A 95,382-nucleotide genomic window follows, 5' to 3' on the forward strand; every position below is an offset into this window, starting at 1 on the left:
GCGCCCGCATATGCAAGCGCCTGCAGCGCCGCGCTTCCGCGCAGCCACGAATTGTTCGAGAGTGTCTTCACAGTCCAGTCCCTTGCTCTGGAGCGACGCAGGCGCAGCCCACGTCCTTCGCTTTTCGACGCATGAAGAGGGGCGTTAGGAGCCCGACAGCAAACCCCTCTTCATCCGTGCCGCATCAGTCTGCGCAGTCGTTTTAAGAGTGTAAAGCAATGTTGCTGGCGGCGGTTAAATTTGCTGTTGCACTGTCGTAAATTTGCCACATCGACTAGAAACGGGACTTTTACGACCGTTTAATAACATTGTTACAGCGCTGCGAAAGCCCGCAGAACTTTGCTGCGGGCAGCGCGCGGGCGGAAGGGGATAAGTTGCGCGGAGGCAATAGGGGTCAGCGAGCAGGCATGCGCCCGGCGACAAAGACGCGGGTGATGCGCGACTCGTTTCTGCGTAGTCCCGAGGGGAAATCAGGGCTGAAAGACGGCGCTGCCAGCAGGCGCGGCGTAGCGCTAGCCTTTTCAGTGCGGGGCGCGGGCCTTAAGTTCGGCCTGGGCGGAAGCTTCGGCGCTGGCATAGGGTTCCTGGCGCGCGATGCTCCAATAGCGCAGGTCATCGAGCGGAATCTTCTGGCCAGTGACGGCGCAGACGACATGGTCGCCCGCCTGCAGCACGCGGAAGCTGTAGGCCATATAATGCAGCCGGGCCGGGCGATCACGGTTGGACATCAGCATGGGATCAGGCGGCCTTTTTCGCTTTTCGGCGGCATCAGGAAAAAAGGTCCTGCTGCCGGGTTTCCCCGCTCTCCTGCGGTTTGCGGGCGGGACGGGATGAAGGGGATATAGCTTGGCTTGGCGGCTTCTCAAGGGGTGTTGGGGGTGAGCCGCCCTCTATCACTGCCCCTACCGCGCCATCGGCGAAATGGAGCGAGACGGCCCCTGCCGCGCGGGCGTCGGCGGTGGTCTTGACGAGGCGATCCCCGGCCATGACGCGCGCGAAGCCGCGCTGGAGGGGAAGGTCGGGATTGACCGAGACGAACAGGCGCGAGAGCCGGTCAAAGGCCGTGGCGCGGTCATGGAAAACGCGGGTGAGATAATCCGGGCGAAGGCGGAGGCGGTCGAGCCGTTCCTTGGCCCGGTTCAGATATTGCTGGAGGAGCGCGGGACGAAGCGCACCGCCGGCCTGCCCCAGATGCCCGCGCGCGTCGGCGAGGCGGTGGCGCAGGCAGTTGCCTAGATTGTCGGAGAGCTGGTCGAGCCGCTGCCGCTGCGGCGCGAGCAGCGTGTCTGGCGTGGGCATGAGGCGAGCCTGCATGTCGAGCCGCTCGCGCGCCTGCGCAGCGCCGCGCCGAACTGCGCGGTTCATGCGCAGACCCTGCTCGGTCAGCATCGCGATCAGATCGGCGCGGACCGGGACCGCCATTTCGGCGGCGGCGGTCGGTGTGGGCGCACGCATGTCGGCGGCATGATCGCATAGCGTGGTGTCGGTTTCATGACCGACCGCCGAGATGATCGGGATCGAACATTCGGCGACGGCGCGGACGACGGTTTCCTCGTTGAAGCTCCACAGATCCTCAATCGAGCCGCCGCCGCGCGCGACGATGACGAGGTCGGGCCGGGGGTGCGGGCCGCCGGCCTTCATGTCAGAAAAGCCGCGCACGGCGCGGGCGACCTGTTCGGCCGCCCCCTGTCCCTGCACCAGCACGGGCCAGAGCAGGACGTTGGTGGGGCAGCGATCCTCCAGGCGATGCAATATGTCGCGGATGACCGCGCCGGTGGGCGAGGTCACGACGCCGATGGTGCGCGGCATGAAGGGCAGGCGGCGTTTGCGGTCGCGGTCGAAAAGCCCCTCGGCAGCGAGCTTCTGCTTCAACTTTTCGAGCAACGCCATCAGCGCGCCTTCGCCCGCCAGTTCCATCCGCTCTATGACGATCTGATATTTGGAGCGGCCGGGGTAGGTGGTGAGCTTGCCGGTCGCGATCACCTCTACCCCATCCTGCGGGGCGAACGGCAGGCGCGCGGCTCCGCCCTTCCACATCACGCCGTCGATCACGGCATTGTCGTCCTTGAGGCAGAGATAAAGATGGCCGGAAGCCGCGCGCTTGAAGCCGGAGATTTCGCCGCGCAGGCGGACATAGCCGAAGCGGTCCTCGACCGTGCGCTTCAATATGGCCGACAATTCGCTCACCGAGAGCGGCGGCGCGTTGTCGCCCGCCCTTTCCTCCGCTAACAGGCGGCCCGACGCATCGAAACCAGCTTCATATTCCGGGGACATGGGCGAAATGAACATCCTTCTGTTGGGCAGCGGCGGCCGCGAACATGCTTTGGCCTGGAAGCTGGCGCAATCGCCAAGCCTCAAGACCCTTTATGCAGCGCCCGGCAACCCCGGCATAGCCCAGCATGCGACCTTGGTCGATCTGGATGTCACGGATCATCGCGCCGTGGTGGATTTCTGCCTGCGCCATGCGATCGGGCTGGTGGTGATCGGGCCGGAAGCGCCGCTGGTCGATGGCCTCGCCGACAATCTTCGGGTGAAGGGCTATCCGGTGTTCGGGCCCGGCAAGAAGGCGGCGCAGTTGGAAGGCTCGAAGGGCTTCACCAAGGACCTGTGCAAGCGGGCGAATATCCCGACCGCAGGATATGAGCGCGTTCACAGCAAGGATGGCGCGATCGCGGCGTTGGAAGATTTTGGCCTGCCGGTAGTGATCAAGGCCGATGGCCTGGCCGCTGGCAAGGGCGTCATCATCGCGGAAACGCGGGATGAGGCGCTGAAGGCGCTCGACACCATGTTTTCCGGTGCGTTCGGCGCAGCAGGCGAAGAAGTGGTGCTGGAAGAATTCATGCGCGGCGAGGAAGCGAGCTTTTTCGCGCTCACCGATGGCAGCGCGATCCTGCCCTTTGGCTCCGCGCAGGACCATAAGCGCGTGGGCGACGGCGACACCGGCCCCAATACCGGCGGCATGGGCGCATACAGCCCCGCGCGCGTGCTGACGCCTGAACTGGAAGCCGAAGTCATCGAAAAGATCATCCGGCCGACCGTCGATACGCTGGCGGCGGAAGGGACGCCTTATACAGGCGTTCTTTATGCGGGGCTGATGCTGACGGACGAAGGCCCGAAGCTGATCGAATATAATGCGCGCTTTGGCGACCCGGAATGCCAGGTGCTGATGTTGCGCTTCGACGGCGATCTGGTCGAACTGCTGCTCGCGGTGGCCGAGGGGCGGCTGGCGGAGCAGGGTCCGGTGCAGCTGGCCGATCGGACGGCGCTAACCGTGGTGATGGCGGCGAAGGGCTATCCGGGAACGCCGGAAAAGGGTGGCGCGATTGGCGGCATCGAGGCGGCGGAAGCGGGCGGCGCGCGAGTCTTCCACGCAGGGACGGTGGGGAAGGACGGCAAGCTGGTCGCCAATGGCGGGCGGGTGCTGAACGTGACCGCGAGCGGCAGCAGCGTCGGCGAGGCGCAGGCGGCAGCCTACCAGGCCGTGGATGCGATCGATTTCCCCAGCGGTTTCTGCCGCCGGGACATTGGCTGGCGCGAAGTGGAGCGGGAGGGGCGCTGACGCTCTTGCCGGAACAGGCGGCACTCCCCTAGATAATGGGACGAAACAGGGAGGACGGATTGATGCAGCAGTTTTTCATTGATTATGGCCTGTGGCTGCTGATCGCGCTGCTGATCCTGATCGGCGTCGTCTTCCTGCTGGCTGGCCGCAAGAAGACCGTTGATGTGGTTCAGGCCGAGCGGCCGGTGGAAGTCGAGCCGCGGGACGTCACTCCATCAGCAGCCGTCGCTGCGGCGGTTGCGGCTGAGCCGATTATGCCGGTCGCCGAGGCCGCGCCCGCGCCCGTCGCTGTGGAGCCGACCCCTCCTGCTCCCGCGTCGGCCGATGCGCGCGACGATCTGCTGAAGCTAAAGGGCGTCGGGCCCAAGCTCAACCTGCTGCTGATCGAGTTGGGCGTCACCCGCTATGCCCAGATCGCAAGCTGGACCGATGCCGATCTGGCCGCGATCGACGCGAAACTCGGCAATTTCAAGGGGCGGCCCGTGCGCGATCAGTGGATCGATCAGGCGAAATATCTCGCCGCCGGGGATCAGGCCGGGTTCGAGGCGAAGTACGGGAAGCTTTAAGAGCCTCTGACATTCGGCCACTACGCGCTTCATTCGCGCCGGGCGACGGGAAGAATCGGAGCAGGTCGCCTCTGCATCTTTGTGCACGCGAGGCCCATGGGGCCTTTCCCGCTTCCTTTCGCTCTAGCCGCGTCCCAGCAGTTCTCGGGCGCGGGGGGCGAGGCGATCGGTTGCTGCGGCATGGATGCCGGGGGCGGTGCAGAGTAGGCCGAAGGCGGTGGGCTCCGGGCGGTTGAAGGATAGAGGATCGCCGAGCGCGTCGGTGACGGTGGCCCCTGCTTCCTGCGCGATCAGCGCAGCGGCGGCCACGTCCCATTCATTGCCCCAGCGAACGGTGGCGACGATGTCGGCTTCATCGGCGGCGACCATGGCCATGCGAAGAGCGATGCTGTTCGGCTTGTGCACGGCGATGAGGTCGCGATCGTGCCGGGGGAGCTGGTCGGCAGGGACGCGCGCGCCGGGCAAGATTGCGCGGGAACCTGCTCGCAGCGTGCGGCCATTGCGGGTGGCCCCCTCCCCCGACTGGGCGAGCCAGAGTTCGTTGCGGGCGGGGGCTGCAAGGATGCCGATGCGCACCGCGCCATGTTCGACCAGCGCGACGGAGACAGCCCAGCCTGGACGGCCACGCAGATAGTCGCGGGTGCCGTCGATCGGATCAACCACCCAGACGCGGGCGAGGTCGAGCCGGTGGACCGTGTCGGCGGTTTCCTCCGACAGCCAGCCGGCGGTGGGATCGATGAGGCTGAGGCTCTGGCGCAGCATCTCGTCGATTTCGAGATCGGCTTCGCAGACGGGATGGCCGGGAACTTTTTCCCACTGGCGCACTTGCGTCTGGCCGCCCGCCCAGAGGGTGAGCGCGCGGTCTGCGGCGTCCGAAACCGCGCCTACCAGAGCGCGCAGGTCGATGTCAGCCCCCGGCAACGGTCATCCCGTCGATGCGGATGGTGGGCACGTTCATGCCATAGCGGAAGACGAGGTCGTTCGCGGGCACCAAGGCGCGGAACATGTCCTTCAGATTGCTGGCGATGGTGATTTCCGAAACAGGGCCGGTGATCGCGCCATCCTCGATCAGGAAACCGGCCGCGCCCCGGCTGTAATCGCCCGTGACCCCATTGACGCCCATGCCGATGAGTTCGGTGACGTAGATGCCGCGCTTGATGTCGGCCATCAGTTCCGTGGGCGCGGCGCTGCCCGGCTCCATATGCACGTTGGTGACGCCTGCGCCGGGCGCGCCGCTGCCGCCACGGCTGGCGTGGCCGGTGGGTTCCAGGCCAAGCTGGCGGGCGGAGGCGCTGTCCATCAGCCAACCGGTCAGCACGCCCTTGTCGATGAGGGCGCGGCGGGCGACGGGGAGCCCTTCGCCATCGAAGGGACGCGAGCGCATGCCGCGCGGGCGAAGCGGATCGTCGATGATGGTGATGGCGCTGTCGAACAGGGTTTCGCCAAGCGAATCCAGCAGGAAGCTGGAACGGCGGGCGATAGCCGGGCCGACCATGCCGCCGATCAGATGACCAAGCACGCTGGAGCCGATGCGCGGGTCGAAGAGGATGGGGAGGACGCCGCTTTCGACCTTCGCAGGATTGAGGCGCGCGACGGCGCGTTCGCCCGCGCGGGCCCCGATGGCGGCGGGGTCTTCAAGATCATCGAGATGGCGGACGCTGTGGCTGGCATGGTCGCGCTGCATGTCCGCGCCGCTGCCCGCCAGCACGCTGGCCCAGGTAGAGTGGCTGGTGCCCGCATAGGCACCCGCAAAGCCGTGGCTGGTGGCAAGGGCGACCTGGCTGCGGCCATTGGATGCGCCGCCGCCTTCGCTGTTGGTGACGCCGGAGATGGCGCGGGCGGCTTCCTCGACGACAAGGGCGCGTTCGCGCAGCAAGGCGGGTTCGGGATCGCTCGGGTCGGCTAGGTCTAGCGCGGGGAGTGTGCCGCGCAGCAGGCGGTCCTGAGGGGCGAGCCCGGCATAGGGGTCCTCCGGCGCCTCGCGCGCCATGGCGATGCAGCGATCGACGAGCGTGCCAAGGGTCGCGGGGTTCATGTCCGACGCGGCGATGCTGGCGGACCGCTGGCCGATGAAGACGCGCAGGCCGATCTCCTCGCCTTCCGAACGCTCGACATCTTCCAGCGCGCCCAGGCGCACCGCGACGGTGGTCGAGGCATTGCAGGCATAGATGGCGTCGGCAGCATCGGCCCCTGCCCTGCGCGCAGCGCTCACCAGATCCTGCGCGCGGGACTGGGCTACTTCGAGGCTGAGCATGGGTGCGGGGCGTTCCTGCTAAGGGTGGGGATTGGGCCTTACGCGCTTGCTCCTGCGGGGGCAACCTGCGCATCGGCCCAATGTTTGAGCAGATGATAGGCGACCGCCATGGGCGGTGGGCAGTTGAAGCGCGCGCCGGGCTGAGACGCCAGAGCCGCGCGGACATCATCGGCGTCGCACCAGATCGCCTCCGCAATCTCCGTCTCGTCGAGAGTCAGCTTATCGTCGTCTGCTTGGGCCATGCAGGCGATCATCAGTGATGAGGGGAAAGGCCAAGGCTGGCTGATCACATAGCGGATGGAGCGGACGACAAGACCTGCCTCCTCCTTGACCTCGCGCGCGACCGCTTCCTCGATCGTTTCGCCGGGTTCGATGAAGCCGGCGAGGGCGGAGTAGAAGCCTTCGGGCCAGCTATGCTGACGGCCGAGCAGGACGCGGCCGTCATGTTCAGCGAGCATGATGACGACCGGATCGACGCGGGGGAAATGTTCGGCGTCGCAGGAGCCGCAACGGCGCGCCCAGCCCGCTTTTTCCGGCTTGGTTGCCGAACCGCAGACCGAGCAGAAAGGATGGCGGCCGTGCCAGTGGACGAGGCTGCGCGCGGCGCCATATAGGGCGACCTCGTCCGCGGGGACTTCGTTGGCGATGGTGCGGCTGCGTGGGCTGGGCACGAAATTCGCGCCGCTTTCCTCGGTGAGACGGGCGAAGATAGGGCGCTGACTGTCGTCGAGACCAAGGAGAAGATGGTCCTCGATCCGGGCGTCCGGCAAAATCGGTTCCATCAGCAGATGGCCATCCTGGGTGACGGGGTCGAGCCCGTCCAGAACGAGGCAGCGGGCTTCCGGCGACGCGAGGGCCTGCGCCACAAGATCGGGGTTCACGCGAATATGGTCGGCCCGGTCGAGCCGCCCCCCGGCGAAGCCAAGCTGGTCAGTGGACGTGGACATCTCTCTCCTTCATCGCTGCATCCGCCGCGCGGCGGAACAGGGTCGGCAGGCCCGCCTCGCCAATCTGCGCGAGTGGCCACCATTCGCCCTCTTCCGGCGGCATGCTGTCCTCCGCCACATGGGCGACATGAACGGTCAAGGCCAGCGAGAAATGGGTGAAGACATGGGCGACGGGCTCCGCCAGCGACGTCCAATCTGCGGCGAGCGGCGGGGTCGCGTCCGGCGCGGCGCTCCAGTCGGAAGATGGAAGCGCGCGCATGCCCCCGAGCAGGCCCTTGGCCGGGCGGCGGACCAGCCAGACACGACCGTCCGGCCGCTCTATCCACCAGCTATGCCCAAGGCGATGGGGCTTGGCCTTCTTGGCGGCCTTGACGGGAAAGGCGGCTGGATCGGCGGTGAGGAGGGCGGCGCAATCGGAGCGCAGCGGGCAAATGCCGCAAGCGGGATTGCGCGGGGTGCAGATGGTTGCGCCAAGGTCCATCATCGCCTGGGCGAAGTCACCCGCACGGGCGTCGGGCGTGATGCCGTTGGCAGCGACGCGGATGGCGGGCCGCGCGGCGGGCAGCGGAGTGTCGATGGCGAAGAGGCGGGCGACCACCCGCTCGACATTGGCATCGACCACGACCGCGCGGCGACCGAAGGCGATGGCGGCAACGGCGGCGGCTGTATAGGCCCCGACGCCGGGTAGGCTCCGCAGGCCGCCCTCTGTGTCGGGAAAGACGCCGCCATGGTCATTCGCCACCGCACGCGCGCAGGCGAGGAGGTTGCGGGCGCGGGCATAATAGCCAAGGCCCGCCCAAGCGGCCATGACGTCAGCGTCCTCTGCTGCGGCGAGCGCCTCGACCGTCGGCCAGCGCTCCGTGAATTTCGCGAAATAGGGACCAACGGCGGCGACGGTCGTCTGCTGGAGCATCACTTCGGACAGCCAGACGCGATAGGGGTCGGCGGCATTGACCCCCGGCGGGGCGCGCCAAGGCAGGCGGCGGGCATGGACGTCATAATGGGCCAGCAGATCTGCTGCGATTTTCATGAGGTTCCGCTCGACGTCCATGGCCGCCCTATGCCATTAAGCGGGCCATGACGGAACGTCCCGCGACACCCAAAATGAAAAGCCGAGCTGCCGAGGCGGCGGAGCGTCCGCGCGTGGGTGGAGCCCGGCAAATCGCCGACCTGATGCCGCAGATCGGCGCGGCGGCCTTTCGCAAGTTCGGCTTTGTTCAGTCCAGCATCGTCACCCGCTGGGCGGAGATTGTGGGATCGCATTATGCGGAGATTTCCGCCCCCGAATCGATCCGCTTCCCGGTGGGGAAGAAGGCGGGCGGCACGCTGCAGCTGACGGTGATGAGCGGCCATGCGCCGATGGTCCAGCATGTACTGCCCGACATTATCGAACGGGTGAATCGCTTCTTCGGCTATGCCGCCGTCGCCAAGGTGGCGATGAAGCAGGGCGAGGTGCGGTCAAGTGCACCCGAGCGGCGGCCACCGCCGCGGAACCTGAAGCCGGTGCCGGTGGAGCTTGGCGATTCGCTGCGCGACATTGGCGATCCGGAGCTACGGGCCGTATTGGAGTCGCTGGCGCAAGGGCTTGTAAATTCAAACGGGTTGCCGAAGATCCGTTAACAGTGAGACGGCCCGCCTTTCGGAGGCGGCTGCAGACAAATTCAACGGCCGTACAGGGGCGGCGCTTCATTGGGTTATCGCATGACGAAAATTCGATTGGCTATCCTTGCTCTGATCGCCCTCCCCGGTGCGTTGATCGCCGCGCCCGCGGTGAACTGGACCGCTCGCGTGGCGCTGTCGCCGATCGGCGGGCATGTGCTGGGCAATCCGGCCGCGCCGACCAAGCTGGTCGAATATATAAGCTACACCTGTTCGCACTGCGCCCATTTCGTGGGAGAGGCGAGCGCGCCGTTGAAGGCCGATTATGTGAAGGGCGGCAAGGTCAGCGTCGAGGTGCGCAACGCGGTGCGCGACAAATATGATCTGACGGCCGCACTGCTGGCGCGATGCGGGGGCGCAAAGCGTTTCTTCGGCAATCATGAGGCGCTGTTCGCCAATCAGGACGCCTGGATGGAGCAGTTGCAAGCCTATGATCGCGGCGCGGCCAAGCCGTCGGAACAGATCGCAGCGCTGCGCGATATCGGGCGCAATACCGGGCTTTACACGCTGATGGGCAAGCGCGGCTTTACGCCGGCGCAGCTAGACGCCTGCATCGCCGATCCCGCGTCGATGAAGCAGATATTGGCCATGACCGACGAGGCGTGGAACAAGGTGAAAATCGGCGGCACGCCGGGCTTCACCATCAACGGCGCGCTGGCAAGCGGATCAAGCTGGGCGTCGTTGCGCGACGCATTGCCCAAGGCCGCTCGCTGAACTAAACCCTTGATCCTGACGCCCGACCAACGGAGCCTTGCCGAAGTGAAAGCCTTTACCGGACTTGCCCTGATCGCCCTGTCGCTAAGCCTTTCCGCTTGTGGAAAGAAGGATGCGGAAAATTCCGTCGCGGGTGAACCCGTCGCCGCTGTCGCCGCGCCTGCCGGGACCAATTGGTCCACCACGGTCACCGAGACGCCCGAGGGCGGCTTTGTGATGGGCAATCCGCAGGCCAAGGTGAAGCTGGTCGAATATGCGTCCTACACCTGCAGCCATTGCCGCGACTTCGCGGCCGAAGCTTCGGAGGAAATCCGCAAGATCGTCGATAGCGGCAAGATGAGCTACGAGCTGCGCAACTTCGTGCGCGATCCGATCGACATTTCGACCGCCCTGCTCGCCCGGTGCGGCGGCAAGGATGTCTTCTATCCGATCAGCGACCAGTTTTTCGCCAACCAGAATACGATGTTCGAAAAGGCGCAGAGCCTGGGTGACGCCAAATATCAGCAGCTGATGAGCGCGCCCCCCGCGCAGCGTTTCGGCAATCTGGCCGAGGCGGTGGGGCTGGTCGATTTCGCCAAGCAGCGCGGCATAGCCGAGGATCAGGCCAAACAGTGCCTGGCAGACACGGCCGCAGCCGAAAAGCTGGCGAAGGGCGTCGAGGCGGCGAACAGCCAGTATCAGATCGAAGGCACGCCGACCTTCATCCTGAACAATGTGAAGATCGACAATGTCGCCAACTGGGCGTCGTTGCAGCCCAAGCTCAAGGAAGCAGGTATCTGATTGGCCAAGGGGGGGCTGACATTCTGGAGCCAGCTTCCCGCTGAAGGCGGGGTGGCGGAACGCTGCCCCGGCGTCGTCTCGCGGGGCTTTGGCCCATGCAGATAAAACGTCTCAAACTGTCTGGCTTCAAGAGCTTCGTCGATCAGACGGAGTTGCGGATCGAGCCGGGGCTGACCGGCATCGTCGGGCCCAATGGCTGCGGCAAGTCGAACCTGTTGGAAGCCATCCGATGGGTGATGGGCGAGTCCAGCGCCAAGTCGATGCGCGGCGGGGGCATGGACGACGTGATCTTCGCGGGCACATCGACGCGGCCGCAGCGGGACTTTGCCGAAGTGTCGCTGCTGACCGTGCAGGAGCAGGGTGAGCTGTTCAACGCGGTCGAGGTCGGCGCGGACGGCGAGCTGGAGGTCACGCGCCGGATCGAGCGCGGGGCGGGCAGCGCCTATCGCGCGAACGGTCGCGATGTGCGGGCGAAGGACATCTCGTTGATCTTCGCCGACGCCGCGACCGGCCCGCACAGCCCGGCACTGGTGAGCCAGGGCCGGATCGCCGCCGTCATCGCCGCGCGGCCGCAGGAACGGCGTGCGATGCTGGAGGAAGCGGCGGGCATTTCCGGGCTTCATGTACGGCGCAAGGATGCCGAACAGAAGCTGCGCGCCGCCGAGGCCAATCTGGTGCGGCTGGACGAAATACTCACCGATATGGAAGCGCGGGCGAGCAGCCTGCGGCGGCAGGCCAAGGCGGCCGAGCGCTATATCAAGCTGTCCGAGCAGATAAGGGTGGCCGAGGGCCGCGTGATCTTCGCCCGCTGGCGCGAGGCGGCGGCGAGCGCGGACGCGGCGCGCAAGGAAGCCGCGGAAGCGGAGAGCGCCGTCAGCGGCGCGCAGGAGGCGCAGGCCGCGGCGGCCGTCCATGCCAATGCGGCGGTGGACGCGCTTGCTGCACGGCGGGCGGCAGCGCAGGCGGCGCGGGACGAGGAGAATGAGGCGGGACACAGGCTCGCGGCTCTGCGGACCGAGCGGGATGGCGTGGTGCGGCGGCTGCATGATCTGGCGCAGCAGGCCGAGCGGCTGGAGGAGGACCGGGCCCGTGAGGGGACGCTGGCCAATGATGCTGCCGAGGCGATTGCGCGGCTAGACGACGAGATTGCGGCGCTGAAAGGACGGATCGCCGAAACGGAGGCAATGCGGCCGGACTTTGCCGGGCGGATCGCGCGGGCCGAGGATGCGGCGCGCGATGCCGAGCTGGAACTGGCCAAGGCGATGGCGCGGCAAGCGGGCGAGCAAGCCGAGTTGCGCGTGGCCGAGGCGGCGCTGATGGCGGCACGGAGCCGGCTCGAGCGGGCGGAGCGCGAAGTGGCGCGGCTGGAGGGCGAAGCTGGCGCTTTGCCGGATGCCGAGCCGCTGGAGGCGAAGCGGTCGGAAGCGCTGGCGGCGCAGGCGCAGGCGGGCGCGGATCGGGATGCGGCAGAGGCCGCCATTCGTTACGCGGAGTCGGCGCGGCAGGCGGCGGCTGACGAGCGGGCCCTGGCGGAGGCGGCGCTGGCTTCGGCCCGCGCCGGGCTGGCGGCGCTGGATAGCGAGGCGGCGGCGCTCAAGCGGGCGGTGGAAGGCGGCTCCGGGCGGGAGCGGGCGCTCGACCAGCTGAAGGCGGCACCGGGCTATGAAAGGGCGCTGGCGGCAGCGCTGGGGGATGATCTGGAAGCGCCGATCGGGGTGCAGGGCACCCGGCGCTGGGGTGGCGCGGCGGCGCTGAAGAGCGACCCCGCCTTGCCCGAGGGGTGCGCGGCGCTGGCGGCCTTCGTGACCGCGCCTGCGGAACTGGCGCGGCGGCTGGCGCAGGTTGCGGTGGTCGAAACGGATGAGGGGCAGGCGCTCGCCGTGGGACAGCGACTGGTGACGACGGATGGGCAGTTGCGGCGCTGGGACGGCTATGCCGCGGCGGAAGGCGGCGCGGCGGCGGCGGAGCGGCTGATCCGGCTCAACCGGCTGGAGGCGATTGCGGCGGCACGGCCGGCTGCGGAGGCGGAGGTCGAAGCCGCGCGCGCGGCGCAGGATGGTGCGGCTGGGCGCGAGCGCGTGGCGGCGACGGCCTTGGCGGAGGCCCGGACGGAGCTAGGCGGAGCGGACCAGCAGCTGCGCACCGCTTTGCGCGCGGCGGATGAGGCCGCGACGGCGCTGGAGCGGCTTTCCGGGCGGCGCGAAGCGATCGAGGAACGGATTGCGGAGGCGCGAGCCGACCTGGAAGGCGCGCGGGGCGAGCATGACAAGGCGCAGGCCGCGCGCGCCGCCGTGCCCGATGGCGCGGAGACGCGGGCGCTGGTCGCTTCGCTTTCCCAGGCGAGCGAGAAGGCGCGGCTGGCGGTCAGCCAATCGCAGGCGGATCAGGCGCTCGCTGACCGCGCCTTGGCGAGCGACCGTGAACGGATGGCGGCTGCCGACGCGGAGGCCAAGGGCTGGCGCGCGCGGGCTGGCGAGGCGGCCAAGCGGATCGCGGCCATGGTCGAACGCGGCGAGGCGATTGCGGCGGAACGGGCCCAACTGGCGGAGCAGCCGAACAGGCTGGCGGGGGCGATCACGGCCTTGTCCGAGCAGAGCGCTGGGTTGGCCGAGGCGGCTGAAGCGGCGCGGAAGGCCGAGAGCGAGGCTGAGGCCGCCTTGCGGGTTGCCGAGGGGCGGGCGAGCGAGGCCGGAGAGATGCTGGCGCAGGCGCGGGAGCGCCGCGCGACCGCTGCGGCGCGGGCCGAGGCGGCGGACGAGAAGCGGGTCGAGACCAACCGGCTGTCGGGCGAGCGATTTGAATGCCCACCCCCCGTGCTGCCCGAAAAATTGGGTTTCGCGAGTGCGGAGATCCGAATCGCGCAGAGCGAGCAGGCTGAACATGACCGGCTTGCCGCCGAGCGGGAGCGGATCGGGCCGGTCAATCTGGTCGCGGCGCAGGAACTGGAAGAGCTGGAAACGACGCAGGCGACCAGCCGCGCGGAGAGCGAGGAGTTGACCCAAGCGATCAATCGGCTGCGCGGGTCGATCGGCAGCCTCAATCGCGAAGGGCGGCAGCGCCTGCTCGCGGCGTTCGAGGCAGTGGATGGGCATTTCCGGCGGCTGTTCACGACATTGTTCAACGGCGGGCAGGCACATCTGGAACTGATCGACAGCGACGATCCGCTGGAGGCTGGGCTGGAGATCATGGCGCAGCCGCCGGGGAAGAAGCTGGCGGCGCTGACGCTGCTGTCGGGCGGGGAGCAGGCGCTGACGGCGGTGGCGCTGATCTTCGGGCTGTTCCTGACCAATCCCGCGCCGATCTGCGTGCTGGACGAAGTGGACGCGCCGCTGGATGACGCCAATGTCGAGCGATTCTGTGATCTGCTGGACGTGATGGTCGGGCAGACGGATACGCGATACCTGATCGTCAGCCATAATGCGGTGACGATGGCGCGGATGCACCGCCTGTTCGGCGTGACGATGGTGGAGCGCGGGGTGAGCCGGCTGGTGTCGGTCAATCTGGGCGGGGCGGAGGCTTTGCTGGCGGCTGAGTAAGCGGCTTCCGTTCGCTTCGAGCCTTATCGGGAAGCCTTGCGCAACAGCTTCTCGACTTCGCTCGAAGCGAACGGGGCTTAGCAACGCGGAAATCGGAGGTGGGGTTAGCGCACTGCCTTCATCCGACGGAACAGGCCCTTAGCGGTCATCGGTTCCAGCATTTCGGCGGGGCCTTCCGGGTCCAGCACTTCATTGTCCGCCAGCCATGCCTGCACATCGTTGAGGTTGGGCGTAACATAGGGGCGCAGGGTGCGGCCGGGCTTGTCGCGCAGTTCCTCTATGCCGGCGATAAGGCCGCGTTCGGCGATGACGGCGGCCACGCGTTCGAGCGGCAGGTCGAGATGTTCGGCGATGAGGTCGTCACGAATCTTGCGGATCTGGTCTTCATGGCCGCTGTTTGCGGGCAGGCTGGTGTCGATCGTGACATCGCATTCGGTGTCGAGCCGCATCGAACGATTGTTCATGTTGGAAGAACCGACGCGGATCGCGCGGTCATCGACAATCAATATCTTGGCGTGGACATAAATGGGTTCGCCGCGGACGGTGAAGGGGTGATAGACGCGCAGCTTGCCATAAGTGTCGCGCGCCCGAAGGGCTTCGACCAGGCGGGCCCGGGCGGTGTCCATCGCCTGCTGTTCGAGCCAGCCATCGGCCTGTTCGGGGTTGATGATGACGATGTCCGGGCCGTCGGGACCGCCCAGCCGCGCCGCAATGGCCTCGGCTATGCGGCGGGAGGCGAAATATTGGCTTTCGGCGTAGATGCAGCGCTTCGCTGAGGCGATCTGGTTGATGTAGAGCCGTTCGATCTCGATAAGCGGGTTCTGATCGTCCATGTCGGGCGCGGAGCGGGAGATGGCGATATCGACTTGTTCGAACTCCACCGGCAGCGCGTCCGGCCAGCAATCATGTTCGCCCAGGATCGGTTCCAAATCGCCGCCGCCCGCCCCCTTCCAACGGGCACGGGCATGGTGGCCGAGCGCCATCGCCACATCCCCCTGCAGCGCGGTCGTGGCGTCATGCCAAGGACCATAGGGCGAGCCGTCCGGATGATAGCGGCCGGGATCGCCATCGCGATGATGACGCGTATCCCATCGGTCGCTCGTCATGTCGATACCGCCGCAAAAAGCGAAGCAATCGTCGATTACCACGATCTTCTGATGGTGCGAGGCGGCGGGCGGGTGGTGGCTGTCGAGCTTCACATGGATGCGCTTATGCGCCATCCATTTGACCGTCGTGAACAGGTTAGACGGCTGCACCATCGACTTCATGGCGCCGATGTCCCAGCGCAGCAGGAAGATTTCGAGCTCCGGCTTCTGCTCCACCAGCCAGCTGATGAAATCGCCGATGATGACAGGGGCGCCGTCCTTTGCCTCATCCTCCCGGATCAGACTGATGGCGGCGTCGAAATCCCAGCCGATCAACATGATGCGCTGTTTCGCCTTGAGCATCGCGGCGCGGGCGTGGCGGAAATAGCAGTCGGCATCGATGATGACGCTGGCCTTGGCGGCGCGGGCAATGCGCCAGCAATCTTCGCCCTCTTGCGGACCGCTCATGCGCTGCCCACCACAAGGCAGCCGAGGAACATCAGCAGCCCGGCGAAGCGGTTGGAGCGGAACTTCGTGAGCGGATCGATGCCATCCTCCTTGAGTGTCGCGACTTGCCAGAAGAGGTGGGCCGCCATGGGCAACAGCGCGGCGAGCGCCAGCAGTTGGGGACGGACCTGCCAGATCGCCGCGGCCCAGAGCGACAGGGCAATCAGGTAACAGATTGTGACGCCCGCGCGGACATGCCGACCCATCGACAAGGCGCTCGAGCCGATACCGATCAATGCATCATCCTCCCGATCCTGCAGTGCATAGATGGTATCATAACCGACGACCCAGAAGATGGTGCCGCCGTATAGCAGCAGGCCAGGCGCTGTGAGCGCGCCCATGACTTCGCTCCAGCCGACCAGTGCGGCCCACGAAAATACCAAGCCAAGCCAGACCTGCGGCCAGCCGGTGATCCGCTTCATGAAGGGGTATGCTGCGACAAGGGCGAGGCTGCCGAGCGACACGAGCTGCGCATAGGGGCGAAGCTGGAGCAGGACGATGAGCCCGACGAGGCACAGCATGATCAGCCAGGCCCAGGCAGTCCTTACCGACATCGCGCCACTGGCGAGCGGGCGGGCGGCGGTGCGCGCGACTTTCCGGTCGAGATCGCGATCGACAATGTCGTTGAAGACGCAGCCCGCGCCGCGCATCGCGATGCTGCCGAGGAGGAGCCAGAGGACGAGCGGCCATCGATCCCCTGCTCCTCCCGCCAATACGACCGCCCAGGCGCCGGGCCAGAACAGAAGCCACCAGCCGATCGGGCGGTCGAAACGGGCGAGCAGCGCGAGGGCGCGGGGCGTTCCGGGCAAGCGGGATAGCAGGCCGCGCGCCTGGCTGTCCGGGACTATGGTGTCGCTCAAGATACATCTCCGTTCGCCCTGAGCTTGTCGAAGGGCTCCCTTTGCTCTTTAGGGGAGAGAGAGGCTTCGACAGGCTCAGCCCGAACGGATGGATGGATTCTTCGATGACCGCAACCCCCGCATGGCCACCGCAGAGCGCGCCCCGCCTGCATGTTGAGACGCAGCTGGACGAAGGCGTCGCCGTGCCGGTGGATGGCAACCCCGCCCATTATCTGATCAGCGTCATGCGGGTGAAGCCGGACGATATCGTGCTGCTGTTCGACGGGCGGTCCGGCGAATGGGCGGCGCGGGTAAGGGACGTGCGCAAACGCGACCTGGTGCTGGAATGTGTGAGCCAGACGAAGCCGCTGGAGGATGTGCCTGATTTCTGGCTGTGCTGCGCCCCGGTCAAGAAGGCGCGGATCGATCTGATCGCGGAAAAGGCATGCGAGTTGGGGGTGGCGAAGCTGCAGCCGGTGCTGACCCGGCGGGCGGTGGTGGACAAGCTCAACCTCGACCGGCTGCACGCCCATCTGGTCGAGGCGGCGGAGCAATGCGGGCGCACCGCGCTGCCGGAGCTTGGCGGGATGGTGAAGCTGGACGCGCTGCTGCGGGAGTGGCCGGAGGAGCGCTGGCTATTCTTTGCCGATGAGACGGGCGGCGAACCGCTGGTCGAGACGTTGCGGGCGCATCAAGGGCCTGCGGCATTCCTGATCGGCCCGGAGGGCGGCTTTGATCCGGCGGAACGGGAAGCGATCCGGGCTGTGGCGAAGGCGGTGCCGGTTTCGCTGGGGCCGCGCATATTGCGGGCAGAGACAGCGGCGATCGCCGCGACCTCTGCCTGGATGACGCTGAATGGCGACTGGCAATAGTTTCAAACCGAAATGGGATTGCAGCGCCCTGCGGTGCAACCTATTTGTGCCCCGCGCGCTCTGATTGACGCGCCGGGGGGACAGGCTAAGGCGGGGCATGAGTACCAGAACCGATTCAGGTGGAATTGATCCCGTCATCGAGACCCGCGAGCAGTTGATCGCGGCCTTCTCGAAGGGCGCCAAGCCCAAGGAACGCTGGCGCATCGGCACCGAGCATGAGAAGTTCGTCTATGCGAAGGCGGATCATCATGCGCCCTCCTATGACGAGCAGGGCGGCATCCACACGCTGCTGATCGGCCTGACCCGCTATGGCTGGAGCCCGGTGTTCGAGGGTGAGAATATCATCGCCCTGTCCGGCAGGGATGGCACCGTCAGCCTGGAGCCCGCGGGGCAGCTGGAACTGTCAGGCGCGCCGCTGGAGACTCTTCACCAGACCTGCATGGAGACCGAGCGGCATCTGGAACAGGTCAAATATGTCGGCGACATGCTGGGGCTGGGCTTTTTGAGCCTGGGCATGTGGCCCGACAAGCGGCGTGACGAGCTGCCGATCATGCCCAAGGGCCGTTACGACATCATGCTGCGCCACATGCCGCGCGTGGGGTCGATGGGCCTGGACATGATGCTGCGCACCTGCACCATCCAGACCAACCTCGACTATGGTAGCGAGGCGGACATGGTGCAGAAGTTCCGCGTATCGCTGGCGCTGCAACCGCTGGCGACCGCGCTGTTCGCCAATTCGCCCTTCACCGAGGGCAAGCCCAACGGCATGCTGTCTTATCGCAGCCATATCTGGTCGGACACCGATCCGCATCGCACCGGCATGCTGCCTTTCGTGTTCGAGGATGGCTTCGGTTATGAGCGTTATGCGGACTATGCGCTCGATGTGCCGATGTATTTCGTTTACAGAAACGGCCGCTACATCGACGCTGCGGGCTTGAGTTTCCGGGACTTTCTGGATGGCAATCTATCGGTCCTGCCGGGCGAGAAGCCGACCGAGAAGGATTGGGAGGACCATCTGTCCACCGCCTTCCCCGAGGTGCGGCTGAAGAGTTTCCTGGAGATGCGCGGGGCTGACGGGGGTCCGGCGGACCGGATCACGGCGCTCCCGGCTTTCTGGGTCGGGCTGCTTTATGATCAGGGTGCGCTGGATGCGGCGTGGGACCTGGTGAAGGACTGGACCATGGACGAGCGGCAGACGCTGCGCGATGCTGCTCCCAAGCTTGCGCTGGACGCGCCGGTGCCGGGCGGGCGGAAGCTGCGCGATATTGCCGGGGAAGTGCTGGATATCAGCCGCAGCGGGCTGAAGGCGCGGGCACAGCTGAATGGCGCTGGCGACAATGAGACCGGCTATCTGGCGCCGCTGGACGAGATCGCCGCAACGGGGCGCACCCATGCCGAGCTTCTGCTCGACCGCTATCATGGCGAATGGAAAGGCGACCTTTCGCGGGTCTATGCCGAGGAAAGCTATTAGCCTTTATTCGGCGGGCACAACCGCCGCAGTGGCGCGGCCACGGCCTGTGACCCAAGCGAAGAAGCGCGGCACGGGGCCGTTGCGCTCCATCCATTGGCTATAGGCGCGATATTTTGGATCGGTGGACAGGTGAGCCTCCTCCGTCTTTGCGCGCCAATAATAGACGGCGTTGGTTACCGCCAGCATGGCGCAGTTGCGCACCATGTCGGTGAGGCTGCCCGAAACGGTAAGGAAAGGCAGCGCTGAGAACCACCAGAAGAGATTTTTGGAAAGGTAAGCCGGGTGGCGGGTCCAGCGATAGGGGCCGTGCGTCAATATGCCGCGATGGGTGAGGTTGGAAAAGCGAATGCCGAACACCACCGTAGCCCAGGCATAAAGGGCCGTCAGCAGCACCAGCCAGCCGCCGAGCAGCCATTGCAACGCGCTATGACCTTGTGTCCAAACATCCCATTCGGCGCCGCCCGCATGATAGTCGAGCGGGCCGCCGCCTCCCATCAGCACGAAGGGCGGGTAGCAGATCAGCGCCGCGAGCCAGCCGGCCAGTGACGGATTGGCCGAGCGGATGTGCGAATCGAGCGGTTTCATCGTCAGCAGATAGCCAACCGTCGCCATGCAGACGTCGATCATGAACATGACGGCGATGAGGAAGGCGGCGAGGTTGACCGGATTGGCGAGGGCATGATCCAGCCGCCAATCGACGACGCTGGCGAAATTGCCCGGCACGATCGAGAGCATGAAGGCGAGGAAGAAGCCCTTTACCGCCCAGGCGCGGGCATGATTGGCGACCTGACTCATATCGGGCTTGCCCGCCGCGCCGCCGATCACCCATTGGCCGAAGGCATAGGTGGCGTCCTTTGGCTCCGTCAGTCGCCGGTCGAGCCAGGCTACATAAGGTAGCGAGAAGGCGAGCAGCCAGGGCGCTGCACCCATGAACAGGTCCATGGAATAGCGATAATTGCCGCTCCAATACCAGCGGGCGAGGCAGTAGAAGATCGCGATGGCGAGCCATGTCGCCCAAAGACCGGCGATCTTGACCAAGCTGATGTCGAGAATGGCGCGCCAGCTGCGCGGCGGTGCCTGCCAGTCTATGTTGGTGGAGGCGTTGCGGTGAACCTTGTCCACCAGCAGCGACCACAGCACCATCGGCAGGCCGCAGGCGATCACCGCCGTAAAGCCTGCATTGGGTCCGTTCATGCCGAAATGCCGGGCGACGAGCGCCCATAGGCCAAGCCCCGCCAAGCCGGCGAGGCCGACGCCATGGCTGACGGCGGAGCGGGGGCAGGGATCGGCCGAAGCGGTCATGCGGCGCTTATGCCGGGAAATGGTAAGCAAGCGGTGAACCCTGCTCATGCGCCGCCCAGCACGTTGATGGTGAAGGCCAATATGCCGAGGTTGAACAGGAAGGCGGCGAGGCATTGCGCCGTGACCACCCGGCGCATGGGGCTGGCGGTGATGGACACATCCGAAGTCTGGAAGGTCATGCCCAAGGTGAAGGCGAAATAGAGGAAGTCACTATAATCCGGTTCTTCCGTGCCGGGAAATTCCAGCCCCCGCCGATCCTTGCCAGCGCCATCGGCCAGGTAGAAGATATGGGCGTAATGCATGGCATAGACGAAATTGGAAAACAGCCAGGCGAGGGCCAATGTGGCGAGCAGCAGGGCGATGATCGCCGAGTCCGGCCCGCCGTGCTGGCCGACCGCCGCGCCTACCGCCACAAGCACCACCAGCGAGACGATGCCGGTCAGGAGCAGCATCAGGCGGCGATTGGCGTCGTTCACCTGCGCGGTCCGGCGCATGTCGTCGGGATCGGCATGGACGAGCGGAAGGGCTGCGATCAGGAAGGCCAGCGCCGCGCAATCGAACCCGGCCATGACGGCTTCGTGCCAGGGCATCAGCCAGGCCAGCGGCAAGGCGGATAGGAGCAGCACCAGGAACATGCCGTACCGCCAGGGAAAGACCGGCGATCGGGAAGAGCTGCGCTGCATATCGCGCAACAAGCCGCAAAAGCAGCGCGAAGGCAAGCGGCGTCAGAGTATCGCGGCGACCAGGCCGAGATCGGCAGCCTCATTCGCTTCCAGATACCAGTTTTCCGGCGCGCGCTGCAGCACCTCTTCCAGCGAGATGGTGGAGCCGAGGACCAGGTTGGAAAAGCCTTCATTCTGGATCGCAATCGACGATTCAATCTCGTTGAGTGCAGCCTTCAACGGCGCGATGCAGGTGGAGAGCGGGCCCTGCAGGTGAATGTCGCGAGTGATGATCCGTTCATGGATCATGACGCGCGTGCCGCGGGTCAGATAGCGGTTCTCCCGCGCGAAAAAGCCCATGAAGGTCACGCCTGCCGAATAGACGGCGGTCTTGCCGAGGAATACGAGGCGCTGCGCTGGCCTGATTTCCGAATGAAAGCGGACATCCTCCCCCATCATCCGCGCAATTTCCGGGTCGCCGCCCAAGGTGGAGATTTCGATGACGACCAGCCCGTCCCCCGGCGCGCTCGCCAGGCCGTCCTTGAAGTGCAGATACATGGATTGATCGACCGGGCCGGACAGGCGGATGGCCGGGCAGGCGAAGTCCTGGGGAGAAAGCAGCGGCGCTGGCATGGGCGTGGCAAGTCCTTTGTCTTCAACGGATCGCGCTGCATTACGCCCGGCGCGGCAAATGGTGCCGAGGTGTGAACGCTTTTGACTGGCGCGCGGCCCAAGACGCTGTAAAGAACAGATCATGACCAAAGGGTGCGGGGCATGATCGCTAAGCTCAAGGGGCGGCTGGACAGCACGGGGCTGGACCACGCCATCATCGATGTGGGGGGCGTGGGCTATCTGGTCGGCGCGTCGTCACGGACCTTGGCGGCGCTGGGGCCGGTGGGCGAAGCGGTCACGGTGCATACTGAAATGCTGGTGTCGGACGATTCGATCCGGCTGGTCGGCTTTGCGCGCGGGGAGGAGCGAGACTGGTTCCGGCTGCTGACCGGGGTGCAGGGCGTGGGATCGCGCGTGGCGCTGGCGATCTTGTCGGCGCTGGAGCCAGCGGAGCTGCATCGAGCGGTCGCGACCGGCGACAAGGCGATGGTCGCGCGAGCCAATGGCGTGGGCCCCAAACTGGCGCTGCGGATCGTCAACGAACTAAAGGACAAGATCGGCGCGGCGCCGGGAGCAGGCGCGGTGCTGGGCGGAGGCATCGGCCTGGTCGCCGCTCAAGGATTTGGCGCAGACGCAATTTCTGCGCTCCAGAATCTCGGATTCAAACCGGCCGAGGCAAGCAGTGCCGTGGCGTTGGCGGAAGAGGAACTGGGCGAAGGCGCCACACTGGATGCGCTGGTGCGGCTTGCGCTGCGGAAGGCCGCGAAGTGAGGGGGGTCGGCATAGAGGCAGCCACGGGGGCAGGCGCGCATGAGTGAGGATCGGCTGGTCGCCTCCACCCGCCGTGTGGAGGATGTGGATGCGGCGCTGCGCCCGAAATCGCTGACGGAATTTATCGGCCAGCAAGCGGCGCGCGAGAATTTGCGCGTGTTTATCGAGGCGGCGAGGCAGCGCGGCGACGCGCTGGACCATGTGCTGTTCTTCGGCCCGCCTGGCCTTGGCAAGACGACGCTGGCGCAGATTGTCGCCAAGGAAATGGGCGTTGGGTTCCGCGCCACATCGGGCCCGGTGATCGCCAAGTCGGGCGATCTCGCGGCGCTGCTCACTAATCTGGACGAGGGCGATGTGCTGTTCGTGGACGAGATCCACAGGCTCAATCCGGCGGTCGAGGAAGTGCTCTATCCAGCGATGGAGGACCGTGCGCTGGACCTGATGATCGGCGAGGGGCCTTCGGCGCGATCGGTGCGGATCGACCTGCCGCGCTTCACGCTGGTGGGCGCGACGACGCGGCAAGGATTGCTGACGACGCCGCTGCGTGACCGCTTCGGCATTCCAGTGCGGTTGCAATTCTATACGGTCGAGGAACTGGAACTGGTGGTGCGGCGCGCGGCGCGGCTGCTGGACCTGGGCATTACATCGGACGGCGCGATCGAGATCGCGCGGCGGTCGCGGGGAACGCCCCGCATTGCCGGGCGGTTGCTGCGACGGGTACGCGACTTCGCCAATGTTGCAGGCGTTGAGGCCGTGGACGCCAAAGCGGCGGATGCGGCGCTGAGCCGGTTGGAGGTGGATCAGCTGGGCCTCGACCTGATGGACCGGCGCTACCTGATGATGATCGCCGATATTTATCGCGGCGGGCCGGTTGGGGTGGAAACGCTGGCGGCTGGCCTGTCCGAACCGCGCGACACGATCGAGGAAGTGATCGAACCCTATTTGATCCAGCTTGGCCTGATCGCCCGCACCGCGCGCGGGCGCTGCCTCAACGGGCCGGGATGGAAGCATCTGGGGCTTAATCCCCCCACCGGGCTGCAGGACGGGCTATTCGATTGAAAATGCGTGACCGTTACGGCTCGGCGCGGCTATAGCGGCGACGGAGCGGATGCGCGCAGGTGACGCGCTGATATTCAGGAGTTGCGCGGCTTGCGGGCGATCGAACGATATCCCAATCTGGTAACGATGTTCTTCGCCCGCGCGAGGGAGATGGGCGACCTGCCATTTCTGTGGCGCAAGGCGGCTGGCGGCTGGCGATCGCTGAGCTGGACCGAGGTGGCGCAGCAGGTCGCGAGCCTTGCCGCAGCGCTCAAGGCGCAAGGTCTGAAGCCGGGCGATCCGGTGATGCTGGTGAGCGAGAACCGGCCTGAATTCTGTATCGCGGACCTTGCCATCATGGCGGCGGGATGCGTCACCGTTCCCACTTACACTACCAACACGACGCGCGATCATCAGCATATCTTGACCGACAGTGGCGCGCGGGCGGTGATCGTATCGACGGCCAAGCTGGCCCAGGCGCTGATGCCCGCCGTGCTGCGGTCGCAGGCGAGCTTCGTCGTGGGCATGGAGCCGTTGAGAGGGGCACAGGGCCATGTGTCCTGCCATGTGTGGACTGACCTGATAGCCTCCCACATCGCCGATCCGGACGCCTGCGCGGCCGAGCAGACGGCGGGACGCGAGGACCTGGCCTGCATCATTTATACCAGCGGCACGGGCGGCGCGCCGCGCGGGGTGATGCAGCATCATGGCGCGATCCTGTGCAATATCGAGGGCGCGGGACGCCTGGTATCGGAGGATTTCGGCTGGGATGACGAGGTTTTCCTGTCCTTCCTGCCGCTGTCCCACGCCTATGAACATAGCGGCGGGCAATTCCTGCCGATCATGCTGGCGGCGCAAATCTATTATGCCGAAGGGCTGGAAAAGCTCGCCAGCAATATCGAGGAAGCGCGACCGACGATCATGGTGGTGGTGCCGCGCCTATTTGAGGTGCTGCGCGCCCGCATCATCAAGTCGATCGAGAAGCAGGGGAAATTCCCCGTCTGGTTGCTGTCCCAGGCGCTGCGGATCGCGGCGAAGGAGCAAAGGGGCGGCAAGTCGGTCGCCGACCTGCCGATGAAGCTGCTGCTCGACCGGACATTGAGGCCCAAGATCGCGAAACGCTTCGGCGGGCGGATGAAGGCGCTGGTGTCGGGCGGCGCGCCGCTCAATCCCGATGTTGGGTTGTTCTTCGATGCGATGGGGCTGACCCTGCTGCAGGGCTATGGCCAGACCGAGGCGGGGCCGGTGGTCAGCTGCAACCGGCCGCGTACGGGCATCGCGATGGATACGGTCGGCCCACCGCTGAATGGCGTTGAGGTGAAGATCGCCGAGGATGGCGAGATATTGGTGCGCGGCGAACTGGTGATGCAGGGCTATTGGCGCAACGCGGCGGAGACTGAGAAGGCGCTGAAGGATGGCTGGCTGCATACCGGCGACATCGGCGAGATCGACGGCAAGGGGCGTATCCGCATCACCGATCGCAAGAAGGACCTGATCGTCAATGACAAGGGCGACAATGTGTCCCCGCAAAAGGTCGAGGGCATGTTGACGCTGCAGCCTGAGATTGGCCAGGCGATGGTTTATGGCGACCGGCGTCCGCATCTGGTCGGGCTGCTCGTGCCGGACCCCGAATGGACGCGCGAATGGGCGGCGACGCAGGGCCGTGGCGTTGAGGGGATCGAGGCGGACGCAGCCTATCAGGCGGCGCTGCGCGCGGCGGTCGATCGGGTCAATGACGACCTGTCGGTCACCGAAAGGGTACGGCGCATCATCCTGGCGGACGAGCCTTTCACCATCGAAAATGGCGAGATGACGCCGTCGATGAAGATCCGCCGCCATGTCATCCGGGCGCGCTATCAGGAACGGCTGGACGCGCTGTATAAGGGCTGACCGTCAGCGGCCCGGCGTACGGTAGGGGGTGAAAGACCCCAGCGCGCAGCCTCCGGTGATCGATCCTGTCACAAGATCCGCGCTCCGCGCCATGTCGCCGCGGCAATATTGCGTGCCGTAGGTCTTGACAATGAGCGTGTCGCCGCGCGCCAGTCCGGTGCAGGCGCCGATCAGGTCGTTGCGATAGATCAACCGTCCGCTGACCCTGTAGAGCAGCACACTGTCGCTGATCGCCGTCAGACTGGCGGCGGAGTTGCGATTGACGCAGCTGACCGGTTCACCCGCCACCTTGCCCTGAAGCGCCGTTTCGAGCCGAGCGGCCTGCCTTTCGGTTAGGCGCGAAGGCTCGTTCCCGCCCGCGCAGGCGGCCAATATCAGCGGCGCCAAATATATGCATTTCCGCATGGCACTTCTCCAGCTTTTCTCCTTTTAAGGAGACGGTGGAGTAACGCCGGAACCGTCAGGCCGTATCCTTGGCAGTGCGGCGCCGCGCGAGTTCCGCGACATCGCCAGCCCGCATGAAGATATTGGTAGCCCGCTCCTGTCCTATGGTGGTCGGCACGGTGGCTTCGCCCCGAGCGCGCGCGGCATCCACTTCCTTCATCCGGGCGGCCAGGGCCTGATTGTCAGGCTCAACCGTAAGGGCGAAGCGACCGTTACCCTGCGTATATTCGTGTGCGCAATAGACGGTCGTCTCGTCCGGGAGCGCTGCGAACCGCGCCATATTGGCGAACATCTGCTCCGCCGTCCCTTCGAACAGCCGGCCGCAGCCCATGGCGAAGAGCGTGTCGCCGACGAAGATGATCCGGTCGTCCGCAAGATGATAGGCGATGTGCCCCGCAGTGTGAGCCGGCACCTCCATGACGGTCGCCACATGACCGCCAATGCGGACCTGATCCTCCTCCCCCACCTGCCGGTCAAGCGTGCCGATCTTCCCCGCTTCCGCAGCGGGTCCGGTGATCCGGCAGCCCGTCGCTGCCTTGATCGCCGCGTTGCCGCCGACATGATCGCCATGCCAATGGGTGTTCCATATCTGACCGATCGTCCAGCCCCGCTCGGCTGCTGCGACCAGCACCGGGTCAGCGACGGCGGGATCGACGGCAACGGTCTCGCCGCTGGCGTCGTCATGCAGCAGCCAGACATAATTGTCGGAGAGGACGGGGACGCGAACGACCTGCAGCATGGCGCTCACCAATGACCGCTAGTTGGCATGGAGGCCCACGGCTCGGCGGGTTCGAGATAACCATCCTGCAGCAGCTCGATCGAAATATTGTCCGGCGTGCGGACAAAAGCCATGTGGCCGTCGCGCGGGGGGCGGTTGATCGTGACGCCTGCGTCCATCAGCCGCTGGCAGACGTCGTAGATATTATCGACCCGGTAGGCGAGATGTCCGAAATTGCGCCCTTCGCCATAGGTTTCGCCTGCGCTGCCATCTTCCGGGGGCCAATTATAGGTAAGTTCGACCTGCGCCTCCTCATCTCCCGGCGCGGCGAGGAAAACGAGCGTGTAGCGGCCCTGCTCACTGTCGAAGCGTTTTTGCTCCTGAAGGCCGAGCAGGTTGAAGAAGGCGACCGTGCGGTCGATGTCGGTTACACGGATCATCGTGTGCAGATATTTGGTCAAGGGTCGCTCCGTTCGTCGCCATAAAGCAACGGTTCATCTCGGGTAAGGCAGGAATGTTCCCAAGATAGGGCGGCGCGGGCTGGGATGAAAGAGGAGAGGCAGATGGGGCTGGAGTATCGCGACAAGGTGCTACTGGGCTGTGCCGGATTGCTGGCGCTTGGGCTCATGAGCGGCGGCTATTTGCTGGGCGACGGGCTGAAGCGGGCGAAGGCAGCGGATCGCTCCGTCACCGTTCGGGGATTGGCCGAACGCAATGTGACGGCCGACCTCGCGACCTGGTCGATCAGCTATGCAGCGACGGGCTTCGACCTGCCTGCGGTGCGGGCGGAGATCGACAATAATACCAAGGAGTTGAAAGCCTATTTCACGAGCCTCGGCTTCAAGCCCGAGGCGCTGACGCCGACCGGCGCAGGGGTCAATCAATACATCAACAATGGCGTGAACACGATCACCATCACGCAACGCATGTTGCTGCGCACGACCGACATCGCACGCGCACAGCGGGCCGTGGCGCAGCAGTTCGATCTGGTTCGGCGCGGCGTGACGCTGCAGGAAGGGTCGGGCATGCGGTATAGCTTCACCAAGCTCAATGACGTCAAACCGCCGATGGTTGCGGCCGCGACCAAGGACGCGCGAGCGGCGGCTGAACAGTTCGCACGCGACAGCGGGGCGAGTGTCGGCGGGATCAAGAGTGCTACGCAGGGCTATTTCTCGATCGACCCGCGCGACGGCGAGGCCGATGGGTCGAGCGACACGCCCTACAAAAAGGTGCGGGTGGTCACGACGGTCGATTTCTACCTGAACTGACCGCCATCACCTCGGCGGCGGGGTTGCGGCAGGCAGGCGGGTGAGATTGTCGGCAGCCGCCTTCCCCGCAGAGGACTGGGGCGCCAGCTTCACGGCGCGCTGCCAGGCCGAACGGGCGATATCGGCATGATCGGTGAGGACGGCGATATTGCCCTCCTCCAGCGCGACGGATGCGTCATCGGGCGACAACTGCACCGCGCGCGCGATGTGCGCCTGGGCAAGCTTCAATTCTCCCGATCGGCGGGCCAGCGTGGCGGACAAGAGCCAGGCAAGCGGGTCCTGCGGCGCTTGCGTCAGCGCGACATCAAGGGATTCGCGAGCGGCCTTGGCGTCGCCGAGGGCGACCAAGGCGCGGGCGCGATCAAGATGGGTCTCGCCCTTTTCAATGCCATCGGGCAGACCTCGCGCCAGCGCCGCGTCGAAGCCGCTGCGCGCCTTCGCCGGGTCGCCAGCCGCCAGGGCGGCGTTACCGGCCTGTGCCCAAAGGCGTGCGCTCTGGGCCATCTCCCCGCCCCGTTCGGCTTCATCCGCAGCCTGTTCGAAGGCGACGATAGCGGGCGCCCACCGCTCGGCACGGGCATAGGCGAAGCCCATGCAATGGCGGGCGTAGAAGCCGCCCCCCTCCAGCCGCCATTTTTGCGCGAAAGCGATGCCCTGGTCGGGAGATTCCAGCGCTTGGTCAAGGCACGCCTGAAACGGCTTGGCGAATTTTTCCGGGACAGGAATACGGCCGTCCGCGGCGGCAGGCTGCGCGGATGGCGGAGTGGAGGGCGCGACGGGCGCGGCTCTCGCCCTTTTCGGGCGGTTCAGGACTGCTTCCGTTTCCGGATCGTAGGCTTGCGGGGTCAGGAGGAGGAGCGAGAGGAAGAAAGGCATCAGAGCGTGTCCAAAAGGCTGCCGAGCGTGCCGATCAGCAGCGCAATATCCCCGTCGCGAGACAGGCGGTGGTCGCCGTCCTTAATCAGCAGTGTCTGCACATCATATGAACGCAGCCGCTGGGCCAGCCGCAGCGCGGTCTGCCAGGGGACGTCGCGATCCTCCTGCCCCTGAAGCAGGCGCACGGGGCAGTCGATCGCAATCTCGCCGCCGAGCAGGCGCAGCGATTGGCCGGACTGCCAGAAGGCGAGCGTCGTCACCAAAGGATCGTCGCCATAGGGCGTGGGCTCCAGGAGCCGTCCCTCCGTCGCAAGCAGCGCCTTGTCCGCGTCGCTGAAGCCCCATTCCGTGAAATCCGGCGCAGCGGCGATGCCGACGACCCCCGCCACGCGATCGGGCCTGGCGCGCGCAATCAGCAAGGCAAGCCAGCCGCCCATGGACGATCCGACAAGCAGCAAGGGCCCTTGCGTCAGCGCATCTATCAGCAGCAGCGCGTCGTCGCGCCAACTGGCGAGCGTGCCATCTTCGAACCGGCCCTCGCTGGCGCCGTTGCCTGCATAGTCGAGGCGCAGCATGGCCCGGCCGGTCTTCGCCGCCCAGGCATCGATAGCCACCGCCTTCCCACCTTCCATGTCGGACATATATCCGGGCAGAAAGACGATCGTCGGCCCCGCGCCCGCGCGGTGGCGATAGGCGAGCCGGACGCCATCGGGACGGGCGAACAGCGCGGGCGGCGCGGCTTGGAAAGGGGCCATGGCTTTTCTCCATTGGAAGAAGGATGCGTCCTGCTTCGCGCCAATAGAAGCTGGTTCGCAGAAAACCAGAAAGGAAGCAAAATAATGGTATGGGCGAGATTGACAGGGTGAAGGGCAAAGGCTAATCGCGCCGTCCTACCCCGTGCCCAGATGGCGGAATTGGTAGACGCACCAGCTTCAGGTGCTGGCGATCGCAAGGTCGTGGAGGTTCGAGTCCTCTTCTGGGCACCATTTGTTCTTCCGGCGAAATCCGCAGAGCTCGAAAAAACCGCTGAATTCAGCGGTTTTTTTATATCTCGTGTGCGCTGGTTTCCGCTCGTGAATTTGAGAATTCGGGGTACCTGAGGGTATCTTCGCGGGTATCGGCCGGCATGGCCACAGGAGATACCCTCCTGGCACTTTCATCCCTTGCGCTCAAAAAGCGAAGCCTCGCGAGAAGCCCTACACGCTCGCAGAGGGGGCACGGACTCTATCTTCTGATTACTCCTCAAGGGGGGGCGCTACTGGCGCATGAATTACCGTTTCGAGGGCAAGGCCACGACAATGGCGATGGGAGTGTTCCCATTGATCACCCTAGCGGTAGCGCGAGAGAAACGAGAAGCAACCCGCAAGCTGCTGGCGGCCGGCTCGGACCCGACAGCAACGCGCAAGGAGGCTGAGGCGCGCGAACCGTTTGAAGCAACCACCGGTTTTCGTACGGTGGCCGAAGAGTGGCTGGCAAAACGAGAGCGCGAGACGGTTGAGAAGCGTCTGTGGCAGGGTGTTTCGCTACGCAATCGCCACCGGGCGGGTAGAGCATGACCTATCGGCCAAGCTGCGAGATGCGCTGACTACCCCTAAGGGCAAGCATTTGGCCGCCATCACCAACAGTCAGCAGGTCGGACCGCTCATGCGGGCGATCGAGGCCTTTGACGGCCATGCGGTCCCACGGGCAGCTCTGCGACTTGCGCCTCATGTTTTCGTCCGCCCCGGCGAGCTACGTCACGCCGAATGGGCCAAGATCGATTTCGACAAGGCGTTGTGGTGCATCCCGGCGGAAAAGATGAAAAATGCGCCGACCCCATCGCGTACCGTTGTCGAGGCAGTCGCTGGCAATCCTTGCTTCCATTCAGAAGGTCACTGGGGCAGGGAAGTTTGTATTTCCCGGCTTCCAGTCTATGAAGCGCCCGATGTCCGAGAACGCTTTGAACGGAGCGCTGCGTAGACTGGGCCACTCTGGCGACGAGATGACAAGTCACAGCTTTCGAGCCAGGGCGAGCACCCTGCTCAACGAATGGGTAAATGGCATCCGGACGCTGTTGAACGCCGATTAGCACATGCTGAAGCCGACGCGGTTCGGCGGGCCTATGCCCCGGGGAGAGTATTGCGAAGAACGTGTAGCGATGATGCAAGCATGGTCCGATTATCTCGATGACCTAGCCCGCAACCCACGTACTTAAGCCTGAAGAGCATAGCCGTACAAAGTTGATGGTTGATGGTTGCCGATGCTGTTGAGAGGGTTGGCTGGCACTGGAGCAGACGGGAATGTGACGCCCAAGGCGATATCGCACTTAACCTCTGAAGATGAGTGACCAGCCGGTACCGTCCGCTGCGCACCTCACCGTCATGATTTGAAGCATCAGCAAGCCCGGTCCTAACGGAAAATCAGCTCTATTGACGGGGCGCGACGTCGCATTTAGCGGCGCAGGCGCAGACCACTTGAAGAGTAGGTCCGAAATGCAATTTGAACGTGAAGGCCTGGCCGCGTGTGGCGATTGGCCGTTGCAAAAGGACGGGACTATGCTGCTACCGGGCCTGGCCGCGGGAATGTTGATGATGGGTGCGCAGGCGGCGAGGCTGGATGCACCGGCACCCGAACTTTCGCCACTGGTGGATGTGGCAAGCGCCAGAGCCGCTTTGGGTATAGCCGTAGCTCCTCCTTCGGCGAACGGCGCGGACGACCAGATCCATGACATCGTCGTGACCGGCGCAGAACGGGCTCCGCCTGGAGACCCGTTTGAAAATCTTAATGCGAAAAGCTTCGAGGCGGTTCAGTCCGTGGACAGAGCAGTGGTCGAGCCAGTGGCGAAAGCCTATAATAAGGGCCTGCCCAAGCCAGTCCGCAAAAGCTTTCGCAACTTCTTCGCCAACTTGCAGGAACCGGTGGTCTTCGCGGCTTATATGCTGCAGCTGAAGCCCGGCAAGGCAATGGAAACAGCCGGGCGCTTCACCATCAACTCGACGCTAGGCGTCGCTGGGCTGTTCGAAATGGCAAAGCGCAAGCCCTTTTTCCTGCGCTATCGTCCCAACGGTCTGGCCAATGTGCTGGGCTATTATGGCGTTGGACCAGGTCCCTACATGTATCTGCCGATCGTTGGACCGACTACTTTGCGGGATATCATCGGCGACACCGTGGACAAGATGGCAGTGCCTTTCCTGATCGGAAAGCCATTCACTAAACCAGCCTATGTCATTCCGGCGACGATCCTCAACCAGCTTGGCGAGCGTGCCGCCTTTGACGACACCGTCCAGCAGATCCGCAAGGAAGATGATCCCTATGCTGCCTATCGCGACTTGTATCTGGAGCAGCGCAAGGCTGAGATCGAGGCGCTCCATGGACGCACCAGCGGTGATGTGTCACCGGTTTACGGGCGACGGATGGGAGAAGATGACGCAGCCCGGCAGTAGCCGTCAAAGGCTTCATTCCCGAGGCTGATCGAATTTCGGCACCGAGGTGCAGGTAGTCAGTTCGTACACTGCTCAGGACCGGATGAAACGCCAATGCACAGCGTCGCTCTCAGCCGGGTCGAACCGATATTCGTCACTGTCGAAGCCGCGCATGGCCTCAACGTCGGTTATGTGGTGTTCACACATCCACCGCGCCATCATGCCCCGCGCCTTCTTCGCATTGAAGCTCACGAAACGAGGCCCGTTGGCACCCGGCTCGCGAAAATCAACGTGGATCACGCGCAGGCCCTCGAGCCTGCCTTCGACAGCCGCGAAATATTCTTGGCTGGCCAGATTGAGCACGACACCCGCTCCCTCTTCCGCGACCTGCGCCCGCAGCAGCGCGGCAATTCGATCGCCCCACCAGTCGGTCAGCTTTCTGTGGCGGGGCGCCCACCGGGTTCCCATTTCCAGACGATAGGGTCGAATGACGTCAAGAGGCCGGAGTAACCCATACAGCCCCGATAGCATCCGCACATGATCCTGTGCAAAAGCGACGCCGGCCTCGTCGAGCGTGTCAACCTCGAAGCCGGTATATACGTCACCGGCAAAAGCATAGAGCGCCTGCCTTTGAGGTAAATCGGAGAAATCACGAAAGCGGTCGGCATTGAGTTTCGCGAGGCGCGGCGAAATATGCATCAGCTCTGCAAGCCGCTTCTGCGACAGATTTGCCGCCGAACGGGCGAGGCTGCACGCCTCCTCCGCAAAATGCGGCGCAGTAACCGTCAGGGGCGGCAACGCACGCTCGAAGTCGAGCGTCTTCGCTGGAGATAGCAGAACGATCATAGCTTCGGCGGTAGCTGCGGCTCCACCGGGGGTCAAACCATCGATCTTGTTTCCCGACACAGAACATATACCGGTGGCGAGCAAATGGCCCAAATGGGACCGTCGGACACAGACAGAAAACGACAAGAGTTGGCCGGAGGCGAATGTCCGGTTCGGAGGCGGGATTTGAGGAAAGCTGCCGGTCGCCCGGCGTCGGCTCTCGACCAGCTTCCGCCGTTCCGGTGCCATTGTGGGAATGGCGGCAACGCTACAACCGGTCGTTCGAGAGTCTGGCAGCTGCCAGACAGCGAGGCACCCAGTGCGGACCATTTCATACCGACAGCCAGCTATCCTCATACTGCGGCGCGAAGCCGCTTGTTTGTCTCGCCAGCCCTGCTACTATCGAACGATATAGTATCATTAAAGTTTGCGCGGAGGGGGGCGTCTTAGTGTCGGCAATCGACCGCTTTATCATGAGAAAATTGTCAGTGAACGAGATGCAGGCGGCAATTAGCCGTGCATATCTCTCTGTAATCCCCGACACAGCTAGAGAAGGCTAAATATGAACCGCAGGGATTTCGTGGCAGGAGCTGGCGCCGCCCTAACTCTGGGTACAGCCACGCGTGGGATCGCGCAGGCCGTGGCCGCGCCTGAAATTCTCCGCGTCACCATAGGCTCCGCTATTGCCGGCCCGCTGAAGCACATTTGGAATGCGGTTGGTAGCGATCGTGCGGCCATAACGATGCGAGAAAGCTGGCGCCGAGACATCGATCAGGCTCGCAAAGAAATTGATCTAAACTATGTTCGTTTCCATGGGATCTTAAACGACGAACTCGGCGTATATGTCTCGACGCTACAGCGGAGCAGCGCCCGTACTCCCAATTTCAAGAATGTCGCCGAGGTGTACGACGGGCTGGTAGAACGTGACCTGTCCCCAATCATCGAGCTGAGCTTTATGCCGAAAAAGCTAGCCGCGGGGTCGAGCGTTTTCGGCTACTACCGTGGCATCAACACACCGCCCACCAGCTACGAAGATTGGGGCAAATTCATTGGTGATTTCGCCCGCTTCCTGGTGGAACGCTATGGGATCGAGAAAGTCGCTCGATGGCCGATCGAGGTCTGGAACGAGCCAAATTTAGCACCCTGGTTCTGGTCGGGCACGCAGGCCGACTATTTCAAGCTTTACAAGTCGGCTGCCGTCGCAGTGAAGGGCATCGACCAGAGGCTGCAGGTGGGCGGCCCGGCGACCTCAGCGACATCCTGGATTCCTGAGTTCCTCGCCTTCTGCAAGGCGGAGAATGCGCCGGTCGATTTTGTCTCCACTCACGTCTATCCGGGCGACGCACAGAAAGAACTTTTCGGGTCAGACCTGAAACTGTCGGTTAACGACGTAGTGCCGGAGGCTGTGCGGCGCGCCCGAGCGAAGGTTCGAGCCAGCGCCTTTCCCAACTTGCCACTCTATATTGACGAATGGGCATCGGACTCCCCGGCGATGATCGCTCATGTGCTGGCGAACGTTCTGGGCGAGGCAGACATGATGTCGCACTGGACGCTCAGCGGCACGTACGAGGAACTCGGACCGACCGATTATCTTCTGCAGGATGGTGCGATGGGGTTCGGGATGATGAACCGCGGTATCCCCCGACCCAATTACAACACCTACCGGCTATTGCATGCGCTCGGCGACCAGCGGCTCGTCGCGAACGGACCGACGCTCGCCTCACGGCGCCGAGACGGCCGCTTGGCGGCACTGGTGTGGAATCTCGCGGAAACATCACAACCTGCAGGTATTCCAGGCGCCAATCCCGCCCGTACGGTCGTCGGCTCTGCGAAACGCATGGTCGTCAGCCTACCCGATTTGAAGCCTGGACAGGCCATCAAGGTGCGATATGTCGATCAGGAACGCGGTTCCTTTGTGTCGGCATGGCACGCCATGGGGTCTCCCAAGTTACCCACGCTTGCACAGATTGCGACCCTGCGCCGGGCGAGCGAAATCGCTCCCGCCCAGACAGTACGCCTCGGGCCGAAGCGCGAGTTGCAGTTCGATCTCCCAGCAGAAGGGGTTGCCCTGATCGAGAGCTGATCGTTTATGGAATGGCCCGCCCCACCTCTCCGGCATCTGATAGGATGCCGGTGCTAACAGAGAGGAGCGAGCCATGACCATTGTGATGATCGGCATCGACTTAGGCAAGAACAGCTGCAGCGTCGCGGCGTTGGACGAACGGGGCGCGGTGGTGCTGCGTCGACGAATGCGATCGGCGGGTATCGTGAGTTTTGCGTCGAAATATGCGCCATGCGCGGTCGCAATGGAGGCGTGCTGTGGCGCCCATTATCTCGGCCGCCTGTTGCTCGCCCAAGGTCACACGGTCAAGCTCATGCCGCCCGAGTATGTGCGCCCTTACGTCAAAGCGCAGAAGAACGACGACCGTGACGCGGAGGCAATCCCGGAAGCCGCGACCCGACCAACGATGCGGTTCGTCGAGTTGAAGAGCGAGGAGCAGCTGGACATTCAATCGCATGCCCTGATAAGCGGCGATCACGACAGGGAAAGTTCTTTGGGAAACTTCTCCTTGCTTGGAGTCCGCAATCGCGACGGCGCAGATCAGGGGCGCTTAGCGAACATGGCAAGGCGACCAGAACCCGCCCTGGAGGGAATCGCCGCCAACTCAGCGTTGCAGCTCTCGACGAGCGCAAATTAGGTCAATTGGAAGACCGCAAACCGTCCATGAAGATATCGACCGCGTCGGTCACCCAGTTGCGCCGCGCGTCCGCCGGCATGTCGTCCGCGCCGGCGATGGCCGCCCGGAGTGGAGAACTCAGAACCATGTCCTGCAACATCAGCATCGCCCGGCGCGGATCGGTGCACCGCACTTCGCCCGCTGCGGCGGCCTCGGCGATGATCGCCAGCATCCGTTCTCGTCCGGGGAAAGTCGAATCTTCATCGGCCAAGCGCGCAAGCTCGGGAAATCGCTTGGCCTCGCCCATGATGATGCTGAACATCATCACCATCTTGGGATCGAGCATGGCATCCAAGGCTTGCGCGGCCACCTCGATCAGCTTGTCTCGCACCGGCGCGCCTCGGCTCGGTTCGGCTGAGAAGCGCTCCCTAAGCAGGGCGTTGCTCACCTCGATGAACAGCCGCTCCTTGCTGCCGAAGCGCGCGAACACGGTTTGCTTGCTTGTGCCAGCGGCTGCCGCGATCGCTTGAATGCTCGCCTTGCTGAAGCCGAACTTAAGGAAAGCCGCCTCGGCAGCAGCGAGGATAGTACCCCCCAATCTCGCCGTTTCCGCGGCTTCCGGCCGCCCCCCCCTTCGAGACCTCATGGATTTTCACCGCTTCTCATTGTCCGGGCTGCGCCTCATGTCACTTTCGCTCGCCGTGCGATAGCGGACAAACAACAACTTGACCATACGTCAAGTTTAAGTTTACGAAGCAGCGAGAGGCGCGGATCGACAGCCCTGATCCACATGGGAGACATGCATTGGACTACACCGAGAAAACGGCAGCGACACACTTGCCGGTTGATCCGTGGCACCTGCGCCCGCCTGCTCCGGTTCCCCTTGCCGGTCAGCCGATCAGCCAGTGGGGCCTCGCCATCGATGCGCCGCTTCGGCTCGACGACCCGGAGCGGCATGCCTGGGACGACGAAGCCGACATGATCGTCGTGGGCCTGGGCGGCGCGGGGGTCGCGGCCGCGCTCGACGGCCTTGGACGAGGCCTGTCCGTCATCGCGCTCGACTTGTATGAAGGCGGTGGCTCCACCGCGGCCAATGGCGGCGTCTATTATGCCGGAGGGGGCACATCGATCCAGCAGGAAGCTGGCGTGGAGGACGATCCGGCGAGCATGGAAGAGTACCTGCGCTTCGAAGTCGGCAATGTGGTCTCGGCCGAGACCTTGCGCGATTTCTGCCAGTCCAGCGCCGAGACCTTCGAATGGCTCCGGCAGCACGGCGCGCCGTTCAGCGCCACGCTCTATGCCAAGAAAACCAGCTACCCGCCGCTCGACAAGTTCCTCTACCACCCCGACAGCAGCTTGGCCGGCCCGTTCCGCGATCTCACCCGGCCGGCGGCCCGGGGGCATCGGACGGTCCACCGCAACGGCAAGAACCCGTTCGGTCTCGGCGTGGGCATCTACGCACCGCTGAAAGCAGCGGCGCTGGCGCGAGGTCTGAAATTTCATACGCATTCCGACGTTCGCCAAGTGGCGGTCGATGCCGACGGCCGGGTCATCGGCGTCCGGGCCGAGCGGCTCGCCGATCCCGTCGTTCGCGAGCGCCACTCGCGGCTCATCGCCAAGGCGAACAAGTGGATGACCATGCTACCCTCGACTCTGCCCGGCGCGCAGCTGACCGTCGCGATCGGCTATCGCTACCTCGCCAAGGCAGAAGCGCTCGCGGCCGACGCGCGCACCAGCCTGTGGCTGCGTGCCCGAAAGGGGGTCGTCCTGAGCGCGGGGGGCTTCATCTGCAACCCCGAGATGGTCCGGCACTTCGCCCCGCATTGCTCGGCCGGCCTGCCCAACGGCACTCTGGGTGACAATGGCAGCGGCATCATGCTGGGCGTCTCGGCCGGCGGGCAGACCGGCCTGATGGAGCGCGTGTCCGGATGGCGCTTTCTCTCGCCGCCGCACGCCTGGGGCCGGGCCATGGTGGTGGACGGAGAAGGCCGGCGCTACCTCAACGAGACCTGGTACGGCGCCCGCATCGGTGACGAGATGCTCGAGCGGCATGATGGCCGGGCCTATATCATCATGGACCGTAAGCTATGGCGGCAAGCCTTGAAGGACGCCTTCGGCGAAGGCGTGCTGAGCTTCCAACGCGACATCACCTTGGTGAATTGCCTGGTCGGCGCGACCAAGGCGGCCACGCCGGCGGACCTCGCGGCCAAGATGGGCTTCTCGCGGGAGGTATTCGCAAGTTCGCTGGACAAGTACAATCGCGCCGCGCGCGGGGACATCGCAGACCCATTCCACAAGGCGCCCGACGAGATGGCCGAACTGACCACCGGTCCGTTCTACGCAGTCGATGCCTCCACCGACGCGCGCCTGTTCCCGCTCTCCTGCATGACGGTCGGCGGCCTGCTCGTGGACGAGGCGACCGGCGCGGTCAAAGGGCTGTCTGGCGGACCCGTTCCCGGCCTCTATGCTGCGGGGCGCAGCGCGGTCGGCATCTGCTCCAACCTCTACGTCAGCGGTCTCAGCTTCGCCGACTGCATCTATTCGGGTCGCCGGGCGGCCAAGGCGATTGCCGCAGCAGGAATCTATGCCTCAGGCCCTCACGTTGCGAGCCTATCTTGATCCCAAGAACTCAGACCTCAGCCTGTGATGCGTCGGTGACGGCGGCGGGTCCGCTCAAGCAAACTGCGGCGCAGGTGCGCTGCCAACCGAGTTTGGACCGCTCGGGCCAAGAGTTTCTGCCTGGAGCGGGTCCAACAGGCTGGTTGCCCTGCTTGGGTTTGCATGCATTGTCGTTGGATGTTCCTGATCACCATGTTCACGCATTCGCTGCACAGTTTGCTAGTGAACACCTCGATGAATGCATTGTTGATCGGCTTGCCGCTTTCAGGTTGGCCTAGACGCTTATTGCTACTGCAATAATTCCCTAATTGCACGGCGTCGTTCGTTATTGTAGGAGTTAATTCGGCCGCCGGTCAATAAGTACAGGTGGCAGACCCTGGATGATCGGGAGAGAGGCTTTGGTCCTGGAAAAGACATTTTCGCGGCGGACGTCGCTCAAGATCGGCAGTGCCATGACCTTGTGGGCGATGGCCCCGGTGCGCGCGATCGCGGCAGTTCCGGAGACAGCATTGGCTGATCGACGTGATCAGCCGCTGTCGCTCGGCTGGCGCTTTTATCGCGGCGACGGCAGCGACTACGCGTCCAAATCCTTCGACGACGCCAAGTGGCGAACAGTCGATCTGCCCCATGATTGGAGCATCGAGGACCTCGATTCCTCAGACATAAAGGTCAGTTCGACCATATTGCCTTTCGATACAGCGCCCTTGTGGGAATCCGCAAAGGGCGTGCCCAAGTCGGTGGGGCCGTTCGACGGCGGACGCGCCCTCATGGGCGCGACGAGCCGGTCGGGCGGCGCGCGCGACACGGGGTTCACCGTCGGTGGCGTCGGCTGGTATCGCAAGAGCCTGCGCCTGCCCGCCTTGCCACAGGATGCGCGCGTCGAATTGATGTTCGACGGCGTTTATATGGATGCGGAGGTCTGGCTGAATGGTGTCAGCCTGGGCCGGCACATTCATGGTTACACGCCCTTTTCCTTCGACCTCACGCCGCACCTCGATCCGTCGGGTAATAATGTCTTGGCGGTGCGGGTCGCCAATTTGGGCCACAACAGCCGCTGGTATTCAGGATCGGGCATTCACCGGCATGTCAGGTTGAACGTGACGCGCAGCCTGCGCTTTGCGCTCTGGGGCATTGCGGTTGCGACGCCGCGAGTTTCCGCGTCCTCTGCCACCATGCAGGTCCGCGCGCGTGTCGAAGGCGTGGCGCCCGGCGCGATGTTGCAGGTCGAGATCAAGGATGCGCGGGGCCGCAGCGTCGCGCGGCAGGAAGTGGCGGCAGCCGCCGAAAGCCAGCTGACGATCGAGCTTCCCCGCCCTGCCCTGTGGTCGCCGGAAAATCCCAGTCTTTACAGCGCCGAATGCAGGCTGGACATTAACGGCCAGCAGATGGACAAGTTGGCAGTGCCGTTCGGCATCCGGTCTGTCGAGGTCGATGCCGAGCATGGCCTACGGATCAACGGGGTTGCGGTCAAATTGCGTGGCGGATGTGTCCATCATGACAATGGCCATCTGGGCGCGGCCGCGATCGACCGGGCAGAGGAGCGCAAGGTCGAGTTGATGCTGGCGCGCGGCTATAATGCGGTGCGTACGTCCCACAATCCGCCATCCCCCGCTTTCCTTGACGCGTGCGACCGGCTGGGCATGCTGGTGATGTCAGAGCCCTTCGATTGCTGGAACGTGGGCAAGAACCCCGATGATTATGCGCTGTATTTCAAGGATCATTGGCGGGAAGACCTCCGTGCGACGGTCGCGCGCGACGGCAATCACCCCAGCATCATCATGTGGAGCATCGGCAACGAGATCCCCGAAACCGGATCGCCCGAAGGCGTCAAGACCGCCCGGATGCTGACCACAGAATTGCGCCGCCTGGACAATACAAGGCCGATCACGCAGGCGATCAACACGCCGAACGGACCCGATGTGGTGCGGGCGGATGGCAAGCCCGATCAGGCCGGGACCCAGTTCCTCGATGTCGCCGGCTATAATTACAGGCCGAAAAGCTATGAACCGGACCATGCGCGTTTCCCGCATCGGGTGTTCGTCGGCACGGAAAGCTTCCCCAAGGATATCGATGCGATCTGGCGGAGGACCGAACGCCACCCCTGGCTGATCGGCGACTTCGTGTGGACCGCGATGGACTATCTCGGCGAAGCAGGCATCGGACGGGGTGAATTGTCCACCCCCGATTTCTCCGGCGCCAAATATCCGTGGTTCGGCGCCAATTGCGGCGACATCGACCTTATCGGCCAGCAAAAGCCACAGTCACTGCTGCGCGACGTGATCTGGGGCCTCAGCACGGTTGAAATGACGGTGCAGCGCCCGCTCCAAGCAGATGCCAGGGAAAAGATAACGCCGTGGGGCTGGCGCGATGAGCTGCAAAGTTGGACATGGCCCGGCGCGGAAGGGCGGCCGGTGAACGTGTCGATCTACACCCGCGGCGACAGAGTCGAACTCCTGCTGAACGGCAGGCGGGTGGCAGAGAAGGCATTGACCGAGAACGACGGATCGGTCGCGCAATTCGATGTGCCATTTGCGCCGGGACGCCTTGTCGCCCGCGCTTTCCGGAACGGTCGCAAGATCGGCGAACGGGCGCTGGAAACGGTAGGCGCGCCCAACGCGCTGCGACTGAAAGCGGATCGCATGAAGCTGCGTGCGGATCGCAACGACCTGGCCTTTGTAACGGTGGAGGTCGTGGATGCGGCCGGGCGGCTGGTGCCCGACGCTGCCCATGTCCTGACCAGCCAGTGCAAGGGTCCGGCGGAACTGGTGGGCTTCGGCAACGCCAATCCGCGCGGGGTCGCCAGTTTCCAGCAGCCTGTCGCCAAAAGCTGGCATGGGCGCGCGCTGCTGATCCTGCGGCCCACTGGCGAAGCGGGACGAACCCTGGTCAGGATCGAAAGCGAAGGCTTGAAGCCCGCGATGCTGTCGCTGGACATGATATCCACGTAACCATACCGTCGCATGGATTCTGCTCGAGGTGGCGGCCATAATTCACAACTTCATCGCAAGTGAAGCATCGCCCGCGATACAAGTTATCGCGAACTACTCTTTGCTTGTGAGAAGCTGAGGCCCCCCACGGTACAACCTCATCAGCTTTGAACGGGCGCGTATGAATTAACGATCTGGAATGGAGAGGCCTGCATGAAAGTTTCGCGGCGAACATTGCTGGGATCGGCGACCGCCAGCGCCCTGATGGCAACCCCGGTTATGGCCGCATCCCAGCCGGATTATAAGAATCCCCGCCTTGCGACCGATCGGCGCGTCAAGGACCTCCTCTCCCGCATGACGCTGGAGGAGAAAGTCGCGCAGCTCCAGTGCGCCTGGTTCGGCAAAGGCAAGCTGCTGGATCCCGCAACGGGCAAATTCTCAGCCGAGAAGGCGAAGATCGCGCTTCCCAATGGCATCGGCCAGATCGGGCGCCCCTCCGACAAGGCCGGCACGAACAAGTTCGCCACCGAGCGCTTCCGGAACCCTGACGACGCCGTCGCCCTCATCAACGACATGCAGCGCTTCGCGGTGGAACAGACCCGTCTCGGAATTCCGTTGCTGTTTCACGAGGAGACGGCCCACGGCCTTGCGGTCAAGGGCGCGACCATGTTGCCGACGCCCACGGGGCTGGGCAGTACCTGGGACCCGGATCTGGTGGAGCAGGGCTTTGCGCTCGTTGGGCGGCAGGCGCGGCTCCGCGGCATCACCGTCGGTCTTAGTCCGGTGCTCGACCTGCTGCGTGATCCGCGCTGGGGTCGCAGCGAGGAGTTTTTTGGGGAAGACCCGTTTCATGTCGGGGAGATGGGCGCGGCCGCCGTCCGCGGCCTTCAGGGGCCGAGCCGGCCGATCGCGCCGGACCGCGTCTTCGCCGTGCTCAAGCATTTCGTCCATGGCACGCCGCAAAATGGCCTGAACGTCGGCCCATCCGACATGTCGGAGCGAACGCTGCGTCAAGTCTATCTGCCGCCCTTTCAGCGCGCGGTCCGCGACGCCCACGCCGCCATCGTAATGCCGTCCTATAACGAGGTTGCCGGCGTCCCGGCGCATGGCAATGCGGACCTTCTCCAGCGGACGGGGCAGGGGCTGCTCGGTTTCAGCGGGGCCTATTTCAGCGACTATAACGGCGTGTCGGAACGCGACCGTGCACAAGATGGCGGCGAACACTGGTGAAGCGGCGGTGCTGGCGATCCGGTCCGACGTCGATGTCGACCTGCCGGAAGGCGCCAGCTATGCCCGTCTTCCTGCGATGCTGCGCGAGGGCAAGGTGGATGAGGCGACCATCGACGCGGCGGTATCGCGCGTCCTCACCCTCAAGTTCGAGGCAGGGTTGTTCGAGCATCCCTATGCTGATCCAGCCAGGGCCGCCCGGGTGCTCAACGACCCGGCGGGTCCGGTGCTGGCGCGCCGGCTGGCCGAGCGAAGCCTCGTCCTCCTCAAGAATGACGGGATATTGCCGCTCGACCCGAAGCGCGCGACGCGCATCGCCCTGATCGGTCCCAATTCGCGCGAGGCGCTGCGCGGCGGATATTCCGGCGAACCCACCCATGCAGTCGGCATCCTCGAGGGGCTGCGCGCCGGCGCGGGCAAGAGCGTCGTGATCGAACAGACCGACGGCGTGTGGATCAACATGCCGGGCGTCGGCGCGCCCGAAACCGTGCCCATCCGGCCTGTCCCCGCCGCCGACAACCAGCGCCGCATCGCGGAGGCGGTGGCGCTCGCCCGCCGGTCCGACATCGTCATCCTGTGCGTCGGCGATACCGAGGCGACCACGCGAGAGGCGGTCGTGCCTATGCTGCCGGGTGACCGCAGAACGCTCAACCTCTTCGGCGATCAGGATGCGCTGGTGAAGGCGGTGCTGGACTGCGGCAAGCCGGTCGTCGGAATACTCATCAACGGTCGTCCGCTCATCGTCGACGAACTGGCGAAAGGGGCGAGCGCGCTGATGGTCGCCTGGTATCCAGGCGAGCAGGGCGGTCAGGCCATTGCGGACGGACTGTTCGGACGGGTGAACCCCGGCGGCAAGCTGCCCGTCACCTTTCCCGCATCCGTCGGTGAACTGCCGGACTGGTATAACCACCAGCCTTCGGCGGACAAAGTGCCCTATATCGAGGGCAAGCGGACCCCGGCGTTCCCGTTCGGCTTCGGCCTCAGCTACACCAGCTTCGACATATCGGAGCCTCGTTTGGCGAAATCGAGCATCGGCCAGATGGAGACCGTGCGGGTCGAGGTGGACGTGACCAATAGTGGCGGTCGCGACGGGGACGAAGTGGTGCAGATCTATGTTCGCGACATGGTGGCGTCAGTGCCCCGCCCCGTACTTGAGCTCAAGGCCTTCCGCCGCGTGACATTGCGCAAGGGGGAGCGGCGCACCGTCAGCTTTGATCTCACCCCCGATGCGTTTGCTTTCTGGGACAAGGGAATGAATTGGCGCGTGGAGCCGGGTGAGTTCACAATCTTCGCAGGCAACAGTTCTGCGAACCTCAAGAACGCAAGATTAACTGTTGCTTAGCCCGCAGATTGAATGCGCAGCGCTGCCCTATTGGCTGCACGAAATTGGATATCCGCCGCGTCAAGTTGGAGTCCGAAATTTTTGCATTTTGCTATGATCGACAAGCTTTGGTCAAAACCTGCCGAAGCCTGGTTTCCCGGCGGGAAAACCGATCCCAATCTCGCGCTTCTGCGCTTCGACATCGACGACGCTGATCTATGGGCTGACATGGATCACCTGACCTGTCACGAAGCTCAATTCCTCGCTTGCCAGCCAGAGCGCTGCATTGGCGACGTCCACCGACATGCCTGACCGCTGAAGCGGGATCTCCCGCATGTAGAGCTGGCGCATCGCAGGAATGGCCATCCCGCCGCCGGACATGGGTGCGTCCGCCACGCCGCCTGCCGCGATGCTGTTGGCGCGGATACCTCTGGCTCCAAACTCGTTGGCGATCATTCGTCTTCCTTTCATTCTTGAGTGCGCTGGACGCCTTTCAGTTCAAGCCCCGGGGTTAGGCGAAGCGTTGGCGGCACCCGCTTCAGGTTCGCCAGTTATTCCCATATCTTCAAGCGCAAGCCGCAGCAGTTCTTCCATAGCGGCGCGGGCGCGTACCGGATCAGCGGCCGCAATTCCGTCGAAAACGGCCAGGTGATCGGCGAAGGATGGACGGGGGTCGATGCTGCGTTCCTGTTTGAAGCGTGTGGTCCAGGTGACTGCCGAACCTACCGAACTGGACAGTGATGCGAGCAATTCGTTATCCGCCGCCTCGAGGATGGTGCTGTGGAAACGCTGGTCAGCCGCGCGGCCCTCTGCTGTGGCAAGGCCTTCCTCACGCATGATGTCCAACGCTGCGCGCAGTTGCCGCACATGATCGTCCGTGCGGCGTGCGGCGGCCATGGCGGCAGCGGGAGGCTCGATGAGGCCGCGCAGTTCGAACAACTCGCGCACGAAGCGTGGATCCGGCCGTCCCGACAGGAACATCCAGGCCAACAGGTCAGGATCCAGCATGTTCCACCGCGAGCGCGGGGTCACATGCGTGCCGGCCTTCGGACGGCTCTCCAGCAGACCCTTTGCTGTGAGCAGCCGAATGCCTTCGCGATATGCGGTGCGCGAGACCCTCAAGGCTTCCGATGCTCCGATTTCTCCGCCTAGCACATGACCTGGCAGATATTCGCCTGAGAGGATGGCAATGCCCAATTGGCGCGCGACGGACTGATGAATCCGCAGACTCCTGTCTTGCTCATGATGCTCGCGCGATTTCATGCGCTCAGCCCCTCTGCAATGAACCGGTCAAAGCGCCCTCACCCTTGCCAAGCCTTCGTCCGCTGCACGGATCAGCGGATTCCGGGCGGGCAAGGTGAAGCAATCGGCCATGACTTCGAACACATCTCCCGGCTGCGTCTCTACCTTGTCGGTGAAGGAGAGTGTGGCGGTTCCGAAGAAATGCACGTGGACATCGCCTGGCCGCCGGAATTGCTGATATTTAAAATGATGATGCTCGAGATTTGCGATGCTGTGCGACATGTTCGCTTCGCCTGACAGGAACGGCCGCTCCCACAGCGTTGCGCCATCGCGCAGTATGCGGCTGGAGCCACGAATGTCCGCGGGCAATTCGCCCAGCAGCAGTTCCGGGCCCAGTGCCGCCTGCCGAAGCTTACTATGGGCAAGCCACAGATAATTAACCCTCTCCGTCACATGGTCGGAAAATTCATTTCCCAGAGCGAAGCCGAGGCGGAAGGGCGTACCGTCAGGACCGTTCAGGTAAATGCCCGCAATCTCCGGCTCTTCCCCGCCGTCACCTGCAAAGGACGGCATGGCGAAAGGATTGCCTGGCAAGACGAGAATCGATCCGTCACCCTTGTAGAACCATTCCGGCTGCACCCCTTCCTGATCGGGATCGGGCTTTCCGCCTTCTTCGCCCATCAGGAACATGCGCATGCTGTCGGTGGCATGTCCTGCCGCAGCGGCCTTGTGCATCTTATCGCGCCCTTCGGCCGACCCCAGATGCGTCAGGCCCGTGCCGCTTATCATCAGATGCGCTGGGTCCGGATGATCAATCGGTGGCAGGATGGTCACTCCTTCAAGTGAAATCCGATTCCCGCGGCAGGCATTGGCGCGTTCCAGCAGCGTGACGCCCGCCGCGATGGCATCAAGCGCCAGGCTGCGGATGGATGAGACCGCGACCAGCCGATGCGTCTCGCCGTCCGCATTGAGCGCGGCCACCCCCCGCCCCGCGCCATCGGTGAATTGTATCAGCGAGCGTATCATGCGGCCTCCTTCGCACCATTGAGACGACGGGGTAGTTTCCACGGATTGGCCTCTTGCAGCGGGGGCGGCAGCAGCGCGTCAGCCATGTCCTGATAGCAGACCGGCCGCAGGAAGCGCGCCATCGCCAAGGTGCCGACGGACGTGGTGCGCCCATCCGTGGTCGCAGGGTAGGGACCGCCATGGACCATTGCCCAGCTTACCTCGACGCCGGTCGGCCATCCATTGGCAAGCACACGACCAGCCTTCGCCTGGAGGAGGGGCAGGACGCGCAAAGCGGCTGCCTCATCTTCCGCGTCGAGGTGGATCGTGGCTGTCAGCTGTCCTTCTAGCCCCTTGATCGCCTGCGCCATCGCATCGGCATCCTTGCACCGGATCACCACCGACGATGCGCCGAACACCTCCTCGCGCAGGGCGGCGTCGCTGACGAAAGCTTCGGCGCTGGTGGCGAACAAAGCGGCGCTGCCGCAAGTTGCATCGTCGGGTCCGACTGCCAGCAAATCGGCGCCAGGATTGTCGCGCAATGCGGCGACCCCTTTCGAATAGGCGGTGCGAATAGCGGGCGTCAGCATCACTTGGGGTGATGCGGATGTGACAGCGGCTTTCGCGGCGGCGAGGAAGCGGTTGAGATCAGGTCCTTCAAGAGCGATCACGATTCCAGGATTTGTGCAGAACTGACCCGCACCGAGGGTCAGTGATCCCACAAAGGCTGCAGCGAGAGCTTCGCCGCGCGTCTTAAGGGCGTGGGGCATGAGTATGACAGGGTTGATGGAGCTCATTTCCGCGTAGACTGGAATGGGCTCCTGCCGCTTTGCCGCTATAGCCGCGAGCGCCAGTCCGCCAGAACGCGAGCCGGTGAAACCAACCGCCTTGATGCGCGAATCAGCCACAAGCGCACTGCCCAGTTCGTGAGATGCGCCCGGCAAGTAGGAGAAGGTTCCGGGATGAAGGCCGCACCCGAGAACCGCTCGCACGATAGCCCGCGCGACAAGCTCCCCGGTGGCCGGATGCGCAGGGTGGCCCTTCACGACTACTGGACACCCAGCCGCGAAGGCGGAGGCGGTGTCGCCGCCGGCAACGGAAAAGGCGAGGGGGAAATTCGATGCGCCGAAAACCGCGACGGGGCCGAGCGGCACATTCATACGGCGCAGGTCAGGCCGTGGCGGGACGCGATCAGGAAGCGCGGAATCGATCGTTATGTCGAGCCACAGGCCCACGCGAACTTCGGACGCGAAAAGGCGGAGCTGGTTGATAGTACGCGCGCGCTCGCCTTCCAGTCGCGCACGCGGCAGGCCGCTCTCACCCATGGCGTTGAGGATCAGATCGTCGCCAATCGCTTCGATCTCCTGCGCGACCGCCTCCATAAAGCCGGCACGAGTTTCGGGACTGAGCATGGCGAAGCTTTCCGCAGCGTTTGCAGCCAGCCTGCAGGCGTCGGCCAGATCCTCCTTCCCCGCGCTGGAAAAACTTTGGGCGCGTGCCACGCCGCTTGCCGCATCGAAGCCCTGAAATCTTGGCTCGCGCTGACGGCTTTCGCCGCCGATCAGGATGCTACCATCGATCAAAAGTGAATCTCCAGATTATTTCAGCAATTCCGAGGCGGGCCACCGCCCCTTGGCAATGATGTCAGCGGCAGAATGGCATCAATGTTGGACGAATATGGCCATGAAGATCGCCACGGTCGTTCGGCTCCGTTCACCATGAAGGCTCAGGAGCTGATTTACTCATACAAGCAAATATACTCATACAAGTGGTAGGTCAACCGGCCGAGCGGTACTCCACCTTCAATTTCGCTGAACGCCGTGCGATCTGCTGAAGATCTTGCCGAAGGCGGACGCACACATTGCGGCAGGGTCGCTGCTGATCTACGAAACCCTCCATGTCCGAGCCAAGTCGATTGCTATCAAGACTGTTGGCTTTCGACCCATTCGAAGGACAACTACATCAAGCCACTAATTTGCGCATGGCATGCAAAAGCGGACCGGCCGCAGCTCAAAATGACAAGTGCCTCCTGGGCGTTCGGTGGGTTGGCCATTTAGATAAAGCATTGGGCTGCTTCATATATTTAGCCAACGCATAGCGCAGAGCTATACCCTTTTAAAAATCCATATTATGCCTCCTCCGACTTTTTCGCCATCAGCATTCGTCATAGACTTCAGGGGAGACGAAGGTGGTTGAAGTGCATCGCAGGGCTTTGTCGGCTCAGTCTTCGCTCTCGCCGCTAGCTTCGGTACCATGCTTCTCTGCTAGGACTGATGAGGGACGCAAAGTTGCACCCGTCATCCTAGACAATGATTTCGCGGGCGATCCAGATGGCTTGTTGCAGCTGGCGCACCATAACCTTTGTCATCCGTGAATATTCCGCTGATAATCAGCTCTCACCTCCCGGCCAATTTCAGTAGCGGGCGTGACTCAAGCGATGGCGCCGCGCGGGCGCGCGAACTGCTCACGGTCATGAACCTTAATGGAAAACATAAGCCAATAGCCGGTGCTGACGCGGCAATGCGGTCACGCACGTCATGGACCCCCAGCCCTGCCTCGTCAGCCATCGTGCGGGAAGCTATGCGCACCGACGTTAGCGAACCGCTTTTCTATGCACCGGGCGCGGGATTGACCGAACTGGCTCTCGCATGGCTTGTGGAACGCAGATTGGCCAGCACTTTAAGCTCATCTGGGATTGAAGGCAGCGAGCATGAAGGCATTGCCAACCCGCTCCCGCAGCCGGACGAAATCGGGTTCAATTTCTCCATCGATCCGGATGCCACACAAGTAATCTTCAACGAATCCGACATCGAGATTTGGCAGGTGCCGCGTGATGCCTATCGGCAGATGCTGTTTTCCAACACGGAATTGGAAGAACTCGCCGCTTCGCCGGACGAGGCTCCAAGGGGTGCCTCTGGGATCGGTTCAGGCGTGACAAGACCTCAATCAGATGGCTCTCCGGATCGGTGATGAGCGACGCGTACACCAGGTCCGGGCGGGTCGTAGATCGGATGAGCCCATGATCGGGATCACGCTGGCAGCGATCAGCAATCTGCTTTCATTATCCGATCTCCCGTCGCCTGACGATAAGACCCTCAAACCTCATCCGGTGCGGCTTTCGCCGATCCGGTTTTTGGCGTGAGTGAGTGCAGATGGCATAGTCCCGCGAGACCTGGGGTGGAGGCGGCAGGCGTCTACCGGCCAGTTCTTAAGCGTCACAGGATGGCGAGGAGGCCCGCGAGCAGGAGCAGCAGCGCCGCGGTCCAGCGGTGCAGCCGCCAGCGCGGTGGCGCTACCTTTTGAATGGCGGCCAGGATGGTGAGCGGAGCGATCCAGGCAAGGTTCATGACGCCGCCTGCGAACAGCAGCAGCATCAAGGCCCAGCAGCAGCCCACGCAATAAAGTCCATGCCGCATACCGAGGCTGAATGCGCCCGCAGCGCCGGCCTTCCAATAGCGATGGATGAAGATGAGCGGCGACTGGCATTTTTCGAGGCAACGATGCTTGGCGGGTGTCAACTCATAGGCGGTTGCCAGCAGCAGAAGCGCCGAGGCAGCTCCTCTTTGGTCGAGCGCAAGCGTGGCGGCGGACAAGAGCCCGTTGTGCAGCAGCAATGCCTGCGCGACTGCGGCAAGGGCCGAGAATCCGGTCCACAGGGCGACATAGGCAGCGACGAACAAAAGACTGTGCAGCAGCCGCATGCTCTCGCTGTCGGACCTGTCGATCCGCGCATGGAGCAGGATCATCGGCGCGGCGGAGGGAAGCATCATCGCAACCATCATGGCCGACCACATGGCGAAGGCCGTGGCCAGATAGGCGAAGGACCAGGGATCGGCACTCATGGTCATGCCGCCCATCTCCATTCCAGCCATGTCCCTGCCCGGCATCGCAGGCATGTCAGCCATGAGCGCATGGGGGTGGGACAGAAGCCATGCCCAGGCCATCAGCCCCAGCGCCAGCAAGGCGGCTCCGACGATCAGGCTGTGGCGGGAGAGCAGGTGATTGAGGGCAAGCCCCGCCCGGCCGGGCGGGGAAGCCTGCCTAGTGGACAACGCCGCTCTCGGTCAGGTGCAGTTGCGCAAATTGGGCATGGGAATCGCTGAGTTGCACATCGACCGGCCCCTGCGTCCGCGCCCAGCCGCGGCCGACTTCGCAGACGTCATATTCGAATCCCTGAGGCAGGTTGATGCGCGCGCGATGCTCCTCCCCCGTCACCGGGTTGACGATCGGTTCTCCACGCGCGTCGATCCAGCCTGGAATGTCCAGCCGCGCGGATCGGCGGTCTATATCGACCCGCAGGTCAATAGGGGCAAAGACAGGTTCATGCACCTTGGTGAAGGTGGTGGAGAAAACTTGGAAGAAAGTGGCGCCAGGCACGGTGTCGAGGCCGCTCATGATGCGCAGTAACGCCTCGCGCTGAGGCAGATCGGCGCGTTCATCGACGATCGGCACGGCCTGGCCATTGCCTTCATGGATCGGCCCTGGCCAAGCGACGATCAGGCCAATGCGCAGCCCGGATAGATCAGTTTCGTCATGATGCCCCTGCTCGATATCTATTGCAGCGATAGCCTGACAATGACCATGTGTGGGCAATGCATTGAACTGGCACGGGCAACCGTAGGAACAGTTGCAGTGCACGAATTCCTTGCCCTTGATGGTCCAGCGCGTGGCCATGGGACCTCTCCCTTTGCCGTGAGTCTTGGACGGCGGAAGCATAGCAGTTTTGCAAACCGATCAACAGGCCGCCCAATCTTTCGCCGCCATGTGGTTACGGAGCGGCCGTGCCAGAGTGTGGCGTCGGCCAGCTCCGCAACCCTGCGCCAGGCAGGCACAGAGATGCCGGCCGCCCCTCAACCGAGACGGCCGATCTGAAGTAAGTTCTAACCATGAGGGCAGCGCCGCGGCCCTTTATGGGCCGCGGGCGATATCAGACGCGGCTGAGGGGGGCCGCGAGCCTTTCGAGCGGCGGAAGCTGAGCCGGATGGGGGATGGTGACCTCCACCGGGATAGCCGGTTCGATTTCCGACACACGGCCGCGCATACCATGGTTCGCCGCCCAGATCGCGGCCTGGGTCCGGTTCTTGACGCGCAGCTTACGCAGCACGGCCTTCACATGAACCTTCACCGTCGCCTCGCTGATGTCCATCCGCTTGGAGATGACCTTGTTGGGGCATCCCATGATGAGCCAGCGCAGGATTTCAAGCTCGCGATCCGACAGGCTGGCCGCATCCACTGGACGTTCTATTTCCAGCGCATCCGTCAACGTCGGCCGTGACTGCAATTCGTCGGCGAGTTGCGGCGGGAGTACCCGTTCGCCCATCGCGACCAGCTGCAGCGTCGCAACCAAGCGATCGCAGCTGATTTCCTTAATGATATAACCCATCGCGCCCAGCCGGAACGCCTTGAGCATAGTCTGGAAGTCAAACCGGTCGGACAAGACAACCAGGTAGGAGCAAGGGAATCGCCGCTGAAGGACTTCAACGCTGTCCGCGTCCAGCTCCTCAGTGCCATTATCTATCAGTAGCAAGGATGGCCCGGTGTCTTCTTCCGGGACCTCCACCTTTTGGAGCGCAGTGGCAATATTTGGATATTGGCAGACCCGGAAATCCCTATCCATAAGGATCCGGCTCAAACCTTCTCGAACGATTGCATTACCGCACAACAGACGCACATTGACTGGGTAAGCCATTGGGTAGTCCCCTCATGATCCCTTTCACGTTCGTTAGCAGGCCCCAAACGAAGCATGAAAGACCAGTGACTAAATGCCTGCAGTGCGACCCTTTCTTTTTCTTTCAACAACTTATGACTAGCACATTTGTGCCGTCAGAGTCCTGACCTGCGAGCGGAAATTTCGAGTTAGTGACAATATCCGCTAACAGTTTGTTAAGGCTTGGAAATTTTATCCTAACCCTTTTGACTATGTCATAGATGCAGCGCCTGAAATACTACTTTTGGCTTACTGCAGAGGACATGATGGAAGCATATGCCTCACCCGGCAAGGTTGCGAGTCTCTATTTATTAATAGCCAAGATTAATTGGCTTTCTTAACCAGAACAAAGACTTGGATCGCATCCAATAACCATGTCCGCGCCAGTCGCGCTGCATTAGGCTCGGGGGACTCGGGAGATGGTGGATTCTAAGCAACAGTCGCTATTTACATGCGTCCATCGTTGCGGTTCGGTAATGAACGGAGAAAAAGGGTCAGGTACTTGCCCAACGCTTAGCTGCCGTTGGGACCGCCGCCGCCGCCAGTATTGCTGCCGCCGCCAGCCCCGCCCATACCACCGGCGCCCACCGCGCCGATATTTCCGAAAATCTCATCGAACAGGCTGCGATGACGGCCCAGCGTGGGGGTCTTGTCGCCGGAGGGCGAGATTTTCGCGACCTGCTCCAAGCCCATACGATCAACAGCGACCACATTGCCCGCCGCGTCGAAGCGGACATGCAGAATGGTCTGCGCCGCGGGCTTGGGATTGGAGAAAGCCAGGGCGCGCATGTCGCGCGACACATAATACCAGTCCTGATCGCCAAACTGCGCCGTGAAGCTGGGACGGCCCAACGTGCCTTCGACCGATGCGCGGTTATCGACGCCGGGCTGGATCGAATCGACCAGCAGCTTGTCCACCTGATATCCCTGATGGGTCCGGATGCGCGTGCAGCCCGATGCGCCCAGGACAAGCGCGCCGAGGCCGACGGCAAGCAACAGATGTCGGCTGAACAGACGCATGAACTTCTCCTGCCGGGACGAGCCCGGAAAACGCGAAAACCAAAGCCGCCATTGCATCGCGCGGCCCAGCGATCAATATGGAAATGCGCGAGCCCCGGCAAGGGGGCCTCCGCTTCGTTCAGCCAGGAAACCGCTTCATCATGCCCAACCTCTTCCAGCGCCTGTTTGCGCGCAGCGACCCAAAGGACGCGATGCAGCCGCTCTATCAGGCTACCGTTCATGAAGGACGTCAGCCGCATTGGTATCTGGAAGGCAAGGTGCCCGATACGATCGACGGCCGGTTCGACATGATCGTCGCCATATTGGCGCAGGTGCTGATGCGGCTGGAGGCGCTGGGCGCCAGCCAAGAAAGCGTATGGCTGACCGAGTTGTTCGTCGATGACATGGACGGGCAGCTCCGGCAGGAGGGCATTGGCGATGTGGTGGTCGGCAAGCATATCGGCCGGATGGTGAGCGCCTTGGGCGGTCGTTCGGCCGCCTACCGCGCGGCGCTTTCGGGCGAAGCGGAACTGCGGGAGGCGCTGGTACGCAACCTCTACCGCGGGGAGGTGCCTGCGGGGGAGGCGATCACCCATGTCGAATCTTGTCTGCGCGCGCGCTGGATTCGGCTCGCCGCGCTGTCGCGCGACGCGCTGCTGACGGGAGACCTCGGATGAGCAGCCCGGCACCTGAATTTTCGCGGCCCGTCCGCATCGATCAAATCGCCCGGCACGCGCAAGGCGTCACCATTGCCGCCGACGCCAGTGAACGCGAGGCATTGGCGCGGCGCTTCAACCTGTTGGCGCTCGACCGGTTGGAAGCCGACTATGCGATGAGCGAGGAAAATGGCGCGATCGTGGCGCGCGGGCGGGTGCGGGCTGAGCTGGCCCAGCCATGCGTCGCTACGGGCGTCGCGGTGCCGGAGAAGATCGATACTGATTTCCTGCTGCGCTTCGTAGCCGAGAGCGGCGAGGCGGCGGAAGGGGAAGAATTGGAGATCGATTCGGAAGATTGCGATGTCATCGGCTTTGATGGCCAGATGATCGACATGGGTGAAGCGGTAGCCGAAACAGTGGTTTTGGCGATGACGCCCTATCCGCGCTCGCTCGATGCCGACACCTATCTTCGCGAAGCAGGTGTGCTAAGCGAGGAGCAGGCGAGCCCCTTTGCCGCCCTGCTGTCGCTCAAGGACAAGAAGCCCTGAGCTGAAGGCTTCGCGTTTCCCTTTCGTTCCTGCTGTGGCATAAAGCCGCGCTATGGAGAGCCCGCCGCGCAAGATCATCCATATCGACATGGATGCCTTTTATGCGTCGGTCGAACAGCGCGACGCCCCCGAACTGCGGGGAAAACCGATCGCGGTTGGCGGCGGCGGGCCCCGCGGCGTGGTCGCCACGGCGAGCTACGAAGCGCGCGTCTTTGGCGTAAAGTCGGCCATGCCGCGCGCGCGGGCGCGGCGGCTTTGCCCCGACCTGCTGTTCGTGAAGCCTCGTTTCGAGGCATATCGCGCGGTCTCGGCGCAGGTGCGGGAGATTTTCGCCCGCTTTACCGACATCATCCAGCCCCTGTCGCTGGACGAGGCGTATCTCGACGTGACGACGGACAAGCTGGGCATGTCATCCGCAACGATGATCGCCGAAGAGATCAGGCGGATGATCCGAGAGGAGACCGGCCTCACCGCTTCTGCAGGCGTCTCCTACAACAAGCTGATCGCCAAGCTCGCTTCGGACCAGAACAAGCCGGACGGCATTTGCGTCGTCCGGCCCGGCGAAGGTGCAGACTTCATGGCGAAGATGCCGGTGCGGCGCATCCATGGCGTGGGACCTGTGACGGCGCAGCGGATGCATGTCCTGGGCATAGAAACCGGGGCGGACCTGCGAGCGCGAGACCTTCCCTTCCTGCAGCAGCATTTCGGCAGCGCCGCACCCTTTTATTACCGGGCTGCGCGGGGTGAAGACGACCGGCCGGTGCATGAACGGCAGGAAAGAAAGTCGGTCAGCGTCGAGGACACTTTTGTCGACGATCTCCTGACGGAGGAGGCGCTGGTCGCCGAAATCGATCGGATTGCGAAGAGTCTGTGGAGCAGGATCGAGAAAAGCGGCGCCTATGGCAGGACTGTGGTACTGAAGATCAAATTTGCGGATTTTCGGATCATCACCCGGTCAAAAAGCATGGGCGCGCCGGTTCGCTCGGCGGAACTGCTGGCCGAGACCGGGCGCGCCTTGCTGGTCGCTCAGTTGCCGCTCCGCATGGGAGCACGGCTGCTGGGCCTCGGCGTGCACAATCTCGACCAGGAGGAGGGCGCAGAGGCGGGACAGCAACTCAGCTTCCCGCTCTGAACCGGCATCAGAAGGGCAGCCAGTTCCGCTTTTCCGTGAACTTCATGTAACCGGCGTTGACGCCCAGCCGATAACCGACACCCAGCCGGATCGGAATTAGCACGACGCTGCCCCAGCGCAGATAGCTGGCGGTGAACCCACCCACCAGATAAGCCGTGCCTTCGGCCGCTGGGAAGCGATGGTAAAGGTCCTGCGTGTCGTAGAGATTATATACGAGGACGAAGGTGTTGGCGGCATTGCCGCCCACATCAAAACCGATGGATGGGCCAGTCCAATAGACCTGTCGCCGCCCTTCGACCTTATGGTTGAGAGTGCCCGATCCGTAGCGCAGGCCAACAACGAACGCGCCCGAGGCTTCGCGCCCGGCGATATAGGCGTTGGGACGCCCCTGATCCTTCAGGATCTTTTCGATCATGCCGGCAAGCCCCTCGGCGCCCTTGCCGAACACGCCCTCGGCCGCGCCGATCAGATCATCTTCCTGGTAGGACTCAGCTGGAGTGAGGGCGGCGGGCGGCGAGTTAGCTGTGACGGGCGCGCCCGTCGCAGTGCTGCTGCCCGTAGCAGGAGGGACCGAATCCTGCGTGGCCGCGCTTGAAGGCGGCACGCTGCTATCGACGCCCGGGTCGGTAGGCGCGCCGTTCGATGGCGGAACAGGGGCGAGGTCTGCATCAATCGCGGTGTTGGGATCGACGGTGCGCACCTGCGCCTGCGCAGCGAGCGGCGTCACCGCCATGCCAGCAGTCGCCAAGACCCATGTGCCGCCACGCGCGACGCGGGCCGTAATCCGCTTTACCATCCCGATCATGCCCGCAACTCCCCGAATTCCCGCTCTTCAACCATCTGTTAGATTATCGGATAGCAAGCTGAAACGACAATGAACGAACGGCGATCCGAGTCGATTCCGGGCTGGAACGAATCCGATAGGCAGAATTGCGAGAATTTCGTGGCATAGACCCGTTGCCTTGCGCGAAAGCCGCCGTTATAGCGCTTCTCGCCTAGCCGCTGTCCCGCCCCAAGCGGGCGTTCAGGCCATGTTTGGAGACGTGGGTGAGTGGCTGAAACCAACGGTTTGCTAAACCGTCGTACTGTGAATACGGTACCGAGGGTTCGAATCCCTCCGTCTCCGCCACCTTTCCATCGTCGATCCGGCTTCGGCCGCTGCTGCCGGCGTCAGGCCGGGATCAGCCGCCTTTCATAACACCAGCTTGCCCATAGCTGTTGCGCCATGCGGCCGGCGGTGCGCAGGCGGTTGGGCGGCACGCGGGTCTGGAGCGGCTTCTTCTCATCGGCAAGGCTGGGGGGAAGGTCGCGAAAGCCACAGACGCGCAAGTTCGCGATCTCCGCGGCCTGCCGGCATAGGGCGGTGAAACGGCGCATCACCGCATGATTGGGACGCTGCCGGTCGCGCGAGAGCATTTCGAAGCTGTGCGTGACGACGACGAAGGCCGGATGGCGCTCCTGTACGGCGTGACGCAGCCCCATGCGCATCTCTCCAGCCGACATGGCGCAGATCTGAGCGGGACGAAAGCCGCCCGGACGATCGATAATGCCCGACACAGGCAGTTCGGAGACGGCGAACCTGTGCGAAGGGCCGATCTGGTCGCCCGCGCCGCTGATGCGGCAGCCATAGCGGCGATAAGCGGGATTGACGCTGCTGTCCCAATTGATGCCGACCCGCGCCAGCGCCCGCAGCGTATCATCATTGGCGCCAAAATTGCCCGCGCGGAAGGCCGTGACGGCGGGCGCGCCTCCCTGTTCCAGCAAGCGTTGCCCCAACGTCAGCAACGTCACCTGATCATCCAGGGCGAAATCGCCGATATTGCGGCCCTGCCGCCCTCCAAGAGGAGACCCAGAGGCCCAACGCAGCCATTCGCTATGGATATGAAGCTGCACCTCATGTCCGCGCCTAGCGATCGCGGCGACGATAGGCTTTAGAAATTCGGTTCCATGGACAAGCGCGGGCATGGGGTCGAGAAAGAACACTCCTCTAAGGCCATGCCGTTCCAGCTCGTCCATCTGCCAACCGATACCATAGGCGCGGCCCTGCGCGCATACACCCCATATCGAAGAGCGGACATTGTCGTCCAAGCCGACGCCGCGCTCGTGCAGTAGGGCCGACAACTCCGTGTCAATGGTGATCAGCAAGTCGGTCATGATCCGACCGCCTTAACCAACCCGTGTTAAGGAGCGGTAACGCAGCCGCCCATGTCAGGGGAGATGCGCGAATTCGCCATAGGCTCCTTGGAAGAAAAGCAGCGGCTTGTCCGGCCGATCGACTTCCAGCGCCTTGACCCTGCCGAGGACGATATAATGGTCGCCTGCCTCATGCACCGCCTCCAGCGTGCAGTCGATCCACGCGACGACGCCGTCCAAGATTGGCGAGCCCAGGAAAGACACGCGATGCGCCACACCCGCGAACTTGTCGGCGCCCTTGGCCGAGAACTGGCGGCAGAGCAGTTGCTGGTCGCTCGCCAGCACATTCACGCAAAAGCGTCCTGCCTGTTCGATCCGCGGCCAACTGCTGGAGGATTTCGCCGGAAAGAAGGCCACCAGCGGCGGGTCGAGGGAAACGGAAGTGAAGGAGCCAACCACCATGCCGGTGGGACCATCCTGATCCACCGCGGTCACGACGCAAACGCCTGTCGGATAATGGCCCAGCACGCGCCGGAAGGTAGTGCTGTCAAATTCTACGGCGTCGGTCATGGCTGGTCTTTCCGAGAGTCGGGATTGAGAGGGCGTTCAGCCTGGATTGTTCGCGCCTTGCTATAAGGCTGGCAAGGAAAACCACGCTGTCGATCGGCAGGCGCCGCCGATTCGCGCCATGGAGCGGCTACCCACCAGCGCGCGGGCGCGTTACAGCGCGCTATGATTGCGATTCATCCGCTGACCGGCATGCCGGAAATCAACGCCGGTGACGACCTGGCGACGCTGCTGCGAGAGGGGCTGGAGGCTCCCGGACTATGGCCGGTGCAGGCAAATGACGTGCTGGTCGTGACCCAGAAGATTCTGTCCAAGGCGGAAGGCCGCATGGTCGATCTGGACGAGGTGGAGCCCAGCCCCGAGGCGCTGGCGCTGGCAGAGACGACGCGCAAGGATGCTCGGCTGGTCGAACTGGTGCTGCGCGAAAGCAGCGCGGTCGTGCGCGCCGTGCCCCATGTGCTGATCACCCGCCACCGGCTGGGGCATGTTATGGCCAACAGCGGCATTGATCGGTCCAACATCGGACCCGGCGGATCGGAGCGGGCGCTGCTGCTGCCCATCGATCCTGATCGGTCGGCGGCAGGGCTAAGCCGTGCGCTTGCCGGTGAAAGCGGGATCGCGCCAGCGGTGGTCATATCCGACAGTTTCGGGCGGCCATGGCGGCATGGTGTGGTCGGCGTTGCGATCGGCGCAGCGGGACTGCCCGCGTTGGTTGATCGCCGAGGCGAGCAAGACAGAGACGGCCGCCGGCTGGAGGTGACGCAGATCGCACTTGCAGACCAGATCGCGACGGCAGCGGCGCTGGCCACTGGCGAGGGTGCGGAAGGCATACCGGCGGTGCTGATCCGCGGCTTGCCGCTGCCCGATGGCGATGCGCCTGCCGCCGCGCTGGTTCGCCCGCTGCAGGAGGATCTTTTCCGATGAGCCGCATCGTCGTGCTGACCGGAGGGGTGGGCGGAGCCAAGCTCGTTTTGGGGCTGATGCGGGTATGCCGGCCGAAGGACATCACGGCAATCGTCAATACAGGCGACGATTTCCGCCATATGGGGCTGGCGGTTTCGCCGGACATTGACACCCTGCTTTACACGCTCGCTGGCAAGGCCAATGCGGCGCAGGGATGGGGCCGTGAAGGCGAAAGCTGGAGCTTCATGGATGTGCTGAAGTCGCTGGGCGGCGAGAATTGGTTCCTGCTGGGCGACGGCGATCTGGCGCTGCATGTGCTGCGTTCACACCTGCTGGCGAACGGGGAGACGTTGAGTGCGACAACGGCCCGCTTCGCTGCGGCATGGGGGCTAGGCTTGACCATGTTGCCAATGAGCGATGACCCGGTCGCCACCCACCTAACAACTGACGAAGGCGATCTGCCCTTCCAGCGTTATTTCGTCCAACGGCGCTGCGCTCCTGCCGTACAGGCGATCCGATTTGAAGGCGCCGCGCGTGCGGTCCCAGCGCCCGGCGTGATCGAGGCGATCAGCGATCCGGAGACACGGGCCATCCTGATCGCGCCGTCCAATCCCTGGCTGAGCGTCGATCCGGTGCTGGCGGTGCCGGGCATCCGCGAGGCGCTGGCGGCGGCAAAGGCTCCGGTCGTGGCCGTCTCCCCGATCGTTGGCGGGCAGGCAGTGAAGGGGCCAACCGCCAAGCTGATGGGCGAGTTGGGGCTGGCCGTCACCAACCAGAGCATTGCTGCGCATTATGCGGGTGTGATCGACGGGCTGCTGATCGACGGACGGGACGATGCGGCTGACCTTTTGATCCCGCATGACGTCACTGACACGCTGATGAAGACGCTGGAGGATCGGGAGAGAGTCGCGCGCGCCGCTCTGGCACTGGCGGACCGGATCGCAGGTTGAGCCGTGCGCTGCTGGATCGTCATCCCGATCAAGGCTCCAGAGGCGTGCAAGACACGGCTCTCCCCGGCGCTGGGCGATAGCGAGCGGCAGGCTTTGGTGGCCGAGATGCTGCATAAGACGGTTTCTGCCGCGCAGGCTGTGGCCGGGCGGGACCAGGTGCTACTGCTTGGGCCTTCGCGTCATGGGCTGGATGCGGACATAAGCCTGCTTGCCGATCCGGGGCGTGGCCTCAATGCAGCAGTGACAAGCGCGCGGGACACCGCCGTCCGGGAGGGGATCGGACGATTGCTCCTGCTATCTGCGGATCTGCCGACGATCGAACCCGAAGATGTGGCGGCGTTGCTTGATGTAGCTGCGGACGCTGTTGCTGGCGGGCCTGACCGCGCGGGGAAGGGCACCAATGCATTGTCCCTGCCCCTGCCCGCCGCATCGCAATTCCGTTTCCGTTACGGCGAAGGGAGCTTTGCCGCGCACCGGGCCGAGGCCGCGCGGCTTCGCCTTCCATTCCTGACCATCGACCGGCCCGGCCTGGGCCTGGACATCGACGGGCCCGACGAAGTGGCGCTCTGGCGGCAGGGCTGAACGCCCCGCTGACCGGATCAGATAGCGACGCCTGCCGAAGCGAGTACCGCAAGCGTCAGCAACTCGGACGCATTCGAGGCCATGGTGGCGATCTGCACCGATTTTTCCATTCCGACCAGCATCGGCCCGATCATCGTCGTGCCGCCCAATTCGCGCAGTAGCTTGGCCGAGATATTCGCGGACTGGAGTCCTGGCATGACGAGCACGTTCGCGGGACCGGACAGGCGGCTGAAAGGATAATTCTTCATCACCGTTGGGTTGAGCGCCGCGTCGGCGGTCATTTCGCCTTCATATTCGAAATCGACATCCCGGCTGTCGAGCACCTTGAGGGCGTCCCGAACATTTTCCAGATGGCCGCCGGGCGGATTGCCGAAATTGGAATAGGACAGGAAGGCGACGCGCGGATCATGGCCCATGCGGCGCGCGACCGCGACAGTGCCTTCGGCGATGTCGGCCAGTTCATGGGCGGAGGGCCGTTCATTGACGGTCGTATCTGCGAGGAACACCGTCTTGTCCTTCGATACCATGATATGGATGCCGAACGGTGTGCGATCGACCGCCGGGTCCATCACGCGCTTCACCTCGCGCAGCGTCTGGGCGAAGGGGCGCGTCACGCCCGTGATCATCGCGTCGGCATGACCCATGCTGACGAGCAACGCACCGAAGATATTGCGATCCCGGTTGACCATGCGCTCACAATCGCGGCGCAGATGGCCCCGCCGCTGCAGCCGTTCATAAAGGCGATCGGCCATGTCCGGCACCAGCGGCGAATTGACGCTGTTGTGCAGTTCGAAGCTTTGCGGATCGCGGACACCGAGCGCCTGCAGCTTGTCATAAACCTCGTGACGGCCAACCAGGACAGGGATGCCATAGCCAAGGTCACGGAACTGGATCGCAGCGCGCAGCACCACTTCCTCTTCCGCTTCGGCAAAAACGACGCGCTTAGGATTGGCCTTGGCCACCTCATAGGCGGTGGTCAGCACGGAAGTCGTGGGATTTAGCCGCCCTTTAAGCGACTGGCGGTAGGCCGCCATGTCGGCGATCGGCTTCTGCGCGACGCCGGTTTCCATCGCAGCCTGCGCAACGGCGGCGGGCACGACTTCCATCAGGCGCGGATCGAAAGGCGCGGGGATGATATAATCCGGGCCGAAGCTGTGCGAGCGGCCATAGGCTTTCGCGACTTCCTCGGGCACTTGCTCGCGCGCCAGTTCGGCAATCGCCTGCGCGGCCGCCACCTTCATCGCCTCATTGATCCCGGTGGCCCGCACATCGAGCGCGCCACGGAAAATGAAGGGGAAGCCAAGCACATTGTTGACTTGGTTGGGATAGTCCGAACGGCCGGTCGCGACGATGGCGTCGGGGCGCACCTCCAGCACGTCGGGGGGCGTGATCTCGGGATCTGGATTGGCCATGGCAAAGATGATCGGCTTGCCAGCCATCTCCTTCACCATGTCCTGCGACACTGCGCCAGCGACCGACAGCCCAAGGAACACATCGGCACCCTTGATCGCCTCGGCAAGCGTGCGTGCGTCGGTCTTCACCGCATGCGCCGACTTCCACTGGTTCATGCCCTCGGAGCGGCCCTGGTAGATGACGCCCTTGGAGTCGCACATGATGACATTGTCATTCTGCACGCCGATCGCCTTGATCAGCTCCGTGCAGGATATGGACGCCGCGCCCGCGCCGTTCACGACGACCTTCATGTCCTTGAGGTCACGGCCAGTCAGCATCGCCGCATTGATGACGCCCGCCGCCGCGATGATCGCGGTGCCATGCTGGTCATCATGGAAGACCGGGATGTTCATCCGCTCTTTCAGCGTCTGTTCGATGATGAAACATTCGGGTGCCTTGATATCTTCAAGATTGATGCCACCGAAGGTCGGCTCCATCAGTTCGACCGCGTCGATGAATTTATCGACATCCTCGGTCTTAAGTTCGATATCGATGGAATCGACGTCGGCGAAGCGCTTGAACAGCACCGCCTTGCCTTCCATCACCGGCTTGGACGCGAGCGCGCCGAGATTGCCGAGACCCAGGATCGCCGTGCCGTTGGAGATGACGGCGACCAGATTGCCTTTGGCGGTATAGTCATAGGCGGTTGCGGGATCTTCGGCGATGGCGCGCACCGGAACGGCGACGCCGGGCGAGTAAGCGAGCGACAAATCACGCTGCGTGGCCATGGGCTTCGACGCGATGATCTCGATCTTGCCGGGCCTACCCGTCGAATGGAAAAACAGCGCCTCGCGCTCAGAAAATTCCACATTCGACTTATCGGCCATGACACATCCGTCCCCACTTTTTCCTACAATGGCCCTAGCGGCAAGCGTGACCTGTCGGCAAGCGCGAGAAACACGTTTTTTCGCGCTCTTTCCTGATGTGCCGCTTGCGGCTATCGCCTGACGACCATGCATAGCCCCAAGGACCTTGCTGCAAACCAACCAACGCCGATGATGGCGCAATATCTGGCGCTGAAGGCCGAGGCGCAGGACTGCCTCCTCTTCTATCGCATGGGCGATTTCTTCGAGTTGTTCTTTGACGATGCGAAGGCGGCGGCGGCCACCCTGGACATTGCGCTTACCAGCCGGGGCGAACATGGCGGCGCGCCGATCCCGATGTGCGGCGTGCCGGTGCACAGCGCAGAAAGCTATCTCGCCCGGCTGATCAAGGCGGGACACCGTGTCGCCATTGCCGAACAGACCGAAACCCCGGCCGAGGCAAAGGCGCGGGGGAGCAAGGCGCTCGTTGCCCGGGCGATCGTCCGCTATGTGACGGCGGGCACGCTGACCGAGGAGACGCTGCTCGACTCCCGGCGCGACAACATGCTCGTCGCCTTGGCGCAGACAGGAGGCGACGGCGCTGGTGAAATCGGGATCGCGGCGGCCGATATTTCGACAGGGCGGTTCGAGACATTGACGTTGCGCCCTGCCGATCTGCCCGCCGAACTCGCGCGACTGCGGCCGAGCGAGGTCGTGGTGCCCGATGGCTTGGCGCTTGATCTGGCAGACTCGCACCCTTTCGATCGGGCAGCCTTTTCCAGCAACAGGGCCGAGGCGGCGCTGAAGCGGTTGTTCGGAGTTGCGACACTGGATGGCTTCGGCCAGTTCGGACGCGCTGAACTGGCGGCGATGGGCGGGCTGATCGGCTATCTTGACCATGCGGGCAAAGGCACCCTGCCCTTTCTCGCTCCGCCGGTGCGCAAGACGAGCGGTGCGCATGTCGCCATCGACGCAGCGACACGGGAAAGCTTGGAGATCACCACCACGATGAACGGCGCGCGGCCGGGCAGCCTGCTGGGAGCGGTGGATCGCACCGTCACGGGCGCAGGCGCACGGCTGCTGGCTCAGGACCTGTCTGCGCCGCTGATGGATCAAGGACTGATCGAGGCACGGCTGGGCCTGGTCCAACTTTTCCACGATGACCCGCTGCTTCGCGACCAGCTCCGCGCCGCGCTGCGGGCGCTCCCGGATATTGGCCGAGCGTTGGGTCGTATTGCAGTGGGCCGGGGCAGTCCGCGCGACCTGGGGCAGTTGCGGGACGGGCTGAACGAAGCACGAATGCTGCGCGAAAGGCTGGGGAGGCTGCCAGACCAACCGCCGCTGCTGCTGCAACTGCTTCCGGCGCTGGATGGCCATGGCGCGCTGGTGGATAGCCTTTCACGGGCGCTGGTGCCGAGCCCGCCTACGGAAACGGCAAACGGCGGCTATATCGCCGATGGCTATGACCCGGCGCTGGACGAACTGCGGCGCATGGCGGGCGACGGGCGCCGCGCCATCGCAGCGCTGGAGGCGAAATATCGCGAGCAGAGCGGAATCGGTTCGCTCAAGATCCGGCATAATGGCGTGCTTGGCTATCATGTAGAGGTGCCAGCGCGTGCAGCCGATCCGCTGATGCAGCCGGATAGCGGCTTCACGCATCGTCAGACGCTGGCCGGGGTGGTGCGCTTCAATTCGGTCGATCTGCATGAACAGGCAGGCCGGGTCGCCCAAGCAGGCGCTCATGCGCTGGCGGCGGAAGCGGCGCATCTGGAGGATTTGATCGAGTCCGCCCTCACCCGCAAGTCCGAGATCGCGCTGGCCGCCGACGCGCTCGCCAGGCTCGACGTGGCGGCCGCGTTGGCCGAAAGAGCGGCCGAGGGCGGGTGGCAGCGGCCGCACTTCCTGCCGCAGGATGGCGAAGGTCCCTGCCTTGAAATCATCGGCGGCCGCCATCCGGTGGTCGAGGATGCGCTGCGGCGGGAAGGCCAGCCCTTTGTCGCCAATGATTGCCGCCTGGGGGCGAGCGACCGGCTTTGGCTGGTCACCGGCCCCAATATGGGCGGTAAATCGACTTTCCTCCGGCAAAACGCCTTGATCGTCATCTTAGCCCAGGCTGGCGCCTATGTGCCTGCGCAATCGGCAACGCTCACCCTGGTCGATCGGTTGTTCAGTCGCGTCGGCGCGTCGGACAATCTGGCGCGCGGGCGTTCGACCTTCATGGTCGAGATGGTCGAGACCGCGGCTATCCTTGCCCAAGCGACGGAGCGCAGCTTCGTCATCCTGGATGAAGTCGGGCGTGGCACATCCACCTATGACGGGCTGGCGCTGGCATGGGCGGTGGTCGAAGCGGTGCATGAGGTCAATCGCTGCCGCTGCCTGTTCGCGACCCACTATCATGAGCTGACGCGGCTCGCGGAGACGCTCTCGGCGCTCTCGCTCCACCATGTACGGGCGCGCGAGTGGAAGGGCGACCTTGTCCTGCTCCACGAACTGGCACAGGGCCCCGCCGATCGCAGCTATGGCCTCGCCGTTGCACGGCTTGCGGGTTTGCCGCCGGCGGTGCTTAAACGCGCCAAGGATGTGCTGACGCGTCTGGAGGCGGGCAAGGCCAAGACCGGGGGCATCGCCGCTGGTCTAGACGACCTTCCGCTGTTCGCGGCGGCAGCGGCGCATGAGGAGGACAAAGTCGATCCTTTGCGCGCAGCCCTCGACGCGATCGATGCCGACGCTCTGTCGCCACGCGAGGCTTTGGAGCAGCTTTATCACCTGAAACAACTGGCCGCAGCCAGTAGCGAAGACTAGATTAAACCCATGGTCATGCAGTTCCCCTCCCTGGGATCGCGCCGCTCGATCATTGATCGGCGCGCGATTTCCGACAGCATCAATGCCTTGGCGCAGGAATATCGGAGCGATCCGGCCAAGCTGCGCGGAATGATCGTGAAGGAGTTGAAGGCTGCACTGGACGCTGGACGCATTGACGTCGCTCGTCGCCTGGATGCGAAGCCGACACGGGGCCGGGAGGCGGTCACCGCCTTCGCCTTCCTGATCGATCAGATATTGCGCCTACTCTATGACGCGACGACGCATCATCTGTATCCCGCGAGCAACCGCAGCACGGGAGAGCGCATCACCTTGATGGCGGTGGGCGGCTATGGGCGAGGAGAAATGGCCCCACATAGCGATGTGGACATTGCCTTCATCACGCCCTGGAAGCCGACAGGCTGGACCGAACAGGTCATCGAATCGATGCTCTATTCGCTCTGGGACTTGGGGCTGAAGGTGGGCCATTCCAGCCGTTCCGTCGATGAGACCATGCGCATGGCGAAGGCGGACCTGACGGTGCGCACCGCGCTGCTGGAGGCCCGCTATGTCTGGGGCGATCGCGCTCTTTACGAAGACACGGCCAAGCGCTTCGACGCGGAAGTGATGCAGGGCACCGCGCGCGCCTTTGTCACTGAAAAGCTTGAGGAACGCGACGAGCGGCACAAACGGATGGGCGACAGCCGCTATGTCGTCGAGCCCAATGTGAAGGAAGGCAAGGGCGGGCTGCGCGACCTCCACACGCTCTTCTGGATCGGTAAATATGTAAATCGGGTAAGATCGGTCGCCGAACTGGTCGATGTCGGCCTGCTGACTGAGCTGGAGCTGCGCCAATTCCAGAAGGCGGAGGATTTTCTGTGGGCGGTGCGCTGCCACCTGCATATGATCACAGGACGGGCGGAGGACCGCCTAACCTTCGACCTGCAGCTGGAAACCGCCACGCGGATGCACTTTACCGGACGGCAGGGCCGGTCGGGGGTCGAGCGCTTTATGCGCTATTATTTCCTGAACGCGAAGGCAGTTGGCGATCTTACCGCCGTTTTCCTGGCGCATCTGGATGATCAGCTAGGTCCCAAAGGGCGGCGTTATATTCCGTCCATCTTCCGCAGGCCTAAGAAGCTGGACGGATTTGTGCTGGACCGCGGGCGCCTGGCGCTGCCGAGCGATGATTTTTTCCAGGAAGACCCGGTTCGGCTGCTGGAGATTTTCGCGGTGGCCGATCGCCATGAGCTCGCCATTCATCCGAGCGCAATGCGTACGGCGAGCCGGGACGCGGGTCTCATCACCGCGAAGATCCGCCGTGATCCGCGTGCCAACACAGCCTTTCTGGATGTCCTCACATCGCAGCGCGATCCGGAGACGGTGCTGCGCTGGATGAATGAATCGTCGGTGTTCGGCCGCTTCATCCCCGATTTCCGCCGCGTCGTCGCCCAGATGCAGTTCGACATGTACCATCATTATACGGTGGACGAGCATACCATTCGCGCCGTCGGCCTGTTGGCGCGGATCGAAAAGGGAGAATTGAAGGAGGATCATCCGCTTTCGACCGAGATCATGGGAAGGCTGCTGTCCCGCCGCGTACTCTACATCGCCGTTCTGCTGCATGACATCGCCAAGGGGCGGGGCGGCGATCATAGCCTGCTCGGCGCGGAGGTAGCGGAGCATCTCTGTCCCCGGCTCGGCCTCAGTGCGGCTGAAACCGAGACTGTGGCCTGGCTGGTGCGGCACCATCTGCTAATGTCGGCGACCGCATTCAAGCGCGACTTGGCCGATTACAAAACGATCCTGGACTTTGTCGAAGTGGTGCAAAGCCCCGAACGGCTGCGGCTGCTTCTCTGCCTTACAGTGGTCGATATCCGTGCGGTCGGCCCGGGGGTCTGGAACAGCTGGAAACGCCAATTGCTGGGCGACCTCTATGAGGCGGCCGAGGAGGTGCTTAGGCTTGGCCACAAGCAGAAGGGCAGAAGCGAGCGGGTCACCGCCAAGCAGGAGACGCTGCGCCAGGCGCTGGGCGTGTCCGCTGCCGATTTCCAGAAGCTGAGCAAGCGCTTGCCGGAATCCTACTGGATTGCGGAGCCGGAGGATATCTTGATCCACAATGCCCAGCATATTCTGGAGTCCGGCGATTCCCCGCTGTCGATCGCGGCGCAATATTATCCTCAGCGCGGGGCGACGCTCGTAACCGTCTATGCGGCGGACCATCCGGGTCTCTTCTATCGCATCGCCGGCGCCATCCACTTGGCGGGCGGCAACATTATCGACGCCCGCATCCATACGACGCGTGACGGCGTGGCGATCGACAATTTCCTCGTGCAGGATCCATTGGGCGGCGCATTCCACAGCCCGGAGCAGCTGACCCGCATTCGCAACGCGATCGAGGATTCACTCGCCAATCGGCACCGCATGATCACCAAGCTGGAGGCACGGCCGCTGCCCCGCACCCGCGCCGAGGCATTCCGGATCGAGCCCAATGTTCTGATCGACAACAAGGCGTCCAACCGCTTCACGGTGATCGAGGTCAACGCCCGGGACCGCCCTGCCCTGCTGTTCAGCCTGGCCAACGCGCTGTTCCAGTCCAAGGTCACGGTGCACAGCGCTCATGTCGCCACTTATGGCGAGCGGGCAGTCGATACCTTTTATGTGACGGACCTGCTGGGCGGGAAGATCGAAAGCAAGGCGCGGATCCAGACGCTGGAAAGGCGGCTGCGCGAGGCAGCAGGCGGCGAAGTGGGGGATGCGCTGGAGCAGGCGTAAGGGCCGGCTCCTACGCGATTTCCATGACATCGCCGGGCGACAGCAGCGGCAGCAGCTTCAGCATGTCCTGGCGATCAACCGCGACGCAACCTGCGGTCGGGCGGCCTTCGGACAGGTGAAGGAAGATAGCGCTTCCCCGTCCCGGCACCGGCGGCGCATCATTATGCCCCAGGACGACGATAACGTCATAGGCATCATCGTCGCGCAGCAGCGCTTCGGCAGAGAAGGGCCGCGGCAAATGCACCGGGCGATTGTAGGATGGATCGGCGGGGTCGTCCGACCAGCCGTCGCCTTCCCTCACCCAACGCCAGGGCAGACGTATGCCTTTTGCTTCTATCCGGCCGGGCCGCAGCAAAACGCCACGCAAGGGCCATGTACCCAGCGGCGTGCAGCCATCGCCCTCCCGCTTGCCATCCGCTGCGCAAGGCCCGCCTCGGCCCAGCGTGCAGGCCATGTTGATCCCGCCGAAGCGCAGCCGCCCGGCGGCGCTATCGACACGGATGACCGTCATAGCTGATGACCCGTGCGGTCGCGCTTAGTCGCCAGATATTGTTCATTATGCGGATTGGCGGGCAGGATGATCGGCAGCCGCTCCGCCACCTTGATGCCTGCCTTCTCTAGCCCCTCCACCTTTTTAGGATTGTTCGTGAGCAGACGCACGCCGCCGATCCCGAGCAGGTCCAGCATGCGAGCCGCTACCGAGAAATCCCGCGCATCGATGGCGAAGCCGAGCCGGACATTGGCATCGACCGTGTCGAACCCTTGATCCTGCAGGGCATAGGCGCGCAGCTTGTTGATGAGGCCGATGCCTCGCCCTTCCTGCCGCAAATAAAGGAGTACGCCCCAGGCCGAACCTGCGATCTGATGCAAAGCCTCGTGCAGTTGCGGCCCGCAATCGCATTTGAGACTGCCCAGCACATCGCCGGTTAAGCACTCGCTATGCAGCCTGACGACGGGCGGCGAAGAATCGCGCTTGCCAATGATCAGCGCGACATGTTCGCGCGGCTCGTCTGGGCTGCGGAAAGCCACGATCTCGGCGGTTTCGCTGGCGGAGACGGGCAACCGCGCCCGCGTCGCGATGGCCAGATGGGCGGCGTCATCATAAGCCTCCACCTCATCCGCGCTGACCCTTGCTTCGCTGTCGCCATCTATCGTCACGAAGAAGGCCGGCAAGATGCCAGCGAGCCGGGCGAGCTTCAACGCAGTCTTGGCGGCTTGCGGGGCTGTTACAGGCTTAGCGGCGAACGGCCCTTTCAGGGGCGAGGCCAGATCGAGTACCGGATCGGCGATGGCCATGGCGACATCGCCGTCGATCCACGGCGCACGGGCAATCAACACCGGCATGTCCGGATCGGCCGCCGCAAGCTGGTTGGCAAGCTTCAGCGTTTCGCCACGTGCGGCCGCCACCAATATGTCGGCTTTGCCCAGTGGATCGAAGTCGGCCAGCGTCACCGCGTCGGCCCCTTCGACAGCCATGATGCGCAGCGCGCCGTCAGGGGCATGAACGGTCACCGCCCAGCCCCGGCGCAGCGCATCGATGGCGCGGGCGGCGGCGCGCCCTTTCATGACCTGAGGCCCATCAGAAGGCGAACTCCGTGACGATGGGGATGTGATCCGACGGCTTGGTCCAACTGCGCGCGGGTTCGACGACGCGATGGCCGATCGCCTTATCCGCTACATCCTGCGTCATCCACATATGGTCCAGCCGCCGGCCACGATCCGATTCCGCCCAATCCCGCGCGCGGTAGCTCCACCAAGTGTAGAGCCGCTGCGGCGCCGGAAAGAATTTGCGGCCAATATCCACCCAATTATTGGAGTCCTGCAAGCGTCCCAGCAGTTCGCATTCGATTGCGGTATGGCTGACGACGTTCAATAACTGCTTGTGGCTCCAGACATCGCATTCCATGGGCGCGATGTTGAAATCGCCGGTCAGGATCGTCGGCTTGTCCTCCAGTTCCGAGGACCATTGGATCATGCGCTCGAGAAAGTCGAGCTTCTGCCCGAACTTGGGATTGATCGCGCGGTCGGGCACATCCCCGCCCGCAGGGACATAGACATTCTCGATCCGCACCCCATTGTCGAGCCGGATGCCGACATGACGCGCTTCGCCATTGGCCTGCCAGTCGAACCGGTCGTCTTCATGGATCGGCACCTTGCTCATAATGGCCACGCCGTGGTGCATGCGCTGGCCGTTCAACACCTGATGCACGTAGCCCATCCGGCGGAACATGTCGGTGGGGAATGTCTCATTCACCACCTTTGTTTCCTGCAGGCATAAAATGTCAGGCGCTTCTTCGGTCAGGAACCGCTCTACAATGTCTATCCGGGCACGGACGCTGTTGATGTTCCAGGAGGCGATACTGAGTGTCTGCGGCATGCTGATCCCCTAAGACCGTGCGGCGGGGCGTGCAAGGGCAGTAGATGAAAGGAGCGAGCCGTGCCCAGTCGAGATGACGCCCAGTCCCACCCAAGATCGGTGATTGGCGGGCATTGGAGCGCCCGACCATGTTAGCCGGGATGATCGATTTCGCGTGACCACAAAGAAAGACCCCCGCTCCGGGGGCATGGAACGGGGGTCTCGATCGCGCCCTTTAAGCGCTTTGCGGCGAGAGCGGGGTTCCGGGTAACAGGGGGGAAATCCCGGTCTTCGTCTCGCGCCGTGGAGTTCTTTTTAGGGCTTCGGATATGAGCCCAAGATGAACAGGATTAATGACGAATCCGTCCATCTCATGCCAAACCCGTTTCACCCCCCAGCAGCGCGCCCCTTGGGCCGCGGGTCGTTCCAGCGGAAGGCCGAATCTGCCACCGCGACGCCGTACCGCTGGTTGGAAAGGCGGACGGTGGTGCGGTTATTTTGCGAATCCAGTGCGACCCATCCGTAAAGCTGCAGGCCTGCCGGACCAGACGCATCGCGCTGGAAGATCATGGTGATGGTGCCGAATTCAGGGCGTTTCGGATCGCGCGCCTGGACGCTCAGCACCTTGGGGTCGCCGGTCTGGATCAGCTTGCCGAAACGCGACAGGTCCTTTTTAGGATCGAGCAGAGCGCCGAGGGGCGAACTGCCTATCGGCCAGCGCTGCACTTGGCGGACTTCATAGTCGATCATCGTCAGCGCCTTCCCGTCGCCGACGATGAGCAGCGGTACGCCCTTCTGATATTGGAAGCGGACCTTACCCGGCTGCTTGATGATGAGCTTGCCGGTCAGTGTCTGGCCGTTCCGGTCAGTCTGAGTAAAGTCGGCGGTCATGGTCGTGACCCCACGGATATAGGCGTTCACCTGCTCCAGACCGGCCTGTGTCTGCTGCGCTTGGACAGGGGCAGCAAGATTCGCCAGTGGCGCGGCAGCGAGGGCCAGGAGGAGGGGCGCAACCGAGCGCTTCATGCATTCTTCTCCGCTTTTTGTTGAGGGTCAGGAATAGGGATGACCCATTGAACCCATAGTGAACTGAATGCGTTCCTGAACACGCAGACGCTCAGCAGCGGCTAAAGCGCGCGTCCGGGGTGTAAGGGCTGGCAAGAACAAAAAAAAGGCCGGTCCGAAGACCAGCCTGAAAAGTTTTTAGGAGAGGATGCCTGAAAGGCACGCCCTCATTGAACGGTGCCGGTCCTTTTGACAAATGCATAGAGCGGGCAAGTGATTGCATTTGACGCAATCGTGATCAAAGCGGATTGCCATTCTCATCACGCAGCACCTCGCGGCGGCCCACATGATTGGGCGGTCCGACCAGCCCTTCCTCTTCCATTCGTTCGATCAGGCGTGCAGCGCTGTTGTAGCCGACGCGGAGCTGGCGCTGCAGCCAACTGGTGGACGCCTTCTGATTTTCAAAGACCAGTTGGCATGCTTTGCGGAATAGCTGGGCGTCGGGGCTGTCGTCGCCAAGGTCCACACCGTCAAGGGCGAAGCTGCCCTCTTCCGGTTCCTCGGTCACAGCGGAGATATAGTCGGGCTGACCCTGAGCGCGCCAGTGATCGGCGACTACGCGGACTTCGTCATCCGACACGAAGGGACCGTGAACGCGCATCAGGCCCTTGCCACCGTGCATATAGAGCATGTCGCCCTTGCCGAGCAGCTGTTCTGCGCCCTGCTCGCCCAATATGGTGCGGCTATCGATCTTCGACGTTACGAAGAAGCTGATACGGGTCGGCAGGTTCGCCTTGATGACGCCGGTGATGACATCGACGGACGGGCGCTGCGTCGCCAGGATCAGGTGGATACCGGCTGCGCGGGCCTTTTGGGCGAGGCGCTGGATCAGGAATTCGACTTCCTTGCCCGCCGTCATCATGAGGTCCGCCAGCTCGTCCACCACCACCACGATCTGCGGCAGGGGCTGGAAATCGAGCTGCTCTTCCTCGTAAATCGGCTTTCCGGTCTCGGGATCATAGCCGGTCTGGACGCGGCGGCCCAAGGGCTTGCCCTTAGCCTTCGCGGCGCGGACCTTCTCATTATAGTTGGCAAGGTTGCGGACGGAGATCGACGCCATCATGCGATAGCGGTCCTCCATCTGCTCGACCGCCCATTTGAGCGCACGGATCGCCTTGCTCGGCTCGGTCACGACCGGCGAGAGGAGATGCGGGATATCGTCGTAGGTCGATAGTTCCAGCATCTTGGGGTCGATCATGATCAGGCGCAGCTGGTCCGGCGTCATCCGGTATAGCAGCGACAGGATCATGGCGTTGAGGCCCACCGACTTGCCCGATCCGGTGGTGCCCGCAATCAACAGGTGGGGCATGGGCGCGAGATCGGCGATGATCGGCTCGCCCGAGATATTTTTGCCCAGGATGATCGGCAGCGTCGCTTCCTGCGCGAACTGTTCGGAGGTGATCAGTTCGCGGAAGGAAACGCCTTCGCGGTTGGCATTGGGCAGTTCGATGCCGATGACAGTGCGGCCTGGAATGGTCGCGACGCGGGCTGACAGCGCCGACATGTTGCGGGCAATATCATCGGCCAGCGCGATGACGCGGCTTGCCTTGATGCCGGGCGCGGGCTCCAGCTCGTACATGGTGACAACCGGGCCGGGGCGGACTTCGACGATATTGCCTTTGACGTGGAAATCGTCGAGCACGCTTTCGAGCAGGCGGGCGTTGCGTTCCAGCGCAGCCTTATCGATCTTCTGGCTCTGGCTCGCCGGGATCGGATTGAGCAGGTCGGGCGATGGCAGGGAACTGTTACCGAACAGATCGTCCTGCGACACCGGTGCCATCTGCCGCTGGGCTGGAGCAGGCTTCGGCGTCTGGATGGTGATCGGCGGCTTGGGTTCGTTGCTCACGGTCCGCCGCGGGCTGACGACACGGTCCTCCACCTCTTCCTCATCATCCAGATCGGTCGAGGCGCCGGCGCCTGCCAGTGCGAAACTCGGCCGTGGCAGGGCGAGCTTGGGCATGGACGGGCGGCGGAGAGCAAGGATCGGCTTTTCCAAGGCGAGGCTACGATACCAGAGGGCGAGCCCGCCGATCAGCGCCAGGACGACGAGACCTCCGGTGATCCAGCCCTGCGCAGCGCCCGCTTGGGCCGTGAGGCTGCGCACGCCATTGGCCGTCGCAAGACCGACCAGACCGCCCCAGCCCGAGGGTAGATCGATCAGGGAGTCTGGCTGGAACATGGCGAGCGCGATGCCGACAAGGGCAATTCCGCCGAGGCATTTGCCGAACTGGGATTTCCACCCGGTCATGTCCTGGTCGCCCCAAAGACGGCGGGCGGTGATCGCCAGAAGGGGAAGGATCAGCGCGACAGGAACGCCCAGCAGGGTGAAGAGGAAGGCGGAGATCCAGGCGCCGGGCCAGCCCATGATGTTTTGAACCTGATCGTCGGCGACCGTCATCATCGATGGGTCGCTCAAGCGGAAGCTCAGGAGAGCGAGAGCGAGAAACAGGGTCGCCAGCATCAGCGCGATCGCGCTGATCAGCGCGCCGCTGCGGATCAGGCTGCGTTTCAGCATTTCGCGCCATTCCGGCGTGCGCTTGGCTCCGCGGCTGACAGCCATGGTCTCGAATGTCCCCCAAATGTTCCGTTCCGGCACAATGCGCCGAGGGAGGAGTCGCCGTCAAGAGTCCGGCTTTTCGGCTCGTCTTGTCGAAACAGTGAAGGAAATAGCGAATTGGAGCGGATTTTGAGAAGGCGACAGTAGGCGAGCTATGCGATTCCTTCATGCATTTCGATCGGCCGCCTGGTGCGCGCGGCGATGAGGCAACCGGCGACGATCAACCCCGCCCCGGCCAAAGTTGAGAGCGTCAGCCGCTCGCCAAAGGCCAGCCAGCCGATGATCGCGGCCCAAATGAAGGCGGTATATTCGACCGGGATCAGATATTGCGCTTCCGCCCGCGCATAGGCCCAGGCGAATGACGCCAGCGATGTGAAGGCCAGCGCCGCCGCCATGGCGATCAGCAGCCAGGAATGAAAGGTGGGCATATCGAGGCGCAAAGCCGCCAGTCCCGGCACCAGGCCCGCGGTCATGGCGCAGAGTCCGAACAGCGCGAACATGACGATATGCTGGAAGAAGGCGACCTCCACCGGGGAAGCGAGCTGTGCCTGCTGCCGCTGAAGGATGAGGTTCCAGGCGAAAAGGACAGCGGACAGCAGCACCGCCGCCGCACCGAGCAGCGCGTCCCAATCATAGCCGCCCTGCATCCGGCCGGAGAGGATGACGGCGACGCCCAACAGACCCAGCAGCGATGCCACAATGGCCGTGCGCTCGATCCGCTCCCCCAGCAGCAGGGCGGCAAGATAGAGCGCGATCAGCGGCGCGATGAAAGAAAGGGCGATGGCTTCGGCAAGGGGCAGCCGCATGAGCGCCCAGAAGAAGAGGCTGGCCATCAGCGAAACGACGGCGCCACGCAGGAAATGGAGGCGCAGCACGGCTGGCGCAGGCCAGCGCTGCCGCGTGAGCAGCATGAGCGCGATCCCCAGCAGACTGCCCGTCAGCGCGCGCCAGAAAAGGGCGTTGAACAGGCCGATGGAGAGGCTGAGGCCCTTCATCGTCGCGTCCATAATGGCAAAGAGCGCGACGGCCGCGCAGCAGACGGAGAAGGGGATCGCCAGACTTCGGGAGTGCGCCATCATCTTCAGCTAAAGCATCGAACCGTGAAGGGGAAGAAAGGCCGTTGGCTTAGGCGACCTTCGGTTAGGCAAGCTCAGGGCGAAGGAAGGAGGGGTGCCGCCGGTTGGCCGCATCCGGATTCAGGTCAACAGCCGTTGATATCGAGCGAAGTCGAGATAGGCATGCGCAAAGGCTTCTCGACTTCGTTCGAAGCGAACGGAGGGCGGGGCATCGGCTTCAACACGCTCAACCCGAACGGGAATGGATGATCCCGCTCTCATCGAATGGGCAAGGCCCCTGCTCTACTCAGCCGCCTCGGCATTCCCAGCGTCAGTCGTCTCGGCCTCCAGCTTGGCGGCCTCGATCTCTGCCGCCTTGGCTTCGACCAGGCTGACGATATGGTCGATCATGCCTTCGTCCTGGATCGTGTGGTCGGTGAGGCCGGAGAGATAGACCATGTGCTTGCCCGCGCCGCCGCCGGTCAGGCCGATATCGGTTTCGCGCGCTTCGCCCGGACCATTGACGACACAGCCCAGCACGGAAAGGGAGAGCGGCGTGTGGATATGCTGGAGCCGTTCCTCGAGCGCCTGCACGGTGCGGATGACGTCGAAGCCCTGCCGCGCGCAGCTGGGGCAGGAGATGACCTTGACTCCGCGCGTGCGGATGCCGAGCGATTTGAGGATCTCATAGCCGACGCGCACTTCCTCTTCCGGTTCGGCGGAAAGGGAGACGCGGATCGTATCGCCGACCCCGGCCCAGAGCAGGTTGCCGATGCCGATCGCGCTTTTCACCGTGCCGCCGATCAGGCCGCCCGCCTCCGTGATGCCGAGGTGGAGCGGACAATCAACCGCTTCGGCAAGCTGCATATAGGCCGCGACGGCGAGGAAGACGTCGCTTGCTTTCACCGCCACCTTATATTCGTGGAAATCCTGGTCCTGCAGCAGCTTGATATGGTCGAGCGCGCTTTCGACCAGCGCCTCGGGGCAAGGCTCGCCATATTTTTCGAGCAGGTCCTTTTCGAGGCTACCCGCATTGACGCCGATGCGGATCGCACAGCCATTGGCCTTGGCGGCATCGACCACTTCCTTCACCCGCCCCTCGCTGCCGATATTGCCGGGGTTGATGCGCAGGCAGGCCGCGCCCGCATCCGCCGCCTCCAGCGCGCGCTTATAGTGGAAATGAATGTCGGCGACGATCGGCACGCGGGCGGCGCGAACGATCTGCTTGAGCGCCGCGGTCGATTCCTCGTCCGGGCAGGAGACGCGGATGATATCCACGCCCACTTCCTCGCAGCGGCGAATCTGGTCGATCGTCGCCTTGACGTCGAAGGTCGGCGTATTGGTCATGGTTTGGACCGTGACCGGCGCGCCGCCGCCTACAGGCACATTGCCGACCATGATCTGACGGGATTGCCGCCGGGCGATATCGCGCCAGGGACGCAGGCCGGGATTATGGTCGGACATGAAAAAGGGGCTCCGTGCTGATGGAGCCCCTATAGTGATTCATCAGCGAAGTTAAAACCGCGCCGTCACCGATGCAGCGATCTGATCGACATTGCCGCTGGTCCGTGAGCGCGTCGTTACGGTGACGGCGGCCGGATCGGAATAATAATGGTCGGCGCGCAGGATCGTCACCCGCTTGATGAAATTATGGGCGTAGCTGAGATTGAGCGCCAGCGCCGGTGACATGTTCCAGGTCGCGCCGCCCGACAGCCAGGCGCGGTCGCCATCGGGGACGCGCGTCGTCAGAAATTGCGGATTGGTCGGCGTGCGGTCGAACATAGCTCCGCCGCGGAGCGTGAGCGCAGGACTGACATCATATTCGCCGCCTGCGCTGACGCTGTAGCTATCGCGATAATGAAGTTCCTTGACCGATGTGCCGGCGCCGGAGGTGATGGCAATGTCGCGGAAGACCGACCAATTATACCAGCGGGCCGTCAGCATCGCGCGAGCGTGCGCACTCAAGCGGTGCATCATGCTGGCGGTGACGATATCGGGCAGGTTGAGCGGGGTGCTGGCATCGCTGGTCCCGTTGACGACCGCCAGCGGACCTAACAGGCCCGACAAGGTTGCGCTGCCTTCGATCCGGTGTTTGATGGCCGAACGATAGTGGATGCCCCAATTGGTCCTGCCGCTGGTGTAGAAAAGACCGGCATTCCAGCCGAAGGACAGATCGTCGCCCTTTACCTGAAAATGACCATCGGCCGCGAGCGGCGACAGATTGGGCAGCGCATTGGTCAGCTTTGCCTTTGCATATTGGACATCGACGCCGCCGCCGATCGACAGGTTGTCCATCAGCTTATAGGCGGCCGACGGCTGGACATTATAGGTTTTGAGTTCGGTATGCAGCGAGTCATAGCGGCCGGAAAAATCATTGGCATAGTCGAGCTTGAGCCCGAAGGGCGCCGTCACCCCGAGACCAAGCCACAGCCGGTCGGACAGCTGGCCGGTCGCATAGAAGCTGGGCACGGGAATAAGGCTGTCGAAGGGATTGCCGCCTGAGGTGCCGCCAACCGGCACCGATCCGGGAAGGCCAGGCACCGTGCGCGTGGTTCCGCGATCCTGCTGGCGGGCCGATGCGAACAGCAGGACGCCACCAGACGAAGTCTGGATACCCGGCAGCTGCGTCATGGCCGCGGGATTGAAATAAACGGTGGAAGGATCGTCGGCAGCCGCAGCCCCGCCCGAAAGCGCCCTGCCGGTTTCCTTTGGCGATTGTTCCTGCAGATAGAACCCCCCAGCAAGAGCCGGCAAAGGGACCGCTGAAAGCACCGCTGCAGACACAAGAAAAGCGGCGGCATGGCGGTTAACAGGCATTTACATCCCCCCTCAAACTGGTCGTGGCGGCCCCCAAGCCGCGAAACTTCTATACTGAGGATGGCGGTTAGCAGCGACATGGTTAATTTCTTGTTCGGGAAAGTGGCCGATCGAGAACAAAAAAAAAGCCGTCCCGAAGGACGGCTATGAAAGTTTTTAGGAGAGGATGCCTGAAAGGCCCGTCCCTTTTGCGGCTGACTCGCATCTGTTGCAAATGCGAAAGAAGCGCCGTTGATTGCGTTTGACGCAATCGTCAGGATATGCGCAGCTTTACGTAAGGGAATTGAACCCGTTACTTGCGCGAGAAAATAGGACCGGCGAGTTTCGAGCCGCTGGTTGATGGCGGATCAAGCGTCCGTCACGCCTGATTCTCGCAACTGCGAATATAGCGCGTCCAGCAGGCGATCGAGCCCTGCACGATCACGCGCCTCCGCCCGGCCGACCAGTTCGGCCTGCGTGTTGGAAGCGCGCAGCAGCCACCAGCCGTCATCGGTCGTGACCCGGGCGCCGTCGGTCTCGTCGATGCGGGCTCCAACGGCGCGGAGGCGCTTGGCAATCTCGTCCACCAAAGCGAATTTGCGGGTCTCCGGAACCGGGAATCGCAGTTCGGGAGTGGCGGGCAGATCGGGCATGGCGTTGCGCAGGGCGGTGATGCTGCGGCCCAGGCTGGTCGCTGCTCTGATCAGGCGCACGGCGGCATAGAGGCCATCGTCATAGCCCGGATAATCGTCAGCGAACATGATGTGGCCGGTCATCTCGCCACCCAGCGGGCTACCGACCTGCTTCATTTTGGACTTGATCAGGCTGTGGCCGGTTTTCCACATGAGCGGCCGACCGCCGAGCGCAGCGATGCGGTCGAACAGCGTTTGGCTAGCCTTCACATCCGCCACGATCGTCGCGCCGGGACTGTTTTTGAGCACCACTTCGGCAAAAAGAGCGATCAGTTGGTCCCCCCAGATGACCCGGCCCTTGCCATCGATCACGCCGATCCGGTCGGCGTCGCCGTCGAAAGCCACGCCGAAATCGAGCTTTTTTGAAAGGACAAGCGCGCGCAAATCCTGCAGATTTCGCTCAACGGTGGGATCGGGATGATGGTTGGGAAAATTGCCGTCTATCTGGGTGAAGAGCGTGTGATGCTCTCCAGGAAGCAGCTTGACGAGCTTTTCAACGACCGTTCCGGCGGCTCCATTGCCCGCGTCCCAGCCGATGCGCCAAGCTCCGCCGTCGAAGCCCTCGACCAAGCGGGCGACATAATGGTCGAGCACGGCGGCATTTTCGATTCTGCCAGCGCCCTCCGTCCAGTCGCCAGCGGCCGCCAGCGCGCCCATGCGCAGAATGTCCGACCCAAAAAAGGGCTCATGCGCAAGCACCAGCTTGAAGCCATTATGATCGCGGGGATTATGGCTGCCGGTTATCTGGATGCCGCCATCCACATCCAGCACCGTTTCGGCATGATAGAGCATGGGCGTCGGCCCCAAGCCGATGCGCACGGCATCCACCCCGCTATCAATAAGGCCGCGAACCAGCGCAGATTCGAGCGGCGGGGAGCTCAGCCGGCCGTCATAGCCGACCGCGACCCTTGATCCGCCCTTGCGCCTGACGATCGTGCCGAAGCTGCGGCCCACGGCATAGCCATCCTCCTCCCGGAGCGTCCGGCCGAAGACGCCGCGCATGTCATATTCGCGCATGAGCGAAGGGTGGAAATGATGCGCCATGACGCGGCTTCTCCTTACCCGGGCCTTAGCGGCCGGGCGATTGCCCGCTTTCCGCCTGCTGCGCCAGAAGGAGGTCGCGCGCGGCGTTGATCTGGGCGGCGAGCGCCTCCGTCCCGCCGCGGTCGGGATGAACCGAGGCGATCAGGCGGCGATGGGCGGCGCGAATCTCCCCCGCGTCGGCGTCGGCTCCGACCCCAAGCAGCGCGCGCGCTTTGACGATATCGTCGGACAGCGGGGTGGGCCGCGCCTTCGGCGTGGCTGGCTTTGCCTTCTGCCCCTGCGCGAAGAAGAAGAGAGTCGCGCCAATGAGCAGCGGCGCGCCGACGAGCGGCTTGCCCTTGGCGGTCATGACGGCGCCGACCAGCGCCGCGCCCAGCGCCATGCCATCCTTTGCGCTCATACGTTGCAACCGTCCCGTCCAGATGAGCCAGCCCGCAAGGCCGATAAGCAGCAGGGCGAAGAGACCCATCAGGCCGCGCCGAGCAGATCCAGCGGTGCGGTTTCGGCGCGAGCGGGAAGCGCGAGGCCCGAGACCATCTCGCGCAGTTCCTGGCGGGCGGCGATATGGCTGACGCCCAGATCGCCGAGATGCCCCTTGTCGAGCAGGGTAAGGCCCGAGGGGAAGAGTTCGCGGAAAATCACGCGTTCCGAAAGGCCCGGAATGACGCGGAAGCCGACGCGGCGCGACAGTTCCATCAGAGCATCGCCCACGCGTTTCTTGTTACGCGCGTCATGATGCTGGACGCGGTTGCGCAGCACGACCCAGTCGATGGAGACGCCATCGGCCTTGGCGCGGGTCTTGCGCGCTTCGAAGATGAGTTCGGAATAGAAGGACAGGCGGCGGACCTTGAAGGTTTCGGCGTCCACCTGGCCGATAAGGTCGAAATCAACGAAACTGTCGTTCATCGGCGTCACCAGCGTGTGGGCGCGAGCGGCCATGTGACGGGCGAAGACATCGTCGCGGCCGGGCGTATCGACGACCAGGAAATCCTTGCCCTCGGCCACGGCGGCGGCCTCTTCCTCCAACGCCTCGACCGTGTCGCCCTTGAACACGGCGAAGTCGGGCGCGGGCAGGTCGATACCGCGGCGGCGAGCGGTTTCGGCGCGGTTTTCCATGTAGCGCGTGACGGTGCGCTGGCGCGGATCGAGGTCGATCATGCCCACTCTGTGGCCAAGCGCGGTGAGCGCAATGGCGGTATGGACGGCCGTGGTCGATTTGCCGGTCCCGCCCTTTTCATTGGCGAAGACGATATGGTGCGTTTGGGTGTTCGTACCCATTGATAACCCCGTTTATTGCCGCAACGATTCTTGACCCTATTGTCGGGTCGTGCCTTAGCAGGATATTCCCCGTCCCCTGCTGCCATATCGGAGCCCCTCGTCCCGTGCAAACGCTGCGTGATCTTCCTGCCCTGCGAACCGCCATCGAAACGTTGAAAAGCGACGGACGGCGCGTCGCGCTGGTGCCAACCATGGGCGCGCTGCATGAAGGGCATATGGCGCTGGTCGAAGAAGCGCGGCGGCATGCGGGGCATGTGGTGGTGTCGATCTTCGTCAATCCCAGGCAGTTTGGCGCGAATGAGGATCTGGACAGCTATCCGCGCCGGGAAGCCAAGGACGCGCAGATGCTGCAGACGGCAGGCGTGGACATACTTTGGGCGCCGACAGCCGAGGTCATGTATCCGGCGGGCTATGCCACCAATATCTCGGTTTCGGGCGTGACGGAGGGACTGGATGGCGCGGCGCGGCCGGGACATTTCGATGGCGTGGCGACGGTGGTGTCCAAGCTTTTCAACCAGGTGCAGGCCGACGTCGCGCTGTTCGGGGAGAAGGATTATCAGCAGCTGGCGATGATCCGGCAGATGGTGCGGGATCTGGACATGCCGGTCGAGATCATCGGCGTGCCCACGGAGCGGGCGGAAGATGGGCTCGCCCTGTCATCGCGCAATGCCTATCTGACCGAGGAAGAGCGCAAGGACGCGCTGGCCCTGCCCCGCGCCTTGGGCGAAGCGGCGCGGCAGATGGAGAAGGGCGTGGCCGTGGAGGCCGCTCTCGCCAAGGCGATCGCGATGCTCGCGGCGCATGGATTTGATCCGATCGACTATGTGACGCTGTGCGATGCAGTGACGCTGGAGCCGATGAATGTGCTGGACCGCCCGGCAAGGCTGCTGGGCGCGGCGAAGCTGGGCCGGACGCGGTTGATTGACAATATTGCGGTTGAGCCGGTTACCTGACGTTCGTTATTCCAGCGGAAGCTGGAATCTTTGACGTTCAGCGTCGGGACGCGAAATCCCAGCTTCCGCTGGGATGACGAGAGTCAGAGTCAGAATGGCTTTACGATAACCGCCACGACGATAACCGCCGCCGCGATTCCGGGGATTTCGTTGACCAGACGCAGCTTCTTCTCGCTCATGGGGCGATGGCCCTTTGCGAGCTTCTTCGCATAGCCGGCGATCCAGCCATGATAGGCGGAGAGGCCAAGGACGAAGAGCAGCTTTAGGTGGAACCAGCCGAAATTCCAGGCGCCAATTTCCACCATCAGCATCAGGCCGAAGACCCAGACCAGAACGAGCGACGGATTGAGGATGATCTTGAGCAGCCGCCCTTCCCGGTCGATCCATTTGCGGTCCTCGTCCGATCCCACCGGGCATTGGTGGTGATAAACGAAGAAGCGCGGCATCATGAACAGGCCCGCCATCAGGAAGATGACGAAGATCAGATGGGCGGCCTTCACCCACAGATAGGCGGCGCCAAGATAGGGCATCAGCTCTTCTTTCCTTGCCGCACATAGGCGATCAGCGCCTCGACATGCGCGATCGGCGTGTCGGGCAGGATGCCATGGCCAAGGTTGAGGATATGCGGACGGCCCGCGAAGGCGGCGCGGATATTATCGACCGATTCCTCGACCGCTCTGCCCCCGGCGATCAACGCCAGCGGATCGAGATTGCCCTGGACGGGCAGCCCCTGCGGGAGGACGCGGTTGGCCCAGTGCGGATCGATGGTTTCATCGACGCCGATCGCATCGACGCCGGTGCCCGCGGCATAGTCGGCAAGCTTCGCGCCTGCGCCCTTGGGGAAGCCGATGACGGGAACGCCGGGATGAAGCGCCTTCAACTTCTCGACGATCCGCCGGTTGGGCTCGATCACCCAGCGTTCGAACTGAAGCGGTGCGAGGCTGCCTGCCCAGCTGTCGAATAGCTGCACCGCCTCGACGCCCGCCTGAATCTGGCCGGAGAGATAAAGGACGGTGGAATCGATGATCGCGTCGATGATCCCGCCAAAGCGTTCGGGGTCCTGATAAGCCAGGCGGCGGGCCGCGCCCTGGTCCTTGCTGCCCTGCCCAGCCACCATGTAGGTCGCGATGGTCCAGGGACTGCCCGCAAAGCCCAAGAAGGTGACAGCGGGGTCCAGTGCCACCTTTACCTGCCGCACCGTCTCATAGACCGCCTCGTAGCGGCTGAGATCGGGTTTGAGCGCCGACAGGTCCGTTTCGCTAAGGATCGGCGCCAAGCGAGGCCCCTCCCCCGTTTCAAACCAAAGATCCTGCCCCATCGCATAGGGGACGATCAAAATGTCGGAAAAGAGGATCGCGCCATCAAAGCCGAAACGGCGGAGCGGCTGGAGCGTGACCTCAGCCGCTGCGGGACTGTCATAGACCAGTTCCAGGAAACCGCCTTTCTCAGCCCGAAGCGCCCGATATTCAGGCAGATAACGGCCAGCCTGGCGCATCAGCCACATCGGCGGCACGGCAAGGCTTTCACCCTTCAGGACGGAAAGCAGCGGCTTGGAAGTCCCGGTGGAAAGGCCGGCATCTGGTCCCGTCATAAACTCTCTTATTTAGATTCTTAAAAGGATGATGGAGATAGTAGGGCGCTTGGCAGCGGGGTTTATGCGCTGTGCCCCGATTTGCCAACAGCTTGACTCTCCAGGCCCATCGATTCCGATCCGAGTCAGTCGCTCTATCCACGCTATCCACAGGCTGTGGATGAAAATGGCCGCCTGTTGGGGGTGTGTGGATAAGATTCCGGCTAATGGGAGCTATCCAGAAGGGGTAGTTTTGCCCGCAACCTATCCCTTGCTTTATCCACAGCCTCCTCACAGAGATGTGCCTCATGTCGCGTATCCATCTGCATCTGCTGTCGGACTCCACCGGAGAGACACTGGAAAATGTCGCAAAGGCGGCCATCGGCGCCTTCGAGAATGTGGAGGCGGTGCGCCATTTCTGGCCCATGGTGCGGTCCGATGTCCATCTTGACCGGATCATGGAGGAAATCGCGGCCAATCCGGGACTGGTGCTGTTCACCCTGTCCAATCATCAGTTGCGGCGGCGGCTGGAAACGCGCTGCCGGGCGCTGGGCCTGCCGCATGTCGCCGCGCTGGACAGCGTGACGGACGCCCTGTCCAACATATTGGGGCAGGAAACGCGCAATCGGCCGGGCCGCAAGCATATCCTCGACGAAGCCTATTTCGCGCGGATCGAGGCGATCCAGTTCACCATCGCCCATGATGATGGGGTGGGGCATGAAAATTGGGAGGAGGCCGATATCGTCCTGGCAGGCGTGTCGCGCGCGTCCAAGACGCCGACCTCCATCTATCTCGCCAATCGCGGGTACAAGACTGCGAATATCCCCCTGGTCGTGCAGTCGCCGCCGCCGCGCAGCCTTTTCACGCTCAAGCATCCGATGGTCGTGGGCCTGACCGTCAGTCCCGAACGGCTGGTGCAGATTCGTCGCAACCGGCTGCTGTCGCTCAACCAGGCGCCCGAGACGAGCTATGTCGATCTGGAAAAGGTGCAGGAGGAGCTGGCTTTTGCCCGGCGGATGTTCGCCGACAATGGCTGGCCGGTGATCGACATGACCCGCCGGTCGATCGAGGAAGCGGCGGCGGCCATCATCAACCTGTTCAACGACCGCGTGCTGGCGGAGGGGAGTGACGCATGATCGTGCTGGCATCGCAAAGCGCGAGCCGTCGGGCGCTGTTGAGCGCGGCGGGGGTGCCTTTCGAGGCGCTGTCGCCGGGCGTCGATGAGGAGGCGGCGAAGGAAGCGTTGCGGGCCGATGGCTTGGACGCGCGGGCCCTGGCCGATGCGCTGGCGGAATTGAAGGCGCTCAGAGTGTCCCGGCGCGTGCCGGGCGGGCTGATATTGGGCTGTGACCAGACGTTGAGCCTGGACGACGGCATGATGATCGACAAGGCGGTTGATCGGGCGGACGCGGAACGGATTTTGCGCCTGCTGTCGGGGCGGGTGCATCATCTCCACAGCGCAGCGGTCATCGCAATGAATGGCGAGCCGATCTGGCGCCATGTCGAGCGGGTGCGGATGACGGTCCGCCTGCTGTCGGATGCCTTCATCGCACAGTATCTCGACCAGGAATGGGAGCAATGCCGCTGGTGTGTCGGCAATTACCGGATCGAAGGGCCGGGCGTTCAGCTGTTCGCCAAGGTGGAAGGCAGCCAGTTTGCGATTCAGGGCCTTCCCCTGCTGCCGCTGCTTGACTTTCTGCGTGTCCGGGGCGTTCTGCCGTCATGACCGACACGCTCCCCTATGCCGAAGTGATCGGCGATCCGATCGCGCACAGCAAATCGCCGCTCATCCATAATTTCTGGCTCGATTGCCTGAGCATCGAAGCGGAATATCGCAAGACGCATGTGACGAGCGAGGGGCTGGCGGCCTATTTCCTGGAACGGCGGGCCGATCCTGACTGGCTGGGATGCAATGTCACCATTCCGCACAAGATCGCGGTGATGGACTATACCGACGATCCGGGCGGAGTGCGCGAGCGGATTGGCGCGATGAACACTATCGCCAGCGAGACGGGTGGGCCTTTGATTGGCACCAATACCGATGCGGGCGGTTTCCTGCAGCCGTTGCTGCGCGACAAATGGAAGGGCGAGAGCGCCGTGATTGTCGGCGCGGGCGGTGCGGCGCGGGCGATCCTGTTTGCGCTGACCAGCCTGGGGGTGCCGGACATCACGGTCATGGTGCGCGATCCGGCCAAGGGTCAGGCGCTGCTTGACCGGGCCAAGGTTAAGGGGCGGGTGATCGGCATGGCGGATGCGCTTCCCGCCGCCGATTTGCTTGTCAACACCAGTTCGCTCGGCATGGTGGGGCAGCCGGTGCTGGATTTGGACCTCCGGCCGCTGAGGCGGGACGCGACCGTCTATGACATTGTCTATGCGCCGCTGGAGACCGGACTGCTGAAGGCAGCGCGGGAGCAGGGCCTGAAGGCGCTGGATGGGCTGGAGATGCTGATCGGGCAGGCGGCGCTGGCTTTCGATATTTTCTTCGATGCGCAAGCGCCGCGCGAACGGGATGATGAACTGCGCGCGCTGCTCTTGGCGGTGTAACCATGAAGATCTACGGGCTCACAGGGTCCATCGGCATGGGAAAATCGGCGGTCGCGACGATGCTGCGGCGCGAAGGCGTGCCGGTTTTCGACGCTGACGCCGAGGTGCATCGGTTGCAGGGGCCTAAAGGTAAGCTGTTGCCGGCGATCGAGGCGCGCTTTCCTGGCACGACGGGTCCGATGGGGGTCGATCGGCCCAAGCTCGGGGCGGCGGTGTTCGGTCATCCACAGGAACTGAAGGCGCTGGAGGCCATCGTCCATCCCGCCGTGAAGAAAGAGCGCATGGCTTTCCTGCGCCGCCACCGCGCGCGTGCCTTCGTGGTGCTCGACATCCCCTTGCTTTATGAGAAACATGGCCATCGCAAGCTGGCGGGGGTCATCGTCGTTACCGCGCCTGCGTGGAAACAGCGCAAGCGCGTGCTGCGGCGGCCCGGCATGACGGCGGGGAAATTCCGGAAAATCCTGCACTTGCAGACGCCTGATGCTGAAAAACGGCGGCGGGCGGACTATATCATCCATACCGGCACCACATTCGCCGTCACGCGGGCCCAGGTGCGGCGCTTGGTCGCTTGCCTTGGATCAAAGACGGGCCGATAAGGACAAGTCCGGCAGAGTCGGCGTGAAGAGGGCGATGCGCGAAATAATTTTCGACACCGAAACGACTGGATTCGACCCCGCATCGGGAGATCGGCTAGTGGAAATTGGTTGCATTGAACTTGTGAACCGCGTCCCGACAGGGCGAACCTTTCACGCTTATTATAATCCCCAGCGGGCGATGCCGTCGGCGGCCGAGGCGATTCACGGGCTTTCGGACATCTTCCTAAAGGACAAGCCGTTTTTTTCGGCGGGGGTCGCGGAATTGCTCGACTTTCTGGAGGACAGCCATCTGGTCGCGCATAATGCACGGTTCGATTTCGGCTTCCTCAACCATGAATTGAAGCTTTGCGGCTTGCCCGAAGTGACGATGGCGCGGATGATCGACACGGTCGCGATCGCGCGCCAGTTGCATCCGGGCGCCAAGCATAGCCTGGACGCGCTTTGCACCCGGTACGGCATCGATCGCAGCCATCGCATCAAGCATGGCGCATTGCTCGACGCTGAACTGCTGGCACAGCTTTACATCGAACTGACCGGCGGCCGTCAAATCGGCCTCGGTCTTGCACAAGAGGAGGATAATGACGCCATTCGGGTGGAACTTGCGGGCATCGCCGCGGTTCGCCCTGTTCGTCCCGCGCGAATCTTCACGGTCAGCGCGGCGGAGCTGGAACGGCATGCAGCGTTTGTCGCGACGCTGGAAAAGCCGCTCTGGCTGGAGGAGGCTTGAAGGCTGGTCTGACGCCCTGCCCTTCATGCTTCGCGCCACCCGGACTGCTTCCCGCAGCCCGGCAAGAACAAGGAGAAGGCATATGGATATTCGTGTTTCCGGGCATCAGGTCGACACGGGCGACGCGCTCAAGCAGCATGTCTGGACCCGGCTGGAGGCGATGGCCGAGAAATATTTCGCTCGCACGATTTCCGCCCAGGTCACGTTCCGACCTGCGCCCCACGGGGCCTTTCATTGCGACATCGTCTGCCATGTGATGACCGGCCTGATCCTAAAAGGGGCGGGCGAAGCGCAGGAAGCGCATCCGGCCTTTGACCAGGCGGCAGAAAAGATCGAGCGGCAGCTGAGGCGCTATCTGCGCCGTTTGAAAGATCGCCATCCCCAGGCCGCAGCAGCGGAGGCGCAGCGTGCCAATGGCTATGACCTGAATGGGCTGGACGGCGCGGGCTATACCATCTTTGCATCGTCGCAGGAGGAAGAGGAACCGGCAGAGGCGCCGCTGATCGTTGCGGAAACCCGCGTAGATATTCCCGAAGCCAGCGTATCCGACGCGGTGATGATGCTGGACCTGCGCAACACCAATGCGCTGCTGTTCCTGAATGCGGGAACATCGGCCTATAATATGGTCTATCGCCGTCATGACGGGACGATCGGCTGGGTGGAACCGCGCGGCTGACAAGGGTTCCGGCCCCAGGGCGCCAGTTGACCTAGAGCGGCAGGCGGCCTATGGGGCCGGGCTTTATATCCCCGGGCAACGCGCGATTTTGGGGCATGGCGCGCCTCGGCTGTTCCAGGTTGGTCATGGTTCATTTCAACGATATCGTCGCGCCGGATGCGCTCGCTACGGGCCTGTCGGTGAACGGCAAGAAGCCTCTTTTCCAGAAAATTGCGCAACTGGCCGCAGCCGCCTATGGGCTGAAAGCCGATATGGTGTCGGACGCGCTGTCGGAACGGGAGCGGCTGGGATCGACCGGCTTTGGCGGGGGCATCGCCATTCCCCATGCAAAGATTGCGGGCCTTCAGAAGATGCGCGCGGTCGTGGTTCTGCTCCGCCCGCCGCTGACCTTCGACGCGGTGGACGATGCGCCGGTCGATGTCGTGTTCGCTTTGCTCTCCCCTGTGGATAGCGGGGCTGAGCATCTGAAGACGCTGGCCCGAGTGTCGCGTTATCTGCGTGAAGATGCGCATGTCGCCCGGTTGAGGGGCGCAAAATCGGCCGAGGCGCTGCACGCGTTGCTGGCCGGTGGCGAAGCGCGTGATGCAGCCTGATAGCGCGCCAAGCGGCGAAGCGGCGCATTTCCGGGCGTTGGAAGGTTTGTACCGGTCGGCTCCGATCAACCGGATGTTCCGGTCCGAACTGACGATTCCCGAGGCGGGCCGGTCGGTCATCGAGTTCGATGTGGACGAAGAACAGTTCCACGCCGCCGGCGCGGTGCATGGGACGGTCTATTTCAAGATGATGGACGATGCCGCCTTCTACGCGGCGAACAGCCTGGTGAGCGACCGATTCCTGCTGACAACCGCCTTCAACCTGCTGTTCACCCGGCCCATTGGCCCCGGACGGATTCGGGCGGAAGGGCGCTGGATCAGCGGCAAGCGACGTGTGTTCGTCGCCGAAGCGAGTCTGATCGATATGGAGGGCGAAGAAGTGGGTCGCGGGACCGGGACCTTCATGCGCTCTCAATTTCCGCTATCGTCATTGCCGGGTTATGCAGGCTGAACGGCTGACCAGCGCCATGCTGGTCGGCGTTCTCATCAGGCGCTCTGCGGCGGCGGGCGGCTTCGCCACCGTGCTGGTCAAAGGCGATGAAATCAGCGGCGCCATCCTGATTGAAGCAGCCGAACGGGGCCAGGGAAAGGGCCTCTATGAACGGGTGCCGGACTTTGCCGGAAACTATCAGTTGGTGCGTTGCGGGCCCGCCCCCGAAGAGGGCGTGGATTCGCTATCTCAATATATAGCGCGCAGGCGGCGGGCGGACCCCGACCTGTGGATTATCGAACTCGACATCGCGGATGCGGAACGGTTCGCCGCTGAAACGATCTGCTGATCGTTGACTCTCCGGCCGGGGGAAGGCATCGGCCCCTGCAACGCTTAACGCGCAGGTTGCCAAATTCGCCCGTGGGGGGCGGGGGAGGTAAACACGCAGACGGGGGGCGGCCAGACGTCGATTGTAAGTTACGGGTTTGACCCGACGTCCACGGCCAATAACCGCACGTTTTTGAGTTGTAATGAGTCTTCGTCTGAAGGCCGCGATTGCCGCGGCATTTGCTTTGTCCGCCACAGCGGCGGTCACAGCGGCCGACATGTCGAGCGCCAATGAAGCTGCTCCGTCGGTCGTTTCCCTTCCGGAACATCAAGAGCTGAATTCAGCTCCGGCGGCCGCAAAGCCTGCTGTTGTTTTCTCCGCGCCGCGCGAAGTCGCGCAGCCGCTGGGCACCCTTTCCGATAGCGCCGATGTGCGCGCCGACAATCTTTCCGCCCTGGTTGATGCCCAGGGAGCTGCAGAAACGCTCGATGGCGACATGAAGTGCCTCGCGGGTGCAGTTTATTTTGAATCCAAGGGTGAGAGCCTGGAAGGCCAGCTCGCCGTAGCCCGCGTTATCATCAATCGAGCAAAGTCCGGCCGGTTCGCCAGCAGCCTGTGCGGCGTCGTCTATCAGCCCGGCCAGTTCAGCTTCGTTCGTGGCCGCGGCATGCCCGCGATCCCGATGGCGACCGAAAGCTGGCGCCAGGCGGTCGCGATCGCACAGATCGCCATGCAGGACGGCTGGGACAGCAAGGCCGAAGGCGCGCTGTTCTTCCATGCCCGCCGCGTTTCGCCGAGCTGGGGCAAGCGCCAGCTGGCCGCGATCGACAATCATATCTTCTATCGCTGATTCCTCGGGTCGCACTTAGGAAACAGCAGGCCGGTTCAGTTAATGCTGAACCGGCCTTTTCTTTTGTTCCCTTCCTGTTCTATCATAGTGCGATGACCGCCAGTTCCTCTTCTCCCGTAGCGCAAGGCTGTTCGCCCCTGACCGATGGCACGGCCCTGGCCGTTGCGCGCGGCACGTTGCGCCTGTTTTTCCGCCATGACATGAGCGGGATATTGGAAGTGCCGCTTCCCAATGGCCGCCGTGCGGACATCATGGCGCTGGACAGCGCGGGGCGGATAACCATCGTCGAGATCAAATGCAGCCGCGCAGACCTGCTGGGCGATATGAAATGGCCCGATTATCTGGATTATTGCGACCGCTTTTTCTGGGCGGTGCCTTCCGGTTTCGACCTGTCGCTGTTCGACAGCGAGGCATTATGGCCCGCACGGACCGGGTTGATCGTGGCCGATCAATATGATGCCGAATTGCTGCGGCCTGCCCCGGTGGAGCCGCTTCCGGCGGCGCGGCGAAAAGCTGAGACATTGCGCTTCGCCAGGCGCGCGGCGCGGCGGCTGACTGCGCTCGCCGATCCGGACCATGCAGCGGAACTGGGCTGGTAAAGGCTGGATCCGCGCGGGATTAGTAGGGACGCTTTCCCCAATATTCCTCAGCGAGGAACTGGTTGAGCGCGGTGGAACCCTGACGCGCCGCGGTTCGCGCCAGATGGCGGCGAATGTCATAGCTGCTGGAGCTTAGCGCCGCGCCGAAGGCGTCCATCGCCTTCGTCGATCCGTGCTGCGTGCCCGTATAGGGCTGGAAGATATTGCCGAGCGCCTGTTCCCAGGCTTTCTCCATATCCATTGGCTTGCGGTTCATGGTCTGCCTCTTCGCGAAGGATGGCAGGAATGAAGATGGGAAGGCCAGGCGTTTAGCGCAAGGTGACGCCTGGATCCTTTGTCCTGACGAACCGCTTGCTAGAAAACCGGACCTTGCACTGGGCCGGAGGGCGCTGCCTTGGTTTTGGCCGCTGTCACCGCTTCGACCAGGCCGGGGGTGCGCGATTCCCGCTCTGCATAGTCGCGCGCGGACATGCCGGCGATGGTGTCGCGCCTGTCGGCATTGGCGCCCTGCGCAATCAGCAGCCGGACCAGTCCCACGTCACGCAGTTGCACCGCGCGGATCAGCGGCGTTTCGCCACTGCCGTTCGCTTTGTCGATCTGAGCGCCGCCAGCAAGCAGCGTGCGGACTCCATCCTCGAACCGGGCCTGGACCGCATTCATCAGCGGGGTATTGCCGCGATTGTCGGTCAGGTTGGGATTGGCGCCCTTGGCGAGGAGGAAGGACAGCCATGTGACGTCACGGCGCGCGATGACCATGTGCAGGGCGGTTTCACCGCTGGTGACATCGCGGCTGTTGATGACCGTCGAGCCGGGCTTCTGGATAAGGTCGGTGACCTTCTGCCCGTCAGCGTCCTTGACCGCCTTCAGGAAGTTGTAGCTGTCCGAAAACTGCGCATGCGCCGCCATCGGCGACAGCAGCGCGAGAGCCAGAGCAGCGGCGCGGCCTGCGCCCATCCAAGCCGGAAAACCTCTTGTCATCGTCGTTAAGCCCCGTTGGCATTTGCAAAAGCGCCCATAGCAGGGCATGGCTGGCGGCGCCATGAACAAAGCGCTTTGCTCCATCCTGCTGCCGATCACCGCCCTGCTGGCTGCCTGTAATATGGGCGCGGGCGGCAATGCATCAAGCGAGTCAGGGAGCGCGCCCGGCGACCTTGCCGGAGCGCGGATCGGCGCGCCCTTCACCCTGACGAACCAGGATGGCAAGAAGGTGCAGTGGCAAGATTTTCAGGGGAAGTACCGGCTGGTCTATTTCGGCTACAGCTATTGCCCCGATGTCTGCCCGCTTGACCTGCAACGCATCATGCAGGCGTTCACGCAGTTCGAGAAGGCCGACGCCGGGCGCGCGGCCAAGGTGCAGCCGGTGTTTATCAGCCTGGACCCTGAGAGGGATACGCCCGCGGTGCTGAAGGCCTATGTCGCTGCCTTCCATCCGCGCCTGATCGGCCTGACCGGCACGCCCGATGAGATTGCAAAGGTGGCGAAGGATTTCGTCGTCATCTTCAACAAGGAAAAGCCGCAGGAGGACAGCGGCTATCTGGTAAGCCACAGCCGGACGCCCTATCTGTTCGGGCCGGATGGCCAGCCGGTTGCGCTGGTTCCGGTGGACGATCCGGGAACGCCGGACCAGGACGAAGGCGCACCGGACAAGGTGCTCGCCTTCCTCGAAAAATGGGTCAAGTGACGGTTTGAACTTCTGGGAAAAGCCCCTCGACAAGCTGGATCGCGCGGAGTGGGAAGCGCTGTGCGACGGTTGCGGCAAATGCTGCCTGCACAAGGCGGAAGATGAAGATACGGGGCGTATCTACCCGACCAACGTCGCCTGCCGCCTGCTCGACCGACATAGCGGCCAATGCACCAACTATAAGGAACGGCGCAGCTTCGTGCCCGATTGCGTGCGCCTGACACCGCAGAAGGTGAAGACGATCAGCTGGCTGCCGCGCACCTGCGCCTACCGGCTGCGTAGCGAGGGAAAGCCTTTGCCGTCATGGCATTATCTGATCAGCGGCGATCGGGAAGCGGTGCACCGGGCGCAGGAGTCCGTGCGCGGCTGGACGATCGCCGAGGCAGATGCGGGCGATTGGGAAAATCATCTTGTCGATCGAGAACTCTGAAGGCGCGATCCTGGTCGATGGGGTGGCGGTGCCGGTGCGCGTCCGCCGATCGGCCCGGGCGAAAGCCTATCGCCTGTCGCTCGACCGGGCGCGGGGCGAGTTAAGGTTATCGCTTCCGACCAAAGCGAACCTTCATCGCGCGCTCGGTTGGGCGCAGGGGCATGAGGGATGGGTCCGGACGCAAATGGCGGCGCAGCCTGCCCTGGTCATGTTTGGCGATGGCGCGATTTTCCCGCTGGAGGGACGGGAGGTGCGGATCTGCTGGACGCAGGGCGCGCCGCGTTCGGTCCGGTTGGCCGAGGATCGGCTGATCCTGGGGGGCGTGGCGGAGTCAGTAGGACCGCGCGTGCTGCGCTGGCTCAAGGCGCGGGCTCGGGCCGTGCTGGAGATGGAAAGCCATGCGATGGCGCGCGATCATGGGCTGGTCGTGGCGTCGGTCGGCATTGGCGATCCGCGCAGCCGTTGGGCGAGCTGCGCGTCGAACGGGGCGATCCGCTATAGCTGGCGCTTGATCCTGTGCCCGCCGCATGTACGCCGGGCGACGGTGGCGCATGAACTCGCCCATCTGCTGCACATGGACCACAGCCCCGCCTTTCACGCGGCGCATGCGCGGATATTGGGAGAGGACCCGCGGCCTGCGCGGGCGTGGCTGCGGGAACATGGCGGAGCGTTGCACCGCTATATCGTTTAGGCTTCCGGCCGGCTGGCGCGCGTTCAACCCGCGCAATCGTGCGGCGCATCCGGGCGGTGGGCCAGGCCGCAGGTGCGGCAGATGACATGGTTGCCGGGCTTCAGGCCGTGGCCGACCGCGACCCGTTCATCAAAGACATAGCAGTCGCCACGCCAGCGGCTTTGGTCTTCGGGCATTTCCTCAAGATAGCGCAGGATGCCGCCGCGCAGATGATAGACCTCTTCAAAGCCGCGCGATCGCACCAGCGCGGTCGATTTTTCACAGCGGATGCCGCCGGTGCAGAACATCGCGATGCGCGGCTCGCGTCCCTGTTCGCGCAATTCTGCAGCGAAGCTGTCGAACCAGCCGGGAAAGTCACGGAAGGAGCGGGTGCCCGGATCGATCGCGCCCTCGAAGCTGCCGACCGACACTTCATAAGCGTTGCGCGTATCGATCAGGATCGTGTCGGGATCGGCGATCAGATCGTTCCACTCCGCCGGGTCGAGATGGCGGCCTGCTTGCGCCGCAGCGTCAAGATCGCCTGCGCCCAGGGTCACGATCTCCTGCTTCACCTTCACCTTCATGCGGCCGAAGGGGGCCTGGGTAGCGGTGGCGTATTTGACGTCCAGATCGGCGCAGCCGGGCAGGGCGCGGATATGGCCGAGGAGTGCGGCAATGGCCTGATCGCTGCCCGCGACCGTGCCGTTGATCCCTTCGCGCGCGAGGATCAGCGTGCCGCAGGTTTCAAGCTGCGCGCAGAGTGTCCGCAATTCCGCCGCGATCGCCTCTGGGTCGGCGAAGGACGCGAAGCGATAGAGCGCGGCGATGGTGAAGGGCGGAGCCATGCCGCGCCCATAGCGGCTTCATCGCCCTCTTGAAAGGCCGGGCGCGAGCGCGCATAGGCGGGGCATGGTTCCCTTTTCGTTCGCGGGTCACGAGTTTCTGGCATTGCCCGAGGCGGCGCTGTTCTGGCCTGCGCACTCGGCGTTGCTGGTCGCGGACCTGCATTTCGAAAAGGCGAGTTGGTTCGGTCGGTTCGGTCAGTTCCTGCCCCCGCATGACAGCCAGGCGACGCTCGACATGATCGAGATGCTGGTGGAACGGACGCGCGCGCGCGCCGTCTGGTCCCTGGGCGACAGTTTTCACGATGCAGATGGGGCGGCGCGCTTGCCTGCCAAGGTGCGTGAGAGGCTTTGTGCGCTGACGGCGCGGTTGGATTGGCTGTGGATCACCGGCAATCATGATGTGGGCATGGCGGAAACGCCCGGAGGCAGGCGCATGGTGGAAGCCGAGGTCGATGGCATCTGGTTGCGGCATGAAGCCGATCCGGTCGATCCGCGACCCGAGATTTCGGGGCATTTTCACCCCAAATTCCGCCTTTCTTTGCGCGGACGGCATGTGTCGCGGCGCTGCTTCGTCGGATCCTCATCCAAACTGATCCTGCCAGCGTTGGGCGCGCTGACCGGCGGGCTGGACGCGGGGCATGGGGAAATTCGCCGTGCGGTGGGTCCGGGGGCAATGGCGCTGGTGCCCGTCGCGGACCGGATGCTGCGTTTCCCGTTGGGGTAGAGACGCTACGGAAACGCGGCGTTAAGCTGTTGCTGCTAGACCACATGGCGCTAGAATACGGCAACAACTGGGCGCAAAGGGTTGTAAAGGCTTGGTTAGCTTGCCTTTGATCCGCTGTGTCCGCATAATCGCACTCCTAAGGCCGACTTGGAAAACCAGGCGCTGCAGGAGAGGAAGGGTCCCATGAATAAGAAAAATCTTTGGCTTTTGTCTGCCGGTGTGGTCGCGCTGGCCGGATCCGTGTCCCACGTTCAGGCGCAGGAAGCGCCGCCGCAACAGGCAGCAGAGGAGGATGGCAGCGTCATCATCGTCACCGCGACGCGCCGCGCCAGCCCCTTGTCCGACGTACCGATCGCCGTGTCGGCGGTCACCGCCCAGGCGATGCAGAATAGCGGCGCCAGCGACATTCGTACGCTGAACCAGCTTGCGCCGTCGCTGCTTGTGTCATCGACGGGGTCGGAAGCCAATGCGTCGGCCCGCGTCCGCGGCATCGGCACAGTGGGCGACAATCCGGGCCTCGAAAGCTCGGTCGCCGTGTTCATCGATGGCGTCTATCGGTCGCGCACGGGCGCGGGGCTTAACGAACTGGGCGAAATCGAGCGGGTCGAAGTGCTGCGCGGGCCGCAGGGCACGCTGTTCGGCCGCAACGCTTCGGCGGGCCTCATCAACGTGATCAGCAAGGCACCCGAGTTCAAGCTGGCG

Annotated in this window: 94 protein-coding genes, 2 tRNA genes and 2 pseudogenes; 52 read left to right on the plus strand and 46 right to left on the minus strand. The window is 63.6% G+C overall.

Annotation, left to right across the window (positions count from 1 at the left end; all coding sequences use genetic code 11):
- Positions 1-521: 521 nt before the first annotated feature.
- Together ACFO3E_RS13770 and xseA are read right to left on the minus strand one after the other, a co-directional pair.
- Entirely contained in the window at positions 522-734 is a 213-nt protein-coding gene (locus ACFO3E_RS13770; protein WP_066526082.1) for a DUF2093 domain-containing protein, read from the minus strand.
- A gap of 34 nt (positions 735-768) precedes the next feature.
- Positions 769-2,274, minus strand: coding sequence for an exodeoxyribonuclease VII large subunit (xseA, locus tag ACFO3E_RS13775; RefSeq protein WP_066526079.1), 1,506 nt, complete (start codon positions 2,272-2,274; stop codon positions 769-771).
- Between the two features lie 7 nt (positions 2,275-2,281).
- On the opposite strand from xseA, the gene purD reads away from it, so the two are divergent.
- Together purD and ACFO3E_RS13785 are read left to right on the plus strand one after the other, a co-directional pair.
- Positions 2,282-3,559: a phosphoribosylamine--glycine ligase gene (gene purD / locus ACFO3E_RS13780; protein WP_066528957.1), complete on the plus strand. Its 1,278-nt coding sequence runs from the start codon at positions 2,282-2,284 to the stop codon at positions 3,557-3,559.
- Positions 3,560-3,621: 62 nt separating this feature from the next.
- Positions 3,622-4,125, plus strand: coding sequence for a hypothetical protein (locus ACFO3E_RS13785; protein ID WP_066526077.1), 504 nt, complete (start codon positions 3,622-3,624; stop codon positions 4,123-4,125).
- Positions 4,126-4,248: 123 nt separating this feature from the next.
- On the opposite strand, the gene ACFO3E_RS13790 is transcribed toward ACFO3E_RS13785, so the two are convergent.
- The 4 genes from ACFO3E_RS13790 to ACFO3E_RS13805 are packed head-to-tail and all read right to left on the minus strand — an operon-like array spanning position 4,249 to position 8,377.
- Positions 4,249-5,046 carry an inositol monophosphatase family protein gene (locus ACFO3E_RS13790; protein WP_066526075.1) on the minus strand — a complete coding sequence of 266 codons (798 nt, stop codon included), beginning with the start codon at positions 5,044-5,046 and terminating at the stop codon, positions 4,249-4,251.
- On the minus strand, positions 5,033-6,379 hold the full coding sequence (locus tag ACFO3E_RS13795; RefSeq protein ID WP_380805429.1) for a TldD/PmbA family protein: 1,347 nt from the start codon (positions 6,377-6,379) through the stop codon (positions 5,033-5,035). Before ACFO3E_RS13795 ends, ACFO3E_RS13790 begins: the two co-directional genes overlap by 14 nt.
- Before the next feature lie 38 nt (positions 6,380-6,417).
- Positions 6,418-7,326 (minus strand): NAD(+) diphosphatase, encoded by a 909-nt coding sequence (nudC, locus tag ACFO3E_RS13800; protein WP_066526071.1) that lies wholly within the window; start codon positions 7,324-7,326, stop codon positions 6,418-6,420.
- On the minus strand, positions 7,310-8,377 hold the full coding sequence (locus ACFO3E_RS13805; RefSeq protein ID WP_066526069.1) for an A/G-specific adenine glycosylase: 1,068 nt from the start codon (positions 8,375-8,377) through the stop codon (positions 7,310-7,312). The genes nudC and ACFO3E_RS13805 overlap by 17 nt, the downstream gene beginning before the upstream one ends.
- A 26-nt stretch (positions 8,378-8,403) precedes the next feature.
- Between ACFO3E_RS13805 and ACFO3E_RS13810 the strand changes: the two genes are divergently transcribed.
- From ACFO3E_RS13810 to smc, 4 genes are all read left to right on the plus strand, one after another.
- The gene (locus tag ACFO3E_RS13810; protein WP_066526067.1) at positions 8,404-8,946 is read left to right on the plus strand and encodes a DUF721 domain-containing protein; all 543 of its coding nucleotides are present in this window, start codon (positions 8,404-8,406) and stop codon (positions 8,944-8,946) included.
- 81 nt (positions 8,947-9,027) lie between these two features.
- Complete coding sequence (locus ACFO3E_RS13815) at positions 9,028-9,699, plus strand: thioredoxin domain-containing protein (protein WP_066526061.1); 672 nt, start codon at positions 9,028-9,030, stop codon at positions 9,697-9,699.
- Between the two features lie 45 nt (positions 9,700-9,744).
- Positions 9,745-10,479 carry a thioredoxin domain-containing protein gene (locus tag ACFO3E_RS13820; RefSeq protein ID WP_380805526.1) on the plus strand — a complete coding sequence of 245 codons (735 nt, stop codon included), beginning with the start codon at positions 9,745-9,747 and terminating at the stop codon, positions 10,477-10,479.
- Between the two features lie 95 nt (positions 10,480-10,574).
- Positions 10,575-14,015 (plus strand): chromosome segregation protein SMC, encoded by a 3,441-nt coding sequence (gene smc, locus ACFO3E_RS13825; protein WP_380805433.1) that lies wholly within the window; start codon positions 10,575-10,577, stop codon positions 14,013-14,015.
- Between the two features lie 104 nt (positions 14,016-14,119).
- Here the strand turns inward: smc and ACFO3E_RS13830 are convergent, their stop codons facing one another.
- Both ACFO3E_RS13830 and ubiA read right to left on the minus strand, forming a co-directional pair.
- Entirely contained in the window at positions 14,120-15,568 is a 1,449-nt protein-coding gene (locus tag ACFO3E_RS13830) for a phospholipase D-like domain-containing protein (RefSeq protein ID WP_066526058.1), read from the minus strand.
- Positions 15,565-16,467, minus strand: a complete 903-nt coding sequence (gene ubiA, locus ACFO3E_RS13835) for a 4-hydroxybenzoate octaprenyltransferase (RefSeq protein WP_066526051.1) — start codon at positions 16,465-16,467, stop codon at positions 15,565-15,567. Before ubiA ends, ACFO3E_RS13830 begins: the two co-directional genes overlap by 4 nt.
- Before the next feature lie 104 nt (positions 16,468-16,571).
- Between ubiA and ACFO3E_RS13840 the strand changes: the two genes are divergently transcribed.
- The gene (locus tag ACFO3E_RS13840; RefSeq protein ID WP_066528954.1) at positions 16,572-17,318 is read left to right on the plus strand and encodes a 16S rRNA (uracil(1498)-N(3))-methyltransferase; all 747 of its coding nucleotides are present in this window, start codon (positions 16,572-16,574) and stop codon (positions 17,316-17,318) included.
- 97 nt (positions 17,319-17,415) lie between these two features.
- Positions 17,416-18,789, plus strand: coding sequence for a glutamate--cysteine ligase (locus tag ACFO3E_RS13845; RefSeq protein ID WP_066526049.1), 1,374 nt, complete (start codon positions 17,416-17,418; stop codon positions 18,787-18,789).
- Between the two features lie 3 nt (positions 18,790-18,792).
- On the opposite strand, the gene ACFO3E_RS13850 is transcribed toward ACFO3E_RS13845, so the two are convergent.
- The 3 genes from ACFO3E_RS13850 to ACFO3E_RS13860 are packed head-to-tail and all read right to left on the minus strand — an operon-like array spanning position 18,793 to position 21,386.
- Positions 18,793-20,091, minus strand: a complete 1,299-nt coding sequence (locus ACFO3E_RS13850) for a methyltransferase family protein (protein ID WP_066526044.1) — start codon at positions 20,089-20,091, stop codon at positions 18,793-18,795.
- Between the two features lie 44 nt (positions 20,092-20,135).
- Entirely contained in the window at positions 20,136-20,774 is a 639-nt protein-coding gene (locus ACFO3E_RS13855; protein ID WP_066526042.1) for a DUF1345 domain-containing protein, read from the minus strand.
- A gap of 42 nt (positions 20,775-20,816) precedes the next feature.
- Positions 20,817-21,386, minus strand: coding sequence for a peptidase S14 (locus ACFO3E_RS13860; RefSeq protein WP_066526041.1), 570 nt, complete (start codon positions 21,384-21,386; stop codon positions 20,817-20,819).
- A gap of 141 nt (positions 21,387-21,527) precedes the next feature.
- Between ACFO3E_RS13860 and ruvA the strand changes: the two genes are divergently transcribed.
- The 3 genes from ruvA to ACFO3E_RS13875 all read left to right on the plus strand — a co-directional run bounded on the left by ruvA (position 21,528) and on the right by ACFO3E_RS13875 (position 25,064).
- Entirely contained in the window at positions 21,528-22,136 is a 609-nt protein-coding gene (gene ruvA / locus ACFO3E_RS13865) for a Holliday junction branch migration protein RuvA (RefSeq protein WP_066526038.1), read from the plus strand.
- 39 nt (positions 22,137-22,175) lie between these two features.
- Complete coding sequence (gene ruvB, locus ACFO3E_RS13870; RefSeq protein WP_066526035.1) at positions 22,176-23,195, plus strand: Holliday junction branch migration DNA helicase RuvB; 1,020 nt, start codon at positions 22,176-22,178, stop codon at positions 23,193-23,195.
- Positions 23,196-23,321: 126 nt separating this feature from the next.
- Positions 23,322-25,064 carry an AMP-dependent synthetase/ligase gene (locus ACFO3E_RS13875; RefSeq protein ID WP_066528951.1) on the plus strand — a complete coding sequence of 581 codons (1,743 nt, stop codon included), beginning with the start codon at positions 23,322-23,324 and terminating at the stop codon, positions 25,062-25,064.
- A gap of 3 nt (positions 25,065-25,067) precedes the next feature.
- Here the strand turns inward: ACFO3E_RS13875 and ACFO3E_RS13880 are convergent, their stop codons facing one another.
- The 3 genes from ACFO3E_RS13880 to ACFO3E_RS13890 are packed head-to-tail and all read right to left on the minus strand — an operon-like array spanning position 25,068 to position 26,687.
- On the minus strand, positions 25,068-25,469 hold the full coding sequence (locus ACFO3E_RS13880) for a hypothetical protein (RefSeq protein ID WP_066526033.1): 402 nt from the start codon (positions 25,467-25,469) through the stop codon (positions 25,068-25,070).
- A 55-nt stretch (positions 25,470-25,524) separates the two neighbouring features.
- Positions 25,525-26,247: a hydroxyacylglutathione hydrolase gene (gloB, locus tag ACFO3E_RS13885; protein WP_066526031.1), complete on the minus strand. Its 723-nt coding sequence runs from the start codon at positions 26,245-26,247 to the stop codon at positions 25,525-25,527.
- 5 nt (positions 26,248-26,252) lie between these two features.
- On the minus strand, positions 26,253-26,687 hold the full coding sequence (locus ACFO3E_RS13890) for a VOC family protein (RefSeq protein WP_066526029.1): 435 nt from the start codon (positions 26,685-26,687) through the stop codon (positions 26,253-26,255).
- 102 nt (positions 26,688-26,789) lie between these two features.
- On the opposite strand from ACFO3E_RS13890, the gene ACFO3E_RS13895 reads away from it, so the two are divergent.
- Entirely contained in the window at positions 26,790-27,494 is a 705-nt protein-coding gene (locus ACFO3E_RS13895) for an SIMPL domain-containing protein (protein ID WP_066528946.1), read from the plus strand.
- A gap of 6 nt (positions 27,495-27,500) precedes the next feature.
- On the opposite strand, the gene ACFO3E_RS13900 is transcribed toward ACFO3E_RS13895, so the two are convergent.
- Together ACFO3E_RS13900 and ACFO3E_RS13905 are read right to left on the minus strand one after the other, a co-directional pair.
- Positions 27,501-28,370 carry a tetratricopeptide repeat protein gene (locus tag ACFO3E_RS13900; protein ID WP_066526028.1) on the minus strand — a complete coding sequence of 290 codons (870 nt, stop codon included), beginning with the start codon at positions 28,368-28,370 and terminating at the stop codon, positions 27,501-27,503.
- Entirely contained in the window at positions 28,370-29,125 is a 756-nt protein-coding gene (locus ACFO3E_RS13905; RefSeq protein ID WP_066526026.1) for an alpha/beta fold hydrolase, read from the minus strand. Before ACFO3E_RS13905 ends, ACFO3E_RS13900 begins: the two co-directional genes overlap by 1 nt.
- 144 nt (positions 29,126-29,269) lie before the next feature.
- Between ACFO3E_RS13905 and ACFO3E_RS13910 the strand changes: the two genes are divergently transcribed.
- The 5 genes from ACFO3E_RS13910 (at position 29,270) to ACFO3E_RS13930 (ending at position 31,792) form a co-directional block, all read left to right on the plus strand.
- Positions 29,270-29,356, plus strand: a tRNA-Leu gene (locus ACFO3E_RS13910).
- 279 nt (positions 29,357-29,635) lie between these two features.
- A complete protein-coding gene (locus ACFO3E_RS13915) occupies positions 29,636-29,926 on the plus strand; it encodes an Arm DNA-binding domain-containing protein (protein WP_380805440.1) in 291 nt (96 codons plus the stop codon).
- Positions 29,886-30,329, plus strand: a complete 444-nt coding sequence (locus ACFO3E_RS13920; RefSeq protein ID WP_335676092.1) for a tyrosine-type recombinase/integrase — start codon at positions 29,886-29,888, stop codon at positions 30,327-30,329. The genes ACFO3E_RS13915 and ACFO3E_RS13920 overlap by 41 nt, the downstream gene beginning before the upstream one ends.
- The gene (locus tag ACFO3E_RS13925; protein ID WP_335676074.1) at positions 30,232-30,438 is read left to right on the plus strand and encodes a hypothetical protein; all 207 of its coding nucleotides are present in this window, start codon (positions 30,232-30,234) and stop codon (positions 30,436-30,438) included. Before ACFO3E_RS13920 ends, ACFO3E_RS13925 begins: the two co-directional genes overlap by 98 nt.
- Before the next feature lie 466 nt (positions 30,439-30,904).
- Entirely contained in the window at positions 30,905-31,792 is an 888-nt protein-coding gene (locus ACFO3E_RS13930) for an MlaA family lipoprotein (RefSeq protein WP_380805442.1), read from the plus strand.
- 72 nt (positions 31,793-31,864) lie between these two features.
- Here the strand turns inward: ACFO3E_RS13930 and yaaA are convergent, their stop codons facing one another.
- Positions 31,865-32,617 (minus strand): peroxide stress protein YaaA, encoded by a 753-nt coding sequence (yaaA, locus tag ACFO3E_RS13935; RefSeq protein WP_380805529.1) that lies wholly within the window; start codon positions 32,615-32,617, stop codon positions 31,865-31,867.
- Positions 32,618-33,158: 541 nt separating this feature from the next.
- Between yaaA and ACFO3E_RS13940 the strand changes: the two genes are divergently transcribed.
- Positions 33,159-34,679, plus strand: a complete 1,521-nt coding sequence (locus ACFO3E_RS13940) for a GH39 family glycosyl hydrolase (protein WP_066526017.1) — start codon at positions 33,159-33,161, stop codon at positions 34,677-34,679.
- 73 nt (positions 34,680-34,752) lie between these two features.
- Positions 34,753-35,112 (plus strand): annotated as a pseudogene (locus tag ACFO3E_RS13945) (IS110 family transposase); the annotation flags it as partial.
- 184 nt (positions 35,113-35,296) lie between these two features.
- Here ACFO3E_RS13945 and ACFO3E_RS13950 read toward each other — a convergent pair.
- Positions 35,297-35,920, minus strand: a complete 624-nt coding sequence (locus ACFO3E_RS13950) for a TetR/AcrR family transcriptional regulator C-terminal domain-containing protein (protein WP_082919570.1) — start codon at positions 35,918-35,920, stop codon at positions 35,297-35,299.
- Between the two features lie 158 nt (positions 35,921-36,078).
- Here ACFO3E_RS13950 and ACFO3E_RS13955 point away from each other — a divergent pair, with 158 nt between their 5' ends.
- The 5 genes and pseudogenes from ACFO3E_RS13955 to ACFO3E_RS13975 form a co-directional block, all read left to right on the plus strand.
- A complete protein-coding gene (locus ACFO3E_RS13955; protein ID WP_225870513.1) occupies positions 36,079-37,893 on the plus strand; it encodes an FAD-binding protein in 1,815 nt (604 codons plus the stop codon).
- A 398-nt stretch (positions 37,894-38,291) separates the two neighbouring features.
- Entirely contained in the window at positions 38,292-40,841 is a 2,550-nt protein-coding gene (locus ACFO3E_RS13960) for a glycoside hydrolase family 2 TIM barrel-domain containing protein (RefSeq protein ID WP_197486246.1), read from the plus strand.
- Positions 40,842-41,033: 192 nt separating this feature from the next.
- Positions 41,034-42,050, plus strand: a complete 1,017-nt coding sequence (locus ACFO3E_RS13965; protein ID WP_197486245.1) for a glycoside hydrolase family 3 protein — start codon at positions 41,034-41,036, stop codon at positions 42,048-42,050.
- Positions 42,031-43,389 carry a glycoside hydrolase family 3 C-terminal domain-containing protein gene (locus tag ACFO3E_RS13970; RefSeq protein WP_380805531.1) on the plus strand — a complete coding sequence of 453 codons (1,359 nt, stop codon included), beginning with the start codon at positions 42,031-42,033 and terminating at the stop codon, positions 43,387-43,389. Before ACFO3E_RS13965 ends, ACFO3E_RS13970 begins: the two co-directional genes overlap by 20 nt.
- Before the next feature lie 90 nt (positions 43,390-43,479).
- Positions 43,480-43,590 (plus strand): annotated as a pseudogene (locus ACFO3E_RS13975) (pyridoxamine 5'-phosphate oxidase family protein); the annotation flags it as partial.
- Here ACFO3E_RS13975 and ACFO3E_RS13980 read toward each other — a convergent pair.
- The 4 genes from ACFO3E_RS13980 to ACFO3E_RS13995 are packed head-to-tail and all read right to left on the minus strand — an operon-like array spanning position 43,585 to position 47,198.
- Positions 43,585-43,839, minus strand: a complete 255-nt coding sequence (locus ACFO3E_RS13980) for an SDR family oxidoreductase (protein WP_380805446.1) — start codon at positions 43,837-43,839, stop codon at positions 43,585-43,587. The pseudogene ACFO3E_RS13975 and the gene ACFO3E_RS13980 sit on opposite strands and share 6 nt — an antisense overlap.
- A gap of 27 nt (positions 43,840-43,866) precedes the next feature.
- Positions 43,867-44,631: a FadR/GntR family transcriptional regulator gene (locus tag ACFO3E_RS13985; protein ID WP_066526002.1), complete on the minus strand. Its 765-nt coding sequence runs from the start codon at positions 44,629-44,631 to the stop codon at positions 43,867-43,869.
- Positions 44,632-44,658: 27 nt separating this feature from the next.
- Positions 44,659-45,636 (minus strand): AraD1 family protein, encoded by a 978-nt coding sequence (araD1, locus tag ACFO3E_RS13990; RefSeq protein ID WP_066526000.1) that lies wholly within the window; start codon positions 45,634-45,636, stop codon positions 44,659-44,661.
- Positions 45,633-47,198, minus strand: coding sequence for an aldehyde dehydrogenase (NADP(+)) (locus tag ACFO3E_RS13995; protein WP_066525999.1), 1,566 nt, complete (start codon positions 47,196-47,198; stop codon positions 45,633-45,635). The genes araD1 and ACFO3E_RS13995 overlap by 4 nt, the downstream gene beginning before the upstream one ends.
- A gap of 787 nt (positions 47,199-47,985) precedes the next feature.
- On the opposite strand from ACFO3E_RS13995, the gene ACFO3E_RS14000 reads away from it, so the two are divergent.
- Positions 47,986-48,585, plus strand: coding sequence for a hypothetical protein (locus ACFO3E_RS14000; RefSeq protein WP_380805447.1), 600 nt, complete (start codon positions 47,986-47,988; stop codon positions 48,583-48,585).
- A 49-nt stretch (positions 48,586-48,634) separates the two neighbouring features.
- A complete protein-coding gene (locus tag ACFO3E_RS14005; protein ID WP_257784354.1) occupies positions 48,635-48,757 on the plus strand; it encodes a hypothetical protein in 123 nt (40 codons plus the stop codon).
- Between the two features lie 73 nt (positions 48,758-48,830).
- On the opposite strand, the gene ACFO3E_RS14010 is transcribed toward ACFO3E_RS14005, so the two are convergent.
- From ACFO3E_RS14010 to ACFO3E_RS14025, 4 genes are all read right to left on the minus strand, one after another.
- Positions 48,831-49,667, minus strand: a complete 837-nt coding sequence (locus ACFO3E_RS14010; RefSeq protein ID WP_066525991.1) for a DUF2182 domain-containing protein — start codon at positions 49,665-49,667, stop codon at positions 48,831-48,833.
- Positions 49,657-50,289, minus strand: coding sequence for a DUF1326 domain-containing protein (locus ACFO3E_RS14015; RefSeq protein ID WP_066525988.1), 633 nt, complete (start codon positions 50,287-50,289; stop codon positions 49,657-49,659). The genes ACFO3E_RS14010 and ACFO3E_RS14015 overlap by 11 nt, the downstream gene beginning before the upstream one ends.
- 253 nt (positions 50,290-50,542) lie before the next feature.
- Positions 50,543-51,052 carry a LuxR C-terminal-related transcriptional regulator gene (locus ACFO3E_RS14020; protein ID WP_380805451.1) on the minus strand — a complete coding sequence of 170 codons (510 nt, stop codon included), beginning with the start codon at positions 51,050-51,052 and terminating at the stop codon, positions 50,543-50,545.
- Between the two features lie 783 nt (positions 51,053-51,835).
- Positions 51,836-52,342, minus strand: coding sequence for an outer membrane protein assembly factor BamE (locus ACFO3E_RS14025; RefSeq protein WP_066528934.1), 507 nt, complete (start codon positions 52,340-52,342; stop codon positions 51,836-51,838).
- A gap of 140 nt (positions 52,343-52,482) precedes the next feature.
- On the opposite strand from ACFO3E_RS14025, the gene ACFO3E_RS14030 reads away from it, so the two are divergent.
- The 3 genes from ACFO3E_RS14030 to dinB are packed head-to-tail and all read left to right on the plus strand — an operon-like array spanning position 52,483 to position 54,657.
- Positions 52,483-52,998, plus strand: a complete 516-nt coding sequence (locus tag ACFO3E_RS14030) for a ubiquinol-cytochrome C chaperone family protein (RefSeq protein WP_066528936.1) — start codon at positions 52,483-52,485, stop codon at positions 52,996-52,998.
- Complete coding sequence (locus tag ACFO3E_RS14035; RefSeq protein ID WP_066525982.1) at positions 52,995-53,525, plus strand: YceD family protein; 531 nt, start codon at positions 52,995-52,997, stop codon at positions 53,523-53,525. Before ACFO3E_RS14030 ends, ACFO3E_RS14035 begins: the two co-directional genes overlap by 4 nt.
- Before the next feature lie 52 nt (positions 53,526-53,577).
- Positions 53,578-54,657, plus strand: a complete 1,080-nt coding sequence (dinB, locus tag ACFO3E_RS14040; protein ID WP_380805454.1) for a DNA polymerase IV — start codon at positions 53,578-53,580, stop codon at positions 54,655-54,657.
- A 7-nt stretch (positions 54,658-54,664) separates the two neighbouring features.
- Here the strand turns inward: dinB and ACFO3E_RS14045 are convergent, their stop codons facing one another.
- Entirely contained in the window at positions 54,665-55,462 is a 798-nt protein-coding gene (locus ACFO3E_RS14045) for a DUF1134 domain-containing protein (RefSeq protein WP_066525976.1), read from the minus strand.
- Between the two features lie 232 nt (positions 55,463-55,694).
- On the opposite strand from ACFO3E_RS14045, the gene ACFO3E_RS14050 reads away from it, so the two are divergent.
- A tRNA-Ser gene (locus ACFO3E_RS14050) sits at positions 55,695-55,786 on the plus strand.
- A 41-nt stretch (positions 55,787-55,827) separates the two neighbouring features.
- On the opposite strand, the gene ACFO3E_RS14055 is transcribed toward ACFO3E_RS14050, so the two are convergent.
- Positions 55,828-56,811 (minus strand): polysaccharide deacetylase family protein, encoded by a 984-nt coding sequence (locus ACFO3E_RS14055; protein ID WP_066525974.1) that lies wholly within the window; start codon positions 56,809-56,811, stop codon positions 55,828-55,830.
- 54 nt (positions 56,812-56,865) lie between these two features.
- Positions 56,866-57,360: a flavin reductase family protein gene (locus ACFO3E_RS14060; RefSeq protein WP_066525972.1), complete on the minus strand. Its 495-nt coding sequence runs from the start codon at positions 57,358-57,360 to the stop codon at positions 56,866-56,868.
- A 162-nt stretch (positions 57,361-57,522) separates the two neighbouring features.
- On the opposite strand from ACFO3E_RS14060, the gene cofE reads away from it, so the two are divergent.
- Genes cofE through cofC form a run of 3 tightly spaced genes read left to right on the plus strand, consistent with a single transcriptional unit; the run spans position 57,523 to position 59,792 of the window.
- A complete protein-coding gene (gene cofE, locus ACFO3E_RS14065; RefSeq protein ID WP_066525970.1) occupies positions 57,523-58,281 on the plus strand; it encodes a coenzyme F420-0:L-glutamate ligase in 759 nt (252 codons plus the stop codon).
- Positions 58,278-59,210, plus strand: coding sequence for a 2-phospho-L-lactate transferase (gene cofD, locus ACFO3E_RS14070; protein ID WP_066525969.1), 933 nt, complete (start codon positions 58,278-58,280; stop codon positions 59,208-59,210). Before cofE ends, cofD begins: the two co-directional genes overlap by 4 nt.
- A gap of 3 nt (positions 59,211-59,213) precedes the next feature.
- Positions 59,214-59,792 (plus strand): 2-phospho-L-lactate guanylyltransferase, encoded by a 579-nt coding sequence (gene cofC, locus ACFO3E_RS14075; protein WP_066525964.1) that lies wholly within the window; start codon positions 59,214-59,216, stop codon positions 59,790-59,792.
- A gap of 17 nt (positions 59,793-59,809) precedes the next feature.
- On the opposite strand, the gene ACFO3E_RS14080 is transcribed toward cofC, so the two are convergent.
- The gene (locus tag ACFO3E_RS14080; protein ID WP_066525963.1) at positions 59,810-62,071 is read right to left on the minus strand and encodes an NADP-dependent malic enzyme; all 2,262 of its coding nucleotides are present in this window, start codon (positions 62,069-62,071) and stop codon (positions 59,810-59,812) included.
- Between the two features lie 126 nt (positions 62,072-62,197).
- On the opposite strand from ACFO3E_RS14080, the gene mutS reads away from it, so the two are divergent.
- Together mutS and ACFO3E_RS14090 are read left to right on the plus strand one after the other, a co-directional pair.
- Positions 62,198-64,849 carry a DNA mismatch repair protein MutS gene (gene mutS, locus ACFO3E_RS14085; RefSeq protein ID WP_066525960.1) on the plus strand — a complete coding sequence of 884 codons (2,652 nt, stop codon included), beginning with the start codon at positions 62,198-62,200 and terminating at the stop codon, positions 64,847-64,849.
- A 9-nt stretch (positions 64,850-64,858) separates the two neighbouring features.
- On the plus strand, positions 64,859-67,621 hold the full coding sequence (locus tag ACFO3E_RS14090; protein WP_066525958.1) for a [protein-PII] uridylyltransferase: 2,763 nt from the start codon (positions 64,859-64,861) through the stop codon (positions 67,619-67,621).
- A 10-nt stretch (positions 67,622-67,631) separates the two neighbouring features.
- On the opposite strand, the gene ACFO3E_RS14095 is transcribed toward ACFO3E_RS14090, so the two are convergent.
- The 11 genes from ACFO3E_RS14095 to ACFO3E_RS14145 all read right to left on the minus strand — a co-directional run bounded on the left by ACFO3E_RS14095 (position 67,632) and on the right by ACFO3E_RS14145 (position 80,464).
- Positions 67,632-68,132 (minus strand): L,D-transpeptidase family protein, encoded by a 501-nt coding sequence (locus tag ACFO3E_RS14095; protein ID WP_066525956.1) that lies wholly within the window; start codon positions 68,130-68,132, stop codon positions 67,632-67,634.
- On the minus strand, positions 68,129-69,187 hold the full coding sequence (gene ribA / locus ACFO3E_RS14100; protein ID WP_066525952.1) for a GTP cyclohydrolase II: 1,059 nt from the start codon (positions 69,185-69,187) through the stop codon (positions 68,129-68,131). Before ribA ends, ACFO3E_RS14095 begins: the two co-directional genes overlap by 4 nt.
- Positions 69,188-69,200: 13 nt before the next feature.
- Complete coding sequence (gene xth, locus ACFO3E_RS14105) at positions 69,201-69,998, minus strand: exodeoxyribonuclease III (RefSeq protein ID WP_066525950.1); 798 nt, start codon at positions 69,996-69,998, stop codon at positions 69,201-69,203.
- 366 nt (positions 69,999-70,364) lie between these two features.
- A complete protein-coding gene (locus ACFO3E_RS14110) occupies positions 70,365-71,003 on the minus strand; it encodes a LolA family protein (protein ID WP_066525947.1) in 639 nt (212 codons plus the stop codon).
- A 277-nt stretch (positions 71,004-71,280) separates the two neighbouring features.
- Positions 71,281-73,602: an FtsK/SpoIIIE family DNA translocase gene (locus ACFO3E_RS14115; RefSeq protein ID WP_066525945.1), complete on the minus strand. Its 2,322-nt coding sequence runs from the start codon at positions 73,600-73,602 to the stop codon at positions 71,281-71,283.
- A gap of 149 nt (positions 73,603-73,751) precedes the next feature.
- Positions 73,752-74,675 (minus strand): DMT family transporter, encoded by a 924-nt coding sequence (locus ACFO3E_RS14120; RefSeq protein WP_066528932.1) that lies wholly within the window; start codon positions 74,673-74,675, stop codon positions 73,752-73,754.
- Between the two features lie 282 nt (positions 74,676-74,957).
- Positions 74,958-76,118 carry a flavodoxin-dependent (E)-4-hydroxy-3-methylbut-2-enyl-diphosphate synthase gene (gene ispG, locus ACFO3E_RS14125; RefSeq protein ID WP_066525943.1) on the minus strand — a complete coding sequence of 387 codons (1,161 nt, stop codon included), beginning with the start codon at positions 76,116-76,118 and terminating at the stop codon, positions 74,958-74,960.
- 51 nt (positions 76,119-76,169) lie between these two features.
- Positions 76,170-77,471 carry an OmpP1/FadL family transporter gene (locus ACFO3E_RS14130; protein WP_380805460.1) on the minus strand — a complete coding sequence of 434 codons (1,302 nt, stop codon included), beginning with the start codon at positions 77,469-77,471 and terminating at the stop codon, positions 76,170-76,172.
- Positions 77,472-77,818: 347 nt separating this feature from the next.
- A complete protein-coding gene (gene pgmG, locus ACFO3E_RS14135) occupies positions 77,819-79,186 on the minus strand; it encodes a phosphoglucomutase/phosphomannomutase PgmG (protein WP_066525934.1) in 1,368 nt (455 codons plus the stop codon).
- Between the two features lie 25 nt (positions 79,187-79,211).
- Positions 79,212-79,655, minus strand: coding sequence for a J domain-containing protein (locus ACFO3E_RS14140; RefSeq protein ID WP_066525932.1), 444 nt, complete (start codon positions 79,653-79,655; stop codon positions 79,212-79,214).
- Complete coding sequence (locus ACFO3E_RS14145; RefSeq protein ID WP_066525929.1) at positions 79,655-80,464, minus strand: division plane positioning ATPase MipZ; 810 nt, start codon at positions 80,462-80,464, stop codon at positions 79,655-79,657. The genes ACFO3E_RS14140 and ACFO3E_RS14145 overlap by 1 nt, the downstream gene beginning before the upstream one ends.
- Positions 80,465-80,568: 104 nt before the next feature.
- Here ACFO3E_RS14145 and panC point away from each other — a divergent pair, with 104 nt between their 5' ends.
- Positions 80,569-81,417, plus strand: a complete 849-nt coding sequence (gene panC, locus ACFO3E_RS14150) for a pantoate--beta-alanine ligase (RefSeq protein WP_066525926.1) — start codon at positions 80,569-80,571, stop codon at positions 81,415-81,417.
- Between the two features lie 89 nt (positions 81,418-81,506).
- Here the strand turns inward: panC and ACFO3E_RS14155 are convergent, their stop codons facing one another.
- Entirely contained in the window at positions 81,507-81,947 is a 441-nt protein-coding gene (locus tag ACFO3E_RS14155) for a CopD family protein (RefSeq protein WP_066525923.1), read from the minus strand.
- Positions 81,947-83,008, minus strand: coding sequence for a uroporphyrinogen decarboxylase (hemE, locus tag ACFO3E_RS14160; RefSeq protein WP_066525922.1), 1,062 nt, complete (start codon positions 83,006-83,008; stop codon positions 81,947-81,949). Before hemE ends, ACFO3E_RS14155 begins: the two co-directional genes overlap by 1 nt.
- A gap of 287 nt (positions 83,009-83,295) precedes the next feature.
- On the opposite strand from hemE, the gene ACFO3E_RS14165 reads away from it, so the two are divergent.
- The 11 genes from ACFO3E_RS14165 (at position 83,296) to ACFO3E_RS14215 (ending at position 90,330) form a co-directional block, all read left to right on the plus strand.
- A complete protein-coding gene (locus tag ACFO3E_RS14165) occupies positions 83,296-84,123 on the plus strand; it encodes a pyruvate, water dikinase regulatory protein (RefSeq protein ID WP_066525920.1) in 828 nt (275 codons plus the stop codon).
- Positions 84,120-84,713 (plus strand): Maf family protein, encoded by a 594-nt coding sequence (locus ACFO3E_RS14170; protein ID WP_066525919.1) that lies wholly within the window; start codon positions 84,120-84,122, stop codon positions 84,711-84,713. Before ACFO3E_RS14165 ends, ACFO3E_RS14170 begins: the two co-directional genes overlap by 4 nt.
- Positions 84,710-85,531 carry a shikimate dehydrogenase gene (aroE, locus tag ACFO3E_RS14175; RefSeq protein ID WP_066525913.1) on the plus strand — a complete coding sequence of 274 codons (822 nt, stop codon included), beginning with the start codon at positions 84,710-84,712 and terminating at the stop codon, positions 85,529-85,531. The genes ACFO3E_RS14170 and aroE overlap by 4 nt, the downstream gene beginning before the upstream one ends.
- A 2-nt stretch (positions 85,532-85,533) precedes the next feature.
- Positions 85,534-86,127 carry a dephospho-CoA kinase gene (gene coaE / locus ACFO3E_RS14180; protein WP_066525912.1) on the plus strand — a complete coding sequence of 198 codons (594 nt, stop codon included), beginning with the start codon at positions 85,534-85,536 and terminating at the stop codon, positions 86,125-86,127.
- 34 nt (positions 86,128-86,161) lie between these two features.
- Entirely contained in the window at positions 86,162-86,854 is a 693-nt protein-coding gene (gene dnaQ / locus ACFO3E_RS14185) for a DNA polymerase III subunit epsilon (RefSeq protein ID WP_066528930.1), read from the plus strand.
- Between the two features lie 82 nt (positions 86,855-86,936).
- On the plus strand, positions 86,937-87,530 hold the full coding sequence (hpf, locus tag ACFO3E_RS14190; RefSeq protein ID WP_066525910.1) for a ribosome hibernation-promoting factor, HPF/YfiA family: 594 nt from the start codon (positions 86,937-86,939) through the stop codon (positions 87,528-87,530).
- Positions 87,531-87,655: 125 nt separating this feature from the next.
- Positions 87,656-88,123: a PTS sugar transporter subunit IIA gene (locus ACFO3E_RS14195; RefSeq protein WP_066528924.1), complete on the plus strand. Its 468-nt coding sequence runs from the start codon at positions 87,656-87,658 to the stop codon at positions 88,121-88,123.
- Positions 88,113-88,574, plus strand: coding sequence for a PaaI family thioesterase (locus tag ACFO3E_RS14200; protein WP_066528927.1), 462 nt, complete (start codon positions 88,113-88,115; stop codon positions 88,572-88,574). The genes ACFO3E_RS14195 and ACFO3E_RS14200 overlap by 11 nt, the downstream gene beginning before the upstream one ends.
- The gene (locus tag ACFO3E_RS14205) at positions 88,564-88,902 is read left to right on the plus strand and encodes a DUF1491 family protein (protein ID WP_066525906.1); all 339 of its coding nucleotides are present in this window, start codon (positions 88,564-88,566) and stop codon (positions 88,900-88,902) included. Before ACFO3E_RS14200 ends, ACFO3E_RS14205 begins: the two co-directional genes overlap by 11 nt.
- Before the next feature lie 181 nt (positions 88,903-89,083).
- Positions 89,084-89,731, plus strand: a complete 648-nt coding sequence (locus ACFO3E_RS14210; RefSeq protein ID WP_066525904.1) for a cell wall hydrolase — start codon at positions 89,084-89,086, stop codon at positions 89,729-89,731.
- Between the two features lie 92 nt (positions 89,732-89,823).
- The gene (locus ACFO3E_RS14215; protein WP_066525902.1) at positions 89,824-90,330 is read left to right on the plus strand and encodes an MmcB family DNA repair protein; all 507 of its coding nucleotides are present in this window, start codon (positions 89,824-89,826) and stop codon (positions 90,328-90,330) included.
- Positions 90,331-90,349: 19 nt separating this feature from the next.
- Here ACFO3E_RS14215 and ACFO3E_RS14220 read toward each other — a convergent pair whose 3' ends face one another.
- Both ACFO3E_RS14220 and ACFO3E_RS14225 read right to left on the minus strand, forming a co-directional pair.
- Positions 90,350-90,586 carry a hypothetical protein gene (locus ACFO3E_RS14220; RefSeq protein WP_066525900.1) on the minus strand — a complete coding sequence of 79 codons (237 nt, stop codon included), beginning with the start codon at positions 90,584-90,586 and terminating at the stop codon, positions 90,350-90,352.
- Between the two features lie 98 nt (positions 90,587-90,684).
- On the minus strand, positions 90,685-91,284 hold the full coding sequence (locus tag ACFO3E_RS14225; RefSeq protein ID WP_066525898.1) for an ankyrin repeat domain-containing protein: 600 nt from the start codon (positions 91,282-91,284) through the stop codon (positions 90,685-90,687).
- A 70-nt stretch (positions 91,285-91,354) separates the two neighbouring features.
- Here ACFO3E_RS14225 and ACFO3E_RS14230 point away from each other — a divergent pair, with 70 nt between their 5' ends.
- From ACFO3E_RS14230 to ACFO3E_RS14240, 3 genes are read left to right on the plus strand one after another with little or no spacing between them, the layout of a single operon-like run.
- Positions 91,355-92,011, plus strand: coding sequence for an SCO family protein (locus tag ACFO3E_RS14230; RefSeq protein WP_197486242.1), 657 nt, complete (start codon positions 91,355-91,357; stop codon positions 92,009-92,011).
- A gap of 4 nt (positions 92,012-92,015) precedes the next feature.
- Positions 92,016-92,441, plus strand: a complete 426-nt coding sequence (locus ACFO3E_RS14235; protein ID WP_066525897.1) for a YcgN family cysteine cluster protein — start codon at positions 92,016-92,018, stop codon at positions 92,439-92,441.
- Positions 92,398-93,132, plus strand: coding sequence for a M48 family metallopeptidase (locus ACFO3E_RS14240; protein WP_082919568.1), 735 nt, complete (start codon positions 92,398-92,400; stop codon positions 93,130-93,132). Before ACFO3E_RS14235 ends, ACFO3E_RS14240 begins: the two co-directional genes overlap by 44 nt.
- A gap of 23 nt (positions 93,133-93,155) precedes the next feature.
- Here ACFO3E_RS14240 and trhO read toward each other — a convergent pair whose 3' ends face one another.
- Positions 93,156-93,956, minus strand: a complete 801-nt coding sequence (gene trhO / locus ACFO3E_RS14245; protein ID WP_066525891.1) for an oxygen-dependent tRNA uridine(34) hydroxylase TrhO — start codon at positions 93,954-93,956, stop codon at positions 93,156-93,158.
- 64 nt (positions 93,957-94,020) lie between these two features.
- On the opposite strand from trhO, the gene pdeM reads away from it, so the two are divergent.
- Both pdeM and ACFO3E_RS14255 read left to right on the plus strand, forming a co-directional pair.
- Positions 94,021-94,680: a ligase-associated DNA damage response endonuclease PdeM gene (gene pdeM / locus ACFO3E_RS14250; protein WP_066525887.1), complete on the plus strand. Its 660-nt coding sequence runs from the start codon at positions 94,021-94,023 to the stop codon at positions 94,678-94,680.
- A gap of 183 nt (positions 94,681-94,863) precedes the next feature.
- A partial coding sequence (locus ACFO3E_RS14255; protein ID WP_380805471.1) for a TonB-dependent receptor plug domain-containing protein occupies positions 94,864-95,382 on the plus strand: 519 nt, incomplete at its 3' end.

The organism is Sphingobium tyrosinilyticum (genome assembly GCF_042654265.1).
Taxonomy (GTDB): domain Bacteria; phylum Pseudomonadota; class Alphaproteobacteria; order Sphingomonadales; family Sphingomonadaceae; genus Sphingobium; species Sphingobium tyrosinilyticum.

Coding starts and splice junctions, on each gene's coding strand:
- ACFO3E_RS13770 (WP_066526082.1), bottom strand. CDS start 734: ATGCTGATGTCCAACCGTGATCGCCCGGCCCGGCTGCATTATATGGCC.
- xseA (WP_066526079.1), bottom strand. CDS start 2,274: ATGTCCCCGGAATATGAAGCTGGTTTCGATGCGTCGGGCCGCCTGTTA.
- purD (WP_066528957.1), top strand. CDS start 2,282: ATGAACATCCTTCTGTTGGGCAGCGGCGGCCGCGAACATGCTTTGGCC.
- ACFO3E_RS13785 (WP_066526077.1), top strand. CDS start 3,622: ATGCAGCAGTTTTTCATTGATTATGGCCTGTGGCTGCTGATCGCGCTG.
- ACFO3E_RS13795 (WP_380805429.1), bottom strand. CDS start 6,379: ATGCTCAGCCTCGAAGTAGCCCAGTCCCGCGCGCAGGATCTGGTGAGC.
- nudC (WP_066526071.1), bottom strand. CDS start 7,326: ATGTCCACGTCCACTGACCAGCTTGGCTTCGCCGGGGGGCGGCTCGAC.
- ACFO3E_RS13805 (WP_066526069.1), bottom strand. CDS start 8,377: ATGGACGTCGAGCGGAACCTCATGAAAATCGCAGCAGATCTGCTGGCC.
- ACFO3E_RS13810 (WP_066526067.1), top strand. CDS start 8,404: ATGACGGAACGTCCCGCGACACCCAAAATGAAAAGCCGAGCTGCCGAG.
- ACFO3E_RS13815 (WP_066526061.1), top strand. CDS start 9,028: ATGACGAAAATTCGATTGGCTATCCTTGCTCTGATCGCCCTCCCCGGT.
- smc (WP_380805433.1), top strand. CDS start 10,575: ATGCAGATAAAACGTCTCAAACTGTCTGGCTTCAAGAGCTTCGTCGAT.
- ACFO3E_RS13830 (WP_066526058.1), bottom strand. CDS start 15,568: ATGAGCGGTCCGCAAGAGGGCGAAGATTGCTGGCGCATTGCCCGCGCC.
- ACFO3E_RS13840 (WP_066528954.1), top strand. CDS start 16,572: ATGACCGCAACCCCCGCATGGCCACCGCAGAGCGCGCCCCGCCTGCAT.
- ACFO3E_RS13845 (WP_066526049.1), top strand. CDS start 17,416: ATGAGTACCAGAACCGATTCAGGTGGAATTGATCCCGTCATCGAGACC.
- ACFO3E_RS13850 (WP_066526044.1), bottom strand. CDS start 20,091: ATGACCGCTTCGGCCGATCCCTGCCCCCGCTCCGCCGTCAGCCATGGC.
- ACFO3E_RS13855 (WP_066526042.1), bottom strand. CDS start 20,774: ATGCAGCGCAGCTCTTCCCGATCGCCGGTCTTTCCCTGGCGGTACGGC.
- ACFO3E_RS13860 (WP_066526041.1), bottom strand. CDS start 21,386: ATGCCAGCGCCGCTGCTTTCTCCCCAGGACTTCGCCTGCCCGGCCATC.
- ruvA (WP_066526038.1), top strand. CDS start 21,528: ATGATCGCTAAGCTCAAGGGGCGGCTGGACAGCACGGGGCTGGACCAC.
- ruvB (WP_066526035.1), top strand. CDS start 22,176: ATGAGTGAGGATCGGCTGGTCGCCTCCACCCGCCGTGTGGAGGATGTG.
- ACFO3E_RS13875 (WP_066528951.1), top strand. CDS start 23,322: ATGTTCTTCGCCCGCGCGAGGGAGATGGGCGACCTGCCATTTCTGTGG.
- ACFO3E_RS13880 (WP_066526033.1), bottom strand. CDS start 25,469: ATGCGGAAATGCATATATTTGGCGCCGCTGATATTGGCCGCCTGCGCG.
- gloB (WP_066526031.1), bottom strand. CDS start 26,247: ATGCTGCAGGTCGTTCGCGTCCCCGTCCTCTCCGACAATTATGTCTGG.
- ACFO3E_RS13895 (WP_066528946.1), top strand. CDS start 26,790: ATGGGGCTGGAGTATCGCGACAAGGTGCTACTGGGCTGTGCCGGATTG.
- ACFO3E_RS13900 (WP_066526028.1), bottom strand. CDS start 28,370: ATGCCTTTCTTCCTCTCGCTCCTCCTCCTGACCCCGCAAGCCTACGAT.
- ACFO3E_RS13905 (WP_066526026.1), bottom strand. CDS start 29,125: ATGGCCCCTTTCCAAGCCGCGCCGCCCGCGCTGTTCGCCCGTCCCGAT.
- ACFO3E_RS13915 (WP_380805440.1), top strand. CDS start 29,636: ATGAATTACCGTTTCGAGGGCAAGGCCACGACAATGGCGATGGGAGTG.
- ACFO3E_RS13930 (WP_380805442.1), top strand. CDS start 30,905: ATGCTGCTACCGGGCCTGGCCGCGGGAATGTTGATGATGGGTGCGCAG.
- yaaA (WP_380805529.1), bottom strand. CDS start 32,617: ATGATCGTTCTGCTATCTCCAGCGAAGACGCTCGACTTCGAGCGTGCG.
- ACFO3E_RS13940 (WP_066526017.1), top strand. CDS start 33,159: ATGAACCGCAGGGATTTCGTGGCAGGAGCTGGCGCCGCCCTAACTCTG.
- ACFO3E_RS13950 (WP_082919570.1), bottom strand. CDS start 35,920: ATGAGGTCTCGAAGGGGGGGGCGGCCGGAAGCCGCGGAAACGGCGAGA.
- ACFO3E_RS13965 (WP_197486245.1), top strand. CDS start 41,034: ATGAAAGTTTCGCGGCGAACATTGCTGGGATCGGCGACCGCCAGCGCC.
- ACFO3E_RS13970 (WP_380805531.1), top strand. CDS start 42,031: ATGGCGGCGAACACTGGTGAAGCGGCGGTGCTGGCGATCCGGTCCGAC.
- ACFO3E_RS13980 (WP_380805446.1), bottom strand. CDS start 43,839: ATGAAAGGAAGACGAATGATCGCCAACGAGTTTGGAGCCAGAGGTATC.
- ACFO3E_RS13985 (WP_066526002.1), bottom strand. CDS start 44,631: ATGAAATCGCGCGAGCATCATGAGCAAGACAGGAGTCTGCGGATTCAT.
- araD1 (WP_066526000.1), bottom strand. CDS start 45,636: ATGATACGCTCGCTGATACAATTCACCGATGGCGCGGGGCGGGGGGTG.
- ACFO3E_RS14005 (WP_257784354.1), top strand. CDS start 48,635: ATGATCGGGATCACGCTGGCAGCGATCAGCAATCTGCTTTCATTATCC.
- ACFO3E_RS14015 (WP_066525988.1), bottom strand. CDS start 50,289: ATGGCCACGCGCTGGACCATCAAGGGCAAGGAATTCGTGCACTGCAAC.
- ACFO3E_RS14025 (WP_066528934.1), bottom strand. CDS start 52,342: ATGCGTCTGTTCAGCCGACATCTGTTGCTTGCCGTCGGCCTCGGCGCG.
- ACFO3E_RS14030 (WP_066528936.1), top strand. CDS start 52,483: ATGCCCAACCTCTTCCAGCGCCTGTTTGCGCGCAGCGACCCAAAGGAC.
- ACFO3E_RS14035 (WP_066525982.1), top strand. CDS start 52,995: ATGAGCAGCCCGGCACCTGAATTTTCGCGGCCCGTCCGCATCGATCAA.
- dinB (WP_380805454.1), top strand. CDS start 53,578: ATGGAGAGCCCGCCGCGCAAGATCATCCATATCGACATGGATGCCTTT.
- ACFO3E_RS14045 (WP_066525976.1), bottom strand. CDS start 55,462: ATGATCGGGATGGTAAAGCGGATTACGGCCCGCGTCGCGCGTGGCGGC.
- ACFO3E_RS14055 (WP_066525974.1), bottom strand. CDS start 56,811: ATGACCGACTTGCTGATCACCATTGACACGGAGTTGTCGGCCCTACTG.
- ACFO3E_RS14060 (WP_066525972.1), bottom strand. CDS start 57,360: ATGACCGACGCCGTAGAATTTGACAGCACTACCTTCCGGCGCGTGCTG.
- cofE (WP_066525970.1), top strand. CDS start 57,523: ATGATTGCGATTCATCCGCTGACCGGCATGCCGGAAATCAACGCCGGT.
- cofD (WP_066525969.1), top strand. CDS start 58,278: ATGAGCCGCATCGTCGTGCTGACCGGAGGGGTGGGCGGAGCCAAGCTC.
- ACFO3E_RS14080 (WP_066525963.1), bottom strand. CDS start 62,071: ATGGCCGATAAGTCGAATGTGGAATTTTCTGAGCGCGAGGCGCTGTTT.
- mutS (WP_066525960.1), top strand. CDS start 62,198: ATGCATAGCCCCAAGGACCTTGCTGCAAACCAACCAACGCCGATGATG.
- ACFO3E_RS14090 (WP_066525958.1), top strand. CDS start 64,859: ATGGTCATGCAGTTCCCCTCCCTGGGATCGCGCCGCTCGATCATTGAT.
- ACFO3E_RS14095 (WP_066525956.1), bottom strand. CDS start 68,132: ATGACGGTCATCCGTGTCGATAGCGCCGCCGGGCGGCTGCGCTTCGGC.
- ribA (WP_066525952.1), bottom strand. CDS start 69,187: ATGAAAGGGCGCGCCGCCGCCCGCGCCATCGATGCGCTGCGCCGGGGC.
- xth (WP_066525950.1), bottom strand. CDS start 69,998: ATGCCGCAGACACTCAGTATCGCCTCCTGGAACATCAACAGCGTCCGT.
- ACFO3E_RS14110 (WP_066525947.1), bottom strand. CDS start 71,003: ATGAAGCGCTCGGTTGCGCCCCTCCTCCTGGCCCTCGCTGCCGCGCCA.
- ACFO3E_RS14115 (WP_066525945.1), bottom strand. CDS start 73,602: ATGGCTGTCAGCCGCGGAGCCAAGCGCACGCCGGAATGGCGCGAAATG.
- ACFO3E_RS14120 (WP_066528932.1), bottom strand. CDS start 74,675: ATGGCGCACTCCCGAAGTCTGGCGATCCCCTTCTCCGTCTGCTGCGCG.
- ispG (WP_066525943.1), bottom strand. CDS start 76,118: ATGTCCGACCATAATCCCGGCCTGCGTCCCTGGCGCGATATCGCCCGG.
- ACFO3E_RS14130 (WP_380805460.1), bottom strand. CDS start 77,471: ATGCCTGTTAACCGCCATGCCGCCGCTTTTCTTGTGTCTGCAGCGGTG.
- pgmG (WP_066525934.1), bottom strand. CDS start 79,186: ATGGCGCATCATTTCCACCCTTCGCTCATGCGCGAATATGACATGCGC.
- ACFO3E_RS14140 (WP_066525932.1), bottom strand. CDS start 79,655: ATGGGTCTCTTCGCCCTGCTGCTTATCGGCCTTGCGGGCTGGCTCATC.
- ACFO3E_RS14145 (WP_066525929.1), bottom strand. CDS start 80,464: ATGGGTACGAACACCCAAACGCACCATATCGTCTTCGCCAATGAAAAG.
- ACFO3E_RS14155 (WP_066525923.1), bottom strand. CDS start 81,947: ATGCCCTATCTTGGCGCCGCCTATCTGTGGGTGAAGGCCGCCCATCTG.
- hemE (WP_066525922.1), bottom strand. CDS start 83,008: ATGACGGGACCAGATGCCGGCCTTTCCACCGGGACTTCCAAGCCGCTG.
- ACFO3E_RS14165 (WP_066525920.1), top strand. CDS start 83,296: ATGTCGCGTATCCATCTGCATCTGCTGTCGGACTCCACCGGAGAGACA.
- ACFO3E_RS14170 (WP_066525919.1), top strand. CDS start 84,120: ATGATCGTGCTGGCATCGCAAAGCGCGAGCCGTCGGGCGCTGTTGAGC.
- aroE (WP_066525913.1), top strand. CDS start 84,710: ATGACCGACACGCTCCCCTATGCCGAAGTGATCGGCGATCCGATCGCG.
- coaE (WP_066525912.1), top strand. CDS start 85,534: ATGAAGATCTACGGGCTCACAGGGTCCATCGGCATGGGAAAATCGGCG.
- dnaQ (WP_066528930.1), top strand. CDS start 86,162: ATGCGCGAAATAATTTTCGACACCGAAACGACTGGATTCGACCCCGCA.
- hpf (WP_066525910.1), top strand. CDS start 86,937: ATGGATATTCGTGTTTCCGGGCATCAGGTCGACACGGGCGACGCGCTC.
- ACFO3E_RS14195 (WP_066528924.1), top strand. CDS start 87,656: ATGGTTCATTTCAACGATATCGTCGCGCCGGATGCGCTCGCTACGGGC.
- ACFO3E_RS14200 (WP_066528927.1), top strand. CDS start 88,113: ATGCAGCCTGATAGCGCGCCAAGCGGCGAAGCGGCGCATTTCCGGGCG.
- ACFO3E_RS14205 (WP_066525906.1), top strand. CDS start 88,564: ATGCAGGCTGAACGGCTGACCAGCGCCATGCTGGTCGGCGTTCTCATC.
- ACFO3E_RS14210 (WP_066525904.1), top strand. CDS start 89,084: ATGAGTCTTCGTCTGAAGGCCGCGATTGCCGCGGCATTTGCTTTGTCC.
- ACFO3E_RS14215 (WP_066525902.1), top strand. CDS start 89,824: ATGACCGCCAGTTCCTCTTCTCCCGTAGCGCAAGGCTGTTCGCCCCTG.
- ACFO3E_RS14220 (WP_066525900.1), bottom strand. CDS start 90,586: ATGAACCGCAAGCCAATGGATATGGAGAAAGCCTGGGAACAGGCGCTC.
- ACFO3E_RS14225 (WP_066525898.1), bottom strand. CDS start 91,284: ATGGGCGCAGGCCGCGCCGCTGCTCTGGCTCTCGCGCTGCTGTCGCCG.
- ACFO3E_RS14230 (WP_197486242.1), top strand. CDS start 91,355: ATGGCTGGCGGCGCCATGAACAAAGCGCTTTGCTCCATCCTGCTGCCG.
- ACFO3E_RS14240 (WP_082919568.1), top strand. CDS start 92,398: ATGCGGGCGATTGGGAAAATCATCTTGTCGATCGAGAACTCTGAAGGC.
- trhO (WP_066525891.1), bottom strand. CDS start 93,956: ATGGCTCCGCCCTTCACCATCGCCGCGCTCTATCGCTTCGCGTCCTTC.
- pdeM (WP_066525887.1), top strand. CDS start 94,021: ATGGTTCCCTTTTCGTTCGCGGGTCACGAGTTTCTGGCATTGCCCGAG.